103 protein-coding genes and 3 riboswitches (1 of these 106 running past the window's edge) are annotated in these 115,343 nt (G+C 56.8%); of the genes, 73 read left to right on the top strand and 30 right to left on the bottom strand.

Translation table 11 applies throughout. The features are described 5' to 3' along the window. The 14 genes from C7445_RS04225 to gspM all read left to right on the top strand — a co-directional run. Nucleotides 1-724 carry the 3' portion of a LacI family DNA-binding transcriptional regulator gene (locus tag C7445_RS04225; protein ID WP_134158798.1) on the top strand. Its footprint begins 326 nt before the window's first position, so the window shows 724 of its 1,050 coding nt (coding positions 327-1,050); its start codon lies beyond the left edge, outside the window; the stop codon is at nucleotides 722-724. A gap of 220 nt (nucleotides 725-944) precedes the next feature. After that, the gene (locus C7445_RS04220; RefSeq protein WP_134158797.1) at nucleotides 945-2,240 is read left to right on the top strand and encodes an MFS transporter; all 1,296 of its coding nucleotides are present in this window, start codon (nucleotides 945-947) and stop codon (nucleotides 2,238-2,240) included. A gap of 220 nt (nucleotides 2,241-2,460) precedes the next feature. Continuing rightward, a complete protein-coding gene (panD, locus tag C7445_RS04215) occupies nucleotides 2,461-2,862 on the top strand; it encodes an aspartate 1-decarboxylase (RefSeq protein ID WP_134158796.1) in 402 nt (133 codons plus the stop codon). Nucleotides 2,863-2,982: 120 nt separating this feature from the next. After that, nucleotides 2,983-4,026, top strand: a complete 1,044-nt coding sequence (locus C7445_RS04210; protein WP_134158795.1) for a homoserine dehydrogenase — start codon at nucleotides 2,983-2,985, stop codon at nucleotides 4,024-4,026. A gap of 145 nt (nucleotides 4,027-4,171) precedes the next feature. Then, complete coding sequence (locus C7445_RS04205) at nucleotides 4,172-5,371, top strand: retroviral-like aspartic protease family protein (protein WP_243834936.1); 1,200 nt, start codon at nucleotides 4,172-4,174, stop codon at nucleotides 5,369-5,371. Between the two features lie 90 nt (nucleotides 5,372-5,461). Next, nucleotides 5,462-7,126 carry a GspE/PulE family protein gene (locus C7445_RS04200; protein WP_134158928.1) on the top strand — a complete coding sequence of 555 codons (1,665 nt, stop codon included), beginning with the start codon at nucleotides 5,462-5,464 and terminating at the stop codon, nucleotides 7,124-7,126. Between the two features lie 35 nt (nucleotides 7,127-7,161). Then, the gene (locus C7445_RS04195) at nucleotides 7,162-8,391 is read left to right on the top strand and encodes a type II secretion system F family protein (RefSeq protein WP_243834956.1); all 1,230 of its coding nucleotides are present in this window, start codon (nucleotides 7,162-7,164) and stop codon (nucleotides 8,389-8,391) included. A 149-nt stretch (nucleotides 8,392-8,540) separates the two neighbouring features. After that, the gene (locus C7445_RS04190) at nucleotides 8,541-9,080 is read left to right on the top strand and encodes a type IV pilin protein (protein ID WP_134158793.1); all 540 of its coding nucleotides are present in this window, start codon (nucleotides 8,541-8,543) and stop codon (nucleotides 9,078-9,080) included. Nucleotides 9,081-9,177: 97 nt separating this feature from the next. After that, entirely contained in the window at nucleotides 9,178-9,651 is a 474-nt protein-coding gene (locus C7445_RS04185; RefSeq protein ID WP_166668989.1) for a prepilin-type N-terminal cleavage/methylation domain-containing protein, read from the top strand. Nucleotides 9,652-9,665: 14 nt separating this feature from the next. Beyond that, nucleotides 9,666-10,421 carry a type II secretion system protein gene (locus tag C7445_RS04180; protein WP_166668988.1) on the top strand — a complete coding sequence of 252 codons (756 nt, stop codon included), beginning with the start codon at nucleotides 9,666-9,668 and terminating at the stop codon, nucleotides 10,419-10,421. Between the two features lie 18 nt (nucleotides 10,422-10,439). Then, a complete protein-coding gene (locus C7445_RS04175; protein WP_134158790.1) occupies nucleotides 10,440-10,940 on the top strand; it encodes a hypothetical protein in 501 nt (166 codons plus the stop codon). A 14-nt stretch (nucleotides 10,941-10,954) separates the two neighbouring features. Continuing rightward, nucleotides 10,955-11,935: a type IV pilus biogenesis protein PilM gene (pilM, locus tag C7445_RS04170; protein ID WP_134158789.1), complete on the top strand. Its 981-nt coding sequence runs from the start codon at nucleotides 10,955-10,957 to the stop codon at nucleotides 11,933-11,935. Nucleotides 11,936-11,938: 3 nt separating this feature from the next. Then, complete coding sequence (locus tag C7445_RS04165; RefSeq protein ID WP_134158788.1) at nucleotides 11,939-12,529, top strand: PilN domain-containing protein; 591 nt, start codon at nucleotides 11,939-11,941, stop codon at nucleotides 12,527-12,529. Next, nucleotides 12,526-13,212, top strand: a complete 687-nt coding sequence (gene gspM, locus C7445_RS04160) for a type II secretion system protein GspM (RefSeq protein ID WP_166668987.1) — start codon at nucleotides 12,526-12,528, stop codon at nucleotides 13,210-13,212. The genes C7445_RS04165 and gspM overlap by 4 nt, the downstream gene beginning before the upstream one ends. Here gspM and C7445_RS04155 read toward each other — a convergent pair. Both C7445_RS04155 and C7445_RS04150 read right to left on the bottom strand, forming a co-directional pair. Next, nucleotides 13,194-14,234 carry a type IV pilus twitching motility protein PilT gene (locus C7445_RS04155; protein ID WP_134158786.1) on the bottom strand — a complete coding sequence of 347 codons (1,041 nt, stop codon included), beginning with the start codon at nucleotides 14,232-14,234 and terminating at the stop codon, nucleotides 13,194-13,196. The genes gspM and C7445_RS04155 overlap by 19 nt on opposite strands. Before the next feature lie 53 nt (nucleotides 14,235-14,287). Continuing rightward, nucleotides 14,288-15,046 (bottom strand): prepilin peptidase, encoded by a 759-nt coding sequence (locus C7445_RS04150; RefSeq protein WP_243834935.1) that lies wholly within the window; start codon nucleotides 15,044-15,046, stop codon nucleotides 14,288-14,290. A 280-nt stretch (nucleotides 15,047-15,326) separates the two neighbouring features. Between C7445_RS04150 and C7445_RS04145 the strand changes: the two genes are divergently transcribed. Continuing rightward, nucleotides 15,327-18,485 (top strand): efflux RND transporter permease subunit, encoded by a 3,159-nt coding sequence (locus tag C7445_RS04145; protein ID WP_243834934.1) that lies wholly within the window; start codon nucleotides 15,327-15,329, stop codon nucleotides 18,483-18,485. 192 nt (nucleotides 18,486-18,677) lie between these two features. Here the strand turns inward: C7445_RS04145 and C7445_RS04140 are convergent, their stop codons facing one another. From C7445_RS04140 to C7445_RS04125, 4 genes are all read right to left on the bottom strand, one after another. Beyond that, nucleotides 18,678-20,150: an FAD-binding oxidoreductase gene (locus C7445_RS04140; RefSeq protein WP_134158784.1), complete on the bottom strand. Its 1,473-nt coding sequence runs from the start codon at nucleotides 20,148-20,150 to the stop codon at nucleotides 18,678-18,680. Nucleotides 20,151-20,628: 478 nt separating this feature from the next. Beyond that, nucleotides 20,629-21,885 (bottom strand): aminopeptidase, encoded by a 1,257-nt coding sequence (locus C7445_RS04135; protein WP_134158783.1) that lies wholly within the window; start codon nucleotides 21,883-21,885, stop codon nucleotides 20,629-20,631. Nucleotides 21,886-21,888: 3 nt separating this feature from the next. After that, nucleotides 21,889-23,166 (bottom strand): MFS transporter, encoded by a 1,278-nt coding sequence (locus tag C7445_RS04130; protein ID WP_243834955.1) that lies wholly within the window; start codon nucleotides 23,164-23,166, stop codon nucleotides 21,889-21,891. Nucleotides 23,167-23,336: 170 nt separating this feature from the next. Beyond that, nucleotides 23,337-25,409, bottom strand: a complete 2,073-nt coding sequence (locus C7445_RS04125) for a hypothetical protein (RefSeq protein ID WP_134158781.1) — start codon at nucleotides 25,407-25,409, stop codon at nucleotides 23,337-23,339. A 256-nt stretch (nucleotides 25,410-25,665) separates the two neighbouring features. Between C7445_RS04125 and C7445_RS04120 the strand changes: the two genes are divergently transcribed. Both C7445_RS04120 and C7445_RS14930 read left to right on the top strand, forming a co-directional pair. Continuing rightward, on the top strand, nucleotides 25,666-26,967 hold the full coding sequence (locus C7445_RS04120) for an ArnT family glycosyltransferase (protein WP_134158780.1): 1,302 nt from the start codon (nucleotides 25,666-25,668) through the stop codon (nucleotides 26,965-26,967). Next, complete coding sequence (locus tag C7445_RS14930) at nucleotides 26,856-27,269, top strand: glycoside hydrolase family 95-like protein (RefSeq protein ID WP_341770520.1); 414 nt, start codon at nucleotides 26,856-26,858, stop codon at nucleotides 27,267-27,269. The genes C7445_RS04120 and C7445_RS14930 overlap by 112 nt, the downstream gene beginning before the upstream one ends. On the opposite strand, the gene C7445_RS04115 is transcribed toward C7445_RS14930, so the two are convergent. After that, complete coding sequence (locus C7445_RS04115; RefSeq protein ID WP_134158779.1) at nucleotides 27,157-28,116, bottom strand: hypothetical protein; 960 nt, start codon at nucleotides 28,114-28,116, stop codon at nucleotides 27,157-27,159. The two genes, C7445_RS14930 and C7445_RS04115, sit on opposite strands and share 113 nt — an antisense overlap. 436 nt (nucleotides 28,117-28,552) lie before the next feature. Further along, a riboswitch (cyclic di-AMP (ydaO/yuaA leader) is annotated at nucleotides 28,553-28,697 on the top strand. An 85-nt stretch (nucleotides 28,698-28,782) separates the two neighbouring features. Between C7445_RS04115 and C7445_RS04110 the strand changes: the two genes are divergently transcribed. Genes C7445_RS04110 through C7445_RS04100 form a run of 3 tightly spaced genes read left to right on the top strand, consistent with a single transcriptional unit; the run spans nucleotide 28,783 to nucleotide 31,530 of the window. Continuing rightward, the gene (locus tag C7445_RS04110) at nucleotides 28,783-29,940 is read left to right on the top strand and encodes an ABC transporter ATP-binding protein (RefSeq protein ID WP_134158778.1); all 1,158 of its coding nucleotides are present in this window, start codon (nucleotides 28,783-28,785) and stop codon (nucleotides 29,938-29,940) included. Further along, a complete protein-coding gene (locus tag C7445_RS04105) occupies nucleotides 29,912-30,544 on the top strand; it encodes an ABC transporter permease (RefSeq protein WP_134158777.1) in 633 nt (210 codons plus the stop codon). The genes C7445_RS04110 and C7445_RS04105 overlap by 29 nt, the downstream gene beginning before the upstream one ends. Nucleotides 30,545-30,576: 32 nt before the next feature. Beyond that, a complete protein-coding gene (locus C7445_RS04100; RefSeq protein WP_243834933.1) occupies nucleotides 30,577-31,530 on the top strand; it encodes an ABC transporter substrate-binding protein in 954 nt (317 codons plus the stop codon). A 424-nt stretch (nucleotides 31,531-31,954) separates the two neighbouring features. Here C7445_RS04100 and rocF read toward each other — a convergent pair whose 3' ends face one another. The 4 genes from rocF to pruA form a co-directional block, all read right to left on the bottom strand. Then, the gene (rocF, locus tag C7445_RS04095; RefSeq protein ID WP_134158776.1) at nucleotides 31,955-32,851 is read right to left on the bottom strand and encodes an arginase; all 897 of its coding nucleotides are present in this window, start codon (nucleotides 32,849-32,851) and stop codon (nucleotides 31,955-31,957) included. Between the two features lie 56 nt (nucleotides 32,852-32,907). Next, nucleotides 32,908-34,179, bottom strand: coding sequence for a Glu/Leu/Phe/Val family dehydrogenase (locus tag C7445_RS04090; protein ID WP_134158925.1), 1,272 nt, complete (start codon nucleotides 34,177-34,179; stop codon nucleotides 32,908-32,910). Further along, the gene (locus tag C7445_RS04085; RefSeq protein ID WP_134158775.1) at nucleotides 34,176-35,387 is read right to left on the bottom strand and encodes an ornithine--oxo-acid transaminase; all 1,212 of its coding nucleotides are present in this window, start codon (nucleotides 35,385-35,387) and stop codon (nucleotides 34,176-34,178) included. The genes C7445_RS04090 and C7445_RS04085 overlap by 4 nt, the downstream gene beginning before the upstream one ends. A 69-nt stretch (nucleotides 35,388-35,456) precedes the next feature. Further along, entirely contained in the window at nucleotides 35,457-37,007 is a 1,551-nt protein-coding gene (pruA, locus tag C7445_RS04080; RefSeq protein WP_134158774.1) for an L-glutamate gamma-semialdehyde dehydrogenase, read from the bottom strand. Between the two features lie 297 nt (nucleotides 37,008-37,304). Here pruA and C7445_RS04075 point away from each other — a divergent pair, with 297 nt between their 5' ends. The 3 genes from C7445_RS04075 (at nucleotide 37,305) to rpoN (ending at nucleotide 41,814) form a co-directional block, all read left to right on the top strand. Next, the gene (locus C7445_RS04075; protein WP_243834932.1) at nucleotides 37,305-38,816 is read left to right on the top strand and encodes a sigma-54 interaction domain-containing protein; all 1,512 of its coding nucleotides are present in this window, start codon (nucleotides 37,305-37,307) and stop codon (nucleotides 38,814-38,816) included. Between the two features lie 287 nt (nucleotides 38,817-39,103). After that, a complete protein-coding gene (locus C7445_RS04070; RefSeq protein WP_134158773.1) occupies nucleotides 39,104-40,516 on the top strand; it encodes an amino acid permease in 1,413 nt (470 codons plus the stop codon). A 5-nt stretch (nucleotides 40,517-40,521) separates the two neighbouring features. Then, nucleotides 40,522-41,814, top strand: a complete 1,293-nt coding sequence (rpoN, locus tag C7445_RS04065; RefSeq protein ID WP_134158772.1) for an RNA polymerase factor sigma-54 — start codon at nucleotides 40,522-40,524, stop codon at nucleotides 41,812-41,814. A gap of 58 nt (nucleotides 41,815-41,872) precedes the next feature. Here the strand turns inward: rpoN and C7445_RS04060 are convergent, their stop codons facing one another. Then, nucleotides 41,873-42,265 carry a hypothetical protein gene (locus tag C7445_RS04060; protein WP_134158771.1) on the bottom strand — a complete coding sequence of 131 codons (393 nt, stop codon included), beginning with the start codon at nucleotides 42,263-42,265 and terminating at the stop codon, nucleotides 41,873-41,875. 294 nt (nucleotides 42,266-42,559) lie between these two features. After that, nucleotides 42,560-42,644: riboswitch (cyclic di-GMP riboswitch) on the bottom strand. A gap of 220 nt (nucleotides 42,645-42,864) precedes the next feature. Here C7445_RS04060 and C7445_RS04055 point away from each other — a divergent pair. Genes C7445_RS04055 through C7445_RS04045 form a run of 3 tightly spaced genes read left to right on the top strand, consistent with a single transcriptional unit; the run spans nucleotide 42,865 to nucleotide 48,260 of the window. After that, nucleotides 42,865-44,526, top strand: coding sequence for a DUF4855 domain-containing protein (locus tag C7445_RS04055; protein WP_243834931.1), 1,662 nt, complete (start codon nucleotides 42,865-42,867; stop codon nucleotides 44,524-44,526). Continuing rightward, nucleotides 44,513-45,922 carry a hypothetical protein gene (locus C7445_RS04050; RefSeq protein ID WP_134158770.1) on the top strand — a complete coding sequence of 470 codons (1,410 nt, stop codon included), beginning with the start codon at nucleotides 44,513-44,515 and terminating at the stop codon, nucleotides 45,920-45,922. Before C7445_RS04055 ends, C7445_RS04050 begins: the two co-directional genes overlap by 14 nt. A 25-nt stretch (nucleotides 45,923-45,947) precedes the next feature. Then, entirely contained in the window at nucleotides 45,948-48,260 is a 2,313-nt protein-coding gene (locus tag C7445_RS04045; protein ID WP_134158769.1) for a peptidoglycan-binding protein, read from the top strand. A gap of 32 nt (nucleotides 48,261-48,292) precedes the next feature. On the opposite strand, the gene C7445_RS04040 is transcribed toward C7445_RS04045, so the two are convergent. Together C7445_RS04040 and C7445_RS04035 are read right to left on the bottom strand one after the other, a co-directional pair. Next, nucleotides 48,293-49,189 carry an SDR family oxidoreductase gene (locus C7445_RS04040; RefSeq protein WP_134158768.1) on the bottom strand — a complete coding sequence of 299 codons (897 nt, stop codon included), beginning with the start codon at nucleotides 49,187-49,189 and terminating at the stop codon, nucleotides 48,293-48,295. Between the two features lie 152 nt (nucleotides 49,190-49,341). Continuing rightward, entirely contained in the window at nucleotides 49,342-52,554 is a 3,213-nt protein-coding gene (locus C7445_RS04035) for an MMPL family transporter (RefSeq protein WP_166668986.1), read from the bottom strand. Nucleotides 52,555-52,809: 255 nt separating this feature from the next. Between C7445_RS04035 and C7445_RS04030 the strand changes: the two genes are divergently transcribed. The 6 genes from C7445_RS04030 to C7445_RS04005 all read left to right on the top strand — a co-directional run bounded on the left by C7445_RS04030 (nucleotide 52,810) and on the right by C7445_RS04005 (nucleotide 61,180). Next, on the top strand, nucleotides 52,810-53,301 hold the full coding sequence (locus C7445_RS04030) for a CcdC family protein (RefSeq protein ID WP_134158767.1): 492 nt from the start codon (nucleotides 52,810-52,812) through the stop codon (nucleotides 53,299-53,301). Nucleotides 53,302-53,334: 33 nt separating this feature from the next. Next, nucleotides 53,335-54,543, top strand: coding sequence for a D-alanyl-D-alanine carboxypeptidase family protein (locus C7445_RS04025; protein ID WP_208320831.1), 1,209 nt, complete (start codon nucleotides 53,335-53,337; stop codon nucleotides 54,541-54,543). 110 nt (nucleotides 54,544-54,653) lie between these two features. After that, a complete protein-coding gene (locus C7445_RS04020; RefSeq protein WP_243834954.1) occupies nucleotides 54,654-57,323 on the top strand; it encodes a transglycosylase domain-containing protein in 2,670 nt (889 codons plus the stop codon). A 155-nt stretch (nucleotides 57,324-57,478) separates the two neighbouring features. Further along, entirely contained in the window at nucleotides 57,479-57,922 is a 444-nt protein-coding gene (locus C7445_RS04015; RefSeq protein WP_134158764.1) for a helix-turn-helix domain-containing protein, read from the top strand. A gap of 21 nt (nucleotides 57,923-57,943) precedes the next feature. Beyond that, the gene (locus C7445_RS04010) at nucleotides 57,944-59,671 is read left to right on the top strand and encodes an MFS transporter (RefSeq protein ID WP_134158763.1); all 1,728 of its coding nucleotides are present in this window, start codon (nucleotides 57,944-57,946) and stop codon (nucleotides 59,669-59,671) included. 132 nt (nucleotides 59,672-59,803) lie between these two features. Continuing rightward, nucleotides 59,804-61,180, top strand: coding sequence for a sugar phosphate nucleotidyltransferase (locus C7445_RS04005; protein WP_134158762.1), 1,377 nt, complete (start codon nucleotides 59,804-59,806; stop codon nucleotides 61,178-61,180). 30 nt (nucleotides 61,181-61,210) lie between these two features. On the opposite strand, the gene C7445_RS04000 is transcribed toward C7445_RS04005, so the two are convergent. The 4 genes from C7445_RS04000 to C7445_RS03985 form a co-directional block, all read right to left on the bottom strand. After that, a complete protein-coding gene (locus C7445_RS04000) occupies nucleotides 61,211-61,540 on the bottom strand; it encodes a thioredoxin family protein (RefSeq protein WP_134158761.1) in 330 nt (109 codons plus the stop codon). A 322-nt stretch (nucleotides 61,541-61,862) separates the two neighbouring features. Then, nucleotides 61,863-62,630: a hypothetical protein gene (locus C7445_RS03995; RefSeq protein ID WP_134158760.1), complete on the bottom strand. Its 768-nt coding sequence runs from the start codon at nucleotides 62,628-62,630 to the stop codon at nucleotides 61,863-61,865. A 57-nt stretch (nucleotides 62,631-62,687) separates the two neighbouring features. Continuing rightward, nucleotides 62,688-63,407: an ABC transporter ATP-binding protein gene (locus C7445_RS03990; RefSeq protein ID WP_243834930.1), complete on the bottom strand. Its 720-nt coding sequence runs from the start codon at nucleotides 63,405-63,407 to the stop codon at nucleotides 62,688-62,690. After that, nucleotides 63,404-63,799, bottom strand: coding sequence for a GntR family transcriptional regulator (locus C7445_RS03985; protein WP_134158759.1), 396 nt, complete (start codon nucleotides 63,797-63,799; stop codon nucleotides 63,404-63,406). The genes C7445_RS03990 and C7445_RS03985 overlap by 4 nt, the downstream gene beginning before the upstream one ends. A 160-nt stretch (nucleotides 63,800-63,959) precedes the next feature. On the opposite strand from C7445_RS03985, the gene C7445_RS03980 reads away from it, so the two are divergent. Next, the gene (locus C7445_RS03980) at nucleotides 63,960-64,208 is read left to right on the top strand and encodes a hypothetical protein (RefSeq protein ID WP_134158758.1); all 249 of its coding nucleotides are present in this window, start codon (nucleotides 63,960-63,962) and stop codon (nucleotides 64,206-64,208) included. A 20-nt stretch (nucleotides 64,209-64,228) separates the two neighbouring features. After that, on the top strand, nucleotides 64,229-64,477 hold the full coding sequence (locus C7445_RS03975) for a hypothetical protein (RefSeq protein ID WP_134158757.1): 249 nt from the start codon (nucleotides 64,229-64,231) through the stop codon (nucleotides 64,475-64,477). A gap of 52 nt (nucleotides 64,478-64,529) precedes the next feature. On the opposite strand, the gene C7445_RS03970 is transcribed toward C7445_RS03975, so the two are convergent. After that, complete coding sequence (locus C7445_RS03970) at nucleotides 64,530-64,802, bottom strand: hypothetical protein (protein ID WP_134158756.1); 273 nt, start codon at nucleotides 64,800-64,802, stop codon at nucleotides 64,530-64,532. Nucleotides 64,803-64,921: 119 nt separating this feature from the next. Between C7445_RS03970 and C7445_RS03965 the strand changes: the two genes are divergently transcribed. Further along, nucleotides 64,922-65,353, top strand: coding sequence for a toprim domain-containing protein (locus C7445_RS03965; RefSeq protein WP_243834929.1), 432 nt, complete (start codon nucleotides 64,922-64,924; stop codon nucleotides 65,351-65,353). 80 nt (nucleotides 65,354-65,433) lie between these two features. Here the strand turns inward: C7445_RS03965 and map are convergent, their stop codons facing one another. Together map and C7445_RS03955 are read right to left on the bottom strand one after the other, a co-directional pair. Further along, nucleotides 65,434-66,186 carry a type I methionyl aminopeptidase gene (map, locus tag C7445_RS03960; RefSeq protein ID WP_208320830.1) on the bottom strand — a complete coding sequence of 251 codons (753 nt, stop codon included), beginning with the start codon at nucleotides 66,184-66,186 and terminating at the stop codon, nucleotides 65,434-65,436. 60 nt (nucleotides 66,187-66,246) lie between these two features. Continuing rightward, complete coding sequence (locus C7445_RS03955) at nucleotides 66,247-66,435, bottom strand: hypothetical protein (protein ID WP_134158754.1); 189 nt, start codon at nucleotides 66,433-66,435, stop codon at nucleotides 66,247-66,249. Between the two features lie 128 nt (nucleotides 66,436-66,563). On the opposite strand from C7445_RS03955, the gene acpS reads away from it, so the two are divergent. From acpS to C7445_RS03915, 8 genes are all read left to right on the top strand, one after another. Further along, a complete protein-coding gene (acpS, locus tag C7445_RS03950; protein ID WP_134158753.1) occupies nucleotides 66,564-66,980 on the top strand; it encodes a holo-ACP synthase in 417 nt (138 codons plus the stop codon). Between the two features lie 60 nt (nucleotides 66,981-67,040). Continuing rightward, on the top strand, nucleotides 67,041-68,528 hold the full coding sequence (locus C7445_RS03945) for an NAD(P)H-hydrate dehydratase (protein WP_134158752.1): 1,488 nt from the start codon (nucleotides 67,041-67,043) through the stop codon (nucleotides 68,526-68,528). A 45-nt stretch (nucleotides 68,529-68,573) separates the two neighbouring features. After that, the gene (locus tag C7445_RS03940) at nucleotides 68,574-69,581 is read left to right on the top strand and encodes a LolA family protein (RefSeq protein WP_243834953.1); all 1,008 of its coding nucleotides are present in this window, start codon (nucleotides 68,574-68,576) and stop codon (nucleotides 69,579-69,581) included. 5 nt (nucleotides 69,582-69,586) lie between these two features. Beyond that, complete coding sequence (alr, locus tag C7445_RS03935; protein WP_243834928.1) at nucleotides 69,587-70,894, top strand: alanine racemase; 1,308 nt, start codon at nucleotides 69,587-69,589, stop codon at nucleotides 70,892-70,894. Nucleotides 70,895-70,986: 92 nt separating this feature from the next. Beyond that, nucleotides 70,987-71,259: a CopG family ribbon-helix-helix protein gene (locus C7445_RS03930; protein WP_243834927.1), complete on the top strand. Its 273-nt coding sequence runs from the start codon at nucleotides 70,987-70,989 to the stop codon at nucleotides 71,257-71,259. Between the two features lie 4 nt (nucleotides 71,260-71,263). Then, nucleotides 71,264-71,614 (top strand): type II toxin-antitoxin system PemK/MazF family toxin, encoded by a 351-nt coding sequence (locus C7445_RS03925; RefSeq protein ID WP_040290409.1) that lies wholly within the window; start codon nucleotides 71,264-71,266, stop codon nucleotides 71,612-71,614. Between the two features lie 94 nt (nucleotides 71,615-71,708). Further along, the gene (locus C7445_RS03920; protein WP_134158750.1) at nucleotides 71,709-72,959 is read left to right on the top strand and encodes an adenosylhomocysteinase; all 1,251 of its coding nucleotides are present in this window, start codon (nucleotides 71,709-71,711) and stop codon (nucleotides 72,957-72,959) included. A gap of 33 nt (nucleotides 72,960-72,992) precedes the next feature. Further along, complete coding sequence (locus C7445_RS03915) at nucleotides 72,993-73,730, top strand: gamma-glutamyl-gamma-aminobutyrate hydrolase family protein (protein WP_134158749.1); 738 nt, start codon at nucleotides 72,993-72,995, stop codon at nucleotides 73,728-73,730. Here C7445_RS03915 and C7445_RS03910 read toward each other — a convergent pair. The 5 genes from C7445_RS03910 to C7445_RS03890 all read right to left on the bottom strand — a co-directional run bounded on the left by C7445_RS03910 (nucleotide 73,703) and on the right by C7445_RS03890 (nucleotide 79,742). Further along, nucleotides 73,703-75,268 carry an HD-GYP domain-containing protein gene (locus C7445_RS03910; RefSeq protein WP_243834926.1) on the bottom strand — a complete coding sequence of 522 codons (1,566 nt, stop codon included), beginning with the start codon at nucleotides 75,266-75,268 and terminating at the stop codon, nucleotides 73,703-73,705. The two genes, C7445_RS03915 and C7445_RS03910, sit on opposite strands and share 28 nt — an antisense overlap. Before the next feature lie 83 nt (nucleotides 75,269-75,351). Further along, entirely contained in the window at nucleotides 75,352-76,665 is a 1,314-nt protein-coding gene (locus C7445_RS03905; protein WP_134158748.1) for a GerAB/ArcD/ProY family transporter, read from the bottom strand. A 23-nt stretch (nucleotides 76,666-76,688) separates the two neighbouring features. After that, the gene (locus tag C7445_RS03900) at nucleotides 76,689-76,880 is read right to left on the bottom strand and encodes a hypothetical protein (RefSeq protein ID WP_134158747.1); all 192 of its coding nucleotides are present in this window, start codon (nucleotides 76,878-76,880) and stop codon (nucleotides 76,689-76,691) included. 30 nt (nucleotides 76,881-76,910) lie between these two features. Next, nucleotides 76,911-78,068 carry a Ger(x)C family spore germination protein gene (locus tag C7445_RS03895; protein ID WP_134158746.1) on the bottom strand — a complete coding sequence of 386 codons (1,158 nt, stop codon included), beginning with the start codon at nucleotides 78,066-78,068 and terminating at the stop codon, nucleotides 76,911-76,913. 12 nt (nucleotides 78,069-78,080) lie between these two features. After that, nucleotides 78,081-79,742, bottom strand: coding sequence for a spore germination protein (locus tag C7445_RS03890; RefSeq protein ID WP_243834925.1), 1,662 nt, complete (start codon nucleotides 79,740-79,742; stop codon nucleotides 78,081-78,083). A gap of 156 nt (nucleotides 79,743-79,898) precedes the next feature. On the opposite strand from C7445_RS03890, the gene C7445_RS03885 reads away from it, so the two are divergent. Then, the gene (locus C7445_RS03885) at nucleotides 79,899-80,174 is read left to right on the top strand and encodes a DUF1659 domain-containing protein (protein ID WP_166668984.1); all 276 of its coding nucleotides are present in this window, start codon (nucleotides 79,899-79,901) and stop codon (nucleotides 80,172-80,174) included. 35 nt (nucleotides 80,175-80,209) lie between these two features. After that, on the top strand, nucleotides 80,210-80,428 hold the full coding sequence (locus C7445_RS03880) for a DUF2922 domain-containing protein (protein ID WP_134158744.1): 219 nt from the start codon (nucleotides 80,210-80,212) through the stop codon (nucleotides 80,426-80,428). A 78-nt stretch (nucleotides 80,429-80,506) separates the two neighbouring features. Here C7445_RS03880 and C7445_RS03875 read toward each other — a convergent pair whose 3' ends face one another. Beyond that, nucleotides 80,507-80,737 carry a DUF1450 domain-containing protein gene (locus C7445_RS03875; RefSeq protein WP_166668983.1) on the bottom strand — a complete coding sequence of 77 codons (231 nt, stop codon included), beginning with the start codon at nucleotides 80,735-80,737 and terminating at the stop codon, nucleotides 80,507-80,509. Beyond that, nucleotides 80,734-81,363 carry a DedA family protein gene (locus C7445_RS03870; protein ID WP_134158742.1) on the bottom strand — a complete coding sequence of 210 codons (630 nt, stop codon included), beginning with the start codon at nucleotides 81,361-81,363 and terminating at the stop codon, nucleotides 80,734-80,736. The genes C7445_RS03875 and C7445_RS03870 overlap by 4 nt, the downstream gene beginning before the upstream one ends. Nucleotides 81,364-81,528: 165 nt before the next feature. On the opposite strand from C7445_RS03870, the gene thiL reads away from it, so the two are divergent. The 6 genes from thiL to C7445_RS03840 all read left to right on the top strand — a co-directional run bounded on the left by thiL (nucleotide 81,529) and on the right by C7445_RS03840 (nucleotide 86,004). Then, nucleotides 81,529-82,518, top strand: a complete 990-nt coding sequence (gene thiL, locus C7445_RS03865; protein WP_134158741.1) for a thiamine-phosphate kinase — start codon at nucleotides 81,529-81,531, stop codon at nucleotides 82,516-82,518. Between the two features lie 2 nt (nucleotides 82,519-82,520). After that, nucleotides 82,521-83,021, top strand: coding sequence for a tRNA (adenosine(37)-N6)-threonylcarbamoyltransferase complex ATPase subunit type 1 TsaE (gene tsaE, locus C7445_RS03860; RefSeq protein ID WP_134158740.1), 501 nt, complete (start codon nucleotides 82,521-82,523; stop codon nucleotides 83,019-83,021). Further along, nucleotides 83,012-83,737: a tRNA (adenosine(37)-N6)-threonylcarbamoyltransferase complex dimerization subunit type 1 TsaB gene (gene tsaB, locus C7445_RS03855; protein WP_166668982.1), complete on the top strand. Its 726-nt coding sequence runs from the start codon at nucleotides 83,012-83,014 to the stop codon at nucleotides 83,735-83,737. Before tsaE ends, tsaB begins: the two co-directional genes overlap by 10 nt. Beyond that, nucleotides 83,734-84,240, top strand: a complete 507-nt coding sequence (gene rimI / locus C7445_RS03850) for a ribosomal protein S18-alanine N-acetyltransferase (protein WP_134158738.1) — start codon at nucleotides 83,734-83,736, stop codon at nucleotides 84,238-84,240. The genes tsaB and rimI overlap by 4 nt, the downstream gene beginning before the upstream one ends. Beyond that, entirely contained in the window at nucleotides 84,237-85,304 is a 1,068-nt protein-coding gene (gene tsaD / locus C7445_RS03845; protein WP_134158737.1) for a tRNA (adenosine(37)-N6)-threonylcarbamoyltransferase complex transferase subunit TsaD, read from the top strand. The genes rimI and tsaD overlap by 4 nt, the downstream gene beginning before the upstream one ends. Nucleotides 85,305-85,590: 286 nt before the next feature. Further along, nucleotides 85,591-86,004 (top strand): hypothetical protein, encoded by a 414-nt coding sequence (locus tag C7445_RS03840; protein WP_134158736.1) that lies wholly within the window; start codon nucleotides 85,591-85,593, stop codon nucleotides 86,002-86,004. 40 nt (nucleotides 86,005-86,044) lie between these two features. On the opposite strand, the gene C7445_RS03835 is transcribed toward C7445_RS03840, so the two are convergent. Then, nucleotides 86,045-88,015 (bottom strand): ABC-F family ATP-binding cassette domain-containing protein, encoded by a 1,971-nt coding sequence (locus tag C7445_RS03835; RefSeq protein WP_134158735.1) that lies wholly within the window; start codon nucleotides 88,013-88,015, stop codon nucleotides 86,045-86,047. A gap of 65 nt (nucleotides 88,016-88,080) precedes the next feature. Between C7445_RS03835 and C7445_RS03830 the strand changes: the two genes are divergently transcribed. The 8 genes from C7445_RS03830 (at nucleotide 88,081) to C7445_RS03795 (ending at nucleotide 95,716) form a co-directional block, all read left to right on the top strand. Next, complete coding sequence (locus C7445_RS03830; RefSeq protein WP_134158734.1) at nucleotides 88,081-88,992, top strand: phosphatase PAP2 family protein; 912 nt, start codon at nucleotides 88,081-88,083, stop codon at nucleotides 88,990-88,992. Then, entirely contained in the window at nucleotides 88,982-89,575 is a 594-nt protein-coding gene (locus C7445_RS03825) for a 5-formyltetrahydrofolate cyclo-ligase (protein WP_243834924.1), read from the top strand. The genes C7445_RS03830 and C7445_RS03825 overlap by 11 nt, the downstream gene beginning before the upstream one ends. Then, nucleotides 89,572-90,174, top strand: coding sequence for a molybdenum cofactor guanylyltransferase (gene mobA / locus C7445_RS03820; protein WP_134158733.1), 603 nt, complete (start codon nucleotides 89,572-89,574; stop codon nucleotides 90,172-90,174). The genes C7445_RS03825 and mobA overlap by 4 nt, the downstream gene beginning before the upstream one ends. After that, nucleotides 90,165-91,163, top strand: coding sequence for a molybdopterin-binding protein (locus tag C7445_RS03815; RefSeq protein ID WP_208320829.1), 999 nt, complete (start codon nucleotides 90,165-90,167; stop codon nucleotides 91,161-91,163). The genes mobA and C7445_RS03815 overlap by 10 nt, the downstream gene beginning before the upstream one ends. Further along, nucleotides 91,156-91,728 carry a molybdopterin-guanine dinucleotide biosynthesis protein B gene (locus C7445_RS03810; protein WP_134158731.1) on the top strand — a complete coding sequence of 191 codons (573 nt, stop codon included), beginning with the start codon at nucleotides 91,156-91,158 and terminating at the stop codon, nucleotides 91,726-91,728. The genes C7445_RS03815 and C7445_RS03810 overlap by 8 nt, the downstream gene beginning before the upstream one ends. A 124-nt stretch (nucleotides 91,729-91,852) precedes the next feature. Beyond that, on the top strand, nucleotides 91,853-92,137 hold the full coding sequence (groES, locus tag C7445_RS03805; protein ID WP_006447861.1) for a co-chaperone GroES: 285 nt from the start codon (nucleotides 91,853-91,855) through the stop codon (nucleotides 92,135-92,137). A gap of 34 nt (nucleotides 92,138-92,171) precedes the next feature. Further along, entirely contained in the window at nucleotides 92,172-93,791 is a 1,620-nt protein-coding gene (gene groL / locus C7445_RS03800; RefSeq protein ID WP_134158730.1) for a chaperonin GroEL, read from the top strand. 389 nt (nucleotides 93,792-94,180) lie between these two features. Then, nucleotides 94,181-95,716 (top strand): DHA2 family efflux MFS transporter permease subunit, encoded by a 1,536-nt coding sequence (locus tag C7445_RS03795; protein WP_134158729.1) that lies wholly within the window; start codon nucleotides 94,181-94,183, stop codon nucleotides 95,714-95,716. A 67-nt stretch (nucleotides 95,717-95,783) separates the two neighbouring features. Here C7445_RS03795 and C7445_RS03790 read toward each other — a convergent pair whose 3' ends face one another. Continuing rightward, nucleotides 95,784-96,221: a hypothetical protein gene (locus tag C7445_RS03790; RefSeq protein WP_134158728.1), complete on the bottom strand. Its 438-nt coding sequence runs from the start codon at nucleotides 96,219-96,221 to the stop codon at nucleotides 95,784-95,786. Between the two features lie 503 nt (nucleotides 96,222-96,724). On the opposite strand from C7445_RS03790, the gene C7445_RS03785 reads away from it, so the two are divergent. The 14 genes from C7445_RS03785 (at nucleotide 96,725) to C7445_RS03720 (ending at nucleotide 114,803) form a co-directional block, all read left to right on the top strand. Continuing rightward, entirely contained in the window at nucleotides 96,725-97,678 is a 954-nt protein-coding gene (locus tag C7445_RS03785; protein ID WP_424922986.1) for an AAA family ATPase, read from the top strand. Then, nucleotides 97,675-98,898, top strand: a complete 1,224-nt coding sequence (locus tag C7445_RS03780; RefSeq protein ID WP_134158726.1) for a DUF58 domain-containing protein — start codon at nucleotides 97,675-97,677, stop codon at nucleotides 98,896-98,898. The genes C7445_RS03785 and C7445_RS03780 overlap by 4 nt, the downstream gene beginning before the upstream one ends. Continuing rightward, the gene (locus C7445_RS03775) at nucleotides 98,882-101,008 is read left to right on the top strand and encodes a transglutaminase TgpA family protein (protein WP_166668980.1); all 2,127 of its coding nucleotides are present in this window, start codon (nucleotides 98,882-98,884) and stop codon (nucleotides 101,006-101,008) included. The genes C7445_RS03780 and C7445_RS03775 overlap by 17 nt, the downstream gene beginning before the upstream one ends. Before the next feature lie 184 nt (nucleotides 101,009-101,192). Then, a riboswitch (purine riboswitch) is annotated at nucleotides 101,193-101,294 on the top strand. 208 nt (nucleotides 101,295-101,502) lie between these two features. After that, nucleotides 101,503-103,035, top strand: a complete 1,533-nt coding sequence (gene guaA / locus C7445_RS03770) for a glutamine-hydrolyzing GMP synthase (protein ID WP_134158724.1) — start codon at nucleotides 101,503-101,505, stop codon at nucleotides 103,033-103,035. A 107-nt stretch (nucleotides 103,036-103,142) separates the two neighbouring features. Then, nucleotides 103,143-104,435, top strand: a complete 1,293-nt coding sequence (gene purB, locus C7445_RS03765; RefSeq protein ID WP_134158723.1) for an adenylosuccinate lyase — start codon at nucleotides 103,143-103,145, stop codon at nucleotides 104,433-104,435. A gap of 42 nt (nucleotides 104,436-104,477) precedes the next feature. Further along, nucleotides 104,478-105,203, top strand: a complete 726-nt coding sequence (gene purC, locus C7445_RS03760; RefSeq protein WP_134158722.1) for a phosphoribosylaminoimidazolesuccinocarboxamide synthase — start codon at nucleotides 104,478-104,480, stop codon at nucleotides 105,201-105,203. Then, nucleotides 105,190-105,450 (top strand): phosphoribosylformylglycinamidine synthase subunit PurS, encoded by a 261-nt coding sequence (purS, locus tag C7445_RS03755; RefSeq protein WP_134158721.1) that lies wholly within the window; start codon nucleotides 105,190-105,192, stop codon nucleotides 105,448-105,450. Before purC ends, purS begins: the two co-directional genes overlap by 14 nt. Continuing rightward, nucleotides 105,447-106,139: a phosphoribosylformylglycinamidine synthase subunit PurQ gene (gene purQ / locus C7445_RS03750; RefSeq protein ID WP_134158720.1), complete on the top strand. Its 693-nt coding sequence runs from the start codon at nucleotides 105,447-105,449 to the stop codon at nucleotides 106,137-106,139. Before purS ends, purQ begins: the two co-directional genes overlap by 4 nt. After that, nucleotides 106,120-108,360: a phosphoribosylformylglycinamidine synthase subunit PurL gene (gene purL, locus C7445_RS03745; RefSeq protein ID WP_134158719.1), complete on the top strand. Its 2,241-nt coding sequence runs from the start codon at nucleotides 106,120-106,122 to the stop codon at nucleotides 108,358-108,360. Before purQ ends, purL begins: the two co-directional genes overlap by 20 nt. A gap of 46 nt (nucleotides 108,361-108,406) precedes the next feature. Further along, entirely contained in the window at nucleotides 108,407-109,843 is a 1,437-nt protein-coding gene (gene purF, locus C7445_RS03740; protein WP_134158914.1) for an amidophosphoribosyltransferase, read from the top strand. A gap of 1 nt (nucleotide 109,844) precedes the next feature. Next, nucleotides 109,845-110,873: a phosphoribosylformylglycinamidine cyclo-ligase gene (gene purM / locus C7445_RS03735; RefSeq protein WP_134158718.1), complete on the top strand. Its 1,029-nt coding sequence runs from the start codon at nucleotides 109,845-109,847 to the stop codon at nucleotides 110,871-110,873. 68 nt (nucleotides 110,874-110,941) lie between these two features. Beyond that, complete coding sequence (gene purH / locus C7445_RS03730; protein WP_166668979.1) at nucleotides 110,942-112,543, top strand: bifunctional phosphoribosylaminoimidazolecarboxamide formyltransferase/IMP cyclohydrolase; 1,602 nt, start codon at nucleotides 110,942-110,944, stop codon at nucleotides 112,541-112,543. 20 nt (nucleotides 112,544-112,563) lie between these two features. Beyond that, nucleotides 112,564-113,850 carry a phosphoribosylamine--glycine ligase gene (gene purD / locus C7445_RS03725; RefSeq protein ID WP_134158716.1) on the top strand — a complete coding sequence of 429 codons (1,287 nt, stop codon included), beginning with the start codon at nucleotides 112,564-112,566 and terminating at the stop codon, nucleotides 113,848-113,850. Between the two features lie 65 nt (nucleotides 113,851-113,915). Further along, nucleotides 113,916-114,803, top strand: a complete 888-nt coding sequence (locus C7445_RS03720) for an EamA family transporter (RefSeq protein WP_243834923.1) — start codon at nucleotides 113,916-113,918, stop codon at nucleotides 114,801-114,803. Nucleotides 114,804-115,343: the final 540 nt, after the last annotated feature.

The following is a 115,343-nucleotide window of genomic DNA, read 5'->3' as shown; positions in this document are numbered from 1 at the left end:
TAAGGAACAGAACTATATTCGCACGCTCCGCTCACATCAGATAGACGGTCTCATCATGCATACAACAGGTTACAACCAGAGCATGTTACTTGCCTTGCAAAAGGAGAAGACCCAGGTCGTGCTGCTCGATCGCGACGTATCTGGAATGCATGTCGATCTCGTCGGTATGGACAATACCCAGGCGACATATGATGCTCTCAACTACCTCGTGCGCCAAGGGTACCGCAGCATTGCCTATGTGACAGCGCCTACCGCAGACATCAGTACGCGCATCGAGCGCGTTCAAGCATTTCGATCCTTTGTTGCGGAGCATGGAATCGAGGAGCATAGCCCCGTTTTCCAAGTCGAGGGTGACCAGTCGTTGATCGAATGCATGACAGCCTTTATGAACAAAAAGCCTGTCATGGCCAAGGCTGTCTTCACAGGTAATGCCGTGATATTGCTTAAGGCGGCGTTGGTCATGCAAAATCTCGGCTATCGCATTCCCTATGATGTGGGCTTCATCAGCTTTGACGATCCAGACTGGGCCGACATTGTGGGGATCACCACAGTGTCTCAATCGGCATACGAAATGGGCGTGAAGGCTGCGGATCGGCTCGTTGCTCGACTGGGGGGCGATACGAGTGACGCGAAGCGGTTCCATGTCGCAGCCATGCTGAAGGAACGAGGCTCAACTCCGCAGGTTGCCATTGGGCAGTCCTTGAATAGGCGGCGGCCGTCATAGGCCACGTGGTCTGCGCCGAGCGATGGTTCGTGACGTGTATGGAACCGGTACCATACCGGCATACATGTGCCATGTACAGGGCTCGTTGTCCGGAATGTATCTGAAACTTGAAGGGGGTGAGCCAGCATTCGGGTCGCGAATGCTTGAAGGTGTGCGACATGGCGGTCGATCCGCGCGTGCACGATGGAGGGTTGAATCATCTTTCAAGGGGGAGATGCACATGGAGCAGCAGTCGTTTCCAAGATCAAGGTGGTCCAGACTCATTCCTGCTATCTTCGTCACGTACAGCTTGGCGTACCTCGATAGGTCAAACTACGGATTGGGTGCGGCGGCTGGATTGAAGCAGGCCTTGCATATGAACGCAGCGTCGTCATCCTTATTGGCCTCGCTGTTTTTCCTCGGGTACTTCTTCTTTCAGGTGCCGGGTGCGCACTATGCGAAAAAATACAGCGCGAAGAAACTTGTCTTTTGGGCACTCATTTTGTGGGGCATCTTTGCCTCTTTGCAGGGCCTCATCACCAACCTGCCGTTGCTCTACGTGGATAGGTTTTTACTTGGCATTGTTGAAAGCGTTGTCATGCCTGCGATGCTGATTTTTATTAGCCATTGGTTTACCAATGGAGAACGATCCCGCGCGAACACGTTTCTCATCCTCGGCAATCCCATTACGGTACTCTGGATGTCCGTCATCTCAGGATACCTGATTCAATGGTTTCATTGGCAGGGCATGTTTGTGATTGAAGGCGTCCCTTCCATCATCTGGGCCTTTATTTGGTGGGCAGTGGTCAAAGACAAACCTGAAGAGACCAGGTGGCTGACGCGAGAAGAGCAACAAGCCGTCACAGCCGCGCTTGCAGCGGAACAAGAGGGCATGGCACAAGTGAAAAGTTATCGGGAAGCGTTCTCGTCCCGATCGGTTGTGTTACTCAGTTTGCAATACTTCTTTTGGAGTATTGGCGTGTATGGCTTCGTCCTGTGGCTGCCGTCCATGATTAAGGCGGCGTCGCACGTCGGCATTGTGAGCACCGGTTGGTTATCTTCGGTTCCGTATTTACTGGCCGCGATTCTCATGATGATCACGTCATTTCTGTCGGATCGGCGGCCGTATACCCGCAAGGTGTATGTTTGGGTTTCATTGCTCATCGGCGCTGTGGCCTTTTACCTTTCCTATATCCTCGGGTCTGGGCATTTCACCACTTCGTTCATTCTGCTCGTCATCGCTGGCGGAGCCATGTATGCGCCGTACGGGCCGTTTTTCGCGATCGTGCCGGAGATTTTACCCAGCAATGTCGCAGGGGTGGCCATGGCGCTCATCAATTGCATGGGCGCTTTGGGTTCGTTCGTGGGATCCTATTTTGTTGGTTATCTCAACAACGTAACGGGTGGCCCAAATGCATCCTACGTCTTCATGGCACTGTCTCTCGTCCTTGCCGTCTTGTTGACAATGGCTGTTCGCGTCCGCAGACCAAGCACGGGGCTTCAGCAAGCCAATGCCGGACGGCCCGTGTCCAGATGAAGCTGTGCAGCGGAGCCATTGTGTGATTGGATTAGACCTTGTAGATCATATCGTGTGTTGCACCCTGGACAGTTGTCCGGCCTGTGCACGTACTGGCATCGTTTCCGTCTGTTCTGACTTGTCATGGGGCGTAGATGGGAGTAAGATGGCCTGAGGAAAACGCCTTGACAAGTGGTTGATTGCCTTGCTGACAGCACAGAAGGGGAACGGAGGGGTTGGCGTGTTCCGCACGATGATGAAGTCAAAGATCCATCGCGCAACGGTGACGCAGACAAACCTCAATTACGTAGGGAGTATCACGATTGATACAGACCTCATGGAAGCAGCGGATTTGTTGGAAAATGAGCGTGTGCAGGTGGTGAATATCAACACGGGCGCGCGCTTTGACACATATGTCATTCCGGGCGATGCAGGTACTGGCGTCATTGGATTGAATGGTGCGGCGGCGCGGTTGGCAGAGCCAGGGGATTTGGTCATCATCATTTCCTATGCGATGTACGAACATGCGGACGCTTTACAGCATGAACCGACCGTGGTGCTGGTTGACGAAAACAACCGCATACAAACACATCTGGACAGCGAGGCGGAAGAGAATCGGCGTCTAGCCAAAACGCCGTCGTGACCGATGTAAACGAGCCAGTTACATGGTGGTGAAGTGGAAGGGCATCCCGACGGGGTGCCCTTTTTGAATAGGCAATCGATCCGTTAGGGTCTACATATGGAGAGAGGCGGCGAGAGACGGGTGGCAAACAAGGTGCGTCTGGGTCTGGTTGGATGTGGTGTTGTGGGAAGTGGTGTGCTGCGGGTGCTGGCGGATCGACAAGGTGCGTGGGATGGTGCGCAACTGGAAGCTACGCATATTGCCGTGAGACACTTGGAGCGCCCCCGGCCGGATTTTGTTCCGCGCCACCTGTTGACGGACGACTGGCGCATCGTGTGCGAGGCGGACGATGTGGATATCGTGATCGAGGTTATGGGCGGTATCGATGTGGCGCACGATGTGGTGCGGCACGCGCTGGAAAACGGCAAGTCGGTCGTCACGGCGAACAAGGCCTTGATGGCGCTCCATGGCGAGGAATTGCGCGATCTCGCGAGTAAGCGCGGCCTGTTCTTGCGCCATGAAGCGAGTGTGCTCGGTGGCATTCCTGTCTTACATACCTTGCATACCTACTTTGACTTGAATCGCGTGCAGTCTTTGCGCGGCATCGTCAACGGTACGTGCAACTATATCCTCACGCAGATGCACGCGACAGGGGCGGCCTTTGCCAGCGCGCTTCAGGAAGCGCAGGCACTTGGCTATGCTGAGCCAGATCCCGCGGCGGATGTCGAGGGCTTGGATGCCTACTATAAGCTGCAAATTCTCCTGCAGGCGCTGCGCGTGGATACGCGTCTGTTGGCAACAGAATGTGTCGCCGACGGCCAGTCGCCGAACGAGATGGCGAGAAATGGCGTTCCGACAGCCGTATTGACGAAGCCGCGCGCCGGCATCAGCGCGATCACGGCTGCACAGATGGAAGCCGCCAAAGCGTCGGGCGCCAAGGTCAAACATGTTGCGTCCGCGGTCTGGGGCGATGATGGCATCGTCCGTTGTGAGGTTGGCCCGCAGGTGCTGCAACCTGACGATCCGCTTTATTTCGTCGATGGCGTCAACAACGCCATTGCCATCACGGGCGACGTGGTGGGCACCATCACTTTGATTGGCCCGGGAGCAGGTGCGTTGCCCACGGCGAGCGCCGTGTTGGAGGATGTGCTGCAGATGGTGCGTGAATCGTCGCGCAATGCCTGAGCGGCGATAGCAGTCGGTAAATCCCAGTGGCATTCGTGCAGGAAATGACCAGTTTGGCACAGAATTATCCTACCAATCAAATTACGTAGTAGATGGCGTTTGAAGGGATGCCCTTTGGACCATCTCGAGAAGGTAGGCATTCTTTGTGAAGACAGCACGTTCTCTTTGGACTTCCGTGGTCGTTTCCGGGCTGCTCATGGCGACGCCAATGGCGGCGACCGTCTCAGCGAAAACCGTATCTGGCGGCATAGCGCAGCATCATGTGGCAGGTTCGCACACGGCGAAGCAGTCTCCCCGCCAAGCGGTGGCCAAGGCGGCGCAGAAGGCGCAAAAGGCCGCTATGGTGAAAGCGAACGCCCTCCCAAACGGGCATGTGCGCGCGTTCATTGGCGGCAAGCAGTATGACGCCATCGCCGTGGGCGACACCACCTATGTGGCGCTCGCCGGCATGGCGGCGATGAAAACGCCGTATGAGGATCTTGGCGATGGCAAGATTGCCGTCACCGGTGGCTATGTACAAGGCGTCGTCTACGGCGGCACGACATATGTTCCTTGGCAGAATCTTGCGGCGAAAGTCAAGGCTACGCCGCTCAAAGGCGGCGGCTTCACGTTCAGCAGCGTTCCTGTCAGCCATCATTATCAAATCGAGATCGACACGCAGAATGCGACGGTGGGGAGTCCCGCGCCGCTGCAAATTGCCACCTTGGACGGACTCAATCCGGTGCCGAATCAGAACATCACCATCATGACGACCGGTTTTAGCACATTGACACCTTCCACCGGAAGTACGACTCTGCATACATCGACCGATTATTCGGGGACGTGGTTCAATGGTCTCGAAGACAACACGGCGGAGACCGCGTATGTCACGGTGTCCTGGGTCGATCCCGCAGGAAAGACGGTGCAGCAGACGGCAGCGGTGAAGTTCGCGCCGGCAGCTTCGAGCCAATCGGGGACGACCCAGGCGTCGGGGGAAACTTTGCTCGCCTCGGTTCCCATCACGACGTTTCAAAATGGCGTCTTCTTTAACGCCGCGAGCGGAAAGGACAACCTCACCCTGCAACTGGATACCGGTGCATACGAACCGCTCTTTACCGCGGCTGACGCAAAACTGCTCCATCTGCCCAATCTTGGTTCGATTGCCGTGTCGGGCATTGGTGGGGAAGATCAGGCGTATATGAGCCAGGTTTCGCTGGACATCGGTGGGCAGCATTTTGCCGATATCCCGTGCATTGTCGATCCGAGTTACACCGGCGTCTCTTTGCTTGGCTTCGGCTTTTTCCAAGCCAACGGCTATGATCTGTTCGTCTCTCAAAAGTACAACACACTGTCCATCCTTCATTGACAGATATGGAGATCCAATCCGGTTGCCACGGCGCCGGATGGGATCCATCTTGATCCGGTACAGGGGTGATTGCCGGTGGCGCGCAAGCGTATGGGTGAAATTCTCGTCGAGGCAGGATTGCTGACGTCTGAGCAACTGCAAAAGGCTCTGGCGGACCAGCGCGAATCGCAGTCCCGTCTTGGCGACGTGTTGATCAACAACGGATATATCACCGAAAGCCAACTCGTCGAGGTGCTCGAATTTCAGCTCGGCATCCCCCATGTCGTGCTCAGCAACATGCGGATTGATCCCGCTGTTCTTCAGCTCGTCCCCGAGCGGCTGGTCGAATCATACCAGGTCATTCCCTACCGTAGAAGCGCAAATCGGCTCTATGTCGCGATGGCAGATCCGATGGATTACTATGCCATCGACGATCTGCGCATGACGACCAATCTCAGTATCGAGCCTTCGATCGCGACGCGGCAAGAGATTCAGGCGGCGATTCATCGGTACTATCGCCTCCAGGAAACGTTTGATGCGGCCGCTCGCAAGGCACCACCGGAGCCTGTGCCCGCCGATGAACCGGATCCGATGCGCAGCGATTCGCCTGTCGTACGCATGTTGAATCAGATCCTCATCGAGGCCGCAGGCGCTGGCGCGAGCGACGTTCATCTCGATCCGCAGGCGGATGGCGTGCGCGTGCGCTATCGGATCGACGGCTTTTTGCGGACAGAGCGAATTGTGCCACGGCACCTGCAAAGCGCCTTGACCGCGCGCGTCAAAGTGTTGGCGCAACTGAACATCGCAGAGCAGCGATTGCCGCAGGATGGGCGCTTTGAACTCGAGGAGGGTGGCCGCACGCTCGATGTGCGTGTGGCGACGATGCCGACGACGCATGGCGAAAAGGTGGTCATGCGTGTCTTCGATCTCGCTGGCAAGACGTTCGATTTGCAGAAGCTCGACTTTTCTGCTGCCAATCTCACAGCTTTTGAACGGATACTCGCCCGCCCGCACGGCGCCATTTTACTTACGGGCCCCACCGGATCCGGCAAGACGTCCACCTTATACGCGGCGCTCAAGCGCTTGGCAACGCCCGAGATGAATGTGATCACGATTGAGGACCCGATTGAATATCAACTCGATGGCGTCAACCAGGTGCAGGTCAATCTGGCAGCCGGATTGACCTTTGCCCGAGGCTTGCGCGCCATGTTGCGCCAGGACCCGGATATTGTGATGATTGGCGAAATCCGCGATGAGGAAACGGCGGAAATCGCTCTCCGTGCCGCGGTTACGGGGCATCTCGTGCTTTCGACCTTACATACCAACGACGCGGTGAGCACGATCAATCGGCTGATCGACATGGGGGTGGCGCCTTACATGCTCGCCTCCGCGTTGTCGGGGGTTGTCGCACAGCGCTTGGTGCGCCGCGTCTGCTCGCGCTGTCAGCAACCTTACCGCCCGACGCCGATGGAAGCCAAACTGTTGGCTCAACACGGAGTCTCTCCGGACGGTCTCGTGGTCGGCCGTGGCTGTCCAAGCTGTGGCAACACAGGCTTTCGCGGCCGCATGGCGATTCACGAGGTGTTGGAAGTGGACGACGAGATGACTGCGCTCATTTTGGCATCGCGATCGCCCGACGATTATAGACGGCACGTTCATGAGCGCGGCATGGCGACGATGTTGGAAGACGGATTGGCGAAGTCGGCACAGGGCTTGACGACCGTTCAGGAAGTGCTGCGCGTGGCGGTTGTCGAAGGAGCACTTACACTCGTTTGATTCGGTAGCGCGTTGAGGAGAGAACGAAGTTGGGCGTGTATCAGTACGAGGCGATGGCGGCGCGTGGCGCGCGATCGCGAGGGAGCATTGAGGCGGAGGACGAGACGGCGGCTGTTCGCCAGTTGAGCGAGCAGGGGCTATATGTTGTGGAGCTGCGAGCGATCGACGAATCCATTTGGACGCGGGATATCAACGTCCATTTCGGGCTCTTTGGCGGTGTGAAACTCGAGCAGTTTGTCCCATTTTGCCGCCAATTCGCGACGTTGGTGCGGGCGGGGGTGCCGTTGGTCAATTCGCTCGAGGTCCTGCACGAGCAGACGGAAAAGGGCATGCTCAAAAGCGCCATCTTCGCTGTGGCGGCCAGCGTTCGCGACGGGCGGCCTTTGTGGGAAAGTCTTGCCGAACATCCACGCGCCTTTCCGCCGCTGTTCGTGCAGATGGTGCGCGCGGGCGAGGCAAGTGGTACGCTCGACGAGGTGCTGGAGAACACGGCTGGGTATCAGGAGCGCCAGCGTGAAACCATCGAAAAAATTCGTTCCGCCATGATCTATCCGATTGTGGTGGCGGTCATGGCCGTCGTTGTATCGATATTCTTGTTACTGCGCGTGATTCCGACGTTTGTCAGCGTTTTCGCAGCACAGCACATCCAGTTGCCGTTACCGACGCGGATTGTGCTTGGCGCTTCCAGTCTCATCACACATCGCTGGTATATCGGTCTGATGATTGTAGCGCTGATTTTAGGCGCCGTTCTATGGGTCAATCGGCACGGGCCAAGCTTGTACTGGCGAGATCGGATTCTTTTACGGATCCCGGTGTTTGGACAGTTGGTGGAAAAACGGGCGATGGCCCAGGTCTCGCGCACGCTGGCAATGTTGTTTCATGCGGCCTTGCCAGCCTTGCAAGCTATCGCGTTGTCCGCTGATGCGGTGGGCAATCGGTATGTGGCGGGTGCTTTGCGCGAAGTCAGGGACGCATTGGGCGATGGCGGATCGCTCTCGGGAGCGCTGCGCGAGACCGGGGCGTTTTCACCGCTGATGGTGCAGATGGTGCGCGTTGGGGAGGCGACGGGGCATCTCGACGAGATGCTGGCGAAGGTGGCGGATTTTTACGAATCGGAGCTGGAGATGATGGTTGATAGATTGCGGCAACTGATGGAGCCGATCTTGACCGCCTTGCTCGCTGGGGTTGTCGGGATTATCGTGCTGGCGGCATTGCTGCCGATGTTCGCGCTGTATCAAGGGATGGGCAGTTCGACAGGCATGTGAACATGTGCTTGCGTAAGCGTGCCAAAACAATGTGTAACATAGTGTACAATTCATTTCTTCGCAATTTATAATAGGGATGTGACGGCCAGGATCTTTTTGTGTATGGAGGAGAGTTCCTGGTCAATGAGGGTGTGAAAGGGAGAGTGTACATGCAGGCATTGAGAGATAAGTTACAAATGCTATTCAAAAGACTAAGAGAACAGCAAGGCGTCACGCTGATTGAACTACTCGCCGTCGTCGTCATTCTTGCTATTTTGGCTGCTGTCGGCGTGCCTGTCGTCATGGGGCAAATCAATAAGGCGCGCACTGCAACGGATAAAGCAAACGAGCAGATGATTGCGGACGCTCTGCAGCGGGCAGAGTTTGATTATCAGTCGAGTTCGTCGAACGGAGGGGCGTTGGCAATCAACTCCACGGGTAACCTGACGAGTTCCACGGGGGGTGCTACGTTGGCGCCGGCTAACTCGGCAGCAAACGGATCCAGCTTTGTATCTGATCTTCTTACCAATGGTCTTAACAATTCCACGGGCGGCGGCTATCTCAACTCCTTGCCTGCGCCACAGTCGCAAAAGGGGAGTTTCGCCATCGTAAATGCCCAACCGACGAACAACTCCGTGCCCTATGTGACATTTACCTATCCCAACAGTACAAACGGCACAACAGGCACCTACTACGTCACGATTCAGTAACATCGTCATCGACGCGTCGACCAAGGCAAAGCTCCCGCAAGGGGGCTTTCTCTCTGTATTGATAGCTATTCGGACAACCCCCTGGAGGTGGTGGGCCGTGCTTCTCAAACGCAATTTGTGGCTTCGGTGGGACAAGGGAACCGCGCAAGCGGGCTTGACACTCATCGAGGTCATGGCCTCTGTAGCCATCATCGCGCTTGCGGGTACGGCTGCCCTGCTTGCGGTGGGGGGGGCACAGGCGGGATCGCTCAAAATGGCTCAGTATGATCAGGCGTTGGGACTGGCCACAACGATTGCCGAGGAGATCAAGGACAGGCCGCAAAATATCATTGGCTGGGTGATTGAAGTCCCAGGTGACGCGTTGGGCAATGAGTCACAGTCTTCCATCGTTTTGATTGTGCCGCCGCCTGGCATTACGTTCGCCTGGACCTATCCGCTGTACAACGGATTTCAGTGTACGATCTCTTCGAACCCTACGAGCAACTCCGCGTCCGTCAACTACAAGGTGCAAGTGCAGACGCCGCAGGGGCTCACCGCGACCATAACTGCACCAGTATTACCTTCGTCGTGAGGAGACATGCGGTGATGACGATCAAAACGCATAGGCCAAACGGTGAGGCCGGGCTTACTTTGATTGAACTGCTGGCGTCCATCGCGATCGCGGGCATGGTTGTGGGGATTCTGGTCAATTTGGTATGGATGCTCGCTGAGCGGGCGCAGCGCCTGACCAGCTTCAATGCGGCGCAGGAAAAGGTCCTCACCATCAACCATGCGCTGAACCGCATGTTGCGCAGCGCTGATTTCGTGCAGATGGAGTTCAACGGCAATCCAGCTGCATCCTCGGCCGTTGTCGTGCTTTGGCTCTATCGAGGTGGTTATCCGACCACGGCCGCAGTCGATACAGACAGGCCCTGGATGTACAACGCGACGACCGTCGTCCCCGCAATCTCCGGAGGGCAAACGTCACAGGCGACAATTGTCGGGGCAAATTGCTTTGAAGCCTTTGAGTTCATTCAGCGATCCGCTTCGTCGTGGGACGTCTACAGCGTTCCTGCCACCAACGCGCAAGCGCAGAGCCAAACCCCGCCCGCGGTCAGTGGGACGCCTCTGGCGGGCGGTGTGAACATCGAATGGATGTTTCCGGTTCTCTATCCGCAGACAAGTGGTGCGGACTTTTCCTGGACCAACTATATTCTCGGTTTTCTCCATCCTTCCACGATTTCATCCGGCACCTTTGTCAACAGCTTCATGATGCGGCTGTCAGCGCCGTACCAAAGTACCACGGGCCAACAGATGAACTATGTTCTGGCGTCTGGCTACCATGATGCGGATGTCCGCTGATGAAGGAGCGTGAAGCGCGTGTGGCGAAATGAATCAGGGAATAGGGAAGCGTCATTCGTTCGCGCCGAGTCCGGATTTACGCTGGTGTGGTCAGTCGTGCTGGTCGTCATTCTGGCTACTGTGGTCTCTGGCGCCATTGCCTGGACCGATTACGCGTTGCATACAGGTGGCCGTACTCTCGTCACGGAGACTGCCGCGCAATATCAGGCGGACAACCAGGTGGAATCCAGCTTTAATCAGATGGAGTCCATCATCCAAAACATGCTGCAACCCCAAAAGTTTATCTCGCCCGCTGCGGCCAATCTTGCTGTGCAGACGGGCGTGATCGCAGGATTGAAGGTGCAAGGCTACCCTTCCGTGTTTCTGGGGTCGTACATCGATGGACAAGGGATGTTGCATGAGATGGTGAGAACGACGCTGAGTGGGTCATCGTTGATTCTCGACATTCAGCTGCAACAGCAGTCGCAGAAAGGGCCGGGTGGCCTATTTTATACATATTCCTCCGTGAGTGCGGTGTAGGCGGGTGATGTTGTGTGGCATTGCGTGGGAAAGGCGTGTCGATTGGGGTCGAAGTGAGCGACGCGTGCGTTCGCATCGCGGAATTGGAATGGGCGAAGGTGCCGCGCTTGCGCCGCCTAGAGACCTACGAGATCCACGGCGAAACGGGGGACACATCCTCCGGAGCCGATTTCGAGGCATGGCAAGCCGTTTGGCAAAAGGCGTTTCGCCCTGACGGACGCAGGAAGTCGCAGGTGCATGTCGCAGTGCCGAACCGCTGGACGGTGATTCGGCAGTTGGGATTGCCCAGCTTTGGCGACGAGGAGTTGCGCAGCGTGATCGAATTCCAGCTGCAACACAGCATCCACCTGCCGTTCGATGAGGTGACGTTTGACTTTGTCCGTTGCCCAAAGGAGGCGGCAGGGGAAGCTTCGGACGACGCCGAGACCAGTCTCATCCTCGTTGCGGCGGACAAGCAGTTGGTCGGGACGTTGGTGGACTCGTTTCGGCATCATGGCATTCGTCCCGTTTCCGTAGACATCCATCCGCTCGCGGTATACCGCTTATTGCGAAAGTTCCATGACGGGTTGCCACAAAGCTTTCTGTTCATGGAAGTGAACGGCGATTTCGTGGATATGCATGTGTTTCACCAGGGGCTTCTCTACCTGACGCGCCAGTTTCCGCTGCCCGCGCCGGTCGATGACGCATCCAACGGCATGTTCGACGATCTCAGTCAGATTGGCGTCGAGATCGAACGCACGGTGAATTTTTTCCGATACACGCTCAATCAGCGTGATGTCGAGTTTGCACGATTGTTCATCGCTTCGCCCGAGGGGGCTGTTTCAAGTGATCTTTCCGTCCTGGAGGGGCAGGTGGGCATGCCGTGCGAGATCATGTCTTTGGCGGCGTTGATTCGCAGCCATATGGCGTTCACGCGCAAGGTGGCAATCCGCCCGGATGATGCTTCTCTTCACGACTATGCGGCTGCTATTGGCCTGGCGCTTCGCGGGGTGTGAGACTTGGATATCAATTTACTACCACGACCTCAAAAACCTAATGGCACGCGCCTGCCGGCAGGGTGGCGCGGGCGTCTGCCAGTTCTCGCCGTGGTGATCGCGGCTGTCGCAGCCTGTGTGGCGTTTTTGGTGGTTTTGCAACAGCAGGTGGGACAAATCGCTTCGCAAGTCGCCAACTTGAATACGCAGGTGCAGACGGCTGAGCGCGGACGTTCGCCTGCGAATCATGCGAATGGGGTCGCGAACCTGCAAAGCGAGATCGCACAAGCGGCGGCTGATCGAGCGGATTGGGCGGCCATTTTGCAGCAAATGGACGCGGCTTTATCCGCTGGCATGACGGTCGACGAAGTTCAGTTGAATGGCCATGCGATGGCGATTATGGGGCGCAGTGTGGGGGTCGCCGAGGTCGCCGCTTTTGAGCAGAACCTTCAGCGGGACGCCTTCACCACATCGGTGGCGTTCCAGGTTGCCAAACAGCCGAGTGAGGTGGCTGGGCAAACGCCGCACGCCGTGTTTGTCAGAGGCGGATCGACCGACTATGCGTACGCGTATACCGTGACGTTGACGCTTGCGACAGGGGGGACGGCCCAGTGAAACGGCAGCTGACGACGCGCGAACGCGTCTTGTTGTACGGAGCAGGCGTCTTGGTCGCCGTCGCGCTCGTGTATCTGTATGGCGTGGCGCCCATGTTGAATCGTCTGAGTTTGCTGCAAGCTCAGCGCCAATCGCTGGTGGCGACGCTCAATTCGCTGTCGGAACAGACTGCGGTGAAGCAAGGCGTGAAGAAGGGCAGCGCCCAAGTTGACGTGAACGCGGCTTTGCCGGTGGGACCAAACGAGCCGAGCTTCCTTCAGTTGCTCGCGGCAGATGCGCACGCGAACAAGGTCAACTTGGTGAGCGTGTCTCGGATGGGTGAAGCGGGAATGGGAAGCGGATCGAGTACAACTAGCGCAACGACCGGCTCGGCGACTGCGGCGGAGCAGAGTGCCATTGCCAATAGTACGCAGGCCCAGGCGGCCTTGCAGGCGCTGGCGGGGCAACTTGGCGACACCATCACGAATACGAGTGGCCCGATTGAGGTGGGAAACCCGTCTATTCCCAGCCTTGATTACGAGGTAAGCGCCAGCGGATCGGCCAGCGACATCGAAGCCTTTCTAGCCGATCTCTATCATAGCCAGCGGCTGCTGGACCTCTACGTCACCGACGTGAAAGGGACGGGTGGAGGTGCAGCGGTCGCAGACCTCCAAATCGCTGCATATTACCAGCCCGCCAACTGAGTTGTCGAGGTCCACTGCTTCAGTACACTTGTCGCGATTTTGCCCTGTTGTACGAGTTCCTGCATGCTCATCTCCATCGTCTGCATACCGAACTGTTTGCCGGTTTGCATGAGCGACGGAATCTGATGCGTCTTGCCGCTGCGGATGAGGTTGGCAACCGCCGGCGTGTTGACGAGCACTTCAAACGAAGCGACGCGATATCTGCCGTCTGCGGAGCGATGCAGGCGTTGGGATATGACGCCTTGCAGTACCGAGGCGATTTGCAGGCGAATTTGCCCCTGTTGTTCTGCCGGAAAGACGTCGATGATGCGCTCCACCGTCTGCACCGCGTCGCTCGTATGCAGTGTGGCGAAGACGAGGTGGCCCGTTTCCGATGCGGTGATGGCCGTGCTGATGGTCTCGAGATCGCGCATTTCGCCGACGAGCAGGATGTCGGGATCTTGGCGCAGGGCTGCCCGCAGGGCGGGGGCGAAGCCGAGGGTATCCAGGCCGATCTCGCGCTGATCGACAATGGACATCTTATGCGTGTGCAGGTACTCGATAGGGTCTTCGAGCGTGATGATGTGTCGGCGCTGTGTCTCGTTGATGGCGTCGAGCAAGGCCGCGAACGACGTGGTCTTGCCGCTGCCCGTAGGCCCTGTGACCAGCACGAGGCCATGCGGTTTCTCCATGAAGGTGCGAAAGACTTTGGGCAGGCCAAGTTCGTCCAGCGTCGGAATGCGCGCCGGGATAAGCCGCGCCGCCACGCTGATGCAACCGCGCTGCCGATAGGCGTTTACGCGATAGCGCGAGACGCCGCGGATACTGTACGAGAAATCGATCTCGCCCCGCTCTAAAAACCTCCCCCACTGCTCCGCATTCATCATGGATCTCGCCATCGTATCGAGATCCTCCGGCGCAAGGGGAGATCCCTCTGGCTCCAATTCGCCGTTGACCCGATACATCACGGGCGCGTTGACCGAGAGGTGGACGTCTGACGCGTGTTTTTCCTTGGCTTGTACGAGAAATGTATCGATGTTCATGGAATTTCCCCCTGTGTTCATGGCATGTGTCACGGTGTCACCATAGCTGCGCTTCACAGTCCGACGAGCCGTATATACAGGTGCACGAGCGCGTGCCCGTACCAGGCAGCGGCCATCACGCCGAGAGCGATAAACGGCACGAACGGCACGTACTGTCCGGCTTGCAGTTTCCCAGCAAGGCGCAGGCCAATGCCGATGACACTGCCCAAGATGGCGGCCAGTACGAATGAGAGCAAGGTGAGCCAGGGTCCGAGCATCGCTCCGATGCCTAGGTACAGCTTGGCGTCACCGAGGCCCATGCGCCCACCTGACAGCAGGTGCACGGCAAGTACCATCGCAAAACCGGTAGCAAGGCCGATTGTCGCGTGTGTCCACGGCTGGATGTGCGTCAGGCCGGAGGCGCCAAGCAAGACGACAGCGGCCGGAAGTGACAGCACATCCGGGACGATCATCGCTGTCAGGTCAGTCCCGACCGCCATCATGAGGTACAGCCAGAACAATGCCCACACGAAAACCTGCGCGAGGGTGTGCCCTTGCCACCAGGCACTGGCAAAGAGCACGCCAGTCACGAATTCGAGCAGCGGGTAGCGCGGTGAAATGGGCTTCCCGCATCCACGGCAACGGCCGCGCAACACGAGCCATGAGAGAACGGGCACCAGCTCCCACCAGGACAAGGTGTGATGGCAATGCACGCAGTGTGACCGCGGCCGCACGATCGATTCGCGGCGCGGTACGCGGTAGGCGACGACGTTCGCGAACGATCCAAAGGCCAATCCGTACGCAAACAAGAGCGCGGCGACGAGCCAAGTCACCGCAGAATACTCCGCATAAATAGCTATCTCTCCTCATGCACATCCGCTGTGCAAAGCGGTTCAAAGGCTTTTGAGCAAGCTTTCTATGCTCACATCTACGCCCTGGTGGCGTCGAAATCCTGCTGTCTGTGTCGACAAATGGAACATTTCCACGGTGTTCTCTACAATTTCATAAAAAGTTTACTTGCAAAAGTAATGTGCCCAAGCGAGGATATAGGTCAGCAGGGATGAAAGTGCGCCCTTAACCCATGACATGACACGACATAAAGGAGCCGGTTCTGTGCGGATCGCCAACTTTTCCATTCGCCGCCCGGTCACGATCACGATGCTGATGGTGGCCATCGTGTTGGTCGGCGTTTTTTCCATGTTTCATCTACCGGAAGAGCTGTACCCCAAGCTCAACCTGCCGATTGCAGCCGTTGCGACCTCGTGGACCGGGGCGTCGCCGGAAGAGGTCGAGCAACAAGTCTCGCATCCCATCGAGCAGACACTCGAAGGATTGTCAGGTGTGCAACTCATCGAGTCGACATCGACGCAGGGCAGCTCGCTGGTCGTCGTCGAGTTCAACTACGGCACTAACATCGACGAAGAGCTAAACCAGATGCGCAGCCTCATCGCGCGGGTAGAGCCGGGGCTGCCAGCCGATGCAAGTGCGCCCGCGGTCGAGCAGTTTGACCCGAGCAGCCTGCCCATGATGAAGCTGTCTGTATACGGTACCGGTCATGTCTCACAGCAGGTGGTCAGCGATGCGGCCACCAACATCGTCGAACCGGCCATCGAACGCTTGAACGGTGTCGCCGGTGTGCAGACGGCAGGCAACCTGACGCGTCAGATCACGGTCGATGTCGATCCAGCCAAGCTCGCCAAGTATCATTTGAGCATTGAGCAGGTGGTGCAGGCGATAGCTTCGGATAACATGTCAGCGGACGCGGGACAGGTGCAAAAGGGCAACTTGCTGATTCCGCTGCACGTCGACGGTCAGTTTGCGAGCCCATCGGACGTCAACAACGTTCCCATCGCACTTCCGCTCGGCGGCAACATTCCGCTGCGAGACATTGCCACGGTGGAAGACGGGGACAAGACGGTGACGCTCATGTCCACAGTCAACGGCAAATCGGCCGTGACGCTCTCCGTCTCGCAGGCGAGTGACGCGAACATCGTCCAGGTTTCAAACGCGGTGCGCCAGGAAATCCCCAGTTTGGCTTCCCAACTGCCGGCAGGTGTGCATGTGCAAATCTTGAGCGACAGCGCACAACCCATTCGCGACACGATGGACACCGTCGTCAATCACACCGTACTGGGCTTTATCTTCGGCGTAATCGTCATCCTGCTCATTCTGCGCAGCATTCGCACGACCGCGGTCGTCGCCGTTGCGATCCCGATTGCGACCCTGTCCACATTTGCACTGATGGCCGCCGCTGGCTTGTCCATCAACTCGATTACCTTAGGGTCACTCGCGGTTGGACTCGGATCGCTCGTCGACTTTTCAATTGTCGTGTTGGAATCCATCTTCCGCGCCAGGCAGCGGGGACTGTCTGCGCGGGAAGCGGCGAAGCTTGGCACCGAGGAAGTGGGGATGGCGGTCGTGGTCGCCGCTTGTGCGCAGATTTGCGTGTTTGCGCCATCCATCTTTGTGCCGGGCTTGGCGGGACAATTTTTCAAGCCACTGTCGCTCACGGTCTCCTTTTCGCACGTCGCGGCTCTGTTCGTCGCGTTGACGTTCACGCCGATGCTGGCGTCTCGTCTGTTGCGTGGGCGGCGCTTTGAGCGGCCAGACACGGTGCCTGGCATCGATGCGCCATTTCGCTTGTATGCCCCGTTTGACTGGTCCGCCCGGATCATGCACGGTTTGACATCGACGTATCGGGCAGCACTGCGCTGGGCGTTGGGCCATCGCAACACGGTATTTGTCGTGACGACGCTGATGTTTGTGGCGAGCATCGCGATGGTGCCGAAAATCGGCTTTGAACTGGTTCCGAACGTCGGAGATAACCAAATGAGCGTTTCCATTGACGCGCCGCAAGGAACCTCGCTCGCAGCGACCAACGCGATCGCGCAGCAGGTCGAGGCCATGGCGCGCGAGAAGTTGAGCGGTATCCAGCAGATAGACGCGCAAATTGGCGGCAATTCCTATAGCGATCTCGGCGCTACCAACCAGGCCAACATCACCGTATCGTTTGCGGCAAGCGTCGCGTCCAAGGAGGTGGATGCGATGAGCCACCAATTTGGCATCGACGTGCAGCAGGTGAAAGGCGCGCAGATTCAGGTGGCTGCCGGATCGGCCAACGGATCGAGCGGGCCTGCTTCCAATCAGATTTCCGTGCAGATTCAAGGGGCGGATATGGCGGAACTGGTGCGGCTAAGCCATCAAGTCGTGCACTTGATGCAACAGACCAAGGGGCTTGAGGACATCCAGAATGGTGCGACGAGTGGCGTGCCGGATGTGCAGTTGACACTGAGCCAATCCGCGCTGGCTCTGTATGGCCTGACAGAGCAGGAGGTGGAGTCGGTGTTGCGCACGGACGTCAACGGCGCGGTGGCCTCGACGTTCAATCAAGGAGGCAACGCCTATGACATCGTCGTCCAGTTGCCGTCGTCCTATGCGCAAAATCTGAACAACTTATCCAAGTTGACGGTCGAGAATCAACGCGGCGAACAGGTGCCCGTGACAAAACTGGGGTCCGTCAGCGATTCATCGGAACCGCCGCAGATCGATCACGTGAATGGCGAGCGCACCATCACTGTCACGGCGACGCCATATGGTGTGACATCAGGGCGCGCGCAGGCGGCGTTGGCCAAAAAGCTAAAGACGTTGCACGTGCCTAACGGTTATAGCGTTGGATTTGGCCAAAACGGGCAGTTCCTGCATTCGACCATGATTGATCTCGCAGCAGCGTTTGCCTTTTCGATTCTGCTTCTGTACATGCTGATGGCCAGCCTGTTTGAAGCCCTGTTGACACCGTTTGTGATCATGTTCTGCCTGCCGCCGACGTTTATTGGCGCGGCGCTCGGTTTGTTCCTGACGCATCGTTCACTCAATATTGATTCGGCGATTGGCGTGATCATGGTCATGGGACTGATTGCGAACAACGCCATCGTCCTTGTCGACTATACGAACCGCCTGCGACGGGAGGGCTATTCGCTCTACGACGCGCTTATGCAGGCAGGGCCTGTGCGGCTCCGTCCGATCCTCATGTCGACATTGACGACGGTACTCGCGATGATGCCGCTTGTGATTGGCTATGGCAAGGGCGCGGCGACGTTGGCGTCGATGGCGACGGTGATTGCCTTTGGCCTCACGTTCTCGACACTGGTCACGCTGTTACTTGTTCCTGCGGTTTACCTTACGTTTGCAGGTAAACGCGACAGGCGCCAACGTGAGCAGAACGCAGGGCTTCATCAGGGCGCAGACGGAGAACCACCGGTTGAGTTGGTCTAATCCGGAGCAGCATGGATCTGCTTTTGGCGTGGGTGCGGTGAAGGCTGCCAGGGGGGTGTGCTCCTGGCAGCCCAAAGTGGATTTTGTTAGTCTGGGCCTTCGGGACGAACACGGACCGGTGGATGCTTCATCGGGCATCCACGCAAAGTCTGAGCATGAAAGCCAAGCTCAGAATAGCAAGCGTATGCCGCTTCACCGCTTATTCCCCTTGTTTTGCTCAAACGCAGGCCGTTCAAGTGCCTCATATCCCGGCGAAATATTTGGATTGAATCGGAAGACATTGTTCGGATCGTAGCGACGCTTAATTGCAGACAGGCGCTCGTAGTTGGCTCCGTACGTAGCACGTACTACGGCTTCTGGTTGTGACTCAAGTCCCGCCATATTCAGATAGGTGGTAACGGACGGTTGTGTTTCCGCCAAAGAGTTGTATAAGTGGTTGACCCATCCACTGCAGATACGGCCTTGTTGTGTATCCTCAGCGGTTGCAGGGTTGACGAGTTCTTCCATGATAATCAAGGCTTCCGCATCGCGACCACCGAATGCGGTTTCGCTTGCGGGTACTTCCGACATGCGGCCGCCGAGCAGCCATACCATCGCCATGGAGGTGGGTGGAGCAGCTTGGATGGCCTGATGGAGGGTGAAAATGGATGCATCATCTAGCGTGCGCAGGTAGATTGACTTTCCGTACGCGGGCATTCCTTCGGGCACCTGCTCATCCAAATGCGTGTGCAGGTGTGTGTAATCCATTGGGCCGCACAAATCCACAAGCGGGATTCCCAGATTGCGGAGTGGTTCCACATCGAGAGAAGCGAGTGTCAAATCTTCACTGGCGTGCATCCCGCTGATACTGACCACCTTTTGCCCAATCAGTTCTTGTGGCAGGTGTGGAAGGGGAGGAATGGTGTGGATAGCGAGATTAAAACTAACGTCGGAATGGCCCGCTCGCAGGTACTCGCGGCACCCTCGCAGAACGGTCGCTAAATCGGCCGCGCGATATATCAAATGGATACCGTAGACTGTGGGTCCAATCCGGCGTGCCCGAAACGTGAGTGACGTGACGACGCCGAAGTTGCCGCCTCCGCCACGGATTGCCCAGAATAACTCGTCATGTTCGGTTGCATTGACGCGTACCTGGCGTCCGTCGGCAAGCACCATCTCGGCTTCAACCAGATGATCACAGGTCAGGCCAAACTTTCTGCGCAGGTAGCCCATTCCGCCGCCGAGCGCTAACCCTGCTATGCCGACCTTTGACACATCTCCGGTGGGGACTGCCAGGCCGTGTTGCTGTGTCGCGCGGATCACCTCACCTGCTGACGCACCACAAGCTACCTTGACCGTTTGGCTTGCCAGCTCAACGTGCACGTCTCGCATCGGCGAGGTATCAATCAGTACGCCTCCGTCACAAGAACCATATCCCGCGATATGATGCCCACCGCCACGCACGGCCACAGGCAGTTCTTGCTGTTGGGCAAATTGAACTGCAGCGGAGACATCATCCGCATTCTGGCAAACCACGATAACGGCTGGCCGCGTATCAAACAGGCCGTTCCAGACCTTACGGCGAGCATGGTAGTCGGGGTGTTCTGGAAACACCACGTCGCCCAAAATGCTTTGTTGTAGAATGGACCGACAGTTTTCTTCCATAAGCAACGAGCGTTCGTTCAAGTTCGATAAGCATCCCTTTCTACGGCAAACTCTGTACCGATTTCACATGATAATGGGGAAAGCTGTTCCAGACGTCCTGACATGTGTTTCAATCGTTTCATTCATTTATCCTCTCTCGCAGAGCACACGCCGCAGAAGGTTGGATCTCTACCACGAGATTGCGTAATCGTCGTCTTATTGGATCACCACGCTGTCCCTTTCGTCTCATAAATCCCGTATTTCTTCCAACCCATTGCGTTCTGTGCATGCCGACCGCTATGCTGGCGGTGAGAGAGAGGTGAGATACAATTATGAAAAAGATGAATCATCTGTTTGACCATCTGTTCAGCCATCTGTTCGATCACCTGTTTTAATGCGAGAAATACTGGGGTGTAAGTGAAAACGGAAGGGCCATCCCGCGTGCTATGCACGTGCGATGGCCCTTTTGGATTAGGGAGCGCCTAGATGTGCGCGTTTCATGAACTCATTTGCACTCGGGTTACGAATGAGAGACTGGTGGCGCGCTATCGACCCACTCGCCATGCTCCAACAAGCAAACCCATTCGTCTGAACCGGTTAGCGCGAAGACATTCAATTCTTTTGAACCCATCATAAAGTCAACATGAATCATGCTCGCATTGATGCCTTGCTCGACCAACCGCTCTTTGGGCAGAGATTGTCCGCCTTCGATCGACGTTGGGTAAGCTGACCCAAGCGCCAGGTGGCATGAGGCATTTTCGTCAAACAGTGGGTGATAAAACGTTACGCCTTGCTGGGAAACTGGTGAGCCATGTGGCACCAGAGCTACCTCGCCGAGAAAAGCAGCGCCTTCATCGGTTGCCAACAGCGCTTTCAGCATATCGAGGCCACGTCCTGCACGACACTCGATCACGCGGCCCTGTTCAAAAGTTAACGTAAACTCGTCAATTACGCGCTCTGCGTAAAGCAAGGGTCTGGTACTTGTAACCGTCCCATGGACACCGGTGCGCAGCGGTGCGGTGAAAATCTCCTCCGTTGGCAGATTGGGTACAATGAAGATGCCATCTTGCGTGAACCTACCACCTCCGCTCCATCTATGCCGACGGGGCAGCTGTACAGTGAGATCCGTCCCAGGCGCAATGTACCTCAGAGCGTGGTATTGGGCGTTGTTCATGAGCGCACATCGGCGGCGCAGATCGTGAAGATGTTGCCGCCATGCGTGCTCTGGATGTGCCTGGTCGACCCTAGTCATGTGAAATAGCGCTTCCCAGAGCCTTGTTATGCGTTTGTCTGGTTCTTCATCCGGGAATACTTGGTTCGCCCACGCAACCGTTGGGATGGCTAAACCGGACCAACTGACTTGGCCCCTCATTTTCGATTCCCGCACATGTCGCAAAGCGGACAGAGCAGCTGTTTGCATGGCGTGGATCCCTTCAGCCGGTACATCCTCAAAGAGGCCAGGCCTCGGGGCCAAAACAGTGAAGAACGCCGCCTTGTTTTCAACCATCTCTGCATAAGCTTGCTGTTTCCATGCATGGTATTTCGTGAACGTCTGGGGCGACTCGTACAGGAGTTGAAGTCTTTCATATTCAGGATCCGACCACATGATCTGTACGGATTTGGCGCCAGCGCCATACGCCTCTTCCACAAGAAGGTGTGCAAATTCTGCGGCATCGATGGGAGCATCGATGACGAGAGATTGATCCGGCTGCAGATTGACACCTAGCCGAATGCCTATCCGGGCATAGTCTTTGAGACATGTTGTGAAATCCTTCATCGTTCACATCGCTCCTGTGGCTTCATTTTTCGACTCGGAAACCGATGTTTCGCGGAGCAGGTGATAGGCTTTCAGAAACGCCAACATCGCGCAGATCACGATGATGAAGGTACCTAGATAGAACACTTCAGACGATAGGACAGAGACAAGAGGTGTGCTAAGTGTATAACCAATAAACATGCCAAGGAACATTGCCGAATTCAATGACGCAAAGCGCGTCGCCGGGTTGCCGCGTCCTGCGGCACCAGCCATGATCTCGTTCACTTTGGTGATGGCCAACACCTCACCGATGCCATAGAAGAAGATGCCGATGAACCAGCCTATCGGTTGTGTGGAAAAACCGGATAGGGCAAGACCAAGTCCGAGGACGACAAGGCCTGTGGGCAGAACTTTTGTCACAGGAAGTTTTTTCGCGAAGCGTTGCACAAGCGGCGTACATAGCAGCACGATGAGGGCTATTTCCGTGTTGAGGAGTCCGTAGTATTGGGTGCCGTGGCGGAATTTCGAAGCCAAATACAAGCCAAGTGTCGAAGTCAACTGTGATTCCACCACGATAAAACAGAGCAGTGCGATAAAAGTCCACCAAAGAGCTCTATCTGTGCCCAAACACTTCATCACATCCAGAAAAGTGGGGCGTTTCGAGGGAGGCTCCTGCGGTTTTTCACCAGGCGCCGTCGCGGCGGGTGTTTCCGCTTGTGCGTCTCTCACCACACTCCAAATGACGATGGCCAGCAACAGGAGAAGTCCAGCGGCAATATAAAACACCGTTGGTTTCTTGCCTGCACTAAACAGTATCGTTGCGACGGTTGGACCAATGACGATGCCAAGGTTGTTTAGCCAGTAGAGGTATGTCTGATATCGCCCGGCTTCAGATTTCGGCACACGGGTATTAATCAAGGCCTGGACGCCGCTGCGCATGGTGGCGTTGGCCAAACCCATGACAACGGAAACCCCAAGTAAAAGCACATACAGCCGCAGACTAGCCAGACCAATGAAGCAAACAGCAGTAACGGCTAGGGCGAGCACATAACCTCTGCGAATGCCAATGCGATCCGACACATATCCGCCGATCACGCCAAATAACGCTGCCGACAGGGGCGTGAGCCCTACGAGCAGCCCCGCTTGTGCCATCGGCAAAGCAAGCGCATGGTGGTAGTAAAGCACAAAAAAAGGCTGTGACATATACGTGGTTAACGAGCCGAAAAAGGACGCTCCCAACAGAATGACGAGGCTTACGTTAAGGACATTCGGCCTCTGTTCAGGGGCCAGAGCACTTTCCACCGCCAATCAAAATCCCTCCATCCAGTTCATTCACGGTTTCGGGATAAAGCGTACGATCGGCTTTGTTCACAGGCATCCCAGATTTCGTTCCGAATGTCTCAACTGTTCCACGAATTGCCCTGCCGACGTCTATCCAGGCCGCTGCCGCATCTATGTTTTTGCCATTACGGTCATCTTGTGAGCACTTGCAAAAGTGCCGTGTGAGCCTGTTCTAAATAGCGGTAGTAGGTGGAGCGGCTGATGTTCATATCTCGCGAAATGGCAAAGACGCCTTGTCGCTGACCCAGGTATGTGAGTGCCAAGACGCGTTGTAGTTCGACGGTGAGCGGCGTGGTGGGGCGTTTCTCCAACAATAGTTCGGATAGCCGGGCCATCAGGGCGTCCGCTGACATGCCCAAGGCACTGGCGAGTTCTATATGTTCGTACTGCTTGGGGCGGCGCAAACATTTCAATGCCTCTCGCAAGCTTTCCACTGTTGGTGTGACGGTCGAATGTGCCTCTGCAATTTCTGTATTCAGCAGCAAAGAAGCCAGCCAGCGTCCCATCGACTTTTGGCGAAAATCGAGCGCAAACATGATAGAACCAGGGGTTGGAGCAACCGTGTCCGTGTAGAGCGGCTCATAGTGGAGTTGTGTATAAAAAGATGTAACCTCCGGCCGCGATCCAAACAGCAGACATCTTCTGCCTTGTGACAATTCAGCCCATCCATATACTTTCAGTGCGAGCAAAAGGTCAAAAAATGTATGTTCTTCAGTTTCGTTTGCCACGCAGCTCATGAGGTTAAGTACGGTATCTGTTTGTGCCATGTGTGTCATTTCGTATGTTGAAAAATCCTCGCCCAATCCGCGACGCACCATATCGACGATGTGCGGTGGCAACTGCGCGAGACACTCGCCACATAGCGGCACAAATGCGGCAAATGCCAGGGGATGACCATGGCGATCGCGCACGATGCGAAACCCTTCTGGAGATAGATGTATCAATACATCAAGCAGTCCATGGTGATCCATTGTTTCTTCCAGAAATAGTCCCGATGCCATCCCTTTGTCCAGCATGTCATGCAAGAGTGCAACATCGCTTTCGATGAGAAATTCGCAGTTTGGCAATGCGCGTGCAGACAGGATCATCTGCATGGTTGGGTGAGGGAACGTGAGCGCGGAAGGGCGAAAGGTACACAGGGTGGCCATGTTATGGCAGACCTGATATGTGAGCCGTTTTGGGTAATGTTGAATGGCTTTCTCGAGAACCATGACAGCCCGCAGGAAGAGGTTATCAAACTGCTGCGGATTTCGGAGCTTCAGATCGTTCAGAAGGAAGGTTCGCGCAACGTCGTGCATGACGAGACCCATTTCGGTCGTGCGGACAAATGAGAGGCGGCTGAGATCGCGAAAATGATCGCGAGGAACTTCGAGTTCCAGCAGTTCAACGAGCATCTCTTGGGTGGCACTGCGCAGGAACGCGAGTCCCTCCACGAGAGGACTCAGGTGTGGTGCGACTTCGCTGAACATCCGAAACGCCATCTCAAGAACGGCTTCCCAATCTCCGCCGAATTTCGCAGTTTCCTGTTGCTCAGTCGTTTGCACCGCAAAGGCGAGTGCGAGGGGATAGCCTGCTGTTGCACGACTGATCTTTTGCTGTAATTGCAAGTCGTGGATTCCGAATTCGAAAGTATATTGCATGGATTGCTCCCACGTGAAGGGGTGTAAATCCAGGCTTTTCAGGCGCACAACGCAGTTTGGATCCGTACGCCAGCCGATGGACAAGCCCTGTCGCGATGCAAAGACGAGCAAGACGTTTTCAAATGGAACCTGCGGCACGAATTCCTTGCGTAAGAATGATTCGAGGAATGACATTTCTTCGACGTGATCGAAAAGAATGACCGTTTTTTTGGAATGCGTCCGTTCGTGCCATTGGTTAAGCAGAGAGCCGAAGAGGGGTGTGGATGATGAACTGGAAAATTGTAAAGATGAATGCAGATATGAAAGAAGATCGGAGGCGTTTGTAAAACCGATGGCTCCGTCTATATAAACTGTATCAGCCCCATATCGGCGAGCACTGGCCTGGATCTGTCCAAGAAATGTCGTTTTACCAATGCCGCCAATCCCTTGCACCGACCAGATAGCCGTTCCGGGTCGAGCCTCGGACAACCAATCGATGAAGGGTTGCAATTCGTCGTGACGCGTGATCAGCAACGTATTGCGGATCTGCGATGGGTCTGTGTCGTCTGTGTCAAAAGTGTTCATGGAACCGTGTGAACCTCCTTGTTCTAACCTTAGGCTCCGATACCTGCTCGTAGATTACGACGAGAAACCGCGGTAGTCCTGCATCCTTGCGTGCCACAATGCAATCTACCTAACCGATATATCATCGTTTATATGCATCAAACAGACCAATGGCACTATCGAGTTGGGGATCCCCGTGTGCACTTTTTGTCGATTCGTGTACACTGGTCTTGGACAGGCACTGCCGCAATAGACCACGTCATAGGAGAACTGATCCATGCGTAAAGCAAAGGCGCGTTCACGCGCTTGGATGTGGATTGCAGCCGTCGCCCTCGTGCCGCGGCTGCTTGTGATTTTCACCTACGGGCCACACATGTCGCTCCACAGCGACGATGCTGGTTATTATCGAAGTGCCGTTTGGTTCTTGCAGTCGGGCACACTCTCGTACTACACGCCAGCGAAACCCACGCTGCACATGATGCCTGGCATTACGCTGTTACTCGCGGCCATCATCGCCCTCTTTGGACAAGGGGCTCTTGGTTTGTATGTGGGGAAAATCGTGTTTGCCCTCATCGGGACCGCGGGCGTTGTCGGCGCCTACAAAGCGATCGGCAAGATGACAAGCCCTGCCTTCGCGGCCATCGTCGCCCTTGCCATTGCGCTGTATCCGCCAAGTGTCGAGATCGACACACTGTTTCTCACAGAGCCGCTGTTTATGGCCACGTTCGCCTGGGCCTTTTATTATTTGCTCAAGTTGGAGCAGACGAAGGCTCTGCGCGATCTCCTTTGGCTCTCGATCTTCTTTATGCTAGCGATGTATGTGCGGCCGAACGTCGCACTGTGGGCCGTCATCGGCGTGCTGTACCTCGCCGCCAAGCGTTACCCTCGACGTTTACTCATTCGCCACGCAGGCATCGCGGTTGTCATCGGCATCGTTTTCATGTTGCCGTGGTGGGTGCGCAACGAGATCGTTTTTCACAAGTTCATCCTGCTTACGGATGACAGCTGGAACCCGCTTTTGCTCGGCACGTTCCAAGGTCAGGGCTATCCGCCGCCGGCCAACGAGGGAGCCGTGGAACACCAATTGCTGCGCGAGCATCCGAATTTACGGCCGCAGCGGTTGCACGAACTGCCTTGGTTCGCACTCGAGAAGCAGGTGGCCATTCAGCGAATTCGCGAATGGTTGAAGGCCAATCCACAGTCGTTTTGGCGGACATATCTTTGGCTGAAGCCGCAGATTTTGTGGCTGCGCGCATATCTACCGATCCCGATTTTCGGTATCAAGGGCGTACAATTGTTCAGTCTTCAGCGCTGGCTTGTGTACGTTTCGATCATCGGTCATTTTGTGGCGATGGTATTCGCGAAAGGCAGAAGGTTGGAATTGTTGCTCGTCTGGGTGAGCCTACTCTACTTTACACTGTTGTTCTGCGTGTTCTTCGCCTTTGAACGCTACAATGTGCCTATTGAGTGGTTGATGCTGATGGGGGCGCCGGCAGGACTTTGGGCTTTTGTGCGTTGGCTTTTGCGTCCCATGTCAAAACACAAGCGGCGGCGTCGATCAGCGGCGGGGAGGGCGTGATCGCGCCCAAGACGATACTGCCATCGCACCAGGGCGGGATTCACGTGTTGCCAGCGTTACCAAAAGGGTGGCCAGACGGCAGCGTATGCGGTCTTGGCTGTCGCGGGGGGATACGAGTTGGGTGTCCTTCGGCAAGACGGAGTCTACGTTGTCAGGCCAGGCTTCGCACGCCTGGCCTCGTGGTTTTTCTCAGCCTGGATACGGTTGAAGAGAAGAGGCCATTTGCAAGGCTGATTGAATTGGCGAATTGGCCGCGCTTGTCGTTTGTACCTGGTACACGTTTCCGTTGGCGCTCCAGATGAGCGTCACGGTGAGGTCTGTACCAGCCGGATTGGCGTTATCGACGATGATGCGACCTGTCCCGTCAGTCGTCGGGAGGCTGTTCGCGGCCAATTGGGAGACCAATTTATCAGCAATGGGCGTTGGCGGAACCGACGTGTTTTCATTGACGACCTGGCAGGCCCAGTTGCCGTTTGTCCAGTGGATGACGGTCGACCCGTCACTGGTGGAGACAGACGCCGACTGATTGTTGGGCAGAACAATGCCGCTGCCGCCTGATACCGTCTTGCCGCCCTTGAGCGCGTTTGCAAACGTGAGAACGCTTTGTGACGCGCTTTGCGAACTGGCGAAGTGATCAACTTCAAAGGCTGCATACGTTTGGCCGCCAGACGCGAATCCCACATGATAACCGGCGAGAAATTGCGGCCCGTTCGTCGTCGGCACGGTCTCATGAGCGTCATACGAGCTGTTGCCGCTTGCGGTCGGCTGCGGCAGGAACGTCGGTGCATTCGCGCCGGTAAACCCGTTTGTCCCCAGTGTCGCCATCGCTTGCTTGACGAGGCTCGGAAAATGGCTCGAGACCTGCACACTGCCGGTGTCGTTGGACGATCCGCCGTTGCCATTGGTGCCGGTGGAAGAATTGTTCTCTGGATTGCTCTGACTGTCATTGGTTGTATTGTTCGTCTGATTCGTTGAGTTCGTGCTGTTGTTATCGCCTGTTCCGTTCGTATGGTTTACCGCGTTTGCCGAGGGTGACGGCGTCGCCGTATTCGCAGGGCTTGTGGCCGCTTGACTACCGCACCCTGTCAGCACGAGGGTACCGCCCAATACGGCGAGAGCAGCGAACGCGACCTTGCGATGTTGTGGCATGTAGAAATCCTCCTCGGATTGGACAGCATGGCTGCCAGATGCAGATTCAGAGTGGCCTATAGGCGACCTAGGGTTGCCACCACGAAACGAAGATTCGACATGCAGCACTGGATTTCCTGTTTCATGGTTCCTACGCTGGATGCTGTGTACTGCGAGAGCCCCTCATTGCCGTACATCCCAGACCTGTGCTTGCACATTCGACTCGTTGCGTCTCGAACGGCGGTACAATAGGTGTTTGCCCGAATATTCAACTCCCCAAAAGACTTAGCAACGGATTTTGCAACCGTGACGTCTATGTGCGAAAGATGTTCGTGCCCACGATAACCCCTGGTTCAGATGACACCTCACCCACGCGCATTGACGCAGATCCCACTACGACTTGCATCATACCGAGGTTGTGCTACACTACTTGCCATACACACTTTCTCCAGCCAAATAACATCAAGGGCCGAATCCTGCCTTGGCAGGAACGGGGGAACCAAGTATTGGGGTGAATTGCGGACGAACGCCCAATTCGTTTGCATAGGCGCCTATGGTGCCGAATCCGTCAGCTAACCTCGTAGGCGAATCAGTGTGTTTGGATCTTCCGCATCATCATGTTTCTCATTTCAGCACATGTGTGACGTAAAACTGCCTAGTTTGTATAGCTTTGGGAAAGGAGCGGGTATGACCAGATCAATCGAATTTACTTCTGTATACAAAAGTTTTGGTGGGAAAAGTATCGTCCAAGATCTGAACCTGTCTATTGAAAAAGGACATTTGGTAACGCTGATTGGTCCGTCAGGATGTGGAAAAACGACGACCTTGAAGATGATCAACCGCTTGATCGAGCCGACGAGCGGGGCCATTTGTGTCAATGGCGTCGATCTATCGCAGGTAGACCCTGTGGAATTGCGGCGCGAAATCGGGTACGTCATTCAGCAGATTGGTCTTTTCCCACACTTGACCATCGAGGAAAACATCAGTTTGGTGCCTCGTATGAAAGGCATTCCAAAATCTGCATGTCTGCGCAGGGCCTATGAATTATTGGACTTGATGGGAATGGATCCGTCTGCTTTTGCCACGCGCTACCCGAAGCAGCTCAGTGGCGGGCAGCAACAGCGAGTAGGAGTGGCACGCGCACTCGCGGCTGATCCGGAGATTATTTTAATGGATGAGCCGTTTAGTGCCTTGGATCCCATTAGCCGTGAACAATTACAGGACGAGATCGCAAAGCTACAGGCAGAGCTACAAAAGACCATCGTTTTTGTCACACACGACATGGATGAGGCGTTGAAGATTGCGGACCAAATCGTTCTTATGCAGCACGGGAAAATCATTCAACACGATGTACCGGAACAAATCTTGCGGCACCCGAAGAACGATTTCGTCCGGCAATTTGTTGGGGAGAAGCGATTTGCACAAGCGGGAACGCGAGCCGTCGTTGACGATGCCATCGTGCAAGCTATCACCGTTCGGCCGAACCGGGGGATTGCGGAGTGCATTCAATTGATGCGAACCAGGAGAGTGAATGCGCTCATTGTGACGGATCGCAGCGGTCACTACCTAGGCGTTGTGGATGCGGTGCGTGTCCTTGACAGATTCGCCGACGAAGGCGCGACAGCGGCGACGGTGATGAATCGGGATGTCCCTGTCATTCATCCAAACGAAGAAGTTGCGCGAGTCGTGCAGTTGCTGCAGGGCGAGGGCCATGGATTTTTGCCGGTTCTGGACGACGAGGGACGGTTATTGGGCGCCGTCACCCGTGGCAGTGTGCTGAAGCTGATGACACCAACCGGTGAGGAGGTGCGCGACAGTGCCGCTTTGGCAAGCGTTCAACAGTAATTGGGGGGCGTTGGGGACGGCGCTTGCGCAACACATTTATTTAAGCGTAATCGCCATCTTGATCGCGTCAGTGATATCGATCCCGCTAGGTATCTACATCACCAGCCACCCGCGACTGGCCAACGTCGCACTGACGGTGGTGTCGATCATTCAGACGATCCCGAGCCTAGCTCTGTTGGGCTTCATGGTTCCACTGTTTGGTATCGGGATGTTACCGGCTGTGATTGCGCTGGTGCTCTATGCCTTGCTGCCGATCGTGAGAAATACGTACACAGGCATTATGGAAGTCGACCAAAGTTTGATTGAAGCGGCACGCGGGATGGGCATGACCAAGTGGCAAACGCTCTTTCGCGTTCAGTTGCCGCTTGCGCGAAACGTGATGATGGCAGGGCTTCGTACCGCCACCGTGTTGACCATCGGGGTGGCGACACTGGCCACGTTTATTGGAGCAGGCGGACTCGGCGATCTGATCATGCGTGGCGTCAATATGATCGATCCGCCTTTGATCCTGGTGGGCGCGATTCCGGCGGCACTGCTCGCCATTGTGTTCGATCAGCTTTTGAACTGGATTGACCGGCGCATGACGCCGCGTGGATTGAGATAAAGAGTCAGGCTTGGTTGCTAGGAGGTAGTGGTTTGGATAGATTGGGGCGTTGTTGGACGATGTTCACGAGTCTTTTCAAAGGTCGTCGTCGGGTGCGAACGGTCGGCTATTCGGCGATGTCAGTTGCGCTTGTTGCCGCTGTTGCGGGCTGTGGCACGGGTGGGGCAAGCGGTAGCAATACTATTGTCGTCGGCGGTAAAAACTTTACAGAGCAGCTCATTATGGCGAACGTATTGAAGCTATTGATTCAGCACGATGACCCGAAACTGCACGTCGTGATGAAAGACAATCTCGATACCAATGTGCTTTGGAACGCGATGAAAAATGGGGATGTCGACACCTATGTCGAGTATACAGGGACGGGACTCGTCAATATCTTGCACGATCAGGTAACTGAAAATCCGAACAAGGCGTACGACGAAGTGAAGCAGCAGTTTGAACAAAAGTACCATGTGACTTGGTTAAAGCCCATTGGGTTTAACGATACCTACGCGATGGTGATGCGCGCAAGCGAAGCGAAGCGGCTCGGCATATCTACACTTTCAGGGCTTGCTGCGCAATCTCCTTCATTGACCTTGGGCACAGAGCAAAACTTCGTCAGTCGCGACGACGGGTTGCCCGGCCTGGAGAAGGTATACGGTGCTCACTTCAAGGCGGTTAAGACCATGGAAGTCGGTTTGAAATATGAGGCTTTAATCGACAAGAAGGTCGACGTCGTGGATGGTTTCTCAACGGATCCGGAGATTCCTGAGTACCATCTGACTGTGTTGAAGGACAATCAAAACTTTTTCCCACCGTATTATGCAGTCCCTATCATTCGGGATAGTACCTTACAAGCACATCCGGAGTTGAGAGGAATTTTGAACAAGTTGAGCGGAACGTTGGACGATAGTCAGATGCAACGGTTGAATGCGCAAGTCGACATTGATAAGAAATCCCCTTCCGAGGTTGCCAAGGAGTGGCTTACGCAAAAGGGATTGATCTGATGTTGGCTTATCATTTGGGTCACACAGGAAGTCGGACGAGAAGCTCCCGAGTGAGCTTCTCGTCGATTTGTAGACTTGAAGTGGTGCGCATAAGGTGGGATGGGTGCTATGTATGAATGGAGGCAAGTCAGCCATGATATGGCCTGGCATGTCATAGGTGCTGAGCGCATAGGTTGGGACGCATTGAAAGTTATCGGACTGCTTGTCCTTTCAAAAAACGCAATGGGGGATGCGCAGAGCGATTTGCCAGCCAAAAAGTTGTGTATCTGACGGACCCTAAACCAGCCAAACCCTTGACGTGGGGCAGAGGCCGAAAGCTAATCTCCCAGTACGCGCCAGAAGGCAGTCAATATGGAAGAGGGCCATCCAAGCTGGGGATTTACCCTCGCAGGATGGCCCTCTGCATCATGATTCCGTCTGGCGCTTACAGCACGCGTTTGCCGAAAAGCGATTCGACCAGTTCGACAGCCATGCGGCCGGTCTGGTTGCGGTGATCGAGAATCGGGTTGACCTCGACCACATCGACTGAAAGCAAGCTGCCCGATGCGGACAACAGCTCCATGGCAAGATGTCCTTCGCGGTAGGTGACGCCACCGTTGACCGGTGTGCCGACGCCCGGTGCGAACATCGGATCGAGGCCGTCCAAATCGAGGCTGAGATGGATGCCGTCCGTGTCTGTTGCCGCGAGTTCAATTGCCTTGCGCATTACTGCGTCCATACCCATGCGGTCAATGTCGGCCATGGTGAACACGTGAACGCCTGACTGGCGAATCAAGTTCGCCTCTGCCGGATCAATGGAGCGAGCTCCGACCAAAACGACATGATCCGCTTGTACCTTCGGGCGAATGCCACAAAGGTCTGTGAGCGCTTCGTGGCCAATGCCGAGGCTAGCAGCCAGCGGCATGCCGTGGATATTTCCAGAAGGCGTCGTTTCATGCGTGTTCATATCTCCGTGTGCATCGAACCAAATCACGCCAAACTGCTTCTTCGCCGCCGCCATGCCGGCTAAGCTGCCCATTGCGATGCTATGGTCGCCCCCCAGAATTACCGGTGTGTAGCCGCTTGTGACGACATCGCGGACTTGTTCCGCCAGGGCCTCACAGACAGACAACACTTCCTTCAGATATTTGAGCTTTTGATGCTCAATATGGCGTGTCTCTGGCGTGGGAACCATGACGTCACCACGATCCTTCACACGATAGCCAAGACGTTCGAGTTTTTCCTTGAGCCCAGCGTAGCGAATAGCGCTTGGCCCCATATCGACGCCGCGTCGATTCTGGCCGTAGTCGGAAGGTACGCCGATAATGTGAATTTCCTTCATGCTGGCCCCCTGCTTTCCTCATCAAATCTGTTCGATCTCGCTGCTTTCCCTGCGCGTTATAGCCAACCGCGCAACTGCGCGGCTTGCGCCGTGCGCTCAATACCTGTCATGTATGCGGCCAGGCGCATATCCACCTGGTGCCGCATCGAAGTCGCGTACACTTTTGCAAACGATTGACGCATGGCATGTGCGAGCCGCGCTTCCACCTCTTCGTGCGACCAATAGTATCCTTGGTTGTTCTGAACCCATTCGAAGTATGAAACCGTGACGCCTCCGGAGTTAGCGAGTACGTCTGGCACCAGCAGGATGCCGCGCTCGCTGACGATGCGTGTAGCCTCCAGGGTGGTGGGTCCGTTGGCCGCTTCGACGATGATGGACGCTTGGATGCGCTCAGCGTTTTCAGCCGTAATCTGGTTCTCAATCGCCGCGGGCACCAGGATATCACAAGGCTTCTCCAGCAATTCCTGATTGGTGATGGTCCGCTGAAAACGCGTGGTCACGGTTCCAAACGAGTCGCGCTGTTCCAGAAGCTCCGGTATCGGTAACCCTGTTTCATCGTACAGTGCGCCATACGCATCACTGATGCCAATCACACGCGCACCCATTTCATGCAAAAACTGCGCCAGGTAACTTCCTGCATTACCGAAACCCTGAATGATGATGCGAGCGTCTGTGAGCTGCAAGCCACGCCGCTTCGCCGCTTCCTCAATACAAATCAATACGCCGCGCGCGGTCGCCGTTTCGCGGCCTTCCGATCCGCCGAGTACCCGCGGTTTGCCGGTGATGAAGCCAGGTGAATCAAACTCGCGCAGGTGGCTATATTCATCCATCATCCACGCCATGATTTGCGAGTTGGTGAACACGTCGGGCGCTGGAATGTCTTTCGTCGGACCGACAATTTGACTGATGGCACGAACATAGGCACGGCTGACACGTTCGAGTTCGCCAAACGACATCTCGCGCGGATCGCAAATGACACCGCCTTTGCCTCCGCCATATGGCAAGCCGTTGATGCCGCACTTAATGGTCATCCAGAGTGATAACGCTTTGACCTCAGATTCCGTAACGTTCGGGTGAAAACGGACGCCGCCTTTCGTCGGCCCCACCGCATCCGAGTGCTGTGCGCGATATCCTGTGAAAACACGTACGCTGCCATCGTCCATGCGCACAGGGAAACGGACTGTCAGCATGCGCAAAGGTTCCTTCAGGAGATCGTAGTAATGTGGGCCGTAGCCGAGGCGCTCCAGGGCATTGCGGATCACTGTTTGTGCGGAGCGCAGAACATCCATTTCTTGATTGGCATCATGAATCAAGGAATCGGCAATCATGCTGTCACCTCGGAAAGTACGCGTGCAATCCGTTCGAACGCCCAATCCAGGTCCTCCTGGGAGATGATAAGAGGCGGCGCGAAGCGAATCGTGTTTTCGTGCGTTTCTTTGCAGAGCAAGCCTTCTTGTTTCAATCGCTCACAGTAGGGGCGGGCCTTGGTTGTCAATTCCACACCGACGAATAAGCCGCGGCCGCGAACCTCCTTGATGATGGGGCTTTCCACGGCGCTCAGACGTTCCAGAAAGGCTGCGCCGAGTATGCGCGAACGTTCGGCGAGGCCCTCTTCTTCCAACACGTCGAGTGCCGCGATGGCCACGGCCGCGCCGAGGGGGTTTCCACCAAACGTGGAGCCATGGGAACCGGGCTCAAATACGCCGAGAATGTCCTGGTCTGCTGCCACTGCCGAGACAGGGAACACGCCGCCGCCAAGTGCTTTGCCGATGATGTACATATCGGGAACAATCTGTTCCCATTCACACGCAAACATCTTGCCCGTCCGCCCAAGACCGGTCTGGATTTCATCGGCGATAAACAGGACATTGTGTTCCTTGCACAATTCATAAGCTTCGCGCAGATATCCCACCGGCGGCAACACGATACCCGCTTCACCCTGAATCGGTTCCACGAGGAAAGCTGCGGTGTTTGGCGTGACCGCCTGGCGCAAGGCTTCGATGTCGCCGTAGGGGACGATCCGGAAACCGGGCGTGAGCGGGCCGAAGCCACGTTGGTATTCGGCGTCCGAAGAGAACGAAATAATGGTCGTTGTGCGGCCGTGGAAGTTGCCGCTGCAGACGATGATTTCTGCCTGGTTCGCCGGCACATGTTTGATGTCATAGGCCCAACGCCGCGCCGCCTTGATGGCTGTTTCGACCGCTTCCGCGCCTGTGTTCATCGGCAAGATCATGTCTTTGCCTGTGAGTTTGGCCAAGCGTTCGTACATGATCCCCAATTTGTCGTTGTAAAACGCCCGCGACGTGAGGGTGATGCGATCCGCTTGATCTTTCAGCGCGGCAATGATCTTTGGATGGCGATGGCCTTGGTTGAGAGCGGAATACGCGCTCAGCATGTCGAGATAGCGATTGCCGTCTTCATCCCAAACCCAGACGCCTTCACCTTTCACAAGAACCACCGGAAGTGGATTGTAGTTTTTTGCCCCATACGTCTGTTCAAGGCGCAGTGCCTCGGAGTTGTGCGTGATGTCTGTCATATGCTGTCCATCCTTTCTCGATTCGGCTGCGGAGCCAAGCCAAGTGAGGTCGGCTTCGCGATCGCCTTCTTACAGCAATTCCGAGATCGCTTTCGGTTGCGTGAATAACAACAGATAATCAGGGCCGCCTGCTTTGGAGTCGGTACCTGACATCTGAAATCCGCCAAACGGGTGCACGCCCACCACCGCACCGGTGCACTTGCGGTTAAAGTACAGGTTGCCCACATGGAACTTGCGCCGTGCATAGGCGATGTGTTCTCGATCGCGCGTCAAGACGGACCCTGTCAGCCCGAATTCCGTCTGATTGGCCATGGCGATGGCCTCTTCAAAACTGGAGGCTTTGGCGAATGCGACAACAGGCCCGAAAATTTCTTCCTGCATGAGACGGGCCGTTGGCGCCACATCTGCGAACACGGTCGGTTGAACAAAGTAGCCACGCTCTTGCGATGCCTCACCGCCCGCGACGAGTCGGCCTTCCTGTTTGCCGATGTCGATGTAGCTGGTCACCTTGGCAAACGCTTTCTCGTCGATCACGGGTCCTGTGAAGTGGGCCTCATCACGCACGTCGCCCACCTTGAGCTCGCGGGTCAGCGCCGCGACACGTTCGATGAGCGGATCGTACAGCGAGGCATGCGCAATGACGCGCGAGCAGGCAGAACATTTCTGCCCAGAAAAGCCAAACGCGGATTGCACGATGATGCGCGCAGCCAGATCGATGTCGAAGCCTTCATCGACGACGATGGCGTCTTTGCCACCCATTTCTGCGACAAACCGCTTGATCCAGCGTTGACCGGGGATACGCTTGGCGGCCAATTCATTCATACGCAGACCGACGTGTTTCGATCCGGTGAACGAAATAAAACGAATATCCGGATGTTCGACCATGAAATCGCCGATTTCCTCCGGGTCTCCCGGAACAAAGTTGACCACGCCAGCGGGCAGTCCGGCTTCCATCAACGCTTCCATCATCTTATAGGCGATGATGGGCGTCTGGCTTGCGGGTTTCAGCAGGACGGTATTGCCTGCGACCACGGCTGACACCGTCATGCCTGTGACAATCGCCAGCGGGAAGTTCCACGGCGGTATGATGGCACCAACGCCGAGTGGAATGTACTCCATATGATTGTCTTCGCCAGGGAACGGCGTGAGTGCGGCATCGCCTCGTTGCGAAAGATCCAACATTTGACGTCCGTAATACTCGAGAAAATCAATGGCTTCCGCCGTGTCCGCATCGGCTTCCGCGCGGCTTTTACCTGATTCCAGCAACATCCATGCAGAAAATTCATGTTTGCGCCGGCGCAGGATAGCAGCTGTCTTAAATAAGAGTGCGGCACGATCGACGACAGGGGTTTCCGACCAGGATGCGAATGCGCGTTGTGCGGCGCAAAGCGCCTGCTCAATTTCCGGTTTGCCGGCTTTTGCCACGCGGCCGATCAGTTCCGTTTTGGCGGATGGATTATAAGATTCGAGATAGCGTCCGGTATCGACCGTTTCACCGCCGATGATCAAGGGATACGTCTTGCCGACTTGTGCTTGCACGTGTGCGAGCGCGATCGCAAACGATTCGCGGTTCTGGGATACCGAAAAATCGGTCAACGGTTCAGGACGGTAAGGAATCATGCCGTGTCCTCCTTCGTGTTGTCAGAAGGCGGGTGTGAAAACATCTGCCTGCCTGAAGTAATAAGCAAGAATCGTGCCAACCGTCTCAGGATGGATCTATGGCACCTTGAAAAACCTACTTGCGCAATACGGTTTGGGCGTGCAAACTGTATTTGCAGTTTGTCCATGAGACATGAGAGCATGGATGCTTGACTTCTCTGCATATTGATGCATCTTGCCGATGGGCGAGGCATCGCATGGCCGCATGTGGGTGGCCAGCCATTGGCAAAGCACGGTGAAGAATAGGTGGGACGTTCAGTGCAAGAGGTGCATCGCGTTCGACTACTTGAGGCCCTGCTGCAGGGATTGGACGAGGGCGTTCACGTGATCGACGCGAACGGTACGACGGTCTACTACAACAAACGAATGGCTGACATTGAAGGCATGCGGCCTGAGGATGTCATCGGCAAACGGGTCGAAGATGTGTTCACGTTCCCGGATGCGGCGGGCAGCACGCTTTTGCAAGCGGTGCGCTTGCGCAAATCGCGCGAAAATGTCAAGCAGACGTATTTCAACCAGAGCGGCAAGGCCATCACGACCATCAATCGCACGTATCCGATTCTCGTCGATGGTCAGGTCGTTGGCGCTGTTGAAATCGCGCGCGACGTGACGCCCGTAGAACGGCTGCAAAACAACTTGCTTGCACATTCGGGGGTTCGCTACACATTCGCCTCGATTGTCGGCGATAGCCCCGTGCTGCGCGACGTGATCGATCAGGCGATGCGAGCCGCACGCACGGATTCGTCGATTTTGATCATTGGGGAGACGGGAACGGGTAAGGAATTGTTCGCGCAAAGTGTGCATGCGGCGAGTGGTCGTCAGCACGGGCCTTTCGTCTCGCAAAATTGCGCTGCGATTCCAGAGGCGCTCATGGAAGGGCTACTCTTTGGCACGGCGCGGGGCGCCTTCACGGGAGCCGTGGATAGGCCGGGACTGCTCGAACAGGCGGACGGTGGTACGCTGCTGTTGGACGAGTTGAATTCATTGAGTCCGCCGCTGCAGGCGAAGCTGCTGCGCGTGTTGCAGGAGCGTGCGGTGCGGCGCGTGGGTGAACTCAAAGACAGGCCGATTGATGTTCGCGTACTGGCGACCATTAACGAAGATCCGCTGCACGCCATAGCGGCAGGGCGCCTACGCGAAGACCTGTACTATCGATTGAGTGTCGTAGCCCTCTTGGTGCCGCCGCTGCGGGATCGCAAAGAGGATATTCCGCAACTTGTCGCCATGTTCAGAGAGCGCCTGAATCGCCGCTTTGGCCTGTCTGTGGAGCAGATTGAGCCGACGTTGTTGCAGGCCTTTCTGGCCTACGATTGGCCGGGCAACGTCCGCGAGCTGGAACACATCATTGAGGGTGCGATGAACTTGGTGCAAGATGAGCGGGAACTGGGTTTGCAGCATGTACCGCTTCATCTGCGGCGCAAGTTGGAGCGAGCCATGCAAGGAGCGGCGCATGGCGCGGCGGCCGAGAACATACGGGATCGTGTGCAGGCGCGTGACCACGCGCGAGCCGGAGATCAACTTGATGCGGATGCGGCGGATGTGCAGGCGGCTGTGGTTGGTTCTGTGGACACGAATGCCGAGCCATCCGGAGCCGGTTGCGGGACGTGGCGGGAACGGGTACAAGAAGCGCAGCGGCAAGTATTGGTTGATGTGCTGTCCCGACATCAAGGAAATGTTTCGGCCACAGCAAGGGAATTGGGGCTCAGCCGACAGAATTTGCAGTATTGGTTGCGTGAGCTGAACGTCGATCCGGCAGCATATCGAACATAGGTTGCATGCTTATGCAATGAGCTAAACAACACCCTGGGTGCAAACACTCCTGGCACCTGAAAAGCCCGTTTGCACCTTGGTTGCCCGGCTTGTCGGTCAGTCAGGCTTCTTTTCTGCTCCGATTTGGCGCATCCAGCTAGGGGCGGCGAAACGTCGATCGCGTCGATGCTTCACGACGACTCGCGATAACATGTGCTTGGCATGAATCTTGCTAATTCATAATCATCACAAGGTGGATGTATTGTATGTTCTTTTGAAAGCGCTATCAATTGTGGGGGAGGGCGATTATGCAACAACTGGATCAGATTATGGAGAAAGAGTCGCAACTTCGGCGGGGCATGCAGGCGCGCCACATGTTCATGATCTCGATTGGTGGAGTGATCGGCACCGGGCTCTTTTTGAGCTCGGGATACACGGTCAATCAAGCTGGGCCGGGTGGTGCTGTGCTTGCGTACGTAATTGGAGGTATCATCGTTTCCATCGTCATGATGTGTTTGGGCGAGTTGGCAACCGCCATGCCTGTGGCGGGATCGTTCAAGACATATGCTCAGGAATTCATCAGTCCGTCCGTTGGCTATTTGAGTGCCTGGCTGTATTGGCTGAATGGGGCGTTCACCATTGGCGGCGAATGGATTGCCGCGACCATTATCATCCACCAATACCTTCCTGGTGTGCCTTTGTGGGTGTGGTACGCGCTCTTTGCAGCCATTTATTTGGCGTTGAACGTCACGCGGGTAGGCGTCTATGGCGAGTCGGAATTTTGGTTCGCAAGCATCAAGGTATTTGGCATCGTCGCCGCCTGTATTGCTGGTGTGCTTGCGATTTTTGGGTTGACCGGCCATCATCCCATTGGCCTTCACAATTACACCGGCCAAGGTGGCCTGTTCCCACATGGTGTTGGCGCCGTCTTCATGGCATTGGTGCCTGTCAGTTTCGCATACAGTGGCACAGAATTGATTGGTATTGCCGCTGGGGAAAGTAAGGATCCGGCGCGATCCGTCCCGCGCGCGGTACGTAGTACCAGCGTTCGCACATTGTTGTTCTACGTCATTTCGATGATTGTCTTGGTGGGTATTATTCCTTGGCAAAAGGCCGGCTTGAATGACAGTCCATTTGCGACTATATTCCAAGTTGCGGGAATTCCATATGCTCGGCTGATCATGGATATGATCGTTATTACATCTGCACTGTCCGCGGGATCATCATGGACCTACGCGTCCTCCCGGCTTCTCTGGTCGATGGCGCTCGACGGCATGGCACCTCGCTTTTTGACGCGATTGAGCAAGGCTCAGGTACCTGTTTGGTCGGTGCTGGCCACCCTTGTCATTGGTACGTTGTCACTGTGGCTTTATCAAGTTTCACCCAATACGCTGTACTTGTGGATTGTCTCTGGAATCGGTCTAATTGCGGTGCTTTCCTGGGCCATCATTTGCGCTTCACAAATTGGATTTCGCCGTAAGTATGTGCGCGATGGTGGAGACGTGCGGGCTTTGGCGTATCGCACGCCGCTGTACCCGATTTTGCCGATTGCCGGCGTTGTATTGAATTTGGCCATTGCTGTCAGCCTGATCTTTATTCCGGGACAGCGGATGGCGATTTATGCGGGCGTGCCCATTATCGTCATCGTTTTGCTCAGTTACTATCTATTCTATCGGCGGCGGATTCAGGTTCCCATGAAGCAACAAACCATGACGGAGTGATTGCCATGGATATGGCATTTTGCGGGGAAATGCAGCAGACGCAGCGGCTTGTCATGACTGCAGAGATGCGGCAGGCACTGGCTGTTTTGCAATCCTCGTCGTCTGAACTGGCAGACATGTTGGAGCACATGGCGCAAGACAACCCTTGCCTGGAATGGGAGTGGCCATGGGCGGTGGCTTCTGGCGAGTTCCCCAGACAAGGTGCCACGGCGCCATGGAGCTTCGATGCCGTCTATCAATATCCGGCACAGCGGACCCTTGCCGATGAGCTTTGTGCGCAGTTGCGGGTGATGCCGCTTCCGTCACGCACCTTGCGAGTTGCGCAACAACTGGCGTGCAGCCTAGATGAGCGCGGCTATTGTACAGATTCGTTGGACGTCGTGGCTGTTCGGCTTGGCGTCCCTGTGCGGGAGGTGGAGGAGGCCTTATCTGCTCTGCAAGACTGTGAACCTTCAGGGGTTGGTGCGCGGAATCTGGAGGAGTGCCTGATTCTGCAACTGGACAAAATCGAACCCCCTTACCGCACATTGGCGCGTAAGGTGATCGATCATCTGAACGATTTGGGGCAGGGGAAACTGCGATTGGTTGCGCGAAACTGTCACGTTTCGTTGGATGAAATCTATGAAGTACTTGCACAGTTTCGCCGTCTCACGCCGCGCCCGGGTGCGGCATGGTGCAAAGAGCCGTTGTCGCTTGTTCCTCCGGACGTCGTCGTTGAACAGGCCGGAGACGCGTTCATGGTGCGCGTGCATGAAAGTGCCGAACCACGCTTGTGGGTCTCACCGTCATACCGCGCACTTTGGATATCCGGCGGGACGGAGGTACGGGCGTTCTTAGCCGCGCGTTTACGCGCTATCGAGCGCATGGCTAAGGCCATTGAAACACGCCGTATGACCATGCTACGGGTGGCTGAAGTGATTGTCGCGCGGCAGCTTAACTTCTTAAGACATGGGCCGGGACACATGCGTCCGCTCACGCTGCGCGAGGTGGCTCAGGAATTGGAGATGCACGAGTCCACCGTCAGTCGAGCGATCCGCAACAAGAGCATGAAGACGCCATTCGGGGTGTGGGCGATGGATGCGTTCTTCCCGGCGCAACTTGCCGCATCTGACTTCTCTGCAGAAGCGGTACAGCATCTCATGCGTTCGCTGATCGCTCTAGAAGATGCGCGCAATCCGCTCTCCGACGCCGAGATCGTGTTGCGCTTGGCGAAACAGGGCGTTGCCTTGTCACGTCGGACTGTGGCGAAATACCGTGAGCAGATGGGTATCCCCAGTTCACAAAAGCGGCGGCGATAGGCGGGAGCAACCATGCGAGTCTTGCCGCGCGTAGGTCATGCTCCCGCTTCTCGCTGCTTCATGCGTCAGATTCAGTTTGGTCGCTTGGTTCGATGGGTTGTTCTGTGTTGGGTGGAGTGGTGTGCTTGGTTTGTGGCGCTTCGTAGTTGTCTGTGTCTTCCTGTGTGTCTCGGAGGTCAAACATAGCCATGAACTCGTCGCGCATCATGTCAACTGCCTTGAGTTCGCCCGCGATCACGGGATGAATGGATGTGAGTTCAGGTTGTTCCAATTGCCGGATCAGGGTTGCGCGCCGCACATTGAGCGTTTCCAGAAAGGCCAGTGCTCGCCCGCGGCGAAACGTTTGTGGGCCGATCCCGTGTTTCGGGTGATCGTGCGGGGCTCTGCCAGGTTTGTGGTGCCTGCCGTGTGAACCGTGATGGTCGTGTGTTTCCCTGTCAACGTGTTGCATGCCAACACACTCCTCTGTATACAAATGTATTCGATTTGCGAGATCATTGTATACAAACGCATACAAAGGGTCAATGGGGCATAAACGACATCAGGGATGGACCTCTCTGCGAGTATCCATCCCTGATTCGGTTGGTTTTGTGTACTCATTGTTCGCGGAGACTTTTATAGTCTCCCTTCTTCTGTCTAACCCTTTGACCCCAGTTTGGCCACCCGTTGCTTGAACGTTCATGGATGTCTAGATACGAAGGCGTGCAACGAGTAACGCGGACAACACAAAAACCACCCAGATGTAGTATCGGGTGGCCGGTTGCACAATTCACTCCCCTAAGCCTATGTGCCCACTTTACCGGCTTAGGATCTTCGTGTCCACGCTCAAAGTATATGAAGATTACAAAGACCTTATACACATTATATGGACGAGACTATGACTTTGTCAATGAATTTTTGATAGATTGGAAATCCCATGCTGACGTGGTGCAAATTTAGCACAATGCCCTTAGAAATTGGACTTGACTTTCGAAAGGTATCGTTGACTAGATTGTCGTTCGTTGTCGAAGCGGGATCGGCAAGTTCGTCGTGATGAGGAAGGTGTCATGGTTGTTCAGTAAGCGAAAAATGTGGGCGGCGACCGCGATGGCTCTTTGCGCACTAGCGGCCGCCTCGCTCGATCCGCCGCGCATCGCCTTGGCCGCAGCTGCGGGGACAGGCAGTGCGACAGGGGCGGCGGGATCGGAGGGCGCAAATGTCAGCAGCGCCATGACGGATCTGACATCGCAGGGTGCCCTATCCATTGCGGTGAGCGGTATACCGGATGCTACGTTCGCACGGGAGGAAACATCGTATCAAAGCGATGTGACACAGATGTCTGGGTGGCGAGGCTTCAGCCATCAGGGGAGTCGCACCATCACGTTGACGTTTACGTCTCCAGTCGACGTGAAGTCCATTCACATTCAGGCCTTGCAAAACTTTTCGCTTGGTATCTATTTCCCCAGTGATGTCGAGTTTCAGTTTGACCAAAACGGTCAATGGTACACGGCAGGGCAGCGCCCTTCTGCAATACCGCAAAGCGATCAGCGTGTGATGACACAGACGTTTGCCTGGTCGAGTGCGGCTGGGATCGAGGCGTCGGCGGTGCGGCTCGTCATTCCCGTTGACGTTTGGGTGTTCGTCAATGGTTTTGACGTACAAGGTTCACGAACAGAGCGCGGTCTGGCGGCTAGCACCTTGCCGAAAGTGGTGGCAGCATCCATCAAGGCGCCCGGTCCGTTGCTGCCATCGGCACCCAATGCCGCCGGTATTCGCAATATGTTGCTCGTACAAACGGGGGCCAATGGCAGTCAAGGCACGTGGTCCGTCCAGGACTTCGAACCTATGCTCGCTTATGTAACGGAGCGCGGACAGATGACCAAACCTCTGTTCGACACGATGCTCTTTCTGCCCTATGGCTCAGTACAGGACACAGAGCAAGGCTTGTCCGCCTATCTTCAGGATTTATTTGCCCCTGGGAAGCAATTGAGCGCCTTGAACCAGGCGGTTGCTGTCGTCAATCAGGCGTTGCACCGCCCGGGATATCAGGAAAAAGTCGTGCTTTCGTTGCCGTATTTTGCATATGGGCTGATCGACTTCGGAGCCGTCGACGGGAAAGACGTGCAATTTGATGGCGGCTCTGGCGATCCAAATGGATTGGCGGGTCGCGAACAGGCAGAGACCTGGTATGTCCACCAATTGCTCGACGATTGGAAGAAAGCGGATTTCAAAAATTTGAAACTGGTCGGGTTCTACTGGAACGAGGAACAGTATCGCCAAACGATGCCCGGTGAAGCTCCATATATCCAATTTGCTTCCGCTCTAGCCAAAGCGAACAATCTACCTTTGTTCTGGATCCCGTACTATGGTGCTGGCGGCGTCTGGCAGTGGCAATCACTCGGCTTTACGGCAGCGTGGATTCAGCCGAACTTCGTCGAGCAGGGGCAACAGGCCGATCTCGCCCGCATGACCAATGCCACCGAGACCGCGTCGCGGCTCGGGCTTGGCGTTGAGGTGGAGTTGACAGGCATCGATGTCGAGCATCAGGCAGTGTACGATAGTTCGCTTGCCCAGTTGAGCGCTGACGGCTATGGAACAGGCGAAGCCTCGCATGCATACTACGACGGTTCAAAACTCCTGTTGACTTCGGAGCGATCACAGGGCAGTGAACGCATTGCGTATGACACGACAGCGAGTTTCATTGCGGGGGTGGGTATTCATGGCGGATCGTAAGACATGGGTGTTGGGAACTGCGATGCTCGCAGTCATTGCGGGAAGCGCCGTGGTGCCAGTGACGCAGGCGTCTGTCATACACAAGTCCTCGATCATGGAGCAGCGGGCCATCGTGTTGAATGGGCAGTCCACGCTGGCGAAACCGTACACGTTCTCGCAAAACGGTATGGTCTACATGCCGCTGTGGTACGTGATGAGCGCTCTGCAGCAGATGGGCTTTGTCAGCACGTGGAAGCAGGGTGTCTGGAATGTCACGGTGCCCGTTTCCATTCCCGTCGACACGAGCCCGGATACGGAGAGTGCAGGTAATGTCGCGATCGCCATCAACGGGACGGTCGTCCAGCGTTTACAAGGTGTCGCGGCGGCAGATCCAGCTTCCGGCAAACAGGCGATGTTCTTCCCAGTGGCGAATATCGAGCAATTGTTGGCCCGCTTAGGCATCGGCGCAACCTGGGACGGCACGACGCTGTCGCTCGATACGAGTGCGCTGCCAACAGCTTTGCCCGCAGATCAAGTGGGTGTATGGAGCCTGCTCGTCGCGGTCGACCAAGCGTTTGGCGTCTCCCCAGATACATCAGGGAGCAGTTCGTATACCGATTTGTCGACGAATTCGCCGGCCTGGGGCTATGTGCATGCCAGCATGGAAAAAGGGATATACCAGCCGATCTCGGCGAGCGCGGCAGGTGTCTTTGCGCCGCTGACGCCGGCGACGGCAGTTCAAATCCTGTGGCATGCTTACGGCATGAATGCAAGCGATGCGGCTTATCAACCAGGGGGTGCGCCGGCAGCGTGGGCGTCGGCTGTTGGATTGATGCCGGCTTCCTGGCAATCGACAAATTTCCTTACGCCGCAGGAATTGGCGACCTTGGTGTCGAATCTCCACAATACCCTTCAGGGTTTTGTCGAAACGGCCAAGAACACGTGGCAGATTTGTTATCCCATCGCGGACGAGGCTGTCGCATCGTTCACAGGAGACAGCCGCGGCGGTCAGCCGTTTTTTTCGTCGGATGCATCCATACAAAGCGCCGTGGAGCAGACCTACCAATTCTTTGACTCCCTGCGTGTCGTCAAGCAGGGCAACCAGTATGTATTGGTGGTGCCAACCCCGCCAACGGGCACAGGATTCGGTTACATCACTACATTTGGCAACGTCACCTATGAGATTTCCGGGCAGAGTAAGTGGACAAATACGTTTGCACTTGACACACGCAATCTTCAGTGGCCGAAGGGCCACACGCTTTGGGTTCAGATCCCCTCTTCTGGGCTAACCGTTACATGGAATCTCATGTTGCCGCAACTTTCGGGAACCGTGGTGCTCGGTGAGATTCAATTGTCGGCGAGTACGCAGGGCCCACAAGTACAGCGGATCAACATCAATTCGACAACCGCTTCATGACGAAATTGAAAGGGAGGTCCTCGTTGTGAAATCAGGTCGCCTACTTGCGGTGCTCGCGTTGCCTGCTTGGGTTGCGCTGTCTCAGTCGCCCACCGCGTGGGCGCAGACCGCCACAAACCATGCCGCAGTGAATACGGCAAGCACGGATACAGCCGGGACGCTTGGACTCGGATCGTCTTGGCAATCCTACCCGATGCTCCAGTATGGGACGCAAGGGCCGTCCGTCACGGTTCTGCAAAATGATCTCAATGCGCTTGGGTTTACGGTCGGCCAAGCGACCGGGACATTTGATGCGACTACCGAGGCGCAGGTGAAGGCTTTTCAAAATGCGAATCAACTACAGGTGGACGGCGTCGTCGGACCGTTGACCTGGGGAGCCATTGCAAAGGCTGTCGCGGCTTATGAGGTGCCGCCTGTTGTCACCTCAGCCAACAGCCGCGTGGTCAGTGATGTGCAGACCAAACGCATTTCTTTCAATGGCAATCTCGTTTCTTCACCGATTGGATTTACATACAACGGAACAACCTACATGCCCATTTGGTACGTGATGCAGGCTCTGAAACAGGCCGGCTATACGAGCGTATGGGCGAATGGCGTTTGGAATATCATCGCGCCGTCCACGAACGCGGCAGTCGATTACTCGCATATTCAGTACGGTAAAGGCAGCACGGCAATCGCCATCAATGGCACCGTGGTGGCCAATGTGATCGCGGTTGTCCATCCAGATCCGGCTTCCGGGAACATGACGACGTTCATGCCTATCTGGTACGTCATGAATGCTTTAAAACGTACTGGCGTCGGCTCGGTCTGGCAGGGAACGGCGTGGACGATGAAAACCTCGCCAGCTGTGGTGACGACCTCCGACCCCGGGGGCAACTCGACGGGCAACAGCACCGGAAATATGACGGGTAACAGCACCGGAAATATGACGGGCAACAGCACCGGAAATATGACGGGCAACAGCACCGGAAATATGACGGGCAACAGCACCGGAAATATGACGGGCAACAGCACCGGAAATATGACGGGCAACAGCACCGGAAATACGACCGGGGGTGGCACGAGCGGTTCGACGGGTGGCAATCTGTCATTTACCAATGTCGATCTTCGTTTCCCGGCCCCTTCCAACATCAATATCTCAAGTATCAATTCCTACTTACTTGCCAACGATTCGCCACTCAATGGTCTGGGTGCCTCGTTTATGGATGCTCAGAACACATATGGCGTAGATGCCAACTATCTCGTCTCCCATGCAATTCTCGAAAGTTACTGGGGTCAGAGTCAAATTGCGCTGGCAAAGAACAACCTATTTGGATACGGTGCGTACGATTCGAATCCTGGCACTGACGCGGGCGTGTTCCCGAGCGACGACTACGCCATTCGCTTTGAAGCGTGGGAGGTCCGTAATAACTACCTCAATCCGGGTGGCAGCGAGTACGTTTCACCGACGCTCACCGGGATGAATGTCAACTATGCGACAGACAAACAATGGGCTTCTGGCATCGGCAGCCTCATGACGCAGTTCGCAAGTTCGGTCGGATCGAGTGTGAGCGCATATCAGCAATACTCGCCACAAAACGTGGCCCCCACGCCAAAAAGCAGTACGGAACCCGTCTTTTACATGAACGGTGCGACTGGCGTCATTCAATCGGACAGCTACTACCAAAACTCTGGGGTGCCGTATTTCCCGACGATGGCTGTGGGTATGAATCAACAGTTCTTTGGTCCTTTGCAAAATGGCAGCTCAGGTGAGCCGGTTGCTGAAGTGCAGAAGTACCTGAATCAGACGATTGGAGCCGGACTGCAGACCGACGGCCAGTACGGCCCCCTTACCGAAGCGGCTGTCAAGAAGTTTGAGTCGCAGGTCATGCACATGGCAAATCCGGACGGCATCTGGAGCTACGCGATGTGGACGACCTACATCCAGCCCAACCAATCCAACGCCAATTTGATTCCCGCTGGCACGACGGTGCGGATCGATCAGATTGAACAAGGCATGGCAGGTCCTTATGTGATGCCTTGGTATCATATTGTGAATTACGGATGGGTCGATTCGCAGTATGTGAAGTTCACGAACGTGTATCGGGTCGAGGTGAATAACCCGGCGGGGACAGCGACGTCCATTCCTGTCTACCAGGTGGGCAATTTGAGCAAAGTCCTTGTGACCCTGCACAGCGGCGACTTTGTCGTGGCATCCTCCGCGCAACCGTCGGGCGGTGTCTATACGATTCAAATCGCTGCGCAGACGCCAGCCGTCAGCAACGGATTGGCGCCCGCCACGCTTCTTACCGGCGTCATCCCAGCCAACGGCACGGTGACGCTCGTACCACAATCGTAATGCACAGCTTACAAGCGGCGAGCGTCAGGGGTTCATCCGTTGACGATCTCGCCGCCGTTTACATGTAGTACCTGCCCGCTCATATACGAGGAATCATGACTTGCCAGATACACGTAGGCTGGCGCCAGTTCCGCAGGCTGCCCGGCTCGACCCAAGGGCGTGTCACTTCCAAATTGCGCGACCTGATTGGCTTCAAAGGTCGACGGAATCAGTGGCGTCCAAATGGGACCTGGTGCTACCGCATTGACGCGAATCCCCTGTTTGGCGAGAGACTTTGCCAAAGACCTCGTTAAGGTGACAATCGCCCCTTTTGTTGCCGAATAGTCGATCAGCGTTTCGTTGCCAGCATAAGCCGTGATCGATGTCGTGTTGATGATGCACGATCCCTGCTGCAGATGTGGAAGAGCCGCTTGAATCATATAGAAATATCCAAACACGTTTGTGGAGAATGTCCGCTGTAGTTGGTCGGGCGTGATGTCCAAGATACTGTTTTGCGGATGCTGTTCAGCGGCGTTATTCACCAGAATATCAAGCTTCCCAAATCTCTGAATCACCTGAGCCACTACCTGTTTACACAGATCTGCATTGGCTACGTCAATGGGCAGGGTAATCGCCTTGCGGCCATATTGGCTGATGCAGGTGGACGTCTCCTCTGCATCTTCGTGCTCGTTGTAGTACACGATCGCGACATCGGCGCCTTCCTTGGCAAACGCGATCGCGACCGCTCTGCCGATACCGCTGTCGCCGCCGGTGACGATGGCGACTTTGTCCTGCAGCTTTTGGCTGCCACGGTAGTTCGCATCGTCGAAAAACGGGCGTGGGTTCATCTCGGATTCAAGACCAGGTTGCTGATTTTGGTGCTGGGGTGGGAACGACGTTGGGAACGATGGGGCATGCCCCGGTTGCGCAGTTGTTGAGTTCGTGGGCATCAAGATCGCCTCCTATGGCAGGACAGAAGTTTCACCACCCCTAGAGTGGGTGCGGAAGGAAAAAAGTATGCGGAGTCGGCGGCGCTTGGATCTTGCTCTCGACCTGACGGGTGTCAGGCATGTCGCGAAGAGAAGCGACCGCCATACCTGCTTTACGTCTCATCCGCGACATCTGCGATCCGTGCAAGGAGTTCGCGTTCTTTTTGACTCGTCTTCATGAATGGCCAGAAGTGAGCCTTTCCTACAATTGCGGTTGCCGCCGGCACAAAAAAGGCCAGAACCATCAGCGCGTACATGGCGAGCCCAATGATGACCGACAGCCCAATTTCAACCAGCGTCGTCACACCTGAGACCGACATCGATCCGAACGTTCCAGCCATGATTGCCGCCGCTGAAAAGACGACATTGCCCATCTGTTGCATCGCACGCAACATTGCGCTGCGGATATTTTGTTCCGGATGGTTGCGCAGTTCCTCGTCGAATCTCGACATGAGGAAGATCGAATAATCCACACCAAGTGCAATGAGTAACAACAATGCAAAGAATGGGACCGTCCAACTGATCCCTGTTTTACCCATGATGTGAACGGCTGTGTACTGCAGGATGGCCATCGTCACGTAATAGGTTCCTGTCAATGAGATGATGACGTACAACGGCGCCAGAACCGAGCGCAGCATCAGGACGAGCAAGATGAAGATGGCTGCGAGAATCATCGCCATCATGCGCGTGAAGTCGCTGCCCGACAACTGATTGAGTGCCGCCTGGGTCGGAGTTGTGCCTGTGTAGCCAAGTTCCCCAGTGTTTATCGGGCTTGCGGCGAATGCAGCCTGTGCCTGCGCCTCGAGCCGTGGCATTTGTTGAATTGCGGTCATCGAGTATGGATCAGTTTTCAAAGTCACGCGAATGTCAGCGGTATGGCCGTTTGCCGAGATGTAGTTGTTCATCGCCTGCTGCAAGTCTGGATTGGACCGAATGGCGGATGCAGGTACGAAGAAACCTGGATCACCCGTCTGCGTGGCACGGCTCGACTGGTTCAGGGCGCCCCTGACGCTACCGACGCCATTTGCCAGTTTGATCAGCGCATCGTGCAACTGATTTTCACCTTGTCCTGCCCCGTGCATGCCTGACGCCAACTTTTGTGCGCCGGCGGCCCATTGTGTCAACCCGCTGTGCAGTTGAATGCTCGCTCCGCTCAGTTTCCCCAGACCTGTTGCAAGGCTGGTTGTTCCTGCTGCCAATTGGCCTGCACCTGTTGCCAATTGGCCACTTGCGGCAGCCAAGCGTTGACCGCCTGAAGCGATGGCTTGTGCGCCTTTTTCCACATGGCTCGCGCCTGCCGACAGTTGGGCAAGGCCTAAGGCAAGCTGGTTCGATCCGCCTGCAAGCTTGGCCGAAGCCGCACTCGCCGCCTGACTCCCTGCGGTTGCGGCTTGGGCAAGACCTTCGATTTGCTGCCATGACGGATCCGCAGCGACGTTTGCGTGCGTCTTTGCCCAATTGGCGATGGCATTGGCCAGTTCGCTGGTTACCTGTGCTTGTTGGTTGAGCCCTTGCTGCAACTTGGCACTGCCACTGGCCAGTTGCTTCGCCGCGCTGGCGCTTTGTGCGATCCCGGTTGTGACCTGTTGGCTGCCGGCCGCTACCTGCGTTGCTGCCTTGGCCAGTGTTTGGCTGCCGGTTGCCAGCGATCCAGCACCGTTTGCCAACCGTTGTGCCCCTGTAGCGACCTGACGGCTCGCGGTTGCCGCTTGTTGGAGACCACCGTGCAGCTGGTTTTCGCCAGTCGCGAGCCTTCCGGCACTGTCCGCCAGTCGATTCGTCGCGCTTACCGCCTGGTTTGCGCTTTGGCTGCCCACGCTAGACGCGATGCTTTGTAATCCGACCTGGACCTGGCCCAGTCCATCCGCCGCAAGATGATTCTGGCCGGCGAGTTGAAACTGTGGGATCACCTTGCCGAGAGGCCGCGTGGCGCTGTCGACTTCCGAAACAAATGGCAGTTTGGCGACGGAGGACGAAATGTTTTCAATTGTCGCAAGGCCTTGTGGCGAACGTAGGTTGTCTCGCGTGTGCACGACAATATCCATGGGTAGCACCTTACCTGCGCCAAACGCCTTGGAGACAATCTTGAAGCCCACGACGGATGGGGCGTTCGGAATGTCTGAGGTTGGATCGAACGTTCTTTGGTCGGTGAACGTCATTGCTATAGGCGCCAGGACGACGGAGACAGCGGCGAGTGTCCACCACGGGTGACGCAGCGAGAGGCGACCTGTGGCACTCCATACGCGGGACGGCTTGTGGCTGGCTGCCGTGATCGATTTGCGCGGCCAGAAAACAAATCTCCCTAGGCACAGCATCAAGGCCGGCAGGAACGTCAGACATGCCGCCAGCGTGATCGCGATCCCGACGGCGACGCCGACGCCTGATTTGAATAGCCCAAAACGGGCGAAGTAAAGCGTGGCAAACGACATGAAGACGGTGAGTGCACTAAACACGACTGTTTTGCCAATGCCCCGGAAGGCGGCCGCAAGGGCATCCACGGGGGCCAAGCCGCGGCTCGATTCTTCGCGGAAGCGGTTCATGACGATGATGCTGTAGTCCGTCCCGGCACCAAAGATGATGGCAATCAGGAACGTGTCCGTGAAGGTCGACACTGGCAAGCCGACGTTGGCCAACGCCGCGACGACATTGGTCGTCAGGAGATAGGACAGGCCAATGGATAGCAGGGTAAGGAAGGGGGCGACGACGGATCGGAATACCACAAGGAGGATGATGAGCACGAGTGCCACCGTCACACCTGCGGTTTTTGATGCTCCGTTCATGGAAATGTTGATGTTGTCATTTTCAATGGGGGTGTCGCCGGTAAACAAGATGCGTGCGTCGGCAGGCTTTTGCCCAAACGCATGTTCGACGCGGGCAAGCGCAGCGTTTGTTGTCTTGGCGACGTCTGAATCGGGAAAGCCGATGCTTGCGATCTCGGCCGTGCCATCTCCACTTATATATTGTTTCTGGATGGTGGCGCTCGCGTTGAACGCGCCGCTAACCGATTTCACGCCATACTTCGTCTTGTCCTTTGCGATTTGCCGCAACTCGTTGGCAAACCACGACTTGTCTTGGCGGGTCAGACCCTTTGGGTTATAGATGGCCACGACGGCACTGCTACCGACGCTTGCCTTGGGGTTGACCTGCTTCAGCCAATTGCTGGCGACGACGACGCTCGTTGAGTTAGGCAGGAATTCGGTGTTGCGATGCGCCACGACGCTGTTCAATTGTGGCAGACAGACGTGAGCCGCTGCAACGGCCACGAGCCAGACGGCAATCATCAAGTAGCGGTAGCGCAAGAGCAGATGTGCATACCGTTGAGACACGATGTCGACCTCCGTTAGTCGTCGTGAAATTTGACACTCTGCCACGTAGTTTAGCAACCAAAATAAATTTTGCAAACTGTGTCCGGGGTTGGCAGACGGCCACTGTATTCCACCGAATTTCCAGGCATTTGTCGAAGTTTTGTAGAACAGCGTTCAAGAACGTGTTGAGAAATTGATGGTATACTCTCTCGTAGTTTCTATTCTGAGTTGGCTGCGACGAGATTGCAGCGATTCCAAGAAGGCGAGGGGGAGAGTGTGAATCACAACCAGGCCACGACGCTCATTGGGACCGCCGTTGCGGTGGTTTTTGCTCTGACGGTAATTTTCGTGCGTCTGCGTGCCGGGAAACGGCCCACCAACGCTCGCAAGATTCTCATTCCGCCAGTGGCGATGAGCACAGGATTTTTGATGTACGTGTTTCCGTTCACGCGCGAACCGGTTCTCTATGCGTTGGCGGCGATCTGTGCAGGCTGCTTGTTCAGCTATCCGCTGATTGCAACGTCCCACTTTTATGTGGGGGAGGACGGTATCTATTTGAAGCGCTCGCGCGCGTTTATTTATATCTTGTTGGGGCTTTTGGTGGTGCGTATCGCGCTCCATAGCGTTGTCGAGAACTATGTGGATGTGTATCAGACAGGCTCACTGTTTTTCTGTTTGGCGTTTGGCATGCTTGTGCCTTGGCGAATCGCCATGTATGTACGGTATCGCCGGCTACTGAGCCAGCAGGTTGAGCACGCCATGTCGTGAAGCGAGTATATCGCGTGATTTCGTATTAGGAGGATGTTTGTGCGTAGTATCCGCGGAATTGTGATAACCGTCGTGATCGTCCTGATTATCATCGCCGTCCCGATCGTACAGTTGGTGAGACCCGTGCCCAAGCCGTCCGCTGACGTTCTTGCGGCGCTTCCGGCCAAAGTCGCTGGTCCCGCGCCGAACATCCAGTGGCCGACGCAGGGACAAGCCGCACTCGAAGCGGTTGGGATCGGCAGTTTTGGCACCTCAGGCGTGCAGGCGCCTGTGCCCATCGCCAGTGTAACCAAGGTGATGACGGCCTACCTCGTATTGCAGAAGCATCCTTTGCAACTCGGCCAGCAAGGTCCTTCAATCACGGTGACGCCGGCTGACGTGAAGACCTACACACAGGACAACGCTTTAGGAGAGTCTGTGGTGAAGGTGGCTGCGGGCGAGCAATTGAGCGAATACCAGGCGTTGGAAGGCCTGATGTTGCCATCGGGCAACAACATGGGTTCGATGCTTGCCAAATGGTGTGACGGTTCACAGGCCGCGTTCGTCAAAGAGATGAACGAGACGGCCGCGAAGATGGCTATGAAAAATACCCACTACGCGGATCCGACAGGCTATTCGCCGGCGAGCCAGAGCGATGCCGAGGATCAGATGAAGTTATTTGCAAAGGCAATGGAAAATCCGGTGTTTCGTCAGATTGTCAGCGAGCCGCAGGCGGTGCTGCCAGTGGCAGGGCTTGTCTACAACGTCGATTCGCAGGTGGGCCACGGTACCATCATTGGTGGCAAGACAGGCAGTACGCTCGAGGCAGGGGGCTGCTTTGTCTTTGCCGCACAAAAGACGGTGGCGAATCAAAACGTGTTAATTGTCGGGGCGGTGCTTGGGCAAAAAGGTGCGCAGGAGTTGGATGAGGCTTTGTCGGCAAGTGTTCGCATTGCCCAAGATGCGAAAAAGGCTCTGCGACCCGTCAACCTCTTGCAAGCAGGTGCGCAGGTAGGTACGCTCAATGCGGCCTGGGCGCAGCCGGTTTCTCTCACGGCAGCGCAATCTGCACAAGCCATTGGCTGGGGAGGCATGCCTGTCTCGCAGTCGTTTAAGAGCCGCACGATGCCTGACGCCATCCCTGCAAATGCGTTGATTGGCACGTTGAATGTCACGATAGGATATCAACAACTTAGCGTCCCTGTCCGAACAAGTGCGGCCATTGCCAAGCCCAAGCTGACCTGGCGTCTAAAACGGCTGTAACCCACGCACGTTTGCAGTCTGCTCAGGCACGGAAACAGGCAAGAAACGTCATCTTTTGGCATACAGATTGAGAACTGTCGGGACGCAGATTGGACACAGAACCATTGGAGGTGTCGTCGTTGGTCCGTCGATGGATCTCGATTGTCACGGCGTCTGTCATCCTGCTCATTGTTTTGGTGGGCGCCGGTTTTTATTTGGCGGTGCGGATGACCCCGTTTCAACCAGGTGTTTTGGAGGAAGTGCACCAGCCTTCCGTTGTGTATGCGGAGGATGGCAGCCGGCTGATGTCGCTTGGCTCGCCAAACACCGATTTGACGTACAACCAGATACCGAAGAACGTACAGGACGCGATTGTTGCGACGGAGGATCACACGTTTTGGACGAACTCCGGGATCGACATCCGTTCCATTTTTCGTTCGTTGTTCGTCGATCTCTCTTCGGGAAGCCTGGCCCAGGGGGCCAGCACGATTCCTGAGCAGTTGGCAAAAATCACGTACTTGACGGATCAAAAGACGTTTTCGCGCAAGTTCAAGCAGATTGCACTCGGTTTGCAGATCGAGCGCAACTTTACGAAGCAGGAAATCTTGGCGATGTACCTGAATCGCATTCCGCTCGGAGAAAGTAGCATTGGCATTGAACAAGCGGCGTTGCGCTACTTCGGCATCGACTTAAAGAAGGAGCCTGACAAGTTGACGCTGGCCGATGCCGCCTTGCTTGCCGGCCTGCCTCAAGCTCCGAGTGCATACGATCCGCTGCAGCATCCAAAGGCCGCTCTGGAACGGCGCAACCAAGTTCTGCAGAACATGGTGCACTACGGTTACATCACGGAGGCGCAGGCAGAGGCGGCGGCCAAGCAGCCGCTCGGGGTATCGTTTCACTCGTTCCCAGGCGATGGCTGGAGCAGCGATCCGCTTCTGACGAACTTCTTGCTCGACTATCTCAATCGCCATGGTATCCCGCCCAGCGAAGTGATGCAGGGTGGGCTCAAGATTTATACAACGATTGATCCTGCCGTGCAGAACGCAATTAACGAAGTGTTCTGGAGCGGTAAGTATGACTCTGATTTTCCTGGCGCGACGACGGGCACCGTCGTTGAAGGCGCAGCCGTGTTTGTCGATCCGAAGACGGGTGGCATCTTAGGTGCAGCGGGTTCCCGTAAGCAAGGGTATGTACCGCTTGGGCTTGATCGCGTTTACCAGGCGAGTTCACCGGGATCGTCCATTAAGCCTATCATGGATTATGCGCCTGCCCTGCAGACGGGAAATTGGACGTACACGTCGATTTTAGACAACCAACCCCAGGACTTCGGGGGTGGGTACGAGCCGCAAAACTGGGAGGTTGGCGGCCCGACGCGAGTGACGCTGCAATATGGACTGGAGTGGTCGCAGAACGTCGCATCTGTATGGCTTTTGCAACAGATAGGCATTAGCACGGGTGCAAATATGGCAAAGGCGGATGGCATCCCCTTGACGAGCAAGGACTATGAGCACTTAGGCATTGCCATCGGCGGTCTCGTCAATGGCGTGACACCCATGGAGATGGCGGGGGCGTACACCGCATTCGATAACAACGGCATTCACTCGCAGCCGTATTTGATCAATCGAATTGTCAATGCGCAGGGAGGCATCATTTATCACGAAGGTCCGCAGCAAAATCAGGTTATGAGTGCGCAAACCGCCTCTGATATGACCCGGTTGATGCAGGATGTCGTCGATTTTGGTACAGGTCAGTCGGCCAAACTACCAGGCTGGGGCGTGGCTGGTAAGACGGGGACGGTGCAGTATGACAGCGGGCTTGTCGGATCCCACCCCAACTGGGTTCGGGACGGCTGGTTTGATGGGTATACGCCGACTTTGGTTGGCAGTATCCACATCGGTTACGACGAATCCAACGACGAGTACCACATGACCATGTCGCCGGTCGATCCGTCTGCCAATGCAGCGCAAATTTTTCATGATATTATCGCCCTGGCGTTGCAGAATGAGCAGGCACAGCAGTTCCCGGAAGGTCCGTATCCGTACATCACGGGCACCGCAGCAGGCGTCAATTACGTCGGAACGACGGCGCCAGCAAAGAATCCGACGCCGACCAACAGCATTTCGGGCCTGCATGCGACGTATAACGCGGCGAACAACACGGTCTCGCTGAACTGGTCCGGCAGCTTTTCCTCGCCTGTGACCTATGTGATTACGCGCGTATCGACGAGCGGATCTGACGAGACGGTGCCGGTTGCCCAGACAACGTCCACCAGCCTGACGGACAGCTCAGTGCAGCCTGGTGAATCGTACGTCTACACCGTGCAGGCGACCAGTCAGCAGACGGGGCAAGATGTTGGACAACCGGTGTCCGTCTCTGTGGCGACGGGCGCGGGGTCATCCGTTGGGCCGGGCAACGCGACGAATGGCGTCGGGCCAGGCAACACGACGGGTCCACTCACGGGAAACGGGACGGCGAACAATACGCCAGGAAACGCGATATTCCCGAACAACGGAACGAATACCGCGGGTGGCGGAGGCACGAATACGGTCTCCAATAACACGGTGAACACGACGGCACCAACGCCTGTTGCGCCGCCTTCGCCACCAGCGCCGCCGGGCCACTTGAACAATGGAGGGCCTGGTCATGGGAAAGGTGCCGGTGGTGCATTAGGAAGCAACGTCGTCGGCACGGGAGCAGGTTTGCCGCCAAACACGAGTAATGGCAGTGTACAGACGAATCATGTGGCCTTGGCTAACGGTTCTGCACAGGCGAACGCCGCTGCCAGTGGCAACGGCGCGTAACCCAGCGCGATCGCGCGGATGTATCGAAAATGGATGAACGAGGCGGGGCATAGGCTCCCGCCTTTTATTTTGCATAAATCAAATCCTTACGTTGACGTTTGGTTTGTGGAGGTATAGCATCGATGGGGTGAGATGGTTCGGAAGGGAGGACGGCAATGGGAAAGGATTGGTCGGTGGAGGCGGTTGCGCAAAGACTGGGGATCACGACGCGGACATTGCATTATTACGAGGAAGTTGGTTTGATCCCACCGGTGCAGCGCACACCAGGGGGCCATCGCGTGTATGACGAGGACACCATCAATCGGTTGGAACAAATCCTGCGTTTGCGTGACGTGTTGGGCTATACCTTGCAAGAAATTCGCGAAGTGATGGACGTGGAAGACGTGTTGCAAGGATATCGCCTACAACTGGAGGCTGGTGTCGAGCCGGAGGTCCGTATGGACATCTTGGAGCATTCCATTCAACTGTTGGAGACGGTCGTCACGCATATTGACGAAAAAGTGGAACGACTGGAGGCCATGCGGCAACGCTATCGCGATCGCCTGATGCGAATTCAGGAGAAGCTCGCGAAACATCGGCAACAGGCCGATGAGCTTTGAATCAGCGGGAGGAATGCTACATTGCAACAAGTAGATGCAGCGCGATCGCGCGATATGTACAAGTGGATCGCGCTTTCGAACACGACGCTTGGCGTGTTGATGGCTTCCATTAACGGCACGATTTTAATCATTGCTTTGCCGGTGATTTTCTCCGGTCTTTCGGTCAATCCATTGCAGGGCGGGCAAACTGGACTGTTGCTGTGGGTGCTGCTCGGCTTTAATGTCGCCACGACGGTCCTCCTGGTGACGTTTGGTCGCCTGTCGGATATGTTTGGCCGCGTTCGGCTGTACAACCTAGGATTCCTGGTCTTCACCATAGGTTCCATACTCTGTGCCCTGACGTGGAGCAAGGGCATGGCGGGGGAAATCGAGCTGATTGTGTTCCGCGTCATCCAAGGGATTGGCGGTGCGTTTTTGTTCTCGAACAGCGCCGCCATTTTGACCGACGCGTTTCCGGCCAATCAGCGAGGCTTGGCGCTCGGACTGAATCAGATTGCGTCCGTGGCAGGCAGTGTCGTGGGCCTGGTGGTCGGGGGGTTCCTCGCTTCCACCGGGAACTGGCGGTATGTGTTCTTGGTCAACGTTCCGATCGGCATCGCGGGGACGATTTGGGCGTATGTCGCCCTGCGCGAAGTCACTGCACCGCAACGGGGTGAGCACCTGGACGTTACAGGCAATCTCACCCTCGCCCTTGGTGTGCTCGGCATCATGCTTGGACTCACATACGGCATCATGCCCTATGGGGGACACGCGATGGGGTGGCGTTCGCCGTTTGTCATCGCGTGCCTGGCTGTCGGCGTCGTCATGTTGTTGGTCTTTGGCATCGTCGAGCAGCGCGTCAAGCAGCCACTTTTTCATCTCGGTTTGTTCCGCATCCGGGCCTTTACGTTTGGCAATATCGCGCTCTTTGCGGGCGCCTTGGCACGCGGTGGTCTCAGCTTCATGCTCATCATCTGGCTACAAGGTATCTTTCTGCCGTTGCATGGTGTGTCGTATGAGAACACACCGCTCATCGCCGGCTTGTACACACTCCCCCAAATCGTCGGCTTTCTCGCGGCAGGGCCAATCAGTGGCTACCTCTCCGACCGATTTGGCGCCAAGGCGTTTGCGACCGGGGGGCTAATCGTCAGCGCGATTGGCTTCATCTTGCTTGCGACCTTGCCTGTGAACTTTAACCACTGGCTGTTCTGGACGTACATCTTCATCGTCGGCGTCGGCATGGGGCTGTTTTCGTCGCCGAACAGCGCGGCCATCATGAGTTCCGTGCCAGCTCGTTATCGCGGTGCGGCTTCGGGTATGCGTTCCACCTTCATGAATGCCGGCCAGATGATGAGCATGGGCATCTTCTTCTCCATCGTCATCGCCGGCTTGTCTTCACAGTTGCCGTCTGCACTCGCTTCGGGACTCTCGGCGCACGGCGTGCCGATGCGTGCAGCGGACGCAGTCGCCAGTCTGCCGCCGACATCGTCCTTGTTTGCTGCGCTACTTGGCTACAACCCTCTGCAGACCTTGCTCGGCCCGTCTGGTCTGAACATCCTGCACGTCTTGCCGCATAGCCAGGCTACTCTGCTCACGGGCAAACAGTTCTTCCCGAGTCTGATTTCCGATCCATTTCATACAGGCTTGGCCATGGCGTTTTATATTTCCGCAGCACTCATGGTCATCGGCGCCATTGCATCGGCGGCTCGTGGAAAGCATGTTGTGCACCTCGACACGCCGCCGTCAGGTCAGACGAACATGGCCAAGTAAAACTGCCATGCGGATGGACGTATCTATGGACGTCCTTTATAGTAATGATGGGAACTTTGGACAGCGCCCGGTTGCAAGAGAATCTTGCGGCCGGGCGATGTGTGTCCAGACTTCGGTGGAGGAGTGTTGACGATGAGACTGGTGTTGTTGAGCGGAGGTTCAGGTAAGCGGTTGTGGCCGATGTCTAACGACGTTCGTTCGAAGCAGTTCCTGCGCGTTCTGTCGTCGCGAAACGAATCCGGGCTCGAGTCGATGCTGCAGCGAGTGTGGCGACAGATTGGCGATTGCGGGCTCGCGCCACATCAGGTGCATGTGTGCGCGTCGAAAGTGCAGACGGAGATCATTCACGCCCAAATCGGCGAGATCGGCGTGATCGAAGAGCCGGAGCGCCGTGACACGTTTGCCGCAATCTCGCTGTCCATCCTCCACCTTGTCGACCGTTGCGGTGTCGAACTGGACGAGCCAGTCGCCGTATGCCCGGTCGATCACTTCGTCGATGACCACTATTTTCAGGAGATTCAGCGCCTTTCCTCGTTATTGCAGGACGGTGGTGCGGATATGGCGTTGATGGGTGTCCAGCCAACGGAACCAACCAGCAAGTTTGGCTATATCGTGCCGGATGCCGTGAGCCTGAATGGTGTCCTGAAGGTGCGCCGTTTCGTGGAGAAGCCAGATCAGGAGACGGCGCGGCGATTGATTCGGGAAGGCGCTCTTTGGAACTGCGGTGTCTTCTGTTTCTTGCCGCGAACGCTTATCAATTTGCTGAACAAGCGTGGTTTGCCTGCGACGTATGAGGATGCCCACAACGACTTCCATGCCTTTCCGAAGCGCAGTTTCGATTACGAAGTCGTCGAGCAGCTGCAATCGATTGTAGTCCATCCGTACCGCGGCATGTGGTCCGATCTCGGCACGTGGTCATCGCTGTCCGAACAAATGGAAAACGAGGGCGTCGGACAGGCCATCTTATCTCAATGCGAAGGTACGCACGTCGTCAACGAGCTTGGTATTCCGGTCGTCGCCATCGGTTTGCGCGACATGATGGTCGTCGCGACGCCTGACGGGATACTTGCGGCGGACAAGACGATGTCGGCTTCCCTCAAAGACGTCGTGGGTCCCATTCAGAATCGACCGATGTTTGAAGAGCGCCTGTGGGGAACGTACCGCGTGATCGACTATCAAAAGTTTCTCGACAGCACGGAAGTCCTGACCAAGTGCATTGATCTTCACGCCGGGCGCAATCTCAGCTATCATCGTCACGCTTGGCGCGAGGAGATCTGGACCATCATCGAGGGCGAGGGTGAGGTCATACTCGATGGGCGTTGGCACCGCGTTCGCGCTGGTGACGTGGTGCGTGTCGATCAAGGCACGTGGCACGCCATACGCACGCGCTCGGGCATGCAATTTATCGAGGTGCAACGAGGGAGCCGCTTGGTGGAAGAGGATATCGAGCGCAAATACCTGACGTGGCGCGAGATGGTGGAAGCCATACCAGGGATTCCGGTGTCGTAGGCGATTGGGGATTTGCGCATGGCGGTTCCTCTAGATATCTGCATGGCCATCCAAAAAACGCGCAATCCGATCCGCCAATTCAGCCACGCCTGAAAACGCATATTGAACGGCTTCCACTTGGCCGTGCACCAGGTAGACTAGAGCAGGGACGCTTGCGATTTGCCACGCGTGTAAGGTGGCGGGGACGAAATTGGCGTCTGCCTCAAAGAGCGGGATATCACTTCGCATGGCGACGATCACCTCAAGCATGCGCCGTGCAACTTGGCAGGTTCCGCACAAGGGTGTGTGCAGAAACAGCAGACTTTGTGGTGGCAGCAGAGACAACTGAGCGTCATCGAGGGAGATGAGCTGAGTGAACACGGAAAATCCTCCTTTGGTGCGACTGGCGGTTCTCATCTAGACATTGGCCCGCACGCTGATGTTCCCTCACAGCATTGTATGGCAGTGTGTCGCAGCACACAAACTCGCTTCAGGAGGGAGCACATATGTACGGCGTATTTGGTGGGTACACGCGTTGGGCAGTGGTGTTTCTGATCATCTTCGTCCTGTTCTTCTTGCTTGTTCCTGCATATACGACGACTTGCACGACAACTCCCGTGGTCTGATTCAGAGCAAACAGGGAGGCAGAAAAGGGCAGGACAAAGCCGCCTCGCAGCTGCGGGGCGGCTAGTGACGTCTGTCATCACAGATTCGTTTGGCGCTCCAAGAGATAGGCCGCGAACCATATGAACAACACGGCCAGTAACCAACTTGCCACGATGGCAATCGCAACGTGCAGGAGAGCCTCAGATGTGATCATGCCATGGCCAAGTCCAAGCAGATTTTTCGTGTTCCAATTCTTCCCCCCTTTATTCCCAATCGACCAACCTATCGCGCAGGCTGCCCAAGCAATAGGCAGGGCAGGGCGCCATCGCGATTGGCGCATGGTTCCAAACACGAGTCCCAACGACGACGTAAATGGACAGAGGCAGAGCAGAAACAGGTTCCATCGCAAGCCGGCTGCGAGAAATGCCAGTGAACTGGATATGTCTAGCCGATGTGTACTCACGATACTCGCATAGATCCCCAAAACGGAAATGCCAAGAAATGTCCACAACGTGACTCGTGCGGCTTTTCCGACACCGGCCAAGCATTTAGCCGCAGCCAATTGAAACCTGGGTAACGGCAAGGTTAGCCACCACCCGACTGTGTTCTGGCGCCACTCATTCATCACGAGCGCCATGGGAAACCCGAACGAAATGATTGGAATGTAGAACGAGATGGTCCAGACAGGGGTGATGGATGATAACACCATGGTGTGTTGGGTGCTTTCATATGTTGCTACGACAGCCAATGCCAATACCGCCGCGGCGGCGTATACCAGCCGCCAATGGCGATTCGGTTTGCCAGAACTCATGGAGCGGCGAATATCGCGAGCGATGAGCAGCGCAAAACCTGTTTCTGAAGACATTGCCATTCCTCCTACACTCAACATGTGGTATTCACGGGACAGAAGGAGCCACACGCGTCACGCATACAACGTCTTCATGATTCGTTCCAGTGAGCCGTGATGTGCTCGCAATTCATCCGCATCCCCGCTCATGATCAACTCGCCCCGGTTTAGAAACACGGCATGATCCAACAATGGCTCGGCCTCATGTAACTCGTGTGTGCTGACGAGCATGGTCACCTCGCGTCGGCTCATGTGGTGAATCAGGCACTCAATGATGCGCTCGCGCGACAACAAATCTATGCCTGAGAATGGTTCGTCGAGAATGATGAGAGGTACCTCGCGCGCAACGCAAAGGAGGATCATGAGACGTGCCTCTTGCCCGCGCGACATGGCATCCACTTTCATATGGAGGGAGATCTCCATGACATCAGCCAGATTGTCCGCGAGGTGCTGAGAAAAGCCGGGCAGCAGTCGCTGAGCGTAACGGAACGCATCACGAACCGTATCCCCAACGTACCATCGGGCGCGGTCAGGCAGGTACGCGATGTCGCGATTCACTTGCCAGCTGGGCCTTTGCCCAAGTATCTCAATGTGCCCGCTATCGGGTTGGGAAAGGCCCATCAGCAAGCGAAACAGCGTTGATTTGCCAGAACCGTTGGGCCCGAGAATGCCAATGGTACGCCCTTGCGGAAGAGACAGGGAAAGGTTGCATAAGGCTTGCGAGCGTCCGTACCGCTTACCTACCTGAAGACATTTCACCGCATATTCGATCTGGTGCTCTAGGGTTGTTGTCAACGCTCCTCATCCCTTTCGTTGGCCTCGATGAGCCGAAGGATATCGCGTTTGGAATATCCCAAGTCACTCATTCTCTGCATGAATTGTTGAATTGCGACATCGGCGAGTTTGGTGCGAAGCTGTTCTATCTGTTCTTGCGACGATGTGATAAACGTGCCTTGGCCTCGTCTGGTTTCAGTCAGACCGCTGCGTTCCATCTCCTGATAGGCATGCATGACCGTGTTTGGTGTAACGTGCAGAGCCTGTGCCAATTCGCGAACCGAGGGGATTTTGGAACCTCGTTCGATTTCGCCTTTGACCACGGAACTTTGAAACTGTTGAACAATTTGTTCATAAATAGGCTGGCTGTAGTCGATTCGAAAACTCAGGGAGCCCACTCGCCGTTCGTCCAAAACGCCTCCACTCCCTGGGATACGAAGTGTATCCTGTGATATGGGTGTATCATAACATGTGATACACCGCTGTCAAGTCAGGGTGTCGTGAACTGTCCGCATGGGTACAGGCATGCATTGCATACACTGGCGTATGATGTGCATCGATGGGAGGTCGACTATGCCTTCGTTTATCGCGTTTGGCATGATCAATCAAAATACGCCACAGCAAAATGCCGCTATTTTTGTGGGAGAAGGCAACATCGGCGGTTGGGACGCCAACATGAAGCTGGCACAAGGACATGGTGGCACCTATGGGGCATTCAACGCATTTCCGATCCAGTTAAATCTGCTATTTGACAACTTTGAAGGGATCGACGGTGCGATTAACGATCCCGATGCCAAGCCGGAACTGTCGGCGAACGCATAGCCGTTAGGAGGGCGCCAGGGATGCCATGTGTCATTTTGGTGGGCGTGTTTAACACGAATACGCCGCAGCAGAACGCCGGGAGCTTTTTTGGAGAGTATAACGTGGGCGGCTGGGACGCCAACATGAAATTGTGTCAAGGACACGGTGGGCTTTATGGATTTTTCAATTGGCATCCAGTTCAGGTGAATGTGAACTTTGACAATTTCGAGCTCATTGACGGAGCCATCAATGACGCGGACTTGAAACCGTCAGCCACCGCAAACGTGTGAGTCGGACAGACGGACGGCTGCAGACGGAGATCATCTGCAGCCAAGCCGCGCTTTAGAACATGAAGGGCCATCTGCTTGCGGGCATGCCTCCATTAGGGGGTTGTTGCATATAGCCTGGGTTAAGCGCGTAGGGAGACATGTAGCCGGGATAACCATATCCGGGCGTCATGCGTCCGCCCATAGGCGGATCGACAACACCAGGCCGGCCCGGTTGTCCAATCCATCCGCGATTGCGCGAAAAGCCTCGCGCTGCACCCAGACCGCCAAAGATGAGAAACAACGGTAAAAAGCAGTGTTCTGCATCGACAGCGCTCCGATGGGCCATCAAGAGTCCTCCTTTTTCTACATCGTATGCCGCAGGTGTCAATGCGGCTGGACGATTCTCCATGAATGGCCGGCTGTCGAGAGATTTCGAGCGTGTTATGATGAGGACAGCACCACCGTATGCAGTTTGTTCAGTGTTTGATGGACGGAAGGAAGTTGAACGAGATGCGTACACCGGCGACTTCGCGCAAAGTGATCATTGTGGAAGGCAAGACGGACAGATCCAGAATTCTCAAGGTCCTTCGAGAAGAAGTCGAGGTGGTATGCACGCAGGGCACGCTCAGTTACGAGCAGGTTGAGAACGAGATTGTGCCGTTGCAGCAAGATGAGGTCTACATTTTAGTGGACGCGGATTCGGCGGGGAATCGTTTGCGAAAACAGCTGAAACGCGAACTGCCGAACGCCGTGGACCTGTACACGCGCAAATCTTACCGCGAGGTGGCTCGCACGCCGCTTGAACACCTGGCCAAGATCTTGTCGGATGCCCATTTTGTCATTGACGAAAGCTTATTGCAGACAGGCCCTTGGAAAGGGGAACATCTCGCAAGGTGATGGCTGGTTTTCACCGCGATTCGTGGGACAGCCAGCGCAGAAGCAGCTGTCCCGGTGTTTTTGGAGGCAGGCCGAACGGCTTATTCGGCCTGTTCTGTGATGATGTCTGGACCGTGCTCAGTCATGACTAACGTATGTTCGTACTGTGCACTCAACTTCCCATCCTCGGTGCGTGCGGTCCAACCGTCGTCGTCCAGCTTGCACGCATAGGTGCCGACGTTCACCATCGGCTCGATGGTGAATGCCATGCCTTTACGAATGCGAACGCCTCGGTGCGGCGGCCCAAAATGGAGGACTTCCGGGCTTTCGTGCATCTGCCGCCCGATGCCATGCCCGATGTAGTCGCGCACGACAGAAAAGCCTTGCGCCTCCACATACGTCTGAATCGCATGGCCAATATCCGAAATGTGGTTGTCGATCTGAGCCGCTTCAATTCCTACGTACAAAGCCCGCTTCGTTACGTCGAGCAATTGGCGAGCTTCTTCGCTGATCTCGCCCACTGCATAACTCCATGCCGAGTCAGCGTGCAATCCTTTATGCAGCGCAACCATATCGACGGTCACAATGTCGCCTTCCTTGAGTACATAATCACTCGGAAAGCCGTGGCAAACGACATCGTTGACCGACGTACAGGCAGCAAACGGGTAACCGCGATAACCCTTTTGCGCCGGCTCCATATGATATTTTCGGATGAAGGACTCGACGAACGCGTCGATTTCCAGCGTCGCAACCCCCGGACGAACTTTTTCGCGAAGTGCCTCATGGCACGCGGCGACGACCTTTCCGGCCTCTTTCATCAACGCAATTTCATGTCTGCTTTTAAGCACGATCACGCCTTGCATCTCCTATTCTTAGTTGTCCATCGCCCATCCGTACCTGCGTGTCAACATGGTTTATAATCCCGTGGTCGGCGCGTAAATCCCGTCGGTTGAAATGAAGATAACTCCAATCACGATGCCCAGTATCAAATAGCCCACCATTTTCGGTGTTGTCATGGGCTTTGCACCGGGACGAATTTTCATCAGGTAGACGAACAGGCACCCGATGAACAGTACGAATACCGCTTCGATTGCGTGGTGCACCAAGCTTCCGCCCTCTCTATCGACATATCTTGATCATTGTGCCACAAAACGAGCTCGATTTCACCTGGTATGACGGGCGGGCCCAGACTGCAAACCCTGGTGTATAATGGCACAGGGGTGATTTTCCTGTGATCATCGGTCTTGGCACCGATTTAATTGAAATCCATCGCGTTCGCCAGGCGCTTCGCCGCAACCGCGAACCGTTTTTACAACGTGTGTTGTCTGAGTCGGAACAGCAAATCGCCGCTCAATTTGCCGATGAAGCGCGACTCGCTGAATTTGTCGCAGGCCGTTTTGCGGCCAAAGAGGCGATAGCGAAGGCAACAGGGCTTGGACTTGGCAAGCTTGGCATGTCGACGGTCAGCATTCGCGTCGGCGAAACTGGCCTTGTCACGGAGTGGTCGGACATATCCGGGCTCGTTGAAGTTGCCGGGCATATGCAACAGCCTTCAGCTCGGCTTCACGTCTCGCTCTCGCATGCCGCTGGCGTGGCTTACGCGGTCGCCATTCTCGAGCAGTTGGAACAGGCTCCCCGCTTGTCATGATTGTACATATTGTTGGGACAGCGCGAATATCCATATACCAATCCTCGGGGAGGGTACTTTGTGTATCTCGTCACGAGTGAACAAATGCGGAGTTTCGATCACGACACCATCGAAACATACCGGGTTCCGGCCATCGTGCTCATGGATCACGCCGGACGGGCTGTCGCCGATGCCGTCTTGACACGCGCCGTGGAGGCAGCCGTCGTCGTCTGCGGCAAGGGCAACAATGGCGCAGACGGTTGGCTCTGTGCCCGCTGGTTGAAGCGAGCAGGCGTCGCAGTTTCCGTCGTCACGCTTGTCGATCCCGCCACCTTGCAGGCAGACGCGCGGATCGCACAAGCCATCGCCGATGCCGCAGGGGTGCATTGGCGGCTGTACGAGCCCGGAGTTGTCCGGGAAGTGGTGACGCTCGCGCGGGCGACCGGAAAAGTGGCCATTGTCGACGCCATTCTCGGTACCGGCGTGTCGCGGCCCTTGACAGGCGACGTGGCATTGGCGGTGGACGAGATCAACCAGGCGCAGGTGGACGTGGTGGCTATCGACCTGCCAACGGGCGTCAACGCATCGACCGGAGAAGTACTGGGCAACGCTGTGCAGGCGGCAGCGACCGTCGCGATGGCCGCGGAGAAGTTGGGGACCGCAGTCACACCAGGGGCTCTCTATGCCGGGCAGGTTCACGTCGCAGACATCGGGATCGAGATGCGAGTCGACGATGCGACGGCCGTGTATACACATCCTGCTTTATTTCGGCAGCAGTATGGCGAGCGCGACGCGATGAGCCACAAGGGCAGTTTTGGCCGCGTCGGCATCGCGGTTGGCAGCATGACTGGGGCGGCGCGACTGGCCGCTGCCGCGGCGGCAAGAGTGGGCGTCGGCATGGTCGTCGTCGGTGGCGAAGGAGCTGCAGGCAGCCAATGGGCCCCGGATATCGTCGTGCGCTCGCAAGCGGACATAACTGCGGCGTTTGCCGACTGTCAGGCGGTGGTGATTGGGCCTGGGCTTGGCGATCGCGCCGGCAGCGCAGCCCTCTGGATACGCGAGTTGGCCGATTGTGGCGTGCGTAGCGGCGCGATCGACGCCGACGCTTTGGCTGCTGTGGCGCAGGCGGGGCGATTCACGCCGGTTTCGGGCGAGTACGTGTTGACGCCGCATCCGAAGGAGGCGGCGCGCATGCTCGGCTGGGATGTGTCCATGGTGCAGGCCAGGCGGATTCAGGCGGCCCGCGAGATTGCGGCGGGCACACAGGCGGTCGTACTGCTCAAAGGCTACCGAACCGTCATTGCGACGCCAGAGGGACGACTTCGCGTCAACCCAACAGGGGACGCCTCGCTTGCAGTGGCGGGCAGCGGCGATGTCCTTGCAGGCGTCGTCGGCAGTCTGCTGGCACAGGGGCTTGATGCGTTTGCCGCCGCGAGCCTTGGGGCGTGGCTGCACGGTCGAGCGGGCGAACTGGCGGGGAAGGCACTTACACGGGTGAGTACGACGGCCTCCGATGTCGTCCAAGAGCTGCCCAATGCTCTCCAGGCCTATCTGCAATCTCTCCGGTGACCTTGGTGGTTGAAATGGTGTGTGTCGGAGAAAGGCGAGGTGGCTATGCGTAAGGTTACGGCAGTCCTGTTAGCACTCGGCATCGCCGGCGGCGTTGTCGTCGGCTGTGGCGTTCCGGGCAGCAACAAGTCGGTCACGCATAAAATTCAGGAGCATGCCGAGACGCTCGACAGCAAGAACTACCAGAGCGAAGCCATGATGACGGTACAGATGGACAACAACGTCCAAAAGTACTTCGTCCGCGTCTCGTACGAATCGCAGGACACATACAAAATTGAACTAGGCAACGCGGAAAAACAGATCAACCAGATCATCGTGCGCAATCCAAGCGGCATGTTCATCGTCAGTCCGGCGCTCGGTAAGGTCTTTCGATTCAACGGCAACTGGGCGCAGAATCAGGGCCAGATTTATTTATACAATCAGCTGCTGAACCAAATTACGGCGCAAAAGTCGGTCAAGGTCCAGAAAAACGGCGGCGTCTATTCCTTTGACGTCCCGGTGACGCCGGCGAGCGATGTCATCAGCCGCGAACAGATCGTTTTGTCGAAGGATTTGAATCCGCAGACGGTGAAACTGCTCGATAAAAACGGGGCTGCCGCGGTGACGCTGACGTACCAGTCGTTCACGACCGGGGTCACGTTCCCGAAGGACGCGTTCGATCCGCAGGTCCTTGCGCAATCCGGGCAAGTGGCGAAGCCGACGCTCGCGAGCGACCAGTCGTTCGATTATATCGAGCCACCAGCCGAATTTGGCACGAAGCTCACCGATCTCGCGCAGCCCACAGACACGAGCGTCATCATGCGCTACACCGGCGGCAACCATCATTATGTGCTGACCGAGTCGGAGCCGACGCCGGGTGCCGAGGGGATTCCGAGCGCACAGTTGCTCAATTTGTTCGGGGTGCCCGCGATGTACAATCACGCAACCGGCACGAACGTGTCCAATATCACGTGGATCAACAACGGGATCGAATTCTCGCTGACGAGTAACGACATGAATCTCGATCAACTGCAAGACATTGCGATTTCGACATTCGGCCAAGTCGGGAAGTAGACGATATGGCTGTGCGCATACGGCACGGGCCATCCGCAGCGGGCGTTACGCCTGCGGGATGGCCTTTTGTTTTGTGCTACACTGGCACAAGCGAGGTGAACGCCGTGTATCGAACGACATTTGCGATCGTGGATTTATCTGCGCTCGCCCACAATATACGCCTTCTGCAAGGCAGGTTGGCGCCCGGCGTACGCCTGCTTGTCGCGGTCAAGGCGGACGCGTATGGGCATGGGGTACGCCCGGTTGTCGAGGTGCTGCGCCGCGAGGGTGTGCACCAGGTGGCGGTGGCCTCGCTTGAGGAGGCCTTACAGATTCGCACGTTTGACAAGGACATTCCCATCCTCATCCTTGGAGCCGTTGGTGTCGACGAGTGCCTTGTCGCGGCCGAATATAAACTGGACGTCCTATATACCGATGTCTGCCCGCTCTCGGACATTCCTCGGCTACCGAAGCCGCTCGCGATGCACATCGCCATCGATACGGGCATGAATCGGCTTGGTTTGAAGTCGACCGACGCGGTGCTTAGCGTGATCGAAGCGATGGCGGATCGCGAAGATATTCGGCTTGCGGGGGTGTGTACGCACCTGGCATGCGCGGATGCATCCGATTTGAGCCATGCAACGAGGCAAGTGGAGAGGCTATTGGAAGCTGTGCGGGCGATGGGCGACAAAGGGTGTACACCACCACTGGTTCATGCTGCCAACAGCGCCGGGCTCCTGCGTGGCGATGCCTGGCAGTTCGACATGGTGCGGGTGGGCATCGCTGCCTACGGCTACTCACCAGATCCAGATGTGCTGCCGATGCCAGCGTTGCGCCCGGTGATGCACATGTATACGTCCATCACGCGGGTGGCCGATGTCCGCCCTGGTGAAACCATTGGCTATGGTGCCACCTACACCGCTCAGCGTTCGATGCGCGTTGCGACGATTGCTGTGGGTTATGCGGACGGCTTTCCACGCATATTGTCGAACCGCGGCGTTGTCCGCGTGCGCGGGTGCGAAGTTCCGATTGTCGGACGCGTGTGCATGGATCAGGCGATGATCGACGTGTCCGACGTGCCGGCAGCGCAGGTGGGGGATTTCGTAACGGTGTTTGGGATCGATCCGCCATCGGCTTGGACTGCATCGGCTTGGCGCGCTCTTGGGCCAGACAATCGAGCCAACTGGTTGCAGGAAACGTTCGCGCTGGCGGCGAATGAAGAAGGGCGAAATGTGTTATCATTGTCAACAGTTGCGCCGCTTGCCGAGACGATTCCGTATGAAATCCTGTGTCAAATCAATCGTCGAGTGCCGAAATTGTACGTCGAAGCGTAGCGCGGATTGGCCAAGGTGTTTTGATTCGCGGATGGCGGATCGCTATAATACTCGATGGAAAATGTGTCGCCATTGCAGTGGAGGTGCCGCGCGTGTCCGGTAAAAAACGCATGGTAGTATATGTTCCAGAGCAGTTGCTGGATCAGGTGGATGGTTTCGCGCGTACAGACAGCGCCAATCGGAGTCAAATTGTACGAGAGGCCTTGCGTATGTATGTATTGACGCATCGACGCAACGATATTCGCGAGCAGATGCAGCAAGGGTATCAGGAGATGGCACGTTTAAACCTGCGCATTGCTTCGGAGTCGTTCTTCTTGGAACAGGAAGCAGGGGGCACGGTGGAGCGTTTAGTGAGCGGGGTGTGAACGATTGAATGTCAAACGAGGGGACATCTTCTTCGCCGACCTTTCACCTGTGGTCGGATCGGAGCAAGGAGGATTTCGCCCCGTACTGATCATCCAGAATGACATCGGGAATCGTTTCAGTCCCACAGTCATTGTCGCAGCCATCACAGCTCAGATTCAGAAGGCGAAACTCCCGACGCACGTCGAAATTAAGGCTGAGAAGTACGGCTTGGATCGGGATTCCGTCATTTTGCTTGAGCAGTTGCGAACTCTGGATAAGCAGCGTTTGACAGACAAGATCACACACCTGGACGACGAAATGATGAAAATGGTCAATGAAGGGCTGCTCATCAGCCTCGGACTTGTGGATTTTTGATGGTGTCCCCGGGGATGCCGAGTCAATGATAGAAACTGTGGAGAAAGGGCGGATGACAATCCGTCTTTTTTACGTTCCAGAAGGAGTCGAAAGCATGCCGACAAATCAACCGTCCATGGTCCGCGATATCCAATTGCATTCGAGTGGGGAGCAGAAGATTGCGTGGGTGAAAGCCCATATGCCGCTGTTGCGGCAACTAGAACAGAAGTTTCGCGAAGAGCAGCCGTTCGCAGGCCAACGCATTGGGATGTGCCTTCACCTTGAAGCCAAAACGGCGTACCTGGCGTTGGTCATTCAGGCCGGCGGTGCAGAAGTTGCGATTGCGGGCAGCAATCCTTTGTCGACGCAGGACGATGTCGCCGCTGCCCTGGCGGTCCGTGGCGTTCACACATACGCGTGGCACGGAGCGACAGAGGAAGAGTATAACATGCATTTGCAGGCGGTGCTCGATGCAGATCCGGTTGGCTTGATTGACGATGGTGCCGATTTGGCGACAATCCTCCATCGGGATAGACCGGAACAAGCCAAGTGCATCGCAGGGGGCTGCGAGGAGACGACGACGGGCATCGTTCGACTGCGCGCGATGGCGAACGAAGGCATCCTGCAATATCCAATGCTTGGCGTCAACGACGCGCTCTGTAAACACCTGTTCGACAATCGCTATGGGACAGGGCAGTCTGTGTGGGACGGCTTTATGCGCACGACGAATCTCGTGATTGCAGGGAAAAAGGTTGTTGTCGTCGGCTACGGCTGGTGTGGCCGAGGCGTGGCCGCACGGGCGCGTGGACTCGGCGCACAGGTGATTGTCTGCGAGGTCGATCCCATCCGCGCCGTGGAAGCGGCGATGGAAGGGTATGCCGTGATGCCGCTGGTGGAAGCGGCGCCGCAGGGGGACATCTTTATCACCGTGACGGGCAATCTGCACGTGATTCATGGCGAGGCGATGAAGCGGATGAAGGATGGCGCCATTCTTGGGAATGCCGGCCACTTTGACGTCGAAGTCAGCAAACCCGATCTCGAGCGTCTATCGGTGTCCGTAAAACGTGTTCGTCCAAATATCGACGAGTATCGACTGGCGGATGGACGTCGCCTGTACCTCATTGCGGAGGGGCGGCTTGTCAACCTGGCCGCGGGGGATGGCCATCCGGCCGAGGTCATGGATATGACGTTTGCCTTGCAGGCATTGGGATTGCGCGAAGTGTTGACGAACAACTATCCGCCTGGCCTGCATAGGATCCCAGAGCATATCGATCACGAGGTCGCGATGATGCGGTTGCGCAGCTGGGGCGTCGCGATCGATCAACTTACACCGGAACAGAAGCGGTACGCCGAGAGTTGGCGATAACGGGCGAACGTACAGGCAGAGGAGGGATGCAGGATGGGGAAAAGGCCGCTTATTGGTCTGACGGGATCGCGTCATGTGCGGCAGAGCCAGTTGCCGGGGTTACCTTTGATGTCTGTGACGGTGTCGGACGACTATGTACAGGGTGTGGAAGCCGCCGGGGGCGTGCCGGTTGTAATTCCGTATGTGAGCGATGCCGCAGTATTGGGAGCGCTCGCCGAGCGACTCGACGGCCTTTTGTTGACGGGCGGTGACGATGTCGATCCGAATCTGTACGGGGAGGAGCCGCAAATTGGGCTGGGGGCTTTGGAGCCCGCGCGTGATCGCATAGAATTGGCGCTTATTCACATGATGCGGGCACAAAGGAAGCCGATACTTGGAATTTGCCGCGGCATGCAGGTGCTGAATGTCGCACTTGGCGGGACGCTTTATCAGGATCTGCCTCGCCAGTGGAAGGGCAAGCTGCAACACAGCCAAAAGGCGGCACGCGGCGAAGCCACACACAGTGTCAGATTACAAGCGGGATCGCGCGTATCGGCTTGTTACCATGGTGAAACGGTGGTACGCGTGAACAGCTTTCACCACCAGGCTGTGAAAAACGTTGCACCTGTACTACAAGCGGTTGGCTGGGATGCGGACGGGCTCGTTGAAGCGATAGAAGGAGTGGATACCGAACCCCTGCTGGTGGCCGTGCAGTGGCACCCGGAAAACATGTGGCGGGCGGATTCGGGTGCCTTAGGGTTGTTTCAAGCCTTGGTCGAGGCTGCAACCTGACGAACGGCATCGAGGTTGAGGGCTGCCAGCGAAGCGGAAAGATCCTGATGGGCAGCGACAAAAGCATCGACGAAAGCGGGATCCCACTGCGTGCCTCGACCTTCAAGCAGAATACCGATGGCGCGCTCCGTCGGCATGCCTTTTCGATAGGGCCGATCCGAAGTCATCGCGTCGAATGCATCGGCTACCGCGAGAATTCTGCCGAATAGAGGAATCTCCGTACCGGCGAGTCCGTCCGGGTATCCTCGTCCGTCATATCGTTCGTGGTGGGATCGAATCCCTGGCAAAAGGGGCTTCATCGCCGTATCCGGCTGGATCTGACGGACAATGGACTCGCCGATCACCGGATGCTGCTTGATCACGGCGAATTCTTCGTCGCTCAGCTTGCCATCCTTCAATAAAACCTCGTCGCGAATGCCGATTTTTCCAATGTCGTGCAGGAGGGCCGACTGGCGAAGTTGTGCGACGACCTCTGCCGAAAGGCCGACTTGGCGGCCGATGGCCTCCGCATATGCAGCCACGCGCTGCGAATGTCCGGCGGTATAAGGATCACGCGCATCGAGTGCGGCTGCGAGTGTCGCGAAATAGCTGTCGACGAGCTGTTGGTTCAACAAATCCCGTTCCGCAAGACCTTGAACCATGTGGTTAAAACCTTGAATCAGGTTTGAAAACTCGTCCATGTAGGTGTCTTGGGCGCGCACCTTGAAATCACCGTCGCGCACCCTCTGCATCAAATACTCCAGTTGACTGATGGGACGGCGCACGTCGGCGGCCAGGAGCCACCCACCGAGGGCGGAGAACGCCGAACCAAGGACGAGAACGGTTGTAGCCCATGACCAGTATGGTGCCGTGCTGCTCGCAGCATCGAGCAAGCGAATGCCGTTTGCCAAACCAAACAGCAACATGGGAAGTGTACCGAAGACGACGGCGCTCATCGCGAACTTGGCGCGTAGAGATACGATGACCTCCCCGCTGAAGCCCACGTCTTTTCCATGGAGCATGCGACAGCGACGCCGGAAAATGATAAGCGTCGCTGTCGTGCTGCGCGAGGTCAGAAAAAATTCGGTAACGGCGTGCATGCTGGCAACGAGCAAGGTTCCCAGTGCCGCGAGTGCAACGTACGTCATGGGCAGCGTCAAGATACCACGGCGAATGTCCCAAATCGACAAGGCGAGTCCAGGGAGCATGAAGCTGAGCCAATGGGGACCCATCACGCGAGCGACGGCCAGCACGGGCAGTCGCAGCGTCTGTTTGTAGGCACGTTCAAATTGTGCCAGTGAGGGGTTGGGGGTCGTCAGTGCAGCCCTGATGGGACGCATATGGCGGTGAAACACTAGGGTGTCCACAGTGACCGTCAATAAGAGCGACAGGATAAGAATCTGCGTGATTGTTTGCGTATCATGTCTCGTCATGCGGACAGTCGAAAAGATCAAGGAGCCGCCCACGCCCATGACGGCGATCAAGGAGCCAAGCAGATAGTTGCCAATAAGCTGGCGAATCAACTGCAGATAATCTTTGTCAATGCTGATTCTGCGCACAGATACCCTCCGTCCCGAGCGGAGTGACGCCCCACAATGGATACGATGTTGGCGAATCGTGTCAAATTCGCTTGCAACGTTTGTTATTCCACAATTCCTCGTGGACTCCTGCCTTGCAGCGTTTGCTGCTTGCCGCCGGCACCGTTCTTTTGTCCCCTTTCTGCACCTCGCTTGTGTCCGCCGTTCGATCCGCCTCTTTGTCCACCTCCTGCGCCTGACTGTGTCAACCGCTTGCGTATGCTCATCATGCATGCCGCGGTAAAGGGGATGCCAATACCTGCCGTGATGGCCAGCCAGATGTACGACGTGCTCATGAAGTGATAAATTTCCTCGCGAGATGTCGGTAGCATACAGAGCGCTCCGCCACCAGCAATCATGGCGGTCGGTACGGCAAATGTCGTTGCGTTTTCACCAACCAGTTCACCGAGGCTGCTCGTCGCCCCATACAAGTAGGTGGCAATGCGGAAGAAACTCCCGTTTGTCCACAGTAATACGCCAAAAATATCAAACCGTTCAATGATGTTTTGAATCTGGATATACTGGATTTCCGTGTAGGTTGGGAACGCCAGACCTTTTGCAATCGTCTCGCCAAACAAGACAATCGGGCCTATGCACGGCAACACAAACATGGCCCACACGATCAGGGTGAACCAGATGCCGTAGCGCGGGAGCTTCGCAACGCTTTGCACATGTGGGGTGAAGGTTTGGAAAACCACCATTTCTGCGAACATGGCGATGAAAATCAAGCTGCCTGCAAACACAGGCGGCCAACCGTGATATAAAATCGGCAGGACATCCGTAAAATCCTTGTCCTTAATGGATAACACACTTGCGGCAATTCCCATTGCCATCAAAAACGGCAATATGATCTGCATGGTTCGCGTCAGTACCTCAATGCCCTTCGTACAGGCCCAGGCTCCTATTGCAAGTACACTGTAGACAAACGCAATCGACGGGGTCGTCGGGTAGATGACCGTCATGAAGCCAGCCACAAGTTTTAAGGTCAATGCGACGGTAAACAGAAAATAGGCGATGTACAGCGACGTGATGGCTCCACCAAGCCAGCGGCCAAATGCAGCGTTCATCAGGCCGGCAAGTGACAGTTTGGGGTGTTTCGCCACGTGCCAGAGGCTCAGGTACGTGATGACAAGCCCCATCGCACAACCAATCGTCAGCGACAGCCACGTGTCGCGACCCGCATACATCATGGCGAGATGAACGTAGACAAAGTGGCCGAAGGCCGTGATGGAAGCAATGACAACCATAAAGTACTGGAGAAGCGAGATGGTGGTCTGTGATTTTCTCTGCGCCTGTCCTTGCGTTTGGTCCCCGCCGCCGTTCGCAATGGCTTGGCCTGCTTGCCCTGTACCCTGAGCCTGTGCTGCATTCATTGCCATCGCTCAGCCTCCTGTTCCGTACGTTAGTGAAGGTGCAATACAAAACCAGGTATATGCAGCATATAAAGGATACTGGCTAGCGCACCAATCGCGATGAGCGATGTATAGAGCGCTTTGACGGTGAAGCTGGCCGATTGAATGTGCGGTCGGTAGTCCGTGAGGTAAATCAAGACCAGAATGCCGATAAAAAGCATGATACTGGCGATATTGATCACAGGTTTCACTCTTTCTGTGCAACTTTTTGGTTATAAGCTGCTCATGAGCCCTGCGTTGCGGACGTTGACGTCAATGTTGTAGTGAACAGGCATGTTTGCGTACATGTCGCGCCACCGTGGTTCCAGCCGTCGCCAGAGCGCAGGGTAGTATTTAAACAATTCATTGCCCACGCCAAGCGGATCGGATTGATCGCGCTGGAGCTGCTGCATCGCGGCTGTGATTTCCGATTGGATTTTAGCTTGCAACGCTTGTCGCACCATGCTCATGTTGCTTGGACGCAGCAAGTTTAGGCGTGACGCGTTTTGGTTGATGTCGAAGATGGTGTGCAGATTGATGTAGAGTTCCGGCTGCCCGTGGATAACCACCACATGGTGAGATGTCCGCACGCTGCCAAGGCGTACGCTCACCTTTCCGGTGTCATCAGGCAGGATGACCGTCTCGCTGTCTTCGCGGAGATCCTTCGAGACCCACAGAAATCCTTTGGCCGCTGGACCCTGCAACCAGTCGACCAATTTATCGCGTCGAAATACCGCGATATTTTCCAACGTCAATGCCTCAGGTGAGGCTTCCGACATCTCGTTGGTGAAAATGCGAATACCCATGGTATATGGATCGCTGTGACTGGTGAGTTGCTTGGCAAATCTCCGAGCGTCCACCGCAAGGACAGAGCCCGATTGTTCCATCTCGACAATGGCGTCAGAGGGCAGGCGGTTCAGGTCAGAAGGGACTTGTAGCATTTTTTGTGCCTGCTCGTGAAATGCGACAACAACATATGTCCGCAGGCGGCTCTGCGGGTTGCGGACGACTTCATCCATCAATTGGCCGACGCCGCGACGCGCGTATTCTTCGCCGATCACGATGACGCGCCGATGTCCCATAAACAGCTTGCGCGGTAAACTCGCTCGGATTTTCGATATCACCTCGATCTCAGTGGGGCCTTCCGCGCTTTCCACCAAGTATGCCTTGGCACTTCCAGTCGATGTCGATGGCGATCCGCCCCCTGTTGTCCCTAGTTCGCTCGCCCGCGCGATTTGCACGGATCCCAGCACAGACTGGCCATCTTCGGCGAGATCGACACCTGTCATCGTGACGATGGACAAGCGGTCAATTTCGGTCGAATCCCAGCAGCCAGTGCATAAGAGGGAACTGGCTGCAATCGACAAACACGTTGCGAATTGCCTCCACATATACACTCCCCCCTAAATCCGGCGTTTGCCACGCGGCATGCGCTGCGCAGGAGCCATCGTGTTACTCTGCCGCTGGCGGTTCGGTTTGCTCGTTTCAATCGGGCGCCAGCGCATCGCCCAGTGCGGCGGACGCGAGATGACATCGCGCATGTTCTTGTTCGTCAACGGCGATACGGGCATGAGGTAGGGCACACCGATGGATCGCAAACTCGATAGATGAATGATGATGACAATCGTGAATGCGATGATGCCGAAAAGGCCGATGGTGCCGCCGAGCAAAATCATGCCAAAGCGCAAAATGCGAATCGCGATCGCGAAACTGTAGCGCGGGATGACGAACGACGCGATGCCTGTGATGGCGACGACGATGACCATCGGCGCCGATACGATGCCGGCCTCGACTGCGGCCTGGCCGATGACGAGCGCGCCGACGATGCTGATGGCGGAACCGACAGCCTTCGGCAAGCGAATGCCCGCTTCGCGCAAAGCTTCGAATGTGATTTCCATTAACAGGCATTCTGCGATCGCGGGCAGTGGTGTTACCTCACGCGCTGCCGCAATCGACAGTAGGAGTTTTGTCGGCAGCATCTCCTGGTGGAAGGTCGTGATCGCCACGTACAACGACGGCAAGTAGAGGGCAATGAACATGAACAGATAACGCAACCAGCGAATCAGGTTGACAATCGGGAACCGTTCGTAATAGTCTTCCGCCGCTTGCAGTGCGCCCCAGAAGTTGATGGGGGCAATTAGGGCAAACGGCGATCCGTCGGCGAGAATGGCGACGCGCCCCTCTACGAGCATCGAAGCCACCACATCCGGACGCTCCGTGTTTTGAATCTGCGGAAATGGCGAAAACGGATTGTCCTCAATGAACTCCTCAATGTAGCCTGTATCGATAATGCTGTCCGTATCGATGCGCTTGAGGCGAGTCCGCACCTCGTCGACGATTTCGGTATCGGCAATGCCGTGAATGTAACAGAGTGCGACTTTGGTCTGTGTATAGGTGCCAAGCTGCATCGTCTCGATGGCGAGATCCGGCGTGCGGATGCGGCGGCGCAAGAGTGTAAGCGAGGTGCGCAGGCTTTCATTGAAGCCTTCACGCGGCCCGCGCACGACCGCCTCGGCATCCGGCTCCGAAATGGCACGGTTTTCACCACCGCCGGCATTCAACGCGAGCGCCGTCCCGCTTCCTTCCAGGAACAAAACGACCTGCAACTCGACGATGATCGACTCCACTGCATCCGATAACGTGTGCACAGGTTTGATCCCGGCCGTTGTCACATGTTCTGCCGCCGCTTCGGAAAGCGTGACGGCAAGTGGGCGCGACGGGTCTGTCACCTGCGGCTGGGCTTGAATCAGCGACTCGAGCACGTGCGCGTCGATGAGCTCCATATCGGACAGGCCGTCGACGTACACAATCCAGCCTCGTTTGTCAGACAAGGCGACGAGTGGCCGAAAGACGACGTCGGACGCGTGTTGCAACTTGTTGCGAAGTGAAGCGATGTTTGCGTCGAGATCGGGCGTCAGTCGATCAGCTGGCGGTGACGGTGGTGGATCGGATGGAGCGACAGCCATCGTGTCAGCAAGCACGGGTTCATTGAGACGGTCGAGGCGCATTCGCCGATGATGTGGCGGCCAATCGCCAATTCGACGGATGACTCTCTTCGATCGCACCGTATACACCTCCGAATTCCTCTGTCGGGTAAAATTCCCTGATGGGTGCGAGATATACACACTCGTGCATGGCCTGTCCCCTCTATGCTCTCTACATTGCATTTCCTGGAGTGCGCCCGGCGATTCTGTGGCAGGCGCAGAAAGGAGGCCATAACGATGGCACAGACCACGGCAGTGGGAACGACTCTTCAGTTGCAGACGCAATCAGGGACCAAAGCGAACGGACAGGCGCAGATGAAGGTGCATAAGTTCGCGTATGTCTCGCCGAATGCGGCAAACGATGACATCTTGGCGGTGGGGCAAGCTTTGGCGGCACTCATCGACGAGCCGCTTATGCAGATTTCACGGGTGGACGTGACGGCGTTGTCGGATGCCAGTGGGGGCGGGCAGACAAGTGGTACGACGGGAACAAGTGCTGGGACGACGGCGTAAGACAGATTGAATGGCAATAAGGAGGGGGATTACCGATGGCGACGAAATTCGCACTGCACCTGGCGTTTATGACGGATCAGAATAAGAAAGTTCGCATCAGCATCCCGAGCCCAAAACAGCCTGTGGAAGCCTCGGCGGTCGATGCGGCGGTGCAAATGATTGTCAGCAAGGGGATCTTTGCGATGCCGCAAGGGAAGATTGTGAGTGCCTTGCCAGCCGAGCAGACGCAGACAGACACGTCGAGCGTGTCCTGACGCGTCACGCGCGTTGGCTCGCTGCGGGAAAGGTCGACGGGAGCCGAGGCAACGGCGTCTCGTCGGCCTTTTCGCATTTCACGCTCGCCTGCGGCAAAGGAGGGCTTGACGAAGCGCCGTCGCGTCATCGGACGTGACCACATGATTGTCGATCACGGCGAAGGGCTTGCGCATGCAGATTTCACAAAGATCGAGACAGGCGTAACGGCGGCGGATCGCGCTTGCGTCGACGGCTTTTTCCACGGCTTCGCGCGTGCCGAAGCGCTCGTTTTTCACGCACCATTCGATAGAAAGCGCACGTTCAGTCACTTTTTCTTCCTCACATCCCATGCGGCCTGCCATTTGCGCAGCATCCAGTATCCTGCAACGCCTGCCACAAGGATGATGGTAACCCACATCAATGTCGATTGCACATGTTTCATCATGATGTCGACATTCTCGCCAAACCAATAGCCCAAGCCCAGCCAAACGCCGCACCAAACGATGGATCCAACGATGGAATACAGTGCAAAGGATGCGTATGGCATCGTGCTCAGTGCGGCCGCATAGGTGCTCAGAGAGCGGATGCCAGGCAAAAAGCGGCCTGGAATGAGGACGAGCGCAGCATAGCGATCAATGAGTCCGCCGGTGCTCTGCAGGCGTGCCTCGTTGAGCACCCGCATCTGATAGAGGGGACGTAACAATACGCTTTCAAACCGCCGCGTTAGCAGGAACACGATCGATACGCCGGTAAAATAGCCAAGTGTGCCGAAGCAAAACACGGTGGCGCCATTCATGCTGTGCTCGGCCACAGAGTATCCGTAAAAGGCGAGGAACACGTCCCCTGGGAAAGGCAGCCCGAGCCCTTCCAGCACCATGGCGACAAAGACACCGGGGTAGCCGAGATACACCAGGCCGGCGGTGATATACTGAAGTATTTGTTCCATCCACTCCATACGGCCACCTCGCTTGCAACTCCTTTCTCATGTCTATGGACAAGTGCGGTGGCACATGCGCGGTCACAAGCAATTCGTCCACAAAATTGCTATTATGAAGCCAATGTGACTGGATGCCATCACGCCTCCTGCGCTGGGCGGGTGGCGCCGCTGGAGGCATCGAAGATGGACGAATTTGCTTTGATTCGCACGTTACTGGAACGGCTTCCCGCCCCACGCCCGGACGTCGTGGTCGCGGCGGGAGACGATGCCGCAGTCGTCGCACCGCCAACCCATAAATTGGTGATGACAACGGACGCGTTGGTGGAGGGTGTTCACTTTTTGCAATCGACCATCACTCGCCACAACTTAGGTTACAAGTCGCTCGCCGTCTCCGTCAGTGATGTCGCTGCGATGGGAGGCGAGCCGTTGTGGGCGACCGTGACGTTGGCAGTGTCGCCGACATGGCGGGCAGCGGAATTGGTGGAGCTTTACGACGGACTGGCAGAGGCGTGTTCCGAATTTGGGTGCAGCGTCGTCGGCGGCGACGTCGTTTCGACGCCTGGTCCATTCACCATTTCTGTCGCGCTTGTCGGCAAGGCGGAGCGGCCAATTCTGCGCAGCGGCGCGAGACCTGGCGACATCCTGTTTGTCACCGGATGGCTAGGCGGATCGGCGGCTGGGTTGGACGTGTTGCAGGGCAAGCGGAGTGCGTCGCCGGTGGCGCAGGCGGTTTTAGCTCGCTGCCATCAACGGCCGACACCGCGTATCGGCTTAGGCCTTGCGGCTGCGCGGGCGGGGGTGTCTGCGTTAAACGACGTCAGCGACGGGCTGGCGAGTGAGTTGAACGAGATGGCAGCCGCAAGTGGCGTTCGCTGTGTGATTGCGCAGGATCAGGTGCCCATTCGACCAGAGGTTAAGGAGCATGCTCGTTTCGCGGACAAGCTTGCTATCGATTATGCCTTGTACGGCGGCGAGGATTACGAACTCGTTGGTGCCGCCCCGCGGGAGGCGTTTGCCCGCTTGCTCGCGGCAGCGAGTCTGTACAACGTGCCGGTGACTGCCATTGGGCGCTGTGAAGAAGGCGACGGGGTCGTCATGCGGACAGAGAGCGGACTGGAGGTCGTAGAAGCAAAGGGTTACAACCACTTTACACGCGATAGAAATGGAGATTAGGCATGCAGGAACAGTGGGAACAGGTTGCTCATACCCCCGATGCGACCGACGATTTGGGTGAGCGGCTCGGGCAAGTGCTCAGGCCTGGGGACGTCGTGCTCTTGAGTGGACCCGTCGGCGTGGGCAAGACGCACTTCGCGAAGGCTGTCGCACGTGGTCTCGGCGTGCGGAGCGAGGTGACCAGCCCGACATTCACCATCGTCGGCGAGTACGAAGGCAGGATTTCGTTCGTACATATGGACTTATATCGACTGTATCAGGATCCGGATGATGTGGCGGCGCAACTGAGTGACGACATCCTCATTGGTATTGGCTTTGATGACTATTTCGATGGCTCGCGCGCGGTGCTGATCGAATGGCCACAAGGCGTGCGCCAGTGCCTCGACGGATACTTGGACATTTCTATGCAGCCGCTTGCGACTGGCGAACGGGTGCTTCAGGTGAAGGCGGTTGGCGCGAGCGCTCGCGAACGGATGAAGGAGTGGGTTGGTGGATGGGCGTGATCGCAATGGATACCGCGACAAACGCGCTGGCTGTCGGCGTCGGCACACGTGATGGCCAGCTGTTGAGCGGCGTCGTACAGCGCGTGCCGCGCGGGCACTCGCGGCTGCTGCAGCCCTCTGTGCAGTTTGCCTTGGCCAGTGCAGGCTTGAAGATGGCAGATGTGGAGCGCATCGTCACAGGTGTTGGGCCCGGCAGCTACACGGGCGTGCGGATGGCGGTCGCGACGGCGAAGGCGATGGGCCATGCCCTTGACGTGCCGGTGGTGGCCGTGCCAACCGTGGATGCCATGGCGCGGGCGGCGGTGCTCGCAGAAGCTGCGGAAGTCTTGCCGACGCGGATTTTGGTGATGTTGAATGCGCGCCGCGGATGTGCTTTTGGCGCTTGCTATGAGCATGTTGAAGGCGGGCGTTTTGTGCAAATCTCCGAGATTCAGGTCCTGCCGATTGTGGAGTGGATGCACTCGCTTGGAGATGACGGGCGTGCGCTCATCGTCCGCGACTGGGCAGGGGACTCGGCGCTGGCATCGCGTGCCGCCAGATCACTTACATGGGGCTCGCTCGCGGGGCTGATGCCACAGGCCTTGCTTGAACTCGGCAACCGCCCCGAATACGCCGCGTACGTCGGCGACGATTTGCATGCATTGGCACCGGTTTACGCCCTGGCTGTGGAAGCTGAAGCGAAGTGGCAAGCCGCGTCCGAGGGAGGTTCGACATGATAGAGCGACAGGATTGGCATCCCGAACGACTGGTGATTCGGCGCATGCTCTTGCGCGATCTCGACCAGGTACTGCGCGTGGAGCACCGCTCGTTCACCGCACCTTGGTCGCGACAGGCGTTTATCGGCGAATTGGTGGAGAATCGGTTGGCGCGTTACGTGGTCGCTGAGTACGATCAACGGATCGCTGGCTACGCCGGCTTTTGGATGATTATGGACGAAGGGCACATCACCAACATCGCCGTCGATCCCGACTTTCGTGGTTTGAAGTTGGGCGAAACATTGTTGAAGACCCTGATGTCCATTTGCATCGCGGCGGGCGGCCGCAAGATGACACTTGAGGTACGCGTGAGCAACGAGATCGCAAAGAACTTATATCGTAAATACGGTTTTGAGCGGGTGGGCATCCGCAAGGGCTACTACACGGACAACAACGAGGACGCCATCATTATGTGGGCCGATCTGCCATCGCACTTGGCAGAGGACGGGGAGGTGCAGACGTGAACATATTGGGGATTGAGACGAGTTGTGACGAGACATCCGCCGCGATTGTGCAAGATGGCGTGCACCTGCTGGCTCAGGTGACCGCCAGTCAAATCGACTTGCATGCGCGCTTTGGCGGTGTCGTCCCTGAGGTGGCGTCGCGCCGGCACGTTGTGGATATCACGAAGGTCGTCGAACAGGTTTTTTGCGATGCGCGCATGACGTGGTCGGACATCGACGCGATCGCGGTGACGTGCGGGCCAGGCCTGCTTGGGTCGCTTCTGGTGGGCGTCTCGGCGGCAAAAGGGTATGCCTTGGCGACCGGTAAGCCGATTGTCGGGGTGCATCATATCGCCGGTCACGTGGCGGCGGCGATGTTGGCGTGGGCTGGCGGCACTGGGGCAACGCCGCCGTTTTTGTGTCTTGTCGTCTCTGGCGGGCATACGGAACTGTTGACCGTCGATAGCGATTTTCGCTTTGCACGCCTTGGCGGCACGCGTGACGACGCGGCGGGAGAAGCGTATGACAAGGTGGCGAGGCTGCTTGGGTTGGCGTATCCAGGTGGGCCTAAGGTCGACGATCTCGCCCATCGTGGGCGCCCGGATGCGTATGTGTTTCCGCGAGCTTTGCTGGAAGACGATGGTTTCGATTTTTCGTTCAGCGGGCTGAAATCGGCGGTCAACAACGAGATCGTCAAGAGGCGGAACCGGGGCCAGGATGTGTCTGTCGAGGACGTTTGTGCGAGCTTTCAAGCTGCCGTCGTCGAAGTTCTGGTCGAAAAGACGAGGCGTGCCGCTCTGCACACAGGGGCTCGCACGATTGTCGTGGCTGGCGGCGTGGCCGCCAATCGGGGACTGCGCGAAGCGATGTCCAAGATGGCGCAGGCACTCTCTGCGAGGGTCATTTTCCCGCCGATTGAACTATGCACGGACAATGCGGCGATGATTGCGGCGGCGGCATACCCGCGGGCGAAGGCGGGGCGTTGGAGCCCATTGACGCTCAACGCGTACGCCCAATTGCCACTTGCGGATTGGCAGGACGATCACTGGCCAGGCGGCCACAGATTGTCCCCAACCTGTGAATAATCCTGTGTCTTATTCTTGTGGAACATGTGGAAAAGTGTCGAAAGAGCTCGAAATACCGGGGCGTAGGCTTGTGGATAACTCAGTGGATAATGTGGATAAACTGAAAATTCACGTGCCTTTCACGCGTTGGAGGCATGGAATAACGCATGAACTATTTTTTATTCCACACGCCATAGACGACCCAGTGATGCTGTGGTAATTTGAGGCCAGACGTCGGGGCAACCACACTTGGTGTTCAGCAATACGCCATTCCTGGCGAATATCTGGTTGTCGCGGGAGGGGCACGATGCGCGAGGACGCGTGGAACAAGATATGGACCGCAATATTGGACGAAAGGTTAAACCTGCAAAACATTTCATCCTCAGTCATGCGAAAACATCATATCAGCGGGCAATCGGATCGAATGGACGAGGATACGGCAGCGCCGAGCGAGCATACGGTACCGGCGACAAGCATGCGCAAGCCTTCGGGGCGGCAGGTGGACGAGAACACGGAAGAGATGGCTGTCGAGATTCCAGATACAAGGAACGGGATGGGTGTGTGTGAAAGCCGGATCACAGACATGCAGGATCAAGGCAATCGTATGGAGCTGACGCTTGCCCCAATGGGCGGGCATGTTCGGTTGTTTTTGAAACCGTCGTCCGAGTCTGGTCAACTTCGCTTTGAGATCATCAAGATTCGTTCACTTCCGGAAGCCTAATGAAAAGACGAGGGCTGCAGCCCTCGTGGGTTTTTTCCATTCAATCTTCACCCGACTGCAGCATCTCCAGCTTTAATGAAGCTTGTTCCCATTTCTCCAAGGCGGATTGGCACGCTTGTTCCACGTGTTCGCGCTCTTGTTCAAGTGTCCGGATTCGGTCGATATCTTGCGCGGCGGCGGCTTCGCTTTGCTCCATGCCAATCGCGGTTAACCTCGACTCCAGTTTTGCGGCGGTACGTTCCCATTTCTCGATTTCTTCTTGCAGTTTTCGCACGTCACTGGAGCGAATGCGACGTCGCGGGGAAGCTTGGTGGGCTGCCAGGTCTGAATTTGTTGGAGCGCCGGTCCGTTCGTTGACACTGGCTGTGCTCAGCTCGATATTTGCCATCCGTTCATTTTCCGCAACTTTCTCGCGGTAATCGGAGTAATTGCCGATGTATTTGACCAAGCCATCCGGTTCCAAGATGCCGACGTGGGTTGCAATCGCGTCAATAAAATAGCGGTCGTGTGACACGAATAGCAAAGTGCCGCTATAGTCGCTTAATGCCTGTTCCAATGCCTCTTTGCTGGGGATGTCCAGGTGGTTAGTAGGCTCGTCCATCACCAAGACATTCGCTCGCCGCAGCATGAGGCGACATAGATTCAAACGACTGCGTTCTCCGCCGCTGAGCCCTGCGACAGGTTTTACGACATCCTCGCCTCGAAACATAAATTGCGCTAAGGCTTTGCGAATCGACGTTTCATCCAAATCTGAGCGCTCGTCCCACACTTGGTCGATCACGGTCTTCGTGTCGTCCAGGTCGGATTGTTCTTGATCGTAATAGCCGACGTCGACGTGATGTCCCCAGTCGATCCGGCCGGTTTGTGCTGGCAGCAAGCCGACGATGGTCTTGAGCAGCGTGGATTTGCCGGCGCCGTTAGGCCCAAGGATCGCGAGGCGCATACCGCGCTCCAGGTGGAACGAAATAGGTTTGGCCACCGTGCGATGGTCGTAGCCAATGGCGAGATTGGACACCTGTAGGACGTCGCGGCCGGATGGCCGGCGGGGTTCGAATTCGACCCGCACGCTCGCGCCGTCGCCGCGGGGGCGCTCCACCCGCTCCATGCGTTCCAACATTTTGCGGCGACTTTGTGCGCGCCTGGTTGTCGAGGCGCGCGCGATGTTTTTCTGTACGAAGGATTCGATTCTAGAGATTTCCCCTTGTTGCTGTTCATATAATTTGACCTGCTGTTCCCGTTCCAGGCGCGACTGCAGGACGTATGCGGCATAGTTCCCTGGGTAGTGGCGAGTGACGCCGTCTTCCAGCGCGATGGTCTGTGTTGTCACCTCATCGAGAAAATACCGATCATGAGAGACTACGAGCAGGCTCCCTTCGTCGTGCTTCAGATAGGCCTCCAGCCATGAGAGTGTTTCCGTGTCGAGGTAGTTGGTTGGCTCGTCGAGAACGAGCAAGTCTGGCTGTTGGACGAGGAGGCGAGCCAGGGCCAAACGCGTACGCTGACCGCCGCTCAACGACGAAATGGGCATGGGTTGCATCTCTGCGTGAAATTGAAGGCCTGCCAGCACTCGCCGCACGTTGGTTTGCCAAGCATAACCCCCGGCTTGTTCAAATTGATGAGCCGCTTGTTCATATGTTTGCGTGACGTCGGCAAACCGTTGTTCGCTCGTGTACACACTGGGATCCGCCATCTTCGCCTCGAGGTCGCGGAGTCTGGCCTCCATTTGCTGCAGAGGTTTCTGTGCTTCGGCCACAAACTGATATACGGTCATGGCCGCATCGGGTTGCACATACTGGGAGACATACCCCATCTGCAGCCCATCGCGCTTCGCGATGGTGCCGCCATCTGGCTGTTCTTCGCCGGTGATGAGCTTGAGAAGCGTCGTTTTACCAGCACCGTTTCCGCCGACCAACCCCACTTTATCGCCAGCACGAATGACGACGGACGCATCGATCAACACATCGACGCCGTCGTAGCTCTTTTTCAAATGACTTGCCTGTAAAACAATCATATGCGTTCTCCTTTGTCCATACACTCTAGCAACGTCCCTGACATATTGCGCAAGGAGGACTCTTCATGCCTACTCCTACGTTTCCGCTGCCAGAGGGATTCGGGTGGCAGTACCACCTGATCCGGTGGATTCAATCATTCCATACGCCGTGGCTGGACAAACTGGCTGTTGGGCTGTCGTTCCTCGGCACCGAATCGGTTTATCTACTCATACTTCCAATATTATTTCTAGCCGTCAATCGTACATTAGGCATGCGCTTGGCTTATGTGTTCCTTACCAGTATGTATACCAACGCATGGCTTAAGTCGGTGTTCCATATCGCGCGGCCGCTCGGTGTACCAGGTATTCGTTCCGGTTATATCAGTTCGGCCACCGGTTTGTCGATGCCGAGCGGACATGCGCAAGGAACCATGACCTTTTTTGCCGGGATCGCACAGTGGGTCCGCCGTCGCTACATCATGTGGCTGGGCATGATCTTGGTCGCCGCGATCGGCATCTCGCGCATCTACTTGGGGCTGCATTGGCCGCTCGACGTCGTCGTTGGCTGGGCAATCGGTTTGATCATCGGCATTGGCGGTTGGCAACTTGGGCGGTGGTGGACGTATCGCCAAGTGCCATTTCCGATCGCGCTGACATTCGCGATACTGTTTCCCGCGTTGCTGCTGGTCGTGGATCATCGGGGCGAAGCGGGTATCTATGCGGTGTTTGTGATGGCTGTCGGCATCGGAGCGGCCATCGAGCGCCAATTCTTACACACCGATGTGCAACCGGAAGTATGGAAGCGAATTTGTGTCGCGATCATCGCATTGGCAGGTATTGTTGCGATACAATGGGCAGTACAAGCACATTTGGATCAACCGCTTTGGCAGTACACGCGCGTCGTGTTGGTTGCGGCATGGACGACGCTTGCCGCGCCGTGGCTGTTTTGGAAATTAGACTTGTATCGGCAGGAGGACGCTCGCGACATTGTCAAGTGACAAGATGACATTGCGACAGTCGTTTCGACGTGTGCGCTTCACGATCACAGGCGAGGAACGAATCAGGAGAGAGCGGGAAGCTGCATGGCTCGCCGTCGCCTACGCCGAGCGCGAAACGAAGCGAGCGGGTCGCGCGATCGCGCTGTATGCGGCGACATCCGGTGAACTCAATCTGGCGGATGCACATGCTTGGCTCGTGGCAAAAGGTTACTGCCTCGTCTATCCGCGCGTGCTCGAAGATGGCGACATGGTGTTTTGTGCTGTGCGCACGCTGGCCGATCTCGCCCCTGGCCGGTATGGCATCCTCGCTCCGGACGACGATGCCCCAATCGTGCCGCGTCACGAGATTGCCTTGGCATTTGTACCCGGTCTTGCGTTTGCCAAGGATGGCGCTCGTCTCGGCTACGGCGGCGGTTATTATGATCGGTATTTCGCCGATGCGCGGCAGCCGTCCCCTGTGCGCGTCGGTGTCTGCTTTCGCGAACAGTTCGTCGATCGTTTGCCACGCGATCCGCACGATGTCCGCATGCACGCGGTATTGACCGACGGAGGTGTGTTCGACTGCCGGGAGACCATAGGGTGATTGTCCTTGCCGGCGGGCAGAGCAGGCGTATGGCGGAATACGGAAACAAGCTGGCGCTCGCCCGCGATCCGTCTGGGGTGCCCGTCTTGGCGCACGTGATTCGAGTCGCGCTTGCCGTATGCGATGATGTCATCGTCAGCTATAACGACGCTGCTTTGCGCACGACCATTGCGCCGTGGCTGTCGAAACCGGTCGCGTGGGAGCTCGATCCGGTACCATGGCAGGGACCGCTGCAGGCATTGGGGGCCGTTCTTGGCACGCGGGCCGATTCATTGGCCACGTTTCAGTTGATCGCCGGCGATTTGCCTGGGATTACGCCACACGTTCTGGAGGCGTTGTGCGAACGGTTATCACGTCTCCATGTCGACGGGGTGGCGGCGGTGCGCGAAGGGCGGTTGCAACCTTTGTGTGCGGTGTACCGGCAAAACGTCGCGACTGCGTTCATTGAGGCGGCTCGACAGGGGGAGCGTCGACTCCTGTCGGCGCTTTTCGGATTGTCGATTGCGGGACTCGAGTTTTCTCATCAACCCTGGGCTGTGCGTCCGATTCATACGCCGGACGATTACAGAGCTTGGCTAACGGAAGGGGGATGCATGTGAAACGGCGCGAGGTGCCTGTGGAGGATGCAATAGGAATGCAGTTGGCGCACGACATGACGAGAATCGTCCCAGGGGAGTTCAAGGGGCGTCAGTTTCGGCGCGGGCATGTCATTCAGGCAGAGGATATCCCGGTGCTGCTCGACATGGGGAAGCGCCACATCTACGTCCTGGAATTGGACGAGGGTGAGTTGCATGAAGACGATGCGGCTGTCCGCATGGCCAAGGCGATAGCCGGCACAGGTGTACGCCTGTCCGACGTCGAGGAGGGCAAGGTCGTACTGAAAGCGGATCGCGATGGGATGTTGTGGGTCGATGCCAGGCGGGTTACGGCCATGAACAGCATTGACGAGATCGCGATTGCCACGCGCGTGCCGTTTCAGCATGTCCGAAAGGGGACGAGCCTGGCCAGCGTGCGGCCCATCCCGCTCGTCGTCGCAGAGGAAAAGGTGCGTGCGGTCGAGGTCATCGCGCGCGGGGCACATCGGCGCAGCATGATCGATGTGTTGCCGTACCGCCCCCAGAAGGTGCACCTGGTCACCACCGGCAGTGAGATTTTGAGTGGTCGGATTGAAGATCGGTTTGGTCCGGTTTTACGCGAAAAACTGGCTGCCTACGGCGTGGGTGACGTGGAGCAGACGCTGGTCGGCGACGAGATGGACGCCATCGCGGGCGAGATTGTGCGCGCTGCCGAGGGCGGAGCGACACTCGTGCTCGTTACGGGGGGCATGTCGGTCGATCCGGATGACCGTTCACCGGCAGCTATTCGACGAGCTGCTACCGAGGTGGTGACGCACGGCACACCCATGATTCCGGGTTCGATGATGATGCTTGCATACCGCGGCCATACCGCCATTTTTGGCCTTCCTGGCGCTGTCATTCACGATCCGGTGACTGCTTTCGACAAGTTGCTTCCGCGCGTGTTGGCCGGTTTGCGCGTGCGTCGGCGTGACATTGCCGTACTTGGGATCGGCGGGTGGCTCAATGCCTAATTTGCCGCCGTTGGCTTTCGATCGCGCTCGGCGTCCGCAGATCATCGGCATTGTCGGCTTCCAGGATGCAGGTAAGACGACGGCTGCCGAGGCCCTGATTCGAGCGGCGAAACGGCGCGGGCTCGAGATTGGGTATGTCAAGCACGATGGGCATGCGGATCAAATGGATTGGCCCGATTGGGAGAAGCAAGGCGCCGACACGGTGCGCGCAGCTCGTGCGGGTGCCCGTTGGACGGTGGCGGCCAGTGCACGGGGCTGGCTTGTACACGACTGGCAGGCGAATCGTGTGGGCGTCGAATGGTGGCTGGAACGATTGCTTGCCGCTGCGGGTGAAGAGACGCCGAGCATCGTGATAATAGAAGGAGTCAAAGGCAGTCTGTGGCCGAAGGTGGCTGTCGTCGCTTCCGAATTGGAATGGGACAAACTCATGGTTGCAGGTGCGGTACACGTGGTCGCCGCCATTGCGCCGACAGGTTGTCGGCTTCCGGTGCCGGTGTTCGCTGCGGGGGATGAGGATGGTTTGCTAGATTTCCTCTTGGCCGACGGCCTCGAAAAAGGATCTTGAAAATCTTTGTGGAGACGGTTGCACTCTTACGGCCGAGAGATTATTATAGTCCTTGGTGTTAGCACTCACTGAACGAGAGTGCTAACAAAAGAAGACACTCAAATTCAACAGGGAGGTTGTTCACATGCTGAAGCCGCTCGCTGATCGCGTTGTGGTGCGTCCAGTGGAACGTGAAGAGAAGACCGCAAGTGGCATTTTCCTTCCGGACAATGCGAAGGAGAAACCGCAAGAGGGCGAAGTTATCGCTGTCGGCCCGGGCAAGTTCGAAGATGGGAAGCGTCAGGAGCTCGAGGTCAAAGTCGGAGACCGCGTGATTTTCTCGAAGTATGCTGGCACGGAAATCAAAGTGAACAACGAAGAAGTGTTGATTCTACGGGAAAGCGACATCTTGGCTATCGTCGAGAAGTAAGTCGACTACATAAAACGTCAGGGAGGTATACAGGATGGCAAAGGAAATTCGCTTTGGTGAAGAAGCTCGCCGTGCGATGCTGCGCGGTGTCGATGCACTCGCTGACGCGGTGAAAGTGACGCTCGGTCCGAAGGGCCGTAACGTCGTTCTGGAAAAGAAATTCGGTTCGCCGCTGATCACCAATGACGGTGTCACCATCGCAAAAGAGATCGAGTTGGAAGACGCGTACGAGAACATGGGCGCTCAGCTCGTGAAGGAAGTTGCTACGAAGACGAACGACGTCGCTGGCGACGGTACGACGACGGCAACAGTGCTCGCGCAAGCGATGATTCGCGAAGGCCTGAAAAACGTTGCGGCTGGTGCGAATCCGATGGTATTGCGCCGCGGCATTGAGAAGGCTGTTGCGGCTGCTGTCGAAGAGATCAAGAAGATTTCGAAGCCGGTTGAAGGCCGGGAAAACATCGCTCAAGTTGCTGCGATTTCGGCGGGCGCTGAAGAGATTGGCCTCCTCATCGCTGACGCCATGGAGAAGGTCGGCAATGACGGCGTGATCACAGTTGAAGAGTCGAAAGGCTTCACCACTGAGCTCGAAGTCGTTGAAGGCATGCAGTTTGACCGCGGCTACATCTCGCCGTACATGGTCACCGACACAGACAAGATGGAAGCCGTCCTGGATGAGCCATTCATCTTGATCACCGACAAGAAGGTCAGCAATATTCAAGAAATCCTGCCGGTGCTCGAGCGCGTCGTGCAATCCGGTCGTCCTTTGTTGCTGATTGCGGAAGACGTTGAAGGCGAAGCGCTCGCAACCCTCGTCGTCAACAAAATCCGTGGCACGTTCAACGCTGTGGCTGTCAAGGCGCCTGGTTTTGGCGATCGCCGCAAGGCTATGTTGCAAGACATCGCGGCTCTGACCGGCGGCCAAGTCATCAGTGAGGAACTCGGACTCGAGCTGAAGAACACGGGCATTGAGCAACTGGGTCGTGCGCGCCAAGTTCGCGTCAGCAAGGAGAACACCATCATTGTCGACGGTGCGGGTGACAAGTCCGATATCCAAGCGCGCATCAACCAAATCAAGAATCAGATCGAAGAGACGACTTCTGATTTTGATCGCGAGAAGTTGCAAGAGCGCCTCGCGAAGTTGTCTGGCGGTGTCGCGGTGATCAAGGTTGGTGCAGCGACGGAGACGGAGTTGAAAGAGAAGAAACTCCGTATCGAAGACGCGCTCAACTCGACGCGGGCCGCTGTCGAAGAAGGTATCGTTCCTGGCGGCGGTACGGCGCTCGTCAATGTCATCAAGGCGCTTGACAATGTCAAGGCTGAAGGCGACGAACTGACGGGTGTGAATTTGGTTCGCAAAGCGCTAGAGGCTCCGGTTCGTCAGATTGCGGAGAACGCAGGTGTCGAGGGTTCCATCATCGTCGACCGTCTGAAGAAAGAAGCGGTTGGCTTCGGCTACAACGCGGCTACCGACGAGTGGACCGACATGCTGAAGGCTGGTATTGTCGACCCGGCGAAGGTTACGCGCTCCGCTTTACAGAACGCAGCAAGTGTCGCGGCTTCGTTCCTGACGACGGAAGCTGCAGTTGCAGACAAGCCGGAGAAAGAAAAGGCTCCTGCACCTGGCATGGGCGGCATGGACGGCATGATGTAATCTCTCCGGCGAAGCCATTCGCTTGGAACCATAAGGCTGCTAGCGGCATGACAGGCGCGCTAGCAGCCTTTTTCGTCCAGTGCGGCATCGTTGTAGATCTCCTCGTAGAATCACCCGATCCTCCATGATAACTTCTTTTTTGTAAGTTGCAACAAAATGTTCACGGAGTATGCTTGCGCGATCGATGCAGGAATGATAGCCTATAAGTAATCATTTCGTGCCTAGAAGAATGCATGTCCTCGCATTTCTTGGCGGGTGCGAATCTCCTCTATTCACTGCCTGAGCTGCTTTTCGTCTTTTCATCACAATGAACTGCTCCAACTGGCGATGCCGTGCCAAGGCTTCGCGATCGCGATGGGGCCTAATTTTAAAGGGGGAAACAATTACATATGCGTTCTGCATCGGAACCAACTGGCGTGCGCGTCGCGCCTGTGTTTGGCGTCATGCTCGCTGGCGCGTTCGTCGCGTTTCTCAACCAGACGCTGATCAACGTTGCACTGCCGCAGATCATGGATCGCATGCACATTTCGGCGACCACGGGTGACTGGCTGACAACCATTTATCTCCTTGTCAACGGCATTGTCATTCCCATCACGGCTTATCTGATCGCTCGCTTTACGACGAGACAGTTGTACATCACAGCGATGTCCTTGTTCTTCATCGGAACCATCATCTGTGGTTTCAGCCCGAACTTCGGCATCCTGCTGGTGGGCCGTGTGGTTCAGGCGGCTGGGGCTGGCGTGCTGATGCCTGTTATGATGAACGCTGTGTTCCGGCTGTTTCCGCCAGAGCGACGGGGCATGGCCATGGGTATATTCGGAATTGCGCTCAACTTCGCACCTGCCATCGGACCGACGCTGTCCGGATGGATTGTCGACAACGGATCTTGGCGTACGCTGTTTTATATCATCATGCCAATCGCATTCGTGGATCTCGTGTTGGCCATCTTCTTGATGCGCAATCTCACGACCACGAGTCGGCCTAAGTTTGACGGCCTAGGCGCGGTGCTTTCAACCATTGGCTTTGGCGGCCTGCTGTACGGCTTTAGCGAGGCCGGTTCGGTGGGATGGGGCGGACTGGACGTCATCCTCAGTTTGGCGATAGGCGCCGCAAGCCTTGTGGCTCTGGTTTTATGGCAATTGTCCACTCGAGAGCCGATTCTCGAGTTTCGGATATTCCGTTATCCGATGTATACCTTGACCACCATCATCAACGTGATCGTCTCTGTTGCCCTTTTTGCAGGTGTCATTCTGATGCCGATTTACATGCAGAATGTGCGCGGGTTCTCACCGCTTTTGTCTGGGCTCATGTTACTTCCAGGCGGCATCTTGATGGGCATCATGTCGCCCATCACCGGCAAGCTGTTTGACCTGGTGGGCGCGCGCTGGCTCGGTGTGATTGGCCTTGCGATCACGGCCGCAACCACGTACTGTCTGACGCGGTTGGGCACCGACACGACGTTCCTGTATTGCACTGTGGTGTACACTTTGCGCATGTTCGGTATGTCGATTTTGATGATGCCGCTGATGACTGCCGGCTTAAATGAATTGCCATTGCGTCTCAATCCGTTCGGTACGGCGATGCTCAATACGCTGCGCATGGTGGCAGGCGCGGTGGGTACGGCGCTTTTGGTCACGGTGATGACCGATCGCGCGAAGGTCCATGTGCAAAACATCATGCTTGCCAAACACATTGCGGCGACCGACAAACTGGCGGCAGCACATGCGCTGGCAGAGGGGACAGTGATGGGTATTGACGATGCATTCATGGTCGCGGTGGCGGCGTCTGTCGTGGCGTTCATCATGGCCTTCTTTGTGCGCAGAACGTCGCCGCAGCCGGACTTTTTGGAAGACGGGCAAGAACGGGCAAATCGACATGCTGTCGACGCTTTGCGGGAATCGGAATTGGCTGTGGGGGAAGATTGAAAATCGCCTCATGTACGCACCGATATCTTCGGTATCGTAGGCAATAAAACGGCTGCCCAATCGTCAGCTACTGGCGATGGGCAGCCGTTTTCTGTTCTTCCGAGTCCGCCGCGACTGACGCCGCGACTGCCTTCTCCTCTTTCAACCGCTCGCGCAGTCGACGCAGTTCCTTCCGAAAGTATGGTGTCTGTTCGAAGGTAACACCGTATGACTTCAAATCCAAGAGGTTTTTCAAGCGGCGCTTTGCCGCTCGATAGGCTGCGCGCTTCTCTTCGTAGGGCCTGTTGGGCTCCTGTTGAATTGCTACGGCGTCCATGACCGTCGTGAAACAGAGCCTGGCTTGCGTGACAAACTCAGTTTGGCATACGATACAAAACTGCAGCTCGGATGGCATTTTGCATCGCTTACAGCGCTTTGCACTCTTCGGGAACGGATTTTTGCCGTAGCGAGGAGTAGGCCCCGAATCGGAAGCATGAAAGTGCTCCCACTCCGCTTGCCATCTCATAGTTTGCAAACCTCCGTTCGGATCGCGTCCGGTGGGCGTTTTAACAAAGTGACAAATGTGTGCTGGCGTCGAAATGGCATGGCATTGGGCGATGTGAACAGACGCCGCAGGTTCCATTGCGATCGTAACAAACTCGCAGTCGATTTGCGAAGGGCAATTCTGTAACAGGGTCCAATGTTCGCAAGTGTCCAGCGCGACGTCGCCATGTTGCCAAGGAAGAGGTTCAACCAGATTACTCCTTCCGTCTTTGCCGTTTTCGCGAACCAGCTTGCCATGGGCTGACGGGTTGAAGTTCCGTCAGAAAGCGCGTTCGTCAGAGTATATGGCCCTTGTTCGCCTTCCTATGATTCGATTCGGCACGATGAAGGCGTGAAAGCGGTTCTGCAGACTGACGTTCCATAAAGCATGCATCTTCCATGGCCTTACAGGGTGCGTTTTGCTAGTATGGGAACAGAGATTTTCGGGAGACGGGAGATAGCACAGTGGAACTTCGCGGGGACTGGATGGCGAATCGATTGCGGACTGAGTTTGAAACCATTCGCGAACAAATCGGCACGGTGGTCTTTGCTCCACGGTCCGTCGTGCATCTGCTGCTCGTTGCTATCGTCGCGGGTGGGCACTGTTTAATCGAAGATGTTCCAGGTGTCGGCAAGACGACGCTGGTTCGCGCGCTGGCAACCGTGCTTGGGTGTCAGCTGCAACGCATACAATTCACGCCGGACATGTTGCCATCTGATGTCATCGGTTTTTCGGTTTACGACAAACATAGCGGCCAATTCGAGTTCCGGCGGGGTCCGGTGTTCGGCCAAATGATTCTGGCCGACGAGATCAATCGGACGTCGCCTCGTACACAATCGGCACTTCTGCAAGCGATGGAGGAACGGGCGGTGACCGTCGACGGTCAAACATATCCATTACCTTCACCGTTCATTGTCCTGGCCACAGAGAATCCGGTTGAATTTGAGGGCACGTTTCCACTGCCGGAGGCGCAACTGGACCGCTTTCTCTTTCGTCTCTCTTTGGGATACCCCAATGTCGACGATGAGGTCTTGATGCTGGTGAGCCACGGAGAGGCAAATCCTCTCGCGAGCCTCGAGCAGTTGGCGAGTCCGGAGCGGATCGGAGTGTGGCAACAAGGGGCGGCCACGGTGCACGTCGATCTCGCTGTGCTCCACTACATTGCGGAGCTTTCCGCTGGAACGCGCAGACATCCTCAACTCAACCTCGGTGCCAGCCCCCGGGCGAGTTTGGCCTTGCTGCGAGCCGCGAAGGCGAATGCGTATCTCAGCGGGCGCACCTATGTCGTGCCCGACGATGTGCAATGTGTCGCGACGCACGTTTTGGCGCATCGTTTGCGGCTTGCACCCGAAGCGCGTTTTGCTGGAGTGGCGGTGACTGACGTGATCGAACAAGTGATAACCGAGGTGCCTGTGCCTCACCTCGATGGCGCCCGATGAATCAACGCAATGATTGGCCCTTCAAGCTTGCGTTGTTGGCTTGCATCGCGGCCGGTGTCAGCGTCGCGGCATGGTTGCTCGGGCACGGAGCGGCTCGCTTTATCGCCGGGGCGTTGTGGGCGTTGTGGCTATACGAATGCCTGCTGGTCGCCGCCGCGCTGCAACCGCTCGATGTGGAGCGGACGCTGCCATTGCGAATGATGGCCGGCACTGACCTCATCGTGCGCCTGGTGATCCAGCGTCGCGGATGGCTGCCGCTTTTGTGGGTGCTTCCGCGCGATCATTGGGAAGGCGTTTTGGCCATGGATGCGCAGCGAGCGTCTGTTCGTTCCCTCACACTCTGGCAGCGATCGGACTCTTGGTCCTACACAATACGTGGCGTACCGCGCGGGGTGCATCGCGTGTTGGGCGCCAGCATCGAGATTGTAGATGCTTTCGGCTTCGTGAGCGTACGCCGATGGGTACCTATAGAAGGCGAAGTGATTGTACATCCCGAGGCTCTGGATTTACCAGGGTGCCTGCCGTTGCCGCAGTATGCAACGGCGGGTGGCTACCGCTCCGGTTTGCAGCGAGGTGAACTAGGTGCGGTCGGCGGCATTGAGCCGTATCGCGAAGGCGATCCGCTTGCACGCATTCACTGGCCTGCTTCCTTGCGACAAGGCTCGTTCTATACGAAGTCGTTTGATCCACCGGCGGATCGCGCTTGGCTCGTCGTGCCCTGCTGGCATACCGAAGAAATGTCTGGGGGTGACAGCACGTCGTTTGAGTTGATCATGACGCTCACCGCCACCGCTCTAAGGGAAGCCGCACGCATCGGCGTGAGTGTCAGCTTGGCTCTGCCGCGCCAAGGGATCTTTTCACTCGGTTTGTACGATAATTGTGTTGCGGGAGAGGATCCGGCAGTCGCGGCCTTCGACGCTCTCGCCCGATGCACGTTGCAGGATGAACCCGTGAACGTACAAGCCTTGTTGTCTCACCTGCCTCGTGCGAGTGCCTCGATTCTTTTGATTGGCACGGCCATCGATGCGAGACAGGCGGCATTACTCGCTCCGTTTGCCAAACGGCTTTATGTCGCCATCCCGGCTTCGCAAGAGGCCATTCCGACCGTGAACCCTGCTCTTGATTGGCTCGCAGAATACGGCGCACAGGTGCGATGGGTACATGAACCGCGCGATTTGACGCTGTTTGCAAGGGGGGATGCCGATGCTCACAGGGCGTGATCGACTCGCCACACGCGCTCTCTACGCGTGGCTGGCCGCGACCTGGTTGGCCGCCGCCATCCTGCCCATTGCAGGTGCAGGTGCGCTGCACGGTTTTCGATCCGTGCTATGGTTGCTGGCCGTGCTTGCGGCTGGCGCGACGACGCCTTGGCGCAGCGTGCGGGCAGGCGCATCGCTGTTCGCGCCTTGTGCCTACGTTGCCTGGTATTGGCGAGATGCGAAAATCCCATTTGGATCTAGCCTTGTGCATCTGGCAACGGCCATCGCTCGCGAGTCCAAAGCGGTGTTTCACAGCGGGACATTGTCCGATCCATTGCAAACGTTGCTCTTCGTGTGGTTGCTCACGGGTGCTTATTGGCTCGTCTCGTTTGCTTGCCGCCGCACGGTGCTGTGGCTGTTTTACAACGCCATCGCCTGCATCGGACTTATCGTCCTCTCCAGTATGGCGCCAGTCAAGTCGTTCCAAGCCGCCGTCGTTTTGGTGTCGATCTTGCTTTTTGTGCTCGCGGTTCATCGCGTCGGCCACAAGTGGAATCCACGCGCGCTGGCGCGGGTGGTGGTAACAGTGACGGCCATTCTGGCTGTCGCGGGGGGGCTGGTCTGTGTGCTTCCACACCGAACTCTCGCGGGTGCACGTGGGGTGCAGGGGGTGCGATCGACGAGTCAGGGGGGCGTGGTTACGGGTTATACGTTGAACGATGCTGAACTTGGCGGATCGCTCGGCGTAGACGATCAGCCCGTGCTGACCTTGGTTTCGCCAGAACCCACATACTTGCGCGGCCAGGCGCTGGCGACGTACACCGGTCACGGCTGGATTTCCGCGCCGCTCACCGACAGTCAAATGCAAGCAGAACAACTTGATCAACTCATCGCGGACAACGGATTCATCGGGTTACCGGCGCAATCGTTCGACGAGACGATCACGCTGTTGTCCTCGGTCAATACCTCCGATTTGCTCGCAGGCTACGAGGTGACAGACGTGATACGGTTGCCTGGGCTGTACGATGGCCGCTTTGCCTTAGACACGGTGCAGGACAACATCCAGGCGCCCCGCTTGCACACGGGACAGAGCTATGAGGTTGAAACCTCTGTTCCCGCCAATCCGTATCCGATCTTGGCTCGTATCCGCGAACCGTTTGTTGCCCTTAAGGGTGCTATCCCAGCAGATGTGCTAGCGAACGATTTGCAGTTGCCGTCGGCCTTGCCCAAGGCGGTTGCAACACTGGCGCAAAGAACGGTACAAGAGGCACACGCGACGACCGAATACGGCATGGTCACGAGCCTCATTTCGTATTTGCGGACGCACGAAGAATACACGACCACCGATGTGCCGAAACCCGCGGTCGGCCAGGATTATGTCGCTCAGTTTTTATTCCAGACGCACCGGGGCTACTGTGACAATTTTTCGAGTGCCTTGGCCGTCATGTTGCGAACGCTTGGCGTTCCGACGCGTTGGGTTACGGGATTTGCTGTTTCAAGTGCCAATCAGACAGGGGCGGACACCTATTTGGTAACGGATGCCGACGCCCATGCCTGGGTGGAAGTCTATTTTCCTGAGTATGGGTGGATTCCGTTCGATCCGACGCCGACTTTCCACATGCCGTTTGGCACGAGGGTCTCCGCAAAGGGTGCAGCACCAGGAGGGGAGACCGGACAGCCAACGCCATCAAGTCAAGGCCATCCCTCCACACAACCGCATACGCAACGGCTTGGAGATACCTTTCCGCGCAGCGACGGGATCACACGGTTGGATTGGGACGGATTTGTGCTCGGTGTGGGGGTTGTCCTGTTTCTAGGGAGCTGTGCAATGGGCATGCGTGCCATGTTGCGCACGAGACAACTAGCACGGCTTTGGGAAACGAAACCCGAGCTCGCCTTGGCGCGGATGTGTGGCGACATCCTGCGCGGACCGGCATTGCGTTTGGGGAAGTCCGCCACACTGCGCCAACTTTGGCCATTGGCGAAAGCGTCGGGAATGAGCGAAGATGCGTTTCAGACCTGGCTGAACGAGGCCGAAGCCGTGCTGTATGGGGGCAGCCGGCTGCAAGACGACGCCATTCTGCGGTTGCGCGAGCCGTTGCTGCGGTGGCAGCGAATGATAGACCGATAGCTGTTCTGCCTGGATGATGCTACGTTCATGACGCAATTGGGCATTGCTGTAGGCAGAGCCTGGGGTAAAGCCCAGGCTCCTTGCGATGAGCACCGAACCCGCTCGCTTCCACTTGTCTCCTCCATACAGAACATCTTCTTATGACAACTTTCAACAATTGACGACAAGCTAGCGAATCTATAGAATGATGGCGTGATTCCAGACTCGTATAATGCCAAGAATATGGCTTGGCAGTCTCTACGAGGCAACCGTAAATTGCCTGGCTACGAGGTCGGAGGTAAATTGAATCACTGCGTCTTTCCGCATGTCGTGCGAATTGTGCACCTGCGCTTGTTTCGTGCACCTTTCGTTTGCGACAATGAGCGGGGGACGTTGGTGTTTCGCCATGTCATACATGGGCCGACCCTCGTACCCACACCATTGGTGGGACAGGGCGGTCTTTTTTATTACCTCTCCTCAGACGACCTTTTCCCATAAAGGAGTGCCAGACAGACATGCATGAAGTAGTAGCCGTTCTCGATTTCGGGGGACAGTACAACCAATTGATTGCGCGACGCATTCGCGAACTCGGGGTCTATTCTGAACTATTGCCATACAACACGGCTGCGGACGAGCTGCGCAAGAAACCGCTCAAAGGCGTTGTGTTTTCCGGCGGTCCCAAGAGTGTGTTTGCAGAAGGGGCGCCAACCGTTGATCCGGCGATTTTCGATCTCGGTGTCCCTATACTTGGTATCTGTTATGGAATGCAGCTCATAGCCAAGCTGTTCCACGCGGAGGTGGCACGTGGGGCAGTGCGTGAATATGGGAGAGCGCATATCGATGTTGCCGAGGACGCTTCACCGGTGTTTCACCAGTTGCCCCTGCGCCAACAGGTGTGGATGAGCCATAGCGATGTCGTGACGCGCGTGCCGTCTGGATTCAGGCTCGACGCGAAAACCGATTCGGGTGCCATTGCGGCGATGAGTGCGCCGGAACGTTCGCTGTACGCCGTCCAATATCACCCGGAAGTGCACCACAGTGAATACGGCACGGAGATGCTTCGCAACTTCCTCTTTGAGATTTGCGCATGCCATGGCGATTGGACGATGGACAACCTCATTGAAGAATCCATTGTTCACATTCGCGATCAGGTCGGCGACAAACGGGTTCTCGTTGCTCTTTCCGGCGGTGTTGACTCGTCTGTGGCAGCTGCCCTCGTGCACCGCGCCATTGGCAACCAACTAACCGCAGTGTTTGTCGATCACGGACTGTTGCGTAAGGGCGAGAGCGAGCGTGTGATGTCCACCCTTGGGGGACAGCTCGGTATCGATGTCGTGCGTGTCGACGCGCGTGATCGCTTCCTGGGTAAGCTGGCCGGAGTTGAGGATCCGGAGCGCAAACGGAAAATCATCGGCGAAGAATTCATTCGCGTCTTTGAAGCCGAGTCCGAGCGCTTAGGGCCGTTTGACTTTCTTGTGCAGGGCACACTGTATACCGACATTGTCGAGAGCGGCACACATACGGCGGCAACCATTAAATCCCACCATAATGTCGGAGGCTTGCCGGAGGATGTGCAGTTTCAAATCATCGAGCCGCTCAAGGAACTGTTTAAAGACGAGGTGCGCCGCCTAGGGGAACAACTTGGACTTCCGTCGGAACTCGTCTGGCGGCAACCGTTCCCAGGGCCAGGCTTGGCGATTCGCGTGATCGGCGAAGTGACGGAGGACAAGCTCGCGATTGTGCGCGACTCTGACGCCATCTTGCGCGAAGAGGTGGCGAACGCAGGACTCACCCGTGAAATTTGGCAGTATTTCACGGTGCTGACGAGCAATCGCACGGTCGGGGTCATGGGCGATGAGCGCACGTATGCCCATACACTTGCGATCCGCGCCGTCGTTTCCCAAGAGGGCATGACGGCTGATTTTGCCCGTGTGCCGTGGGACGTGTTGGCTCGGATATCCACTCGCATCGTCAACGAGGTACCTGGAGTCAATCGCGTCGTCTATGACATTACATCGAAGCCGCCTGCGACCATCGAGTGGGAGTAAGGACGCAAGTTGCGTATCCGAACGTTTGATTAGTTTTCAAATTTAATGTTCGGATCCGCGTGGATTCGTGTTACGATAGAGACAGCAAAGACGAGGAGGAAGATGGCGTGATCGATCGGTACAGCCGCCCCGAGATGGCGGAACTGTGGACGTTGGAAGCGCGCATGAAGTGGTGGCTGGAAGTGGAGATCCTCGCCGTGGAGGCGTGGGCGGAACTCGGTGTCATTCCGGCAGAGGATGCGCGCAAAATCCGTGAACATGCGCGGTTTGATGTCGATCGCGTGCTTGAAATCGAGCGTGAGACCCGGCACGACGTCGTGGCCTTTACTCGCGCTGTCTCGGAATCGCTCGGCGAAGAACGCAAATGGGTTCATTACGGGCTGACTTCGACCGATGTCGTCGACACTGCGCTGTCCGCGCAGTTGCGCAAGCCTATGGCCATGATCCGCGAGGATCTCGAGGCGTTGCTCGCCACGCTGGAATCGCTCGCCAAACGCCATCGCACGACGATCATGATGGGGCGCACGCACGGCGTGCATGCGGAACCGACGACGTTCGGGCTCAAATGCGCGCTGTGGTATGCCGAGATCGAACGTGATTTGGAGCGCTTTGACGCGGCGTGCGAGCGCATGCGCTACGGCAAGATTTCAGGCGCTGTCGGCACGTATGCGAACGTCGATCCGCAGGTGGAGGAAAAGGTCTGCTCTCGTCTCGGGCTCAAGCCAGCTCCCATTAGCACGCAGACCTTGCAGCGGGATCGGCACGCGGAATTTATCTTTACACTGGCGCTCATTGGCACAACGCTGGATAAGATTGCGACGGAGATTCGCGGCTTGCAAAAGTCCGAGGTGCGGGAGGTCGAAGAGCCCTTTTATAAAGGACAAAAAGGTTCGTCGGCGATGCCGCACAAGCGAAACCCAGTTTCTTGCGAGCAAATCTCCGGTCTCGCCCGCGTGTTGCGTGGGTATGTCATTCCTGCGCTCGAAGATGTGCCGCTCTGGCACGAGCGCGACATCAGCCATTCCTCCGTGGAGCGCGTCGTTCTGCCGGACGCGACCATTCTCGTCGACTACCTATTACATCGTATGAACCGCATCCTCGGCGATTTGCACGTGTATCCCGAAAACATGCGCCGCAACATGGAGCGCACGCATGGCTTGGTGTTTTCGCAACGCGTTTTGACGACGTTGATTGAGAAAGGGATGTCGCGCGAAGCTGCGTATGACACGGTGCAGCCGCTTGCCATGCAGGCATGGGAGGAAAGTCGGCCGTTCAAGGATCTGGTACTCGACTCGCAGTCGATTCGCGCCGTGCTCTCCAAGGACGAAATCGAGGCTTGCTTCGATCCCTCCTGGCATATCAAACACGTTGATACCATTTTCCATCGCTTTGGCTGGTGATTTCACCAGCCAAGCTATTTGAATTGCGAAAGGGTGCTCGCCATGGTGGCAGAGATGCTGTATGAGGGCAAAGCGAAAAAGGTGTTTGCGACAGAGGATCCGGCGTTGGTCAGAGTCTATTACAAGGATGACGCCACTGCGTTCAACGGCCAAAAGCGCGGGCAGATTGAGGGAAAGGGAGCCATCAACAATCAGATGAGCAACCTGTTGTTTCAATATCTGACCGAGCATGGCGTGTCTACACATTTCGTTGAACAGTTGTCGGAGCGGGAGACGATTGTCCGCAAAGTCGACATTCTTCCGCTCGAGGTGGTCGTCCGCAATGTGGTCGCCGGCAGTTTTGCGAAGCGGCTTGGTGTCGCGGAAGGCACGGTCTTGCCGCGGCCGCTTGTCGAATTCTACTACAAGAACGACGAATTGGGCGATCCTTTGCTCACAGATGATCAGGCCTTGGTACTTGGCCTTGCTTCGGAGGCTGACTTGGCCGAATTGCGTGCACGGGCACTCGAAGTCAATCGCCTGTTGCGCGAGCGCTTTGCCGCGTGCGGGTTGGAATTGGTCGACTTCAAAATCGAGTTCGGCCGCTTGGCGAACGGCGAGATCGTGCTGGCTGACGAGATATCTCCGGACACATGCCGGCTGTGGGACAAAGCGACGCATCAAAAGTTGGACAAGGACAGATTTCGCCAGGATCTCGGCGGTGTCGAGGACGCGTACCAAGAAGTATGGCGGCGAATCAAGGGGGGCTTGTTGCGTGAAGACGTTTGACGTAGAAGTGCGAGTATGGCTCAAGCCGTCGGTGTTCGATCCGCAGGGGCATGCGGTCGAGCAGGCGTTGCACACACTCGGTTTTGACGGAGCGCAAAACGTGCGCATTGGCAAGTATATGCACCTGACGGTGACTGGAGAGACGGAAGCAGAGGCCCGCAAGTCAGTGGAACAAATGTGTGAACGCGTGCTGTCGAATCCGGTGATGGAGACCTACGCGTATGAATTGAAGGAGACGGTCGTATGAAGTGGGCGGTCGTGGTCTTCCCGGGATCGAACTGCGACGAGGATGCGGCGCAGGCTGTCCGCGAGACGACTGGCGATGTGGTCGATCTCGTTTGGCACGACGCCACTGACCTCTCCGAATACGACGCCATCATTTTGCCAGGTGGCTTCTCGTATGGCGACTATCTGCGCAGTGGTGCCATTGCGCGTTTTTCACCAGCGGTGGAGGCTGTGCGCCGGGAGGCGGGCGCGGGCAAGCTTGTTCTGGGGATTTGTAACGGATTTCAGGTGTTGACCGAATCACACCTGCTACCCGGAGCTCTTTTGCGAAACAATCATTTGCAGTTTCGCTGCGAGATGGTGGAACTCGTCGTCGACAACAACACAAGCCCATTTACGCGTGCGTACCAGCTCGGGGAGCGGATTCAAATTCCCATCGCGCACGGTGAGGGCAGGTTTCATGCCGATCCGGAGACGGTAGAAGATCTTCGCAAGCGCGGGCGTATCGCGTTTCGCTATGCGCACAGTCCGAACGGATCTGTGGCCGATATCGCAGGGATTCTCGGCGAAGGCGGCAATGTGCTGGGGCTCATGCCGCACCCGGAGCGTGCCATCGTCGATTGGATGGGTTCGGTGGACGGTCGGCGTTTGTTTCAATCGATGCACCAATATGTCGAGGAGGGCTTAGCAGATGCGCGAGCCAACGCCTGAACAAATCCGCGACGAACGCGTATACCGTTCGCTCGGTCTGACCGATGCGGAATACGAATTGGTTGTGGAAAAACTCGGACGCTTGCCAAATTACGTGGAGGCCGGAATCTTCGGCGTGCTTTGGTCGGAGCATTGCAGCTATAAAAGTTCGAAAGTTCACCTGCGCAGATTCCCGACAAGTGGGCCGCAGGTGCTGCAGGGCCCCGGCGAGAACGCGGGTGTTGTCGATATCGGCGACGGTATGGCGGTGGCGTTCAAGATGGAGAGTCACAATCACCCCTCCGCGGTTGAGCCGTACCAAGGCGCGGCTACAGGTGTCGGCGGTATTCTCCGCGATATCTTCACGATGGGCGCCCGGCCCGTGGCGTTTCTCGACAGCTTGCGCTTCGGTCCGCTCGACGACGGACGCACGCGCTACTTGTTCAGCGAGGTGGTCGCAGGAATCGGTGGCTATGGCAATTGTGTCGGCATTCCGACGGTTGGCGGCGAGGTGCAATTCAGCCCCACCTACCGCGGCAATCCGCTCGTCAATGCGATGTGTGTCGGCATTCTTCCGGCGGATGGTATTGTTCGCGGCACGGCGACAGGCGTCGGCAACCCCGTCTTTGTCGTCGGTGCGCGCACAGGGCGGGACGGCATCCATGGGGCGACGTTCGCATCCGCCGAAGATCCGGAGGAGAAGGAACGCTCCGCAGTACAGGTGGGCGATCCGTTCCTCGGCAAATTATTGATGGAGGCGTGTCTCGAGCTCATCGCGTCGGGTGCTGTCGTCGGCATTCAGGATATGGGGGCGGCCGGGCTGACGTCGTCTTCTGCGGAAATGGCGAGCCGAGCAGGCGGCGGGCTTGAGATGATATTGGATCGCGTGCCTGTGCGCGAAGAGGGTATGACCCCGTACGAAATGATGCTGTCGGAATCGCAGGAGCGCATGCTCGTTGTCCTGGAACGCGGGCGTGAGCATGTGGCGTTTGCTATCTTTCAGCGCTACGGCCTGGAAGTGGCGGACATCGGCCGCGTAACGGACGATGGGCGGCTGCGCCTCATTTGGCACGGCGAAGTGGTCGCCGACATGCCGGTTGCGGCACTCGTCGACGAGGCGCCTGTTTACGAGCGGCCGATCGCGCTGCCAAGCGAGCCGGAGCGCGTCGATATCCCCGCCTCCTTGCCTGCTCGTGAAGCGTGGCTGGCGGTGCTGTCGCACCCGAGCGTCGCAGACAAGCGTTTTGTGTACAGGCAGTATGACACGATGGTGCGCGCGCAGACGGTCATGGGTCCCGGCAGCGATGCGGCCCTGGTCAAGGTGCCAGGCATGGACAAGGCGATCGCGATGGCGACAGACGGCAACTCGCGGTATGTTGCGCTCAACCCGCGCCGCGGCGGACAGATTGCGGTTGCAGAAGCGGTGCGTAACCTGGCAACGGCTGGCGCCAAGCCACTTGCGATCACGAATTGCTTGAACTTCGGCAATCCAGAAAAACCTGAGATCATGCGTCAACTGAGCGATGCCATCGACGGTATGGCAGAGGCCTGCAAGGCGTTGGATACGCCTGTCGTCAGTGGTAACGTCTCGCTCTATAACGAGTCGCGCGGCGTCGACATCCAGCCGACGCCGGTTGTCGGCGCGATTGGCGTGATCGACGGCATCGCAAAGCGCCTGCAGAGTGCGCCGACGCGTGAACGTGCGGCGGCTGGCCTTGATCTATGGCTGCTCGGCCGCGAGGACGACAGCCTTGAGGGCACGTTGTACGGGGAGTTGGTATGCGGTCGGCCGGTTGGTGATGCACCGTATATCGATCTCGCCGAAGAGCGTCGCTTGCACGACCTGTTACAGGCGATTGCCGGCACTCGGGCTGCGGCGGCGGCGCATGACGTGACCGAAGGCGGTGTCGCTGCGGCCGTTGCCGAAATGATGATTCAGTGTGGGGCTGGCGGCGAGATCGACATACCAGCTGGCATGTCACAGCTGGGGTGGCTGTTTTCAGAGGCGCAGGGGCGCGCTGTCGTGGCGGTGTTGCCAGAGGGTGCTGAGGACTTGGCGCGGCTTGCGGCGGCGTTTGCTGTACCCTTGCGCAAGCTGGGCAGGCTCGTGGCAAGTGAGAAGGTGGCTGTGCGTCAGGCGGGCGATATGGTCGTCGAGATACCGCTCGCTGCATTGCGAGACGCGTATGAGCATGCGATTCCGATGGCATTGCGGGCAGGTACGGCGGGCGCAAGTGCGTAACGCAGAGATGGAAGGGGAGACGGATGGCGTGGACGAGTGGCATAACATGCAAGCGGCCTATGGCGATGTGGACGATAGACCGCATGAGGAATGTGGCGTTTTTGGCATCTACGGACACGAACAGGCAGTCGCGCTGACGTATTACGGCTTGGTGGCATTGCAGCACCGCGGCCAGGAGGCGGCTGGCATCACATCGACGGACGGATCGCACATGTTCAGCCACAAGGGCCTGGGGCTCTTAACCGACGTGTTTAAGTCGGGCGAGTTGGAACAACTCAAAGGACACGCTGCCATCGGGCACGTGCGATACTCCACAGCGGGATCGAACACGATTCAAAACGCACAGCCGATCGCCTTGTCGACGCATGCGCGCAACTTCGCCATTGCCCATAACGGCAATCTGGTCAATGCGCGTTGGCTGCGCATTCAGCTCGAGCAAGAGGGAAGCCTCTTTCAAACGACTGCCGACACTGAGGTGATCGCACATTTGATCGCGAAGGCGGGCGTCGACGATCTGACAGAGGCGGTCATCCTGGCAGCGAATCGGATTGAGGGAGGCTTTGCGTTTCTCATCCTGAGCGACGACGAGCTCATTGCCTTGCGCGATCCACTCGGGTTGCGGCCGATGGTGCTCGGCAAGTTGAATGACGCGTACATTGTCGCCTCTGAGTCGTGTGCGCTGGAGACCGTGGGCGCGACCTTGATACGCGATATCGAGCCAGGGGAACTGATTCGCATTACGTCTGCAGGGCTCACATCGACGAGGTTTGCAGAACGTCGCCAACGCCGCATGTGCACGTTTGAACATGTGTATTTCGCCCGGCCGGATAGCGATGTCGACGGGTGGAACGTGCACAGCGTGCGCAAACGCCTCGGCAAGCTGTTAGCGGAACGGCACCCAGCGGACGGCGATATTGTCATCGGCGTGCCCGATTCGAGCGTGTCGGCGGCCGCAGGCTATGCGGAAGCGAGTCGCCTGCCGCTTGAAATGGGCCTCATCAAGAACAAGTATATCGCGAGAACGTTCATTCAGCCCTCGCAGGCGCTGCGTGATACAGGGGTCCGACTGAAGCTGAATGCGGTTCGTTCCATCGTCGAAGGCAAGCGCGTCGTCTTGATTGACGATTCCATTGTGCGTGGTACGACTTCGCGGCGGATCGTGCGCTTGTTGCGCGGCGCAGGCGCGACCCAGGTACATGTGCGGATTTCGAGCCCGCCTTACGTTAGCCCGTGTCATTACGGTATCGACACGGCGAAAGAGGACGAGTTGATTGCCGCGAAGCATTCCATCGAGGAAATTCGCGATCTCATCGAGGCGGATAGCTTGGAATTCCTCACGGTCGACGAGTTGATGGCAGGTTTCAACTTCGCGCAGGGCGATCCGGTTCCGTTCTGCAACGCCTGCTTCACGCGCCGCTATCCGACAGAGCTCGTGGATCAGGGGCTGAATGAAGAGATCGAGCCGATTCGCATAGGGGGTTGAGTTGGTGGACGCGTATAAACAGGCGGGCGTCGACATTGCGGCAGGAAACGAGGCGGCTCGGCGTTACAAAGGGTTGGCCAAGCGCACCGCGCGTTCTGAGGTGATTGGGCAAATTGGCGGCTTTGCGAGCGGCTTTGCGCTCGATCTCGCGCGTTATCCCCAACCCGTTCTCGTGTCCGGCACGGACGGTGTCGGAACAAAACTGAAGGTGGCCATTATGGCAGGCCGCCACGATACCATCGGCATCGACTGCGTGGCGATGTGCGTCAATGATATTCTCACGGTCGGTGCGGAGCCGCTCTATTTTCTCGATTATCTTGCGGTCGGGAAACTCGAAGTTGATGTCGCCGAACGCATTGTCGCGGGCATTGCCGACGGCTGTCAGGAGTCTGGGATGGCTCTGGTGGGCGGCGAGACGGCCGAAATGCCGGGCATGTATGCGGATGGTGACTATGATGTGGCCGGGTTTGCGGTCGGCGTGGCCAACCGCCCGGAGATGATTACGGGTGAAAACGTGCGTGCAGGGGACGTCGTGCTTGGACTCGCGTCGAACGGTATTCATTCGAACGGTTATTCCCTCGTTCGCAAGTTGATCGAAAATGCCAGACTCGACCTCTCCGACGCGTTTCCTGGAACGGCTGAAACCGTCGCGGATGTCCTGCTCAAGCCAACGCGGATTTACGTGCGGAGCGTCCGGGCGTTGTTAAGTGCTGGCGTGCCAGTACACGCCATGGCGCATATTACAGGTGGCGGGATCGTGGAGAATTTGCCACGCGTGCTGCCAAGTGGGTTGCAGGCTCGCATCGATCGCGCTGCATGGCCAATGCCCGTCGAGTTTTCGTGGCTCATGAAGACGGGGGACGTGTCGTTTGACGATGCTGCGCGCATCTGGAATCTTGGCATTGGCTATGTCCTGGTCGTGCCAGCGGAGGTCGCGGCTGCGGCGACGGATTGCCTGGCGGCTGCAGGGGAGACGGTGTATCGCATCGGCGTGATTGGGCAGGGCGACACAGGCGTTGCCTGGGCGTAAAGCGGGAGAACTCGAGCACGGTGTGTTCGATCACGTATAGAGAAGCATGACTACACACTGCTAGGGAGATGGAAAACGTGACAAAGCTGGCACTGGTCAGCGTCTACGATAAGGAAGGCATCATTCCGTTTTGTGAAGGGCTTGTCCGATTGGGCTACCAGATCATCTCGACGGGGGGAACGGCGAAGCTGCTGGCTGAACGCGGTATCGCCGTGAAACCTATTGATGAACATACAGGCTTTCCGGAGATGCTCGATGGCCGCGTGAAGACGCTGCATCCAAAGGTGCACGGGGGTCTGCTCGCGCGCCGCGATCACCAAGAGCACATGCGGGCGGTACAGGTTCATGGCATTGAGCTGATCGATCTTGTCGTCGTCAACCTGTATCCGTTTCAAGAAACCATCGCCCGCCCAGACGTGACGGACGAGTTGGCCATTGAGATGATCGACATTGGCGGTCCCGCAATGTTGCGTAGTGCGGCGAAAAATCATGAGTTCGTGCTACCCGTGATCGATCCGGCAGATTATGATCGCGTGCTGATCGCTTTGGAGCAGAACCAGGTGACGCCCGTCCTGCGGCGCGAATTGGCTGCCAAAGTCTTTGCGGCGACGTCACGCTACGATGCATTGGTCGCCGATTATCTCGCCGGGAAGACGAAAGCGGCGGAGCAAGAGGCCAAAGCGCAAAACGGTCTACAAGCGCGGGATTGGCCCGGCGTTCTTCATATCACCGGCGTTTCCAAGATGGCGTTGCGTTACGGCGAAAATCCGCATCAGGCGGCTCACTTTTACATGGAGCCAGGCGCGACCACGGCGACCATCGCGCGTGCCGAGCAGCTTCAGGGCAAGGAGCTATCGTACAACAACATTCAGGACGCCGATGCGGCGCTCGCGATGCTGCGCGCGTTTGACGACTTTGAACAGCCTGTTGCAGTCGCGGTCAAACACATGAATCCCTGTGGCATCGGACGTGGCGGAACCATCGTGGAGGCGTTCGATCGCGCCTATGAGGCCGACCCGGTTTCCATCTTCGGCGGGATCGTCGCGGTGAATCGACCGGTCGATGGGGCCCTCGCGGAAAAGCTTGCCAACCTCTTTCTAGAAATCGTGATCGCACCCGCGTTTTTGGATGAAGCCAGGGCTGTTCTTGCGAAGAAAAAGAATCTGCGCTTGTTGTTGGTCGACATGCAACAACCGCTATGGTCCTCCGATGCCCTCACATGGAAGCGCGTTTCGGGTGGCTTTTTGGTGCAGGCGGTCGATCAAGCGGCATCCGTCCAAACGGCCGATTGGCAAGTGGTGACGGCGCGACAGCCGAGCGCCGAGGAATATGAAGCCTTGCGCTTCGCTTGGAAGACGGTGCAATTCGTCAAATCGAACGCCATCGTTCTCACCACGGCTAACATGACACTCGGTGTCGGCGCTGGTCAGATGAATCGCGTCGGCGCCGCGGAAATCGCCATTGCGCAGGCCGGGGCTCGGGCGAAGGGCAGCGTGCTGGCTTCCGATGCGTTTTTTCCGATGCGCGATACGGTCGATGCCGCGGCCAAGGCGGGCGTAACGGCCATCGTGCAACCGGGCGGATCGATTCGCGATGGCGAGAGTATTGATGCTGCCAATGCGCACGGGATCGCCATGGTGTTTACCGGCGAGCGCCACTTCTTGCACTGACGACAGGGGGATAAGCGAAGATGTGGTCACAAAAGCGGCCGCCGCGAGTCGCGGTCGTGGGACAAGGCGCGCGTGAACATGCGATTGTATGGAAACTGGCGCAGAGTCCGCGTCTACCTGAGCTGTTTGCGCTGCCGGGAAATCCCGGCAGCGAAGGCTTGGCGACCTGCGTCGACGTTGCCGCGGGAGACTTGGATGCGCTGGTGAAGTTTGCTCAGGATGAGCGGATCGATCTTGTCGTGGTCGGTCCGGAACAGCCGCTTGCCGACGGGCTGGTGGATCGATTGGCTGCGGTCGGGATTCCGGCTTTCGGGCCGATGCAGGCTGCGGCGCAACTCGAGGCCTCTAAGGCCTTTTCGAAGCGGCTGATGCAGGAAGCGGGTGTGCCAACTGCGCGTTTTGCTACGTTTACGGACGTCGAGCAAGCCCTCAGTTACCTGCGCACGCAGGCTATTCCCGTCGTCGTCAAAGCGGATGGACTTGCGGCTGGCAAGGGCGTCGTCGTGGCGCAGACATTGGCCGAAGCTGAGGCGGCGGTGCGCGGCATGCTCGAGGGCAATCAATTTGGGGCGTCGGGTCATCGCGTCGTGATCGAAGAATGGATGCAGGGCCAAGAAGTATCGTGCATGTACTTTGTGGATGCGAACGTGGTTGTGCCGATGATACCGGCGCGCGACTTCAAACGGCTGCGCGATGGTGACGAAGGGCCGAACACGGGGGGCATGGGTGCATTTGCCCCGGTTCCCGTCGTGACCAGTGACGTGATCGATCGCGTTACAAAGACGATCGTCGAGCCTGCGATGCGGCAGTTGGCAGTACAGGGGATCACGTATCGCGGCGTGCTGTACGCAGGTCTGATGCTGACGGAGGATGGACCCAAGGTCGTCGAATTCAATGCCCGTTTTGGCGATCCGGAGACGGAAGTTATCTTGCCTTTGCTCGCGAGTGATCTGTTCGATGTCATGTGGGCGGTTGCCCACGACGAGCTGCGGCCAGAGCTTGTCGCTTGGCGCGATGAGGCGTCTGTTTGCGTCGTCATGGCTGGAAGGGAGTATCCCGCCAAGTCGGATGTTGGTACGCCGATTTCTTTGCCTGAGGAGCTGCCTGAGCGCGTGATCGCGTTTCATGCAGGCACGCGGCGGGGGGATTCCGGCGGCGTGGAAACGGCTGGCGGCCGCGTGCTGACGGTGAGTGCCGTCGATCGCGACGTACCTGCGGCAATCGATCGCGTCTACAGCGCGATCGCAGACATTCACTTTGCTGGAGCGCAGTATCGCCGCGACATCGCACATAATTGGCAGCGCTAACCACGTTGCGCTATCATACGTTCTGGCGAGAAACCGGGGATGCCCCGGTTTTTTCGCAAGGAGGTATGGTTCGCGTGTATGCGGTTTTCATGTTGTTGGCCGCCTCGGCGTATGGTCTTGTGTCGCCGATTCTGCGGCTCGCGTATGGTGCCGGGCTCAGCGCTGCCGCGACGACCGACGGGCAATATGCGGTCGCAGCGGTGGTGCTGTGGGTCTTCGCGCTGTTTTGTCACAAAGGAAAGCGTATCAATCGCATCCAGTGGCTGCTTATCGTCGCGATCGGCCTGATGAATGCCGTGTTTTCATATGCTTATTATCGTGCCTTGACGGTGCTTCCCGCATCGCTCGGGGTCGTGTTCATGTTTCAATTCGTGTGGATGACGATGTTCATCGACATCGCCGTCAAGCGTCGCTTGCCTGGGCTTTGGAAGTGGATTGGACTTGTGCTGATTTTGCTTGGTACATATTTTGCAGTTGGCGTCTCCGTTGGCGCATGGCGGGCCATGCCGATGTGGGCAGTGGGACTCGGGCTGGTTTCCGCTTTTGCCTACGCCGTGAGCCTATATTTAAGTGGGTATAACGATCCGGCTGTAGCGCCGCAGCTTCGCGCGGCCCTGGTGATCACCGTCGCTTGGATCGCCGTTTCGTTCCCGTTTCCACCAAGCATGTTGTGGCACAGCTTTCGGTTGCATCCGCTGCCGACGCTGTACTGGGGCTTTTGGATTGCGCTCTTGAGTCAAATCTTGCCGACTCTGTTGAGCCTCATCGCCATACCTCACATTGGTGGCCGCATGGCCGGGGTATTGGGCACGATGGAGCTGCCAGTGGCCGTTTTTGGAGCATGGTTGATCAATGGGGATGTCGTCGGACCGGTGCGTTGGCTTGGCGTCACGATGATTCTTGCGGGCATCGTGGTCAGTGAGGCGATTGGACGGAAGGAAGCGTCCATGTAGATGGATCCGCAAAGTCGACGAAAGCAGGATCGTTTTACGCATAGTTGTTGCTTGAGCGGGCCGATCTCGAACACATCGAACCATGAAGTTTGCCTTCCAACAGAGACCTATTCATCCTCCAAGTAAGAGTTCCAACCCTATCTTCTTGAGCCTGCTTGACACGTGCGGCGAAAGGTGTTAGGATGCTTTTCGCCGCTGATTCAGCGGCCTCCATCTTGCAGAGTTACGCGTCTTCAGGTTCACTTCAGATGATGGCTTTGCACCAACATCTTCTAGTGGACAAACGTGAGACTGCGTAGTATAGTAGTCGATGCCGCTTCGGACGGCGCAGCTTGCGACGCCAAGCAGCACAGTCGGTAAGAAGCTGTTTCTCGCCAGCGAGTGAGCGATGCAAAACTTACCGGTTGACGATGAAGTGTAAGCTGTGATATATTGATTGGACTGCCTCGAACGGCAGCGTCGCTCCTTGAAAACTAAACACACACCACGCCAGTTTATCTGTCTCGCGTATGCGGGATAGTGAGATTTCATTGAGAGTTT

The sequence above is a fragment of the Alicyclobacillus sacchari genome, from assembly GCF_004366795.1.
Lineage (GTDB): Bacteria > Bacillota > Bacilli > Alicyclobacillales > Alicyclobacillaceae > Alicyclobacillus > Alicyclobacillus sacchari.
This window is presented reverse-complemented; position numbering and strand designations above follow the sequence as displayed.

Excerpts from the sequence above, each read along its gene's own strand:
- C7445_RS04220 (WP_134158797.1), top strand. The coding sequence starts at position 945 with ATGGAGCAGCAGTCGTTTCCAAGATCAAGGTGGTCCAGACTCATTCCT.
- C7445_RS04200 (WP_134158928.1), top strand. The coding sequence starts at position 5,462 with ATGGGTGAAATTCTCGTCGAGGCAGGATTGCTGACGTCTGAGCAACTG.
- C7445_RS04190 (WP_134158793.1), top strand. The coding sequence starts at position 8,541 with ATGCAGGCATTGAGAGATAAGTTACAAATGCTATTCAAAAGACTAAGA.
- C7445_RS04180 (WP_166668988.1), top strand. The coding sequence starts at position 9,666 with ATGACGATCAAAACGCATAGGCCAAACGGTGAGGCCGGGCTTACTTTG.
- C7445_RS04155 (WP_134158786.1), bottom strand. The coding sequence starts at position 14,234 with ATGAACATCGATACATTTCTCGTACAAGCCAAGGAAAAACACGCGTCA.
- C7445_RS04135 (WP_134158783.1), bottom strand. The coding sequence starts at position 21,885 with ATGAAGGATTTCACAACATGTCTCAAAGACTATGCCCGGATAGGCATT.
- C7445_RS04125 (WP_134158781.1), bottom strand. The coding sequence starts at position 25,409 with ATGAACACTTTTGACACAGACGACACAGACCCATCGCAGATCCGCAAT.
- C7445_RS04120 (WP_134158780.1), top strand. The coding sequence starts at position 25,666 with ATGCGTAAAGCAAAGGCGCGTTCACGCGCTTGGATGTGGATTGCAGCC.
- C7445_RS04115 (WP_134158779.1), bottom strand. The coding sequence starts at position 28,116 with ATGCCACAACATCGCAAGGTCGCGTTCGCTGCTCTCGCCGTATTGGGC.
- C7445_RS04110 (WP_134158778.1), top strand. The coding sequence starts at position 28,783 with ATGACCAGATCAATCGAATTTACTTCTGTATACAAAAGTTTTGGTGGG.
- rocF (WP_134158776.1), bottom strand. The coding sequence starts at position 32,851 with ATGAAGGAAATTCACATTATCGGCGTACCTTCCGACTACGGCCAGAAT.
- C7445_RS04090 (WP_134158925.1), bottom strand. The coding sequence starts at position 34,179 with ATGATTGCCGATTCCTTGATTCATGATGCCAATCAAGAAATGGATGTT.
- C7445_RS04085 (WP_134158775.1), bottom strand. The coding sequence starts at position 35,387 with ATGACAGACATCACGCACAACTCCGAGGCACTGCGCCTTGAACAGACG.
- pruA (WP_134158774.1), bottom strand. The coding sequence starts at position 37,007 with ATGATTCCTTACCGTCCTGAACCGTTGACCGATTTTTCGGTATCCCAG.
- C7445_RS04070 (WP_134158773.1), top strand. The coding sequence starts at position 39,104 with ATGCAACAACTGGATCAGATTATGGAGAAAGAGTCGCAACTTCGGCGG.
- rpoN (WP_134158772.1), top strand. The coding sequence starts at position 40,522 with ATGGATATGGCATTTTGCGGGGAAATGCAGCAGACGCAGCGGCTTGTC.
- C7445_RS04060 (WP_134158771.1), bottom strand. The coding sequence starts at position 42,265 with ATGCAACACGTTGACAGGGAAACACACGACCATCACGGTTCACACGGC.
- C7445_RS04050 (WP_134158770.1), top strand. The coding sequence starts at position 44,513 with ATGGCGGATCGTAAGACATGGGTGTTGGGAACTGCGATGCTCGCAGTC.
- C7445_RS04040 (WP_134158768.1), bottom strand. The coding sequence starts at position 49,189 with ATGCCCACGAACTCAACAACTGCGCAACCGGGGCATGCCCCATCGTTC.
- C7445_RS04025 (WP_208320831.1), top strand. The coding sequence starts at position 53,335 with ATGTTTGTGCGTAGTATCCGCGGAATTGTGATAACCGTCGTGATCGTC.
- C7445_RS04015 (WP_134158764.1), top strand. The coding sequence starts at position 57,479 with ATGGGAAAGGATTGGTCGGTGGAGGCGGTTGCGCAAAGACTGGGGATC.
- C7445_RS04005 (WP_134158762.1), top strand. The coding sequence starts at position 59,804 with ATGAGACTGGTGTTGTTGAGCGGAGGTTCAGGTAAGCGGTTGTGGCCG.
- C7445_RS03995 (WP_134158760.1), bottom strand. The coding sequence starts at position 62,630 with ATGTCTTCAGAAACAGGTTTTGCGCTGCTCATCGCTCGCGATATTCGC.
- C7445_RS03980 (WP_134158758.1), top strand. The coding sequence starts at position 63,960 with ATGCCTTCGTTTATCGCGTTTGGCATGATCAATCAAAATACGCCACAG.
- C7445_RS03975 (WP_134158757.1), top strand. The coding sequence starts at position 64,229 with ATGCCATGTGTCATTTTGGTGGGCGTGTTTAACACGAATACGCCGCAG.
- C7445_RS03970 (WP_134158756.1), bottom strand. The coding sequence starts at position 64,802 with ATGGCCCATCGGAGCGCTGTCGATGCAGAACACTGCTTTTTACCGTTG.
- C7445_RS03965 (WP_243834929.1), top strand. The coding sequence starts at position 64,922 with ATGCAGTTTGTTCAGTGTTTGATGGACGGAAGGAAGTTGAACGAGATG.
- C7445_RS03940 (WP_243834953.1), top strand. The coding sequence starts at position 68,574 with ATGCGTAAGGTTACGGCAGTCCTGTTAGCACTCGGCATCGCCGGCGGC.
- alr (WP_243834928.1), top strand. The coding sequence starts at position 69,587 with ATGGCTGTGCGCATACGGCACGGGCCATCCGCAGCGGGCGTTACGCCT.
- C7445_RS03920 (WP_134158750.1), top strand. The coding sequence starts at position 71,709 with ATGCCGACAAATCAACCGTCCATGGTCCGCGATATCCAATTGCATTCG.
- C7445_RS03915 (WP_134158749.1), top strand. The coding sequence starts at position 72,993 with ATGGGGAAAAGGCCGCTTATTGGTCTGACGGGATCGCGTCATGTGCGG.
- C7445_RS03905 (WP_134158748.1), bottom strand. The coding sequence starts at position 76,665 with ATGGCAATGAATGCAGCACAGGCTCAGGGTACAGGGCAAGCAGGCCAA.
- C7445_RS03895 (WP_134158746.1), bottom strand. The coding sequence starts at position 78,068 with ATGTGGAGGCAATTCGCAACGTGTTTGTCGATTGCAGCCAGTTCCCTC.
- C7445_RS03885 (WP_166668984.1), top strand. The coding sequence starts at position 79,899 with ATGGCACAGACCACGGCAGTGGGAACGACTCTTCAGTTGCAGACGCAA.
- C7445_RS03880 (WP_134158744.1), top strand. The coding sequence starts at position 80,210 with ATGGCGACGAAATTCGCACTGCACCTGGCGTTTATGACGGATCAGAAT.
- C7445_RS03870 (WP_134158742.1), bottom strand. The coding sequence starts at position 81,363 with ATGGAGTGGATGGAACAAATACTTCAGTATATCACCGCCGGCCTGGTG.
- thiL (WP_134158741.1), top strand. The coding sequence starts at position 81,529 with ATGGACGAATTTGCTTTGATTCGCACGTTACTGGAACGGCTTCCCGCC.
- tsaE (WP_134158740.1), top strand. The coding sequence starts at position 82,521 with ATGCAGGAACAGTGGGAACAGGTTGCTCATACCCCCGATGCGACCGAC.
- tsaB (WP_166668982.1), top strand. The coding sequence starts at position 83,012 with ATGGGCGTGATCGCAATGGATACCGCGACAAACGCGCTGGCTGTCGGC.
- rimI (WP_134158738.1), top strand. The coding sequence starts at position 83,734 with ATGATAGAGCGACAGGATTGGCATCCCGAACGACTGGTGATTCGGCGC.
- C7445_RS03840 (WP_134158736.1), top strand. The coding sequence starts at position 85,591 with ATGCGCGAGGACGCGTGGAACAAGATATGGACCGCAATATTGGACGAA.
- C7445_RS03835 (WP_134158735.1), bottom strand. The coding sequence starts at position 88,015 with ATGATTGTTTTACAGGCAAGTCATTTGAAAAAGAGCTACGACGGCGTC.
- C7445_RS03830 (WP_134158734.1), top strand. The coding sequence starts at position 88,081 with ATGCCTACTCCTACGTTTCCGCTGCCAGAGGGATTCGGGTGGCAGTAC.
- C7445_RS03815 (WP_208320829.1), top strand. The coding sequence starts at position 90,165 with ATGCATGTGAAACGGCGCGAGGTGCCTGTGGAGGATGCAATAGGAATG.
- C7445_RS03810 (WP_134158731.1), top strand. The coding sequence starts at position 91,156 with ATGCCTAATTTGCCGCCGTTGGCTTTCGATCGCGCTCGGCGTCCGCAG.
- groES (WP_006447861.1), top strand. The coding sequence starts at position 91,853 with ATGCTGAAGCCGCTCGCTGATCGCGTTGTGGTGCGTCCAGTGGAACGT.
- groL (WP_134158730.1), top strand. The coding sequence starts at position 92,172 with ATGGCAAAGGAAATTCGCTTTGGTGAAGAAGCTCGCCGTGCGATGCTG.
- C7445_RS03795 (WP_134158729.1), top strand. The coding sequence starts at position 94,181 with ATGCGTTCTGCATCGGAACCAACTGGCGTGCGCGTCGCGCCTGTGTTT.
- C7445_RS03790 (WP_134158728.1), bottom strand. The coding sequence starts at position 96,221 with ATGAGATGGCAAGCGGAGTGGGAGCACTTTCATGCTTCCGATTCGGGG.
- C7445_RS03785 (WP_424922986.1), top strand. The coding sequence starts at position 96,725 with ATGGCGAATCGATTGCGGACTGAGTTTGAAACCATTCGCGAACAAATC.
- C7445_RS03780 (WP_134158726.1), top strand. The coding sequence starts at position 97,675 with ATGAATCAACGCAATGATTGGCCCTTCAAGCTTGCGTTGTTGGCTTGC.
- C7445_RS03775 (WP_166668980.1), top strand. The coding sequence starts at position 98,882 with ATGCTCACAGGGCGTGATCGACTCGCCACACGCGCTCTCTACGCGTGG.
- guaA (WP_134158724.1), top strand. The coding sequence starts at position 101,503 with ATGCATGAAGTAGTAGCCGTTCTCGATTTCGGGGGACAGTACAACCAA.
- purC (WP_134158722.1), top strand. The coding sequence starts at position 104,478 with ATGGTGGCAGAGATGCTGTATGAGGGCAAAGCGAAAAAGGTGTTTGCG.
- purQ (WP_134158720.1), top strand. The coding sequence starts at position 105,447 with ATGAAGTGGGCGGTCGTGGTCTTCCCGGGATCGAACTGCGACGAGGAT.
- purL (WP_134158719.1), top strand. The coding sequence starts at position 106,120 with ATGCGCGAGCCAACGCCTGAACAAATCCGCGACGAACGCGTATACCGT.
- purF (WP_134158914.1), top strand. The coding sequence starts at position 108,407 with ATGCAAGCGGCCTATGGCGATGTGGACGATAGACCGCATGAGGAATGT.
- purH (WP_166668979.1), top strand. The coding sequence starts at position 110,942 with ATGGAAAACGTGACAAAGCTGGCACTGGTCAGCGTCTACGATAAGGAA.
- purD (WP_134158716.1), top strand. The coding sequence starts at position 112,564 with ATGTGGTCACAAAAGCGGCCGCCGCGAGTCGCGGTCGTGGGACAAGGC.
- C7445_RS03720 (WP_243834923.1), top strand. The coding sequence starts at position 113,916 with ATGGTTCGCGTGTATGCGGTTTTCATGTTGTTGGCCGCCTCGGCGTAT.